This window comes from Segatella paludivivens DSM 17968 = JCM 13650 (assembly GCF_000373185.1).
Taxonomy (GTDB): Bacteria; Bacteroidota; Bacteroidia; order Bacteroidales; family Bacteroidaceae; genus Prevotella; species Prevotella paludivivens.
In genome coordinates, this window is the sequence record NZ_KB890631.1 from 1 (window position 1) to 99551 (window position 99551).

Here is a 99551-nt window from a genome sequence, read left to right on the forward strand (position 1 = left end):
GGCAGTTTCCATGTAGGAGTTACAAGTGACTCTGTGGTAAATCCTGCCGACTTCAAACATTCTAACATTCATGGTGTACACCTTAAGTTCCGAGAGGATGCCAAGCGAGATGCAATGACATGGAAACTTACTCACAGTTTAACTGACGATGCCATTATCGAAATTCGATAGTGGCATTCGTCAACACGCCTATATTTATAGCTAAAAAAATAGCCATTCATCATTAATGAATGGCTATTTTCATGATAATCTATTTATTCTTCATAATATAGTCAATGACGCCCGCTCTAAACAGCACATCCTACCGTTATCATGTTACAGTCAGTAATCGCCATAATACCGTGCTTTGTTCCTGTATGAATCATAACATAACTACCCACATCAATCGTCCCCACTTTATGGTCAATCATGAATTCAAGTGGACCTGTCTTTAATGATGAAATGCTCTTTCATCGTTTCATGCACATGTGCTTCTACCTGTTCTTTGCCTTCAAATGAGACACAGCAATCTGAGTGATGTTACCAGCAGCTTCATCATTTGCGCACAGCACTTTCTTTATTCTAGCCTCATGTGATGTAGCAATATCATTTATTGCATTTATGTTCTTGAGTTTAAATGTATAAAATCTATACGCATAAATTATCCATATAGTTCCAAAATACTTCACTAGAGATCAATGCTAATTTCAAAGAACACTTCCAATAATTAAAACCATAAGCACGTCTATCTTCGTCAATACTCTCTAAAACCGCCTCAATTATGCTTTCTCGCCCTAACTTCTTATAATAATGCTTATTTGTAGATATGAATTCAGCCAAATATGTTAGAGAAGCAGCTTTCATTCTTTGAATCAAGTGTAAATTCGTATAATGATTTTCAATTTTCTTATACAATGAATTAGAGATGACTCCTTTACTATTTGATAAAAAAAAGTCAAAATTCAGACAGTCTATATTATCATGAACTTCAACAAACAGATATTGTACAGATGGCAGTTCGTCAATAAATAGATTTAAGAATGCGGAATGATCTGTAATATCAGCTTTATATCCATTACATATACTACAACAAGGAAATAAATTATATCCATTTACTGCATATTCAGGGAAAGCTATTTTCGGTAATATATGATCCATCGTATTAACAGAATCAATCGTGCAATTTTGACAAGTACTTCTAATAGTCATAATTTGTTGATTAGTAATATTATTTTTAATATTCCTAATTATTTTTTTATGATAGCCATATAAACTTAAAAGATCTTCTTTTTGTTTAGCAGACCAATTATGAATCTTTACATCATTTAAAGAGCTGTTATCGAATTCTTTTTTATAATGATCATATACTGTTTCAATATCATCTTCAATTAATTCCAATCTTGACCTTGAAACTGAATTTCGAGGCATTCTAGATACTGCGTCTTTATATTCTTTTTTAGCATCCCCATTAAAAGGTTTAAGATTTTTCATTTATCAATTCTTTTAGATATAACTTCAAATTTAGCGGAGATGGTATTTGGTCATTCTTAAATATATCAACAATTTCGTTGTAAGTTTTATCTTTAGACTTAGCATTTACAATATTTTTCATAACATTTGTATGATATTTTGCGATTTCTCTATTCCCAAATATTTCGTCTGTAATAGTTGTAAGACTTTCTGAGAATGTTTCATGCTCGATATTAGATACTTCTAATAAATTACCTTCTCTTTTAAGGACCTTGACATTACGAGACGATACTTCTTGAATTACAATAGGTGAATGCGTTGCTAATATTGCAAAAGAATTAAAATCGTCTAATAATTTATATAGTACATTCATCAATATAGAAATAGCATTTGGATGAAGATGATCTTCTGGCTCATCAAAAAGAATCAAAGTGTTATTTTGTATTTCACTAATAATACTTGAAATAATGTATAACAATAAATTCTCTCCAGAGCTAAAACAATTGTTAGCTGCGAGTACTTTATCTATGTCAATGGGGTTTGTATAATCATTAGTTTCTATTATATTATCATTAATATCGGAATGGAATAGTTCATTAGCAAATTCTTTCCATATACAACTTCTCTTTTTGTCATTTATACTTTTGAGATACGTTTTTAATTTGCAATTTAATGTCTTGTTTATATCTTTATCATGTTTTTCACTTTTTAATCCCAAATAAGTATAATTGAACTGAGCATTTGATTTTGGCAACGGAAGCTTATCAAAAAAACTAAATGAGATTGTAATGACTTTATTATAAAGTGGCTTTTGTGGAATTATGGTCTTAGGATTTGCTAGAGCAAAATCATTGGCCATGCTGCAAAGCATCGTTGTTTTACCTGTTCCATTTTTACCAATGATAGCATAAACCCGTTGGTCGAAGTCTGAGCCATATTTAAAATTAAAATCTAGATTAACAATATTCTCTTTATCTTTTGGACTGTACGGAGCTAAAAATGAATAACTAAATTTATAGTAACTACTAATGTCTATACCATTCATAATGTATCTCGCAGAATCTAATAGTTGCTTTGGTTCACTATTTCTAAGTAATGAAGATTTAAAACAATCATCATTCTCAAATTCTTCCCTTATACTTGGAAATATTGCCGCATCACGTAAGGCAAGAAATACACTATAATAATCTTTTGGAAGGGTGCTTTTCATTGTTAAATAAAAATCATCATCAGCTCCAATAGAACAAAATGTAGAATCCAATGAGAAAAAACTATCTGGAAGTACACTATTTGTATTATCTATATCTATTTTCATTATCTTTAAATAACCAATATCTTCCGAACGTAAATTACACTTACAATATAGTAAATGAAATGATGTTTTCCACTGAAACCAATCATTCCAATCAGAATTAAACTCTAATACAAAACAAGGATATGTCTTTTTATCATATGAAGATTTATAAAACTTTATATCATTAGGTTTTATATCTTTGGGGAGTTCTTTCACAATTGAATTATCACAAAATGTGTAAACAGGAGTATCACCAAAATAATCGGTTATTATAAGTTTATAATCAAAATTGTCGAATATTGTATTGATAAACCCTATCATTATTTGTCTTTTCTCCTCATCGTGAATAACTGAAGGATGTACAGTAGCGTTAATTAATGAAACAAATTTACTATCATCCTCATAAGAAGAAGGAAGTCTATCTAAAAATAGTTCTTCAATAGTTATATCATCGTTTACGACAATATGCTTCCATATGTCACTTCGAGCATTTGTATAACGATTATCTTGAGATGGCATAGATCGCAAATCCCAAATCATCTCTAAAAATGTTAAAATTCCACCTTCATCATCTTTATAGTCACCAAGAAACATATCATTACTTACAATTTGTTTAATGATATCTATTTTATCTGCTCTGGTTATATTCACTTCTATCATATCACAGGTATATTTAATTTCTTGCAAATTTCTTCAAAATCCTTATTACTTCCATTTTGTGTAATATTTAGAATTAATTGTAGTATACACATATTACCTGACATTACATTATCAAAATCAATTTCATTTACATCTTCAAAATCGCAGCTAGTCGGTATCTCGACTTCAACAATCCACCACTTTTCGATTTTATTAAACACCTTTATCATATCCAAGAATCTAAGATGTATATCTTTTGGTAACCCTAATGTTATTATGTCAAACATTTCATGAGTAAGCTTATTCCGCTCTGTTTTAAGACTAGAAATTATTAGGATGTCATTATCAGTTATAGCATTTTCGTCTAATAACCAAATCAATGACGATATTAAGTATTTAGAATTTTTATTTATTTTAGGGCATTTCTTTGGGTCATAAAGTTTCAAGACTCTATCATTATATTTCTCTTCATCTAGTTCTATTATAGTATAAAAATCTTTTATTCTAGAAATTATGGTATCTTCTAATTTTTCATACAGCGCAATGTATAACGATATAAATTCTAAATTTGGTTTAAGAATTTTCGGGTCTAATACATTTTTCCATTGGTCCATATTTGAATTCATAATAATAAATTTATAAATGATTACATGTTTTAATTATACAGTCTGTATCTATTAAACTAATACCAAGCTCGACACTGATGTCTGTCAAAGTATCAATAGTGAAATTCCTGTCTCCGGAAAGCCATTCTGAAACAACTGTAGCGTTCTTACCCATCATTTTAGTAAATTCTTTTTGTGAAATTTGTTTCTGTTTAAGAGTCTCTTATTATCATTGCCAAAAGCATCCGATTTTCCGTATGCTTCATTTCCTTCTCGTCAATGTCAGACAAGAGGTCAGCAAGGAAACCTTGTGGTCGTACTTGTTTAATATTCTTCATCTTCATAATCTTCAATTGTTAAAACACCATCATCATCGATTTTCCAGTCCTTATCTTTCAGTTTCTGGTTTATTTCTACAGCAATGCTTTTTAATTGCTCCATTATACCATTAAGCTTAGGTGCTTTCTATATCCACTAGGATTAAGAGTCACGGTAGTATTGGTATATTTAATACAATATAATCAAAGTCTTACCATACGTATAGCATATATTCCATTCCCCTTTGAAGTAAAGGTTTTGATTTCCACCCATGATAATTTAACAATAAGCAAAATTTAATATAACATTCCTTTTATCTCAACTCTCTTATCATGAATAGCTCCTTTCCTATATCAATTATTGACTATCCTAATGTAATGACAAGAATTTTCTATTTATCATTTTGATTGATTCGTCAATATTTTTATTGACATCATTTACTTCTCCTCCATGGACAATTATATTACGTAATTGTAGAGCATGTAGAAATGAATCGAATTCGTCTTTATTAATAACACCTGTTTCAAAATAATATTGCATTATTATTCTTATTGATAGAATATTTGTATGTTTTTCGACATTTGTATATTTTTTTCTTATGTTTCTTTCTAGATCAATCATATGGTTTAAGAACTCTGTTGGGCTGATAAAATCTATTCCTTCATTTTGTGTTTCTTTCGCTATATTATGGATTATGTTATCAAATTTGTTAGGATTCATTATTTCTAAAACAAGCTGAAAAATCTTTATTATAGGAATGAAATTACATATAGCCATTAAGTATATTACAAGTTTATAATATGGCTCGTTAGCAATAGTTTTATCATTAGTTAATACGATCAAATCAATAGTTAATAAAATAAATGTAGTTATGAGAACAATTTTTAATTTCTTCCAAATAGAAGCTTGAAATGGTTCAATAATTCCATACCATGTATCTTCAGGATAGGTGTCATTTCCAATCTTCGAATAAATGAATATAACGCCTGTTACAAGTAAACCCACAAATGCTGCTAATATCTGCGGTAACGTAGAGAAGACCCAATCAATTGTATTATAATCCATATTTATATAATATGCCAACAATTCTGCTGATTATTAAAACAACTTAATGCTTACCACAAAAAGTGTTTTGGAACAGATATTGTTGTGTGATAAAACAAATTCTTTTATTTTTTAAAATCATCCATTGAATCTTTATTGAAACCAAAGAGAATGGTATTTCGTTGTTTGTTATTCTGATTGTGTAAATTCCCAATTCTTACATTCGGTTTTCAAATGATGAATATTCATGTCTTTTACAGTACCATTTAAACTAATGCCTAAAACCTTTTGATTGTCTCTTAAAAAGTTGGCCATTTGACGATGAATCTCTCTAAATATTTTAGGAGTTTCTTTATTCTTGTATTCCACAAGCATTTCGATATAATCATACTCATACAATTTAATATAAGTACCGATAAACTTGTGAGAAGAAAACGTTTCTGGTTTTTCTCCTTTTAAGAGTTCTATGACCTCTTGGGCGTGTTTTAATTTAATATTCATGTATTTAAAATTAATGTTATATAAACATGTGTTCTATTAATGGTAAGTGTCTAGTGAAAAAAGCTGTAAGTTTTAGTGGTAATAAAAGAATTACGAACCCTTGTCGCTATGCAGACTGAGGACAAAAATACAGAAATTTTCTTTATGGAAGATGATTTTTGCAAGTTTTTTGATGCTATGATGTTAAAATATGTACTAAAAAGCAATAAGAAACGGATTTATTTATCGTGAATCAATGATGTCTAAAGACAAAACATTAAATTCATTTTTCATAATTCGAACCGTGTTCATCGTACACAACTATGGAAAGCATGGTGATAATAATAACAAGCAAGGGCTGTTTAATTTATCGTGGTTTTATCGTATATATTGAGGTTATATATTGCTTTTTGGACGGATGTATATGCTTCCGTATAATTTTGTATTCAGTAAAATAGTGCGTTATGCTACTTTTGTGAAAGTAAATCTAAAAACTATTAAACTTAAGCAAATGAGTAATTTGAAACTAAAGTTATGCTTATTTATAGCCTTGTTTATAAGCATGCCAATTGCGCTGGTTGCGCAGACCATGAAAATTTCAGGTGTGGTTTCTGATGATCAAGATGTGATTATTGGTGCTACAGTGAGAGTGAAAGGTCAACAAGGAGGAACAGTAACTGATATTGATGGAAAATATACAATATCTTTACCATCGAATGCAAAACAAATCGTAGTTTCATACGTAGGTTATGAAACACGTACAATTCCTGTTAATGGACGTTCTAAAATTGATGTGAAGCTAACAAGTTCCAACCAAATGTTGGATGAAGTAGTCTCTATCGGTTATGCTAAAGTAAAGCGTAAAGATTTGACCGGTGCTACATCTTCTGTTGATGGAAAGGAACTGGCAAATGTGCCAGTAGCTTCTGCTGCTCAGGCTTTGCAAGGTAAAGTGTCTGGTGTGAATATCATTTCAAAGAGTGGTGCGCCAGGTTCTGGTACAACAATCACGGTTCGTGGTGGTATGTCTCTTACTCAAGGTTCTACACCTCTATATATAGTAGATGGTTTTGAAATGAGTAATGCTCTTGAAAATATAGATATCAATGATATTGAGAGTATTGACGTTTTGAAAGATGCGTCTTCTACAGCCATTTATGGTGCTAGAGGTTCTAATGGTATCATTCTTATTACAACAAAATCAGGTAAGAAAGGTAAGACACAAGTTTCATACAATACTTATTTCGCTTTTGACCGCTTGTCTAAGAAATTAGACATGATGAACAATGCCGAGAATTTTGTGAAGTATCAGTATGAAATGGCTACTTTACAGGGTAAATCTTCGGCATGGAGCAATGTATTTGATAATGCTAAAGCTACAGACGAGGCAGACTTCTATGCAGGCGCTTACGGACGTATAGCTGATAATTATGCTAATTCTTACGGTGTTGATTGGCAAAATGAAGTGTTTGGCGGAAGTGCAATGAAACAAAATCATAACGTCAATATACAAACTGGTTCTGAAAAGACTCAGGTAATGTTGAGTTATAACTATTTTGATCAAGACGGTCTTTTAGCAAACCACAATGATAAGAAAAACTCTTTCAGAGCTAAGATTAATTCAGAATTATGGAAAGGTGTAAGACTTGATGTAAATGCTATGTTTACAGGACGTAGTGTTTATGGTGGTGGTGCTTATTCTGGCATGAAAAATGTGTTGTTGCAACCTATCAATGGTGGTACAATGTTTACAGAAAATGAATTGATTAATACTCAGACATACTTAGACTTGTCAAGTTTGGATTCAAGTTTCGATACTGCCAATCCTTTGGTTCAGAATCTTGCGTCAACAAGTAAGAAAAACTCTCGTTTGTTCACTGTTAACGGTGGTTTAGAGTTTGATTTCCTCAAGCACTTCACGTGGCGTACTGCAGGTAGTTATACTTGGTCTAATTCGAAGTCAACATCATTTTCAGATGAAAATTCGACAGCTTATCTGACGGATCCTGTTAATACAGGTATCAACGGAAGTATCGGTAACGCAGAAAGTTATCTTTGGCAGATTACCAATACATTAAACTACAACCAGACATTTGCTAAAATACATAAAGTAAGTGCTTTGCTAGGTCATGAGGTTACCTATTCAGAGTCAGAGAGTAATGATATTACCTTAAACCAATTTCCTATTCCTAATCATGGACTAGACGATATATCAGTGGCAAATGTCAAGGATAAGTCTTCTGGCCATTCACACAGTGGGATGGTTTCAATGTTTGGTCGTCTTAATTATACGTATGATGAACGTTACTTATTAACAGCATCATTACGTGCCGATGGCTCTTCAAAATTTGCTCGTGGTCATCAGTGGGGATATTTTCCTTCAGTAGCTGCGGCATGGCGTATTACAGAAGAGAAATTTTTCAAAAACAGTTTACTTGCTAATACGGTCAATAACTTGAAACTTCGTGTTGGTTATGGTGAAACTGGTAATAATGATATTTCAGATTATCTATATCGTACAAATGTTGCATTGTCTATTTACCCAATGAACAACAGTATTACTAATCCTTCATACGTTTTAAGTGAAACTCTTGGAAATAATAATCTGAAATGGGAAACATTAGCTTCTACCAATATTGGTCTTGATGTGTCTTTATTTAATAGTCGTGTTAACTTGACGGCAGAATGGTATAATAATCAAGCCAACAATTTATTGATGAAGTGTATCATACCAAGCAGTACTGGTTATAAGAATCAATATCAGAATGTCGGTAAGATGCGTAACAGAGGTTGGGAGTTCACTCTTAATACGACAAATATAGAGGGTAAGAACTTCAGATGGACATCTGATCTCAACTTATCTTTCAATAAATCAAAGGTCGTGTCTTTGGAGAATGGGATAGATACAAAAACATTCAGTGTAGGTGGTGACCGTAGTGGTTCTGTAAGTTATTATGCCACAGTGGGGCAACCTCTTGGTGATATGTATGGATATAAATATGAAGGTATTTATACAACAGCAGACTTTAATGAGGTAAATGGTAAGTTTGTTTTGAAAGATGGTGTTGTCGCACCCGTAAATTCAGGTAAGGTGCAGACTGTTCAACCAGGTGATATAAAGTTTGCAGCTGATAATGAAGATGGAACTCAGTTTACTCGTAAGATGGTAAAGATTGGTAATGGTACTCCTGATTGCACAGGTGGTTTCAATAACACGGTAACATATAAAGGATTTGATTTAACTTTATTCATGAAATTCTCAATAGGTAATGATATATATAATGCTACAAAGCACAGTATGAGTCCTTATGCAATGTTCCAAAATGTGCCATCGGAGTTTGGTGATAATTATTATCGTATGATAGATCCTCTTACTGGTCAAGCTGCTACAACACTAGCTCGTTTGCAGGAACTCAACCCAAATGAATCTTCAAGATTGTGGAGTACAAGTAAGGTTAATTCAAACTATATCACTTATCCATCATCCTATTATGTAGAAGATGGTTCTTATCTCAAGATAGGACAGGTTACATTAGGATATTCTTTACCTAAAGCACTATTGAGTAAAATAAGCATCGCTAGCGCACGTGTGTATTTCACAGTGTATAACCTCGCTACCATAACAGGATATAGCGGATATGATCCTGAAGTTTCGGCAGCAAATAATGTGGTTTGTACTCCTGGTTACGACAGTTCTACCTATCCACACTCTAGAAGTTTTGTTTTAGGAATGAATCTTACATTCTAAATAAGTATTTTATAATAAAAGAGTAATCATGAAAAAATATAAATTCATAATAACCGCAGCATTGATGACAAGCTTAGTGTCTTGTCAGGATTGGCTTTCAATGGATCCATATACATCAGATGATACGCAGACTGTGTTTGAAAGCGAGACAAAAGCTGAAATCTTTGTTGAAGGATGCTATCGTGGTCTGATTAATTCCGATTTTTATTATCAGATGGGTGAGGGTGATTGTGTTACTCATGCATCAGAAGATGGTGGTACAAACAACTCTAAATACAATATCTGTAATTATTTGTATGATGCAACGACTCCGATAACTCTAACAGGAGTATATAATGAGCAGTATGGTACAATAGAGCAGGCTAATATCGCAATCAAGCAACTCAATAATATGCCTGAGACAAAGAAGCGTAACCAATTACTGGGTGAAGCACTTTCAATCAGAGCTTTTAGTTATTTGAATCTTATCAGAATCTATGGAGATGTTCCAGCTCGTTGGGTTCCGATGGAAGACATTACAGATAAGAATGAGGCATTGTATCCAAAGCGTGTGTCACGTGATACAATCTATGATCATATTGTTGGAGATCTGCAGAAAGCTGTAGATTACATTCCTTGGTATGCAGAATGTGGCTATCCTACTCCGGAACGTATTTCTAAACAGGCTGCCAATGCTTTGTTGGCAAGAACAGCATTGTATGCAGCTGGATATTCTCTTCGTTGGAATCTTGAAACAAATGATGAAAGTACATTGAAAGTAGAGCGTCGTCCAGATAATGCTCGTGTACTAGCCTTGTATCAAATTGCTGATAAGGCTTGTAAAGATGTGATCGATCATGGTGCTAATTCTTTGGTACAAGGTGATGCTACAACTAGTGGATTTCAGAAATTATGGTACAACCATTGTCAGCGTAATTTCTCTACAACAAACCCAGAGATGTTGTGGGAATTAGCACAATATGGTGCAACTACAAATTCAGACTTCGGTGTTCTTTGTCATCCAGGTTCACGTGGTGGTGTGTTCGGTTCTCGTAAAGCGATGCAGTTTAATCTACCTACCTATTATTTGTCTTTTGACAAGAACGATACTCGTAGAGACGTGAGCTGTACTTCTTATAGTATATATTTCCTAAATAAAGGTGCTGACACAGATACTTGGATTGATACAGGTACAACATTCTCTAGTATCATGTGTGGTAAGTTCCGTTTGTCTTGGTGCGTAGAACCAATAGAAGCTGCAAAACGTAATCTTGATATTCCTGTATTACGTTACGCTGACTTGCTTTTGATGTATGCCGAAGCAGAGAACTATTTACATAATGGTCCTACAACAGAGGGCATTGCAGCATTGAAAAATGTTCGTGACCGTGCTGGTATAGGCGCTATGGCAATACCATCTAATCAGTCAGACTTTGATGATGCGATTGCTCAAGAGCGCAAATGGGAATTCAGTAATGAATTTATGCTACGTACTGACCTTATTAGAATGGGACGTTTGGCAAAAGAAATTAAAGCTACCCAACAAGCGATGAAAGATTTGTCTGATCGCAAAGGCGATTATGCAAATGTTGCTACATTCCGTTTGTATCAATATCATGTAGATGCACAGGCTTATGGTGATAAGTTCCTTGCTTTAAAATATGTCGATATTACAGATCCTGCCGAGATTACTATAATTAAAACTGCTCCAGGTAAGCTTGATGCTGCATATCAGGCAAAGCTAGCTAAAATATTGGCTGCACATGGTGTAACTATACAAGCAGGAGAAATGTGGTATCCTATCAATATGTTTGAAGCATATAACAGTTCGTTCAACGTAAAATCACGCAAATCTGTAGGTTTCACGAATGGCGCAAGTAGTATTCAAGTTGGTAGTGTTATCTATACAAAACCGACTGGAAGTGTGGAAAACGGTGGCACATACCCTGCTTGGATTGCAACTGCTGATGGTAGCGATGGTATTTATTATGGTTATAGGGAAAATCATTGTGAACTATTGCCGTTTGCAAACAAGTCGGCTGGTCATCCAATGATTGACAATCCTAATTTGACGCAACTACCAGGTTATTAATAAAAATGAATAAAGATAGGGTCTAGTTATATACTAGACCCTATATATTTGAGTTTAAATAATAGTTGTGTACATTTCAGTTCTATCCGTCGCATTAAGATCATAAAATAAATTAGTATGGAACTTTTGAATAAATATATGAATAAAAGAAGCAAAGTCTTTGTTCTATTTTTCTTGATAAGCTGTTCTATTTTTGGTGGGAACTCTAAAATAAATAGATATGCTGTTGTTAGTAGGAATAATCCACATGTTACATCTGTAGATTCGTTAAGTTCGTTGTCTGTGGGCAATGGTGGGTTTGCGTTTACAGTTGATGCAACAGGTCTACAGTCTTTTCCTGAGAAATATTCAAAAGGCATACCTCTGGGAACAATGAGTGACTGGGGATGGCACTCTTTTGACAACCCTAATGGATATAAATTTGAAGAGACTTTGCGTAATTATGATTTAGGAAGAGGGCGACTAGAACCTTATGCCGTACAGATTAAAGGCGATGCTCGTCAAAAGGGTGCTTGTGACTGGTATCGTGTTAACGCTCACCGTCTGCACCTAGGTGTTGTAGGATTGGAACTAGGCAATGATGTTAATCAGATAAAGTCAGTAGATGAAACTCTGGATATGTATAGAGGTATCATCAATAGTAAATTTAAATACAAAGGTAAGGCATATCATGTGAGTACAGTATGTGATCCTGTTTCTGACAGAATAGCTTCTAATATAGTTTCAGATGGTAAGATAACCCTGAAATTCAGATTCCCATACCCATCAGGTGGTCATAGTGATGATGCTTGTAATTGGACTTCTAATAATTTGCACAGTACGGTGTTAGTGAAAAACTCGGCAAACTGGGCTATATTGAAACGTACAATAGGTAAAACTGTTTATTATGTGACAATAACTTGGCAAGGTAATGCTAATTTACGTGAACGGTCTAGAAACTATTATGTACTTGATGCTAATGGTAAAGAATTGTCTTTCACATGTTTGTTTTCAGAAAAAGAAACAACACCTTGCTTAAAGACATTTAATCATATAAAAGTAGCAGCAGACAAGTATTGGCAAGGTTATTGGACTAAAGGTGCTATGGCAGACTTTTCCCAATGCAAGGCAGCACAAGCTAGAGAAATGGAGCGCAGGGTAGTGTTAAGTCAATATTTATTGGCTATTCAGGATTGCGGTGATACACCTCCACAAGAAACAGGTCTGACATACAATTCATGGTTTGGTAAGTTCCATTTGGAGATGATACTCTGGCATCAGGCACAATTTGCCTTGTGGGGACACCCTGAAATGCTAGACCGTTCTTTGTCGTGGTATTTTAAAGTTGAAGATAAAGCACGAGAAATTGCAAGAAGACAAGGATTTAAAGGCGTGAGGTGGATGAAGATGACAGACCCTAGTGGTGATGAGGCTCCTTCGGATGTCGGGAGTTTCTTGATTTGGCAACAACCTCATCTTATCTATCTTGCAGAACTGTTGTACCGTGCGAATCATTCCAAGGCGGTATTGAAAAAGTATGCTCGACTTGTAGAGGAAACGGCTGAATTTATGGCAGACTTTGCACAATATGATTCTGTCGGAAATAGATATGTATTAAGAGGATGCATTGCTGCACAAGAAACGTTACCTGCTTCAACAACAGTGAACCCTCCTTTTGAATTATCTTATTGGCATTTTGCCTTGCAGATAGCACAAAGTTGGCGTGAACGTTTGGGAAAAGATAGAAATGCACATTGGGATGACATCATATCAAAGATCTCTCCATTGGCAGATAAAGATGGACTTTATCTAGCGGCAGAAACTCAGCCAGATACATATTCAAATGAAAGAATGTATAGTGATCATCCAGCCGTACTTGGGGCTGTAGGTGTTTTACCGTTTAACAGCCATCAGGTGGATATTGCTAAGATGAAGAAAACAGAACAGTGGATTTGGAAAAACTGGAAATGGGATACCACTTGGGGGTGGGATTATCCAATGATGGCAATGTGCGCCGCACGTATGGGAGAACCTGACAAGGCTGTGAGTGCATTGCTTATGAATCAGCAGAAAAACACTTATCTTGTGAGTGGACATAATTATCAGGATGATCGTCTAAGACTTTATCTTCCGGGTAATGGAGGCTTGTTGATGTCTGTGGCAATGATGTGTGCAGGATGGGATGGCAGTACGACTACAAATGTCGGTTTCCCTGATAATGGAAATTGGAATGTGAAATGGGAAGGATTAAAACCACTACCATAAATCAATATTTTATATCGGAGTTTGAATTGTTTTCAAACTCCGGTTTATTATTATATGTGTCAAATTTTGTTAATCCGTTTTCTTTAGTTATATTTGCAAAGCATTTCATAATACTATGAATAGGATTAAATTAATTATATTTTGTGTTTCTACAATATGCCTTCTTGGTTGTCGTAACAACTCAAGACAGGCAAGTCACCATGTTGAAGAGTCTCTTGATTCTACAGCTGTTGATACCGTGTCTTTGCCGATACAGGTAAAAGCTAAACATCTTACAATTCAAGACGGATTACCCTCTATAACAATAAACTCTTTGTGTCAGGATAAAAAGGGATTTATTTGGTTTGGTACACGTTATGGACTTGCTCGTTATGACGGTAATAAAATAAAAGTGTATCGTCATAATAATAGTCCAATGTCTATTGATGACAGTAGAATCAAAAAGACAATAGAAGATGCCGCAAATAATAAAATGTGGCTTTACACTGTTTCTGAAACATTTGAATGCCTTGATTTAAAAACAGGTACCCAATCTGATTATATGTCTGGTGAAAAGAAGCCACATTTTACTAATTCCAAATTTGTAAATGCTGGTGAAATATGGATGTATGGGAAGAAAAATGGAGCAATGAGAGTATGCCTATTGAATGGCAAATTCTATATTGAGAGATTTGGGAAGGATAATATTGGAAGTGATGAGATAGAGATGTTTGATACGGTCAGTAAAAATAAGATACTGATATGCACTCCTACAAGACTTTATATATATGGTAAAAAGAAACTGATTTGTGCTAATAAAGGTAATAAATTTGTTAAGACCAGATATGTTGGTGGTAGACAGATGCTTGTAACGGATAAAGGCAAACTATACGAACTTAAAGGAAATAAGACACAAGTGTGTCTGAAAATAGCTTTTGATAAAGGAGAGCATTTCGTGGATGATGTCGTATGGAATGGGAAATGGATGATATTTACTAATCTAGGTTGCCACTCTGTAGATATAAAGAAAAGTAAGGTTGAACGTTGCTCCGGTGAATGGGATATAGCCAATGGTAAAATCGTGAAAGACAATAGAGGAAGAAAATGGATTTATAATAAAACAGGTGAGCTAAGGCTGATTACAGAAAAAGGTTTGATAAGTCTTAATCTGTTGCCTTCTGGCGAGACAAATTATATTGATTATGAGAGATACCATATTGTGGAGGATAATCATGGACTTATATGGATTTCAACTTATGGTAACGGACTCTTCGTATTTAGCCATGATCTTAAACGCCAACAGCATTTCATGGCTGATGGGAAAACGGATTCTCCGATAAAATCCAATCATTTGTTGGATATGATTGCTGATAGGAATGATGGGATATGGATTAGTACAGAATTTGGTGGAGTGGCACATATTCAGGTCCTTGAAAAGAACACAGAACGTGTATTCCCAGATAATAAGAGGCGGATGGATTTCTCTAATACCGTGAGAATGATTTCTAAATCAAAAAATGGTGATATCTTAGTTGCGACAAGGGCTGGCTGGCTGTATAGATACAGTTCGGATATGAAGCAGATGAAAGGTAAAAGTCATTATGATTCAAACGTATATGCCATAAAAGAGGCTCGTGACGGACAGACTTGGATTGGTACTCGTGGAAAAGGAATCTATGGTGTAGATGGATTGGATTTCGGCAACCATAATGTGTTCTGTATGGCAGAAGACAATAAAAACAGAATGTGGGTAGGTACATACGGTGATGGATTAAGTGCAGTGATGAGACGAGGTCAGAATTATCTCATAAAAAAGATGTTTCTTGATAGCGTGGGCACAAATGAGGTTCGTTGTATTATAAAAGATCGTAATGGCTGGATTTGGGTAGGGACAACTGGCGGATTGTTGGTCTTTAATCCTGATAAGTTTATTTTTGACAAGAATGCCTATATCCAGTATCTGACAGGCAAAGAAATACATGATATCTTTGTTGATAGTAAAAATAGAATATGGCTTGCAATTCCCGAAGAAGGAGTATGTGTAACAACGAGTAAAAATGGTTATAATAGGCTGAAATTCAAGTACTATAACCGTTTAAATGGGCTTGTGAATGATATGACGCAATGTGTTGTTGAGGATAGAAAAGGTGATTATTGGATATCTACCCAACAAGGAGTTTCGTGTTTTAATTTGCGTAGAAAGACTTTTGAAAACTATAGTCTTGATTCTAGCCCAATGGGGAATATGTATAACGAAAACGCTGCCATCTGTTTAGATGATGGACGAATATTGCTGGGAGGATATTATGGTCTGACGATCATACAACCAGGGAAATTGCGCCATGCAAAAGACAATGTGAATGTAGTATTTACATCGGAACCTTATTCGGACATGATGACTTTGGATTATAGTGATAATTCTCCTGTAATAGATTTCTCCACATTGGATTATTCTGATGTGAAAAATGTTAAGTATACGTATTGGCTTGAGGGATATGATAAAACATGGAGTGGAGCCTCACCAATATCTTGGGCAGCTTATAAAAATCTTCCTTCTGGTAAATATATACTTCACGCTAAAGCTTGTAATGCCGATGGTGTTTGGGGAAGCGAAAGCGTACTCACTATAATGGTAAATCCGCCTATGTATTTATCTTTCTGGGCGATATTATTATACATTGTTATTGCTGTGGTAGTAATGTATTTAATCGTGAGAAATGTGCGTGAAAAGAATGAGCTGCGTAGCAAAGTTAAATTTGAACAGGAGTTGACTAAATATAAGTTGTTGTTTTTTACAAATATCGCTCACGAGTTTCGTACTCCTCTTACTCTTATCGAAGGGTCATTGGAAAAGGAGACAAGAATAGTGAAAGCTAACAATTGGCATGGAGAGCTGGACAAGTCAATACGCACAATGAACAAGAGTGTCAAACGCATGCTAAGGTTGATAGATCAACTGCTGGAATTCAGAAAGATGCAGGCTGGGAAATTGGCGTTGGCTCTTCAACAGAGTGATGTTGTTTATTTTGTGAAGAATTTGTTCTTGACATTTGAAGATGCTGCCGATTCTAAAAAAATAGATTATAAATTCACATCATCAGAGAATACTCATGTGATGTTTTTTGATAAGCAGCATCTTGATAAAATAGTGTTTAATCTGCTTTCTAATGCTTTTAAATATACACCGTCTAATGGAGCGATATCATTGGATATGTCTTTTGATGATGGAATGATGACCATCAAGGTGATAGACACAGGAGTGGGGGTGCCCGATCAGAGACGTAATGAATTGTTTAGTAGGTTTATGCAAAGTAGTTATACGGGTGAAAGTTTTGGTATCGGACTCCATCTGACAAAGGAACTTGTAGCAGTGCATCATGGAACGATAGACTATGAGAAGAATCCTTGTGGAGGATCTATATTCATAGTTAAGATTCCGACGGATGTTAATGTATACGATGAACATGATTTCTTAGTGCAGGATAACCCAATCCTGCGAGATGATGAGGATACGTTACAGTTTAATGAGCTTCTTGATGTGTCGCAGACAGCTGCAAATAGAACAAAACCGTTGAACAGAAAGAAGATTCTATTTGTTGAGGATGATAATGATATTCGGGAATTTTTGGGAAATGAACTAAGTAATTATTTTGAGGTAGAAACAGAAGCTGATGGGAAAAGTTGTATTGACAAAGCAAAAGAATATGATGTTGATTTGATTATCAGTGATGTTATGATGCCGGGTATGAATGGATTTGAATTGACTAAGCGTTTGAAAAACAATTTTGAAACCAGTCATATTCCTATTATCTTACTTACGGCATTGAGCAATGATGAAAGTCAGTTAGAGGGTATGGAGTCTGGCGCGGATGCTTATATAACTAAGCCATTCAGCCCCCAATTGCTTGTTGCAAGAATATTCCAGTTGTTGAATGGAAGAGAGATTTTGAAACAAAAGTATTCAAAAAGCCTTGAGGAAGTGAGACCTTCATTATGCTCTTCTGAGCAAGATCAACTATTTGTGCGAAGGTTAGATGCCATCATCACGTCAAGAATGAGCGATCAGACCCTTTCTGTGGAGAGAATAGCAGAGATGTTACATCTTGGAAGGACTATTTTTTATAATAAAGTAAGAGGCGTAACGGGTTATACTCCGAATGAATATTTAAGGGTAAAAAGAATGAAATATGCTGCTGAACTTCTTAAAAAAGGAGAAAAGAATGTGTCAGAGGTAGCTTATGAGGTAGGTTTTGATACTCCGTATTATTTCAGTAAATGCTTTAAAGACCAGTTTGGTATTCCGCCATCACAATATAGAGGAGGATAAGATTCATTGAATCTTATCCCCATTTATTCTAACATTTTTCATCTTGCAACTTTTCAAGAATGAGGTGTCCATTGTTCCATAAGGATCATGAGCATTGATGTCGTAAAATGCAAAAGAGCCAAGGTCATATTTATCTGAAGGTTTCAACTGGTAAAATCCTTTTTGACATGTAATATTGATATTTCTCATCTCTACATTTGAGATGTATGAACGTGGCATGTCTTTACGTTCCTTTAAATCAAAGAACTGTGTCCAAATTTTCGTCCTTATGCCGTATATTGTATTACCAGTACAGTTCTCAACTCTTACATATTCGTATCTTTGTGGCGTGTCTGGACGCATCTTGAACAATAAGATATTGCTTGTCTGATTGAAGTCGCAGCTTCTCATAATGATGTTTGTGGCATCATAACATTCACTACCAAAGGTTATACCACCTCCTGCTTTTGCGAATTTACAATATTGAACTATAATATTACGGCATGGACCATTAGTGGAATCTTTGTCAACATAAGTACCTTTACCACCTTTAAGGCATACTCCGTCATCGTTTACGTTTATGAAACAATTGTTTATCAGTACATTCTCACAGGCATCAATGTCAATTGCGTCTGTGCTGGGACCTTTGGGATAAGCATTTGTTTGTGAATATATATAGCAGCCTAGATATTTTACTTTATTACATTTATATATATGATTTGTCCAAAAACCAGAATTTATCATTCTAACACCACAGATTTTTACATCATACGAATTTGAGATATAAAGCATTCTTGGTCTTAATGCTTCCAGATTGGTACACTTTGGATTTACTTTTCTTCTTAACCAAAATTCGTCATAGTATTTTAGACCGTTTCCGTCGATAGTTCCTTTGCCTGAAATAGAAAAATCTCTCACCCCGTCAACGTTTATAAGTGCCGCAAAATAGTTTGTTGTCATTCCCTCAAGCCTAGTGCGTTTTATCTTGTAATTGGTTATGGCATCGCTACCTTTTAATTTTCCGTCGTTAGCGATATACAAGTTTGTGCCTTGTTTGAAGAATAAGGAACCCGTGAGATATGTTCCTGATGGGATGACAACCACACCACCACCTTCATTATGGCATTTGTCTATTACCGATTGAATTCTGCCAGTCTGTATAACCGAGGAGTCTTTAACCACTCCATAGTCTGTGATAACGTATTGTTTCCCTAATTTATTTATGTTTACTTGTGTCGTATCAGTAAACCAACTTGGTATAATAGAACCGTCAGGGAACTTTTCGTTTTGACTTTTACTATATGCAGTGACATGACATGCTGTAAATATAAAAATGAATGCAGTTAAGTATTTAATCATTTGTTTATTATTTGATTTGCATACAAAAATACATCCTTTCAAGGAACCTAAGATATGAAATTATACAATCATGATATAAAATCATTCATTATATGTCAAAACGATTAAGCTATTACTTCTGTAATGTAATTGCCATCACGCCTACTACGACATCATTTGACAATGTACGCAAAGTAAATGAACGCAACTTCTTTTCTTTATTCAAAGGCATCTTCAATATTTCTGCTGCCCCGTCTTTGATGAACTGTGGCTCTGCACTATCTGGATTACCATTAACCGATTTTTCAATATCTCCCACGGTGATAACTTTTCTTAGGTCGCGTGTTGCAATTCCTGAACCAAGATGTACTCGATATGGCTTAACGGGAGATGTCCAAAAAGCTAAATCGTCTAAATAATATTCTTGCTCTATAGGACACCAGTTAATTGGATTACGCAGAGCGAGTGTATCTTTTGTCCCATCTTGATAAGTAGCAACAATGATAGCATTGTCTATACGACTCTGCATATTGTTGGTGCTGCCTGCTAAAAGGAAGCAAGCATATTTCGCCTTACCTTTTGCCAAAATCACTACACTGTCTGGATAATTGTCCCATAATGATGTGTATATGATATTTTTACCAATTGCGTGAGAACGGAAGCTCACTCCTATGCCAGTATCATATTTGTCGTTAATGATTTTGGCGCGCAATCCGCTATCATTTATTTCGGCAGTACGTTTGGGTATGCACCATTGTCCAATGCCTTGTTTTGGAATTTCTAAGGTTGTATATGGAGAACGTGGTGATAGATATTCATTCTTATAGATGTCATCAACATTGGAATTGAAATACTTGTCAATGTTTAATGCTTGTGATTTTTCGACAGCTGATATATCATCAAGTCCCATTTTATGAATATATTCTTTAGTGTTAGCTTTCGCTTTGGATGAATCGGCATAGCTAGAACATATTCGACTTTCTATATTCGACATTTGTTTATCACGGTCGAATGTAAATGTCTGTACACTGTCTGAATTTCCTGTGATATCTACATAACGACCAGCATCAAGATTCATGCGCAGAATCAACTGCAAAGGGTGGGTGAAGTTCTGTGTAACCTCATAAACATCTTTAGAGCCTTCACGATGAAACTTATATGATAGATAAGGGGTATGTACAGAAGCACTGTCCCAACTTTCAGGGAATGATGGACGTATAATGCATTTTCCAAACAAAGCATCTGGTTTGATTCCGAATAATCCGCACACAATGGCACGTGAGGTAATGCCAATATTATCACCAAAATCACGATAAGCCTCACTGCGTGCTTTGTCTAGATAGCTGATTTGCCCGAAATTACCAGGGCTTCCCCCAAGGAACATCTCATCAAGTAAATCACTTTTTAGTAACTTGAAACCTTCTTCTTTTCTCCCTGCTTCGAAATAAGCCAGAGCCATATTTGCCACTTCTTCATGGGCTACATTATTCGTACTCCAATCATAGGGCATCCAGTCTGATGTGGATAGAGTGTACAAATTCTTTTCCACGGGAGGCATTAATGATTTATATTTCTCAGGAATAATATACTCTACAGGGATATGAGGAATACTGTTGTTTACATAGTTTGTGGCTTCATAAGCTTGTTCAGAGGAACATGCTCCACAGTCTATTGGTGTGTAGATACTCCAAAGAGCAGCACTTTCATGCAATCTTTTTAATCCCATTAAATCCTGAAATTCAGCCCAATGTCCTTTATCCTTTATCCAAAGGCGAGAGTTCATTGCTTTCAATATGGCGTCAGCTTCTTCATAATATGGCTTAGGGTCTTCACCTATTATAGATGCAATTCTTGCCATCAGTTTGTTAGCCCTGTAATTATATGCAGAAGAATGTGTCACGGCACCACTGTTATAATACAAAGCATCACTTGCCCATATACAACAATATGCATCATATAGATGGTCGCCGTCTGGGTCCCAATTACGTTTTTCCCACTCAATGTTTCGTTTCAAAACAGGCCATAAACGTTTCATCATTACCGTATCCGCATCATAAGAAAAATGCCATAACAATTCATCTATATAATTCAGATTCATATCGTAATGATTCATATTGTCGTTTCTATTTGGATAGCGGCAAATATAACCATTACTGTACATCTGCGTGCCCCATTTCTCTTCGCCTCTTGCCAAGTTGTTTGTCGAATCTTGCGAAGGGTGAGGGTATATAGGTTCTACATTCGTAACCTGACTTTTTGCGTAAGCATCGAAATGAGAGATAGCTCTGGCGTTCCATCCAAGTACATCACCAACATAAGCAGCACGCCAACCGCACAATGGCATGCGCCAACCGATACATCCGTGAAGCCATGTTGAATCATCCCATAAACCGTCTGCCGCCGCAGAAAGATTTGCACCAAGCGTATTGATGAAATCGTCAGGTGTGGAAAACTGGAGACCACTTGTAATGTCTTTCAATGCTTTTTCTTCTTTCTCAAAAAGAATACGCCCATATTTCTTAGCAATATTTTCCATTTTTCCAGGGTCTTCAAAGACTAAATAAGTCTCGCCAGAAGCATTCCATTCTAATGTTACAAGATCTTTTTCGTCAGGTGAAGCCTCATAACTGCTTCTTGGTTCCAATCCATAGTCACCTTCACGCATCATTTTCGTTTTGGCAGTCTGGCACATCTTAACCACTAGCTTAACCTTAGGAGAGAATCCCCTTGTTATGATTTGCCACAATGCTCCTTCACCAGATTGTGATGCCAAAGCTACTATTCTAACTTCTGCATCTCCCCAGGATTTATCTTTTACAATATACGAACGTCTGCCGCCACTATATCTGGACTCGCAATAACTAGTACTGTCTAATCTGAGAGCTTTACCTTCTATGACAATATAAAAACGGAAATTCTTACTTTTAGCCTTGTTGTACGAAGCGAAGATTGGACGGTCGCTGGTTTCAAGTCTATAAAGGGTATGTGTGCCATATAAGGCACGGGTGTATCTGTTGTTTCCATTAATACAGACAATATCTTTCCCGTTAGGATAATATTGAAAGGTTCTTGCTGGCTTTTTGTTTGATTCCTTTATGCCATTGTTGTCATTTGATGGTGAGGGTAATTTGTTACCTTCATCTTTACCAGACTTTGGGTTATTAAAGTCAATAATTGTATAATCATTGCTTTCATTAAAAACAAAGAAAGAATGTGCATTAACCTGTAATGAAAGACAAGCCAATAAGTAGAATAATATTTTTTTCATAGTTTGTAATAGGTCTTATTCGAGTTTACAAATTTACGAAATATAATTATTTTTGCAAAAAAATTAAACGTGTTTTTGTCTTTTCTCCCCAAAAAAGCTATTTGTATATATTTTATACATTCTTTTACTCTAGGCTGTTACACTATTTACGAGGATTTAATATAAACATTCAACGACTTTACATGCTTTTCTAGATAGCTTTTACTCGTAATAATTATGTAGACAATTACCTTTATTGATGAAATATATTGTACTCAAATACAGCGTATTTTCGATGTTTTAAACCTTTGAATATTATGTTTTTTTGAGTTTCTCCCTATTATTAATATGGAAATCCCTACTTACTAATATGGAAATTCCTCATGGCAATTATGTATTTGGCATTATCTTTGCATCATGTAAAAAATGCAATGAGAATGACATTGAACTAAGTTTGATGATTCTACACTCGCTTGCATTATGTAAATAAATAGGTTACCATAATTATTTCGAATATAAAGTATCAAAAGCAAAAGATTGACTCAGTAGATAAATTAGTTTGGGTAAAAAGATTAGGATAAAGTATTAGCAATATTAAGATATAAAAGAGTTATTAATAAAAATCAGGTAAAAGCTGGGCAGCCGGTTTCCGTGTGGAAATCGGCTGCCATCTTTTTATTTGTTAGTGTCTGAAGTATTTTCCTATCATAGGAAGTCTTGACAATGGGAAATCTTTCTTTACAATATATGCTCCGAAAATTAAAATTAAGACTGTGTTGACTGCTATTGCACCAGCATCAGGGATATAATTGTTTGAAAGGGTCATTCCTACATTTAGTATGATTGATAATACTAAATATTTCGCCATTTCGCCAAGCGGATAATTTATGCGGTACATCTTCTGTCCAACAAAATATGATATGAGCATAGAAGTACCATAACCTGTTATTCCCGACCATGCGCATGCCATATATCCAAAGCGTGGAACAAAGATAATGTTGCTGACTATGAGCACGACGCAGCCTATTCCAGAGAAGTAAGCTCCCCATATAGTCTTGTCAATAAGTTTATACCAGAATGACAGATTGAAATATATACCATACATCATCGTTCCTATCATAACAATAGGTACTACACGAAGTCCGTCCCAATAGTCCCTAGCAATGAGGTGTTTGAGAATATCCATATAACCAATTACAACGAGATATGCGAATAGTGTGAAGATAACAAAATACTTCATTACCTTTGCATAGGTCTCACGATTGTCGTTTTCTTTGGCTTTACCAAATACAAACGGTTCGTAGGCATATCTGAAAGCCTGGGTTATTAGTGCCATAATCATGGCAATTTTACTCGCAGCTCCATAAATACCAAGTTGCATGTTCATGTCTGAACCCTTGTATATATAAGGGAAGATAATTCTGTCAGCAGTCTGGTTTAATATTCCGGCTATACCAAGTATAAGAATAGGCCAACTGTAAGACATCATACGCTTCATTAAAGCTTTGTCGAATACATATTTGAAACCAGTGAATTCCTTGATGAAACAGAATGTAATTGAACCTGTACAGAATAAGTTGATATAGAAAGCATATCCAGCTCCGACTGTAGGATCATAAATTTTGCCGATAATATCAGGATGATTTTTGTATAGTGCAGGAAGAACAATATAGTAAAGAATATTGAGTCCAAAACTCATTACTATAAAGAGCAACTTCAATGTGGCAAACTTTATTGGGCGCTTCTTATATCTAAGGTATGCGAAGGGTATGCACTGGAATGAGTCAATTGCCACCGTTAGTCCCATTACCCAAACATATGATGGGTGATCACTATAGCCCATGAAACCTGAGATCTGTGGTAAGAATAGGAAAATGAGAGCGATGAAGAGTAATGACGTGAATCCTACAGCCATCAATATAGTAGAGTAAACTTTTTCAGGATTTTCATTTGGCTTGTTGGCATAGCGAAAAAATGTAGTTTCCATACCATAAGTGAGAATCACAAGCAGAAGTGCTGTGTAGGCATAAAGATTAGTAATAACACCATATCCACCACTTGCTGCTGAAAGTTTTGCCGTATAAATCGGCACAAGAAGATAAGTAAAGAAACGCCCTACGATACTTGACATCCCATAGATGGCGGTATCTTTAGCTAGCGATTTTAAATTTGCCATATAATTATTTTATTTTTTTCTTAATTTCCGAAGAATGTATAGGCTATGGCTATAGCTGCAAGTACTCCAGCTAAATCTGCAAGCAAACCGCAAGCTACGGCATGGCGTGTGTACTTTATGCTCACTGAGCCAAAGTAAACAGCTAGTATATAGAATGTGGTGTCGGTAGAACCTTGAAAAATACAACTTAGTCTACCCACAAAGGAATCAGGACCGTAATTTTTCATTGACTCAAGCATCAATCCTCGTGCTCCACTTCCTGATAGAGGTTTCATAAAGGCTGTTGGAAGTGCACCAACGAAATCGGTGTTAAGTCCAAATTGTTGCATGCACCATGAAATGCCATGGATAAGCATGTCCATTGCTCCGGAAGCACGGAATACACCAACTCCTACCAATATAGCTACTAGATATGGAATGATGCGTACTGCAGTCGTGAATCCTTCTTTAGCACCTTCGATGAAAGCGTCATAAACATTTATCTTCTTTATAAATCCAGCTACGATAAAAGTTAGAATTACGCTAAACAGAATAAGGTTTCCTGTTAAACCGGTAACTGTTGCCATGGTGTCCTTATCCATATTTCCGAATCCCCATATCACCAAACCAACAAAGGCACATAGACAAAATATAAAGGTGAGAAGTACGGGCTGAAAAAGATTTATCTTCTGCCATAAAGATGTAATGATGATACCCGTAAGAGTTGCAACTGTAGTTGCAAGTAGTATAGGTATGAAGACATCAGTTGGCGAAGCAGCACCGTAAGTGGCTCTGAAAGCTAGTATTGTTGTAGGTATTATGGTAAGTCCGCTCGTATTGAGCACAAGGAACATGATCATTGGATTGGTAGCTGTGTCTTTCTTTGGATTCAATTCCTGCATCTGACTCATCGCCTTTAGACCCGTAGGAGTGGCAGCATTGTCGAGTCCCAACATGTTAGAGGCTATATTCATAAAAATACTTCCCATTACAGGGTGATTCTTAGGAATATCAGGGAAAAGCTTTGTGAAAACAGGACTTAATGCTCTTGCCAAGACATTAACCATTCCGGCTTTTTCGCCAATCTTCATAATGCCTAACCATAATGAAAGCACACCGGTAAGACCGATTGATGTTTCAAATGCTGTCTTGGAGGAATCGAATGTCGAGTCTACCATTGCCTTGAAGATAGTGGTGTCTCCCATCATCAACTGTATTGCTCCAAAGATGAAAGCGATTACAAAGAATGCAATCCAAATATAATTCAATACCATAATGGGTGCAAAAATACTAATAATTTTCCAATCGTTGCAAATAAAATGTGAAAATAATGCATAACATATTTCTACATTATAATATAGAGCATTTTTATTATCTTTTCCCTTGATAGCTCGCCGGGATTACTTCCCGGAGCACCTTCTGGTACAGTCATACCCGCTTTAGAGTAGTAATCTTTCCAAAAAGTAGTGATTTCACCGCTTTTATTATGGAAACTCATCGGTATTGTGTGAAATAATAATCTACCATTGTGGTCTACAAATGATATCTGTACGAGTTCGCTGCAATAGATTGCGCTGTCGCCAGGTTCAAAATAAAAGTCGTATGGTCTGCCGATATATTTAAGTGTATTTTTAATGCTCTTAGAAATATCGATGGAATCGCTATTTATTCTACCTATAACAATCTGCTGATTACCATCATTACCTTTGTTGGCGTTGATGAAACTGTTGATAGGATTCATGCACACACCCTTGTGGATGGCTTCGATGGCATAAGAACCTTTTTTATCTTTATGGAATATTGCCACGTGATTTATGTCCATTTCATCGATGCCATGTGTGACATCAGTTATGGCACTAGGCTTCCCGCTAACACAAAACATTAAGTCTCCATCTCTTAGCAGCGAAGTGTTTGTGATGTGGCGTAATGTTATCTGTGAAAATCCCTGCGTCACCATTAAGGTGAGCAGGGAAATTATAAGAATTCTTCTCATTATATATTCATATTGATGCTGGCTCCAGCCATAATCCAGCAGCCCGGTTGCTTTAGATTGCCAAAATCACGGTAGCCTTTGCTGAAAAGATTGTTGCCATTTATGTATAAACTGTATTTAGGCATATCCCATGACAAGCGCGCATCTACAATCCCATAAGTGCCATACTTAGCATAGGTGTATTCCTTAGTTGTAGGATTTTGGCTTACTACATAAGAACCGTTACGATTCTGAAGACGATAGTTTATTCCTAGATTCAACTGCTTCCAGATATTCATCTGTAAGTTTGCCACAAATTTATTCCGAAGATATTCCAATACATATTGACTCACGATGCCTTCGTATTTCTTTTGGTCCTGATGAGCGTATGCATAAGCGATATTCAACTTCTTGAATATTCTTTGTTCAGTGATAAGCTTGAGTAGGTCGAAGTCCATGTTCGCTTCAACTCCGACAGAGTTTATCACTCCGAAATTAGTAGTGGTGAGAGTCTGAGTGTCTGCATTCTTGTCTACAATCCAGTCGATAAGGTTTTTCATGTGGTTATAGTATCCGCTTACACTGGCGTTTACATTCTGAGAATGGTATTTCACGCCAATCTCTGTGGCTGCAAGTTCCTCAGGTTTCAGTTCCTTGTTGGCATTGTAACCCTTTGAATTGTAGTATAAGTCTGTGAACGAAGGCATACGTAATGAAGTGTTGTAGCTGGCATAAACCTTCCAATTGTTGGTGACGTTATAACTTGCGTCAATGCTAGGATATACCTTCATGTTCATTTCAGCCCATGAATTCTTCACTGCTACAAGTCCGGCAGAGAGCGTAAAGCGTTTCAATAGGATGTTATGTTCAATAACAAACTGAATGTTAGTTCTGTTTAGTCCATGTGTATAGTCAATATCAGTGCCATGGATGTGGCGAGGCTCAGCGAGGAGTTCACCAAGGTTAGTACTAACGATGTCTTCGTTTCTGAGTTCTGCACCAATGGCTGTGCGTCCAGCAGTCCAGTCAAAATAACCGTTAAGGTTAACCCCATAAACATCTGTGCGGTGATAGTTAAATGGGTATGCATCTGCGTTGTCACGGAATAGTTCCCATTTATCCATGGTGCGATTCCAATAAATTGAAGGTCGCATGTGAATTTTACCGTATCTGTTTTCTGCCTGTATGGCTGTATAAGTCTTTAGGATACGTTCGTATTGTTCATCAGAATACGCGCTGTAGAAAGTGTTTGATCCAAATCCCTTTGTACTCATTCCTGCATGCCATTTCACCACAATATCATTATCATTGTAGTTACCCTGATAAAAAGCCTTCAAACCATCAAAGTCGGTGTTAAGGTTTCCTTTCTTACTACGGGTGTAGCCATCACTGCGGGTATAGTTGGCAGAAAATGAATTGTTCCAGTTCCCCTTAGCAATGTTAGCTCTAGTTCCTGCTGAAGAATACCCATAGCTTCCACCTTCCACATGTGCGGAAAGGCTGCTCAGAGAAGGAGTCTTTGTAACAATGTTGATTGCACCAAGTAGAGAAGAAGTGCCGTAGACACGTGCTGCCGGACCTTCAAGGATTTCAATACGCTCGATTTCACTTATGTCAACTGGGAAATCAAAGGCATTGTGTCCTGTCTGCGGATCGCAGATATTGATGCCGTTAAGGAGGATTGTGATTTGCTCGTCGTTGCCACCACGTAAGCTGATATCAGTCTGGGCACCAATCGGTCCCCTTTGTCTTACGTCTACGCCAACAGCGTATTTAAGCAAATCGTTAACACTTTGTACAGGAGCCGCCTGAATATCTTCGCGGCTCAGTACAGTTACCATTCTCGTCTGCTGGCTTCTGGTCAGCGGAGCTCTCGACCCGGTGACATTCACCTCATCGAGCACAACTTCCTTGCCGTTTTTGTAGAAAGAGGTGTCGATCTTGGCAACATCAGTGCTTAAGCCGTTGGCTCTCGCATTAGTGAGCGAAGCCACGCTAAGTGTGCCAACAATAACCTCCTTGCCCAAGCAAGAGAAGAGTGAGTAGCCCTTGTTACTGAAATGAGTAAACTTAAAGCTACTGCGCTTGTTGAAAATTGTTTTGTACATTAATTGTATCTTATTCACCTTGCTTTGTTGCAAGGCGAGTGCAAAGGTAATAAAAAACTGATAAAAAGAAATAAAAATGACAAATAACAGCTTTATTGCGACAAATGATTACGGCGTGATTTCATATTTTGAAATCACGCCGTAATATATAGTTTACCATTACATGAATGGCAACAAAACACATATTACTTTATATTTGTTTGTCGCTCTCTGATGAGTTTTATCTGTCTCTGAATATCGTTGTAGTGTATCTTGTTTATGCCAATAGCTTTTGCTGCTTGTAACCTAACATAAGTATCAACCTTGTCAAGATTCTGAGATGCATATAGGATAGCGTCGCTGTTGTAGTAGGCGTTATCGCTTTTTCGAGTCTTTTCGTCAGGATTCAGCAATGAATTAATACAGTCTATATAGCTTCGTTGCAGTGAACGGCGTGCATTGTTCTTGATGTTGTTTTCGTTGTTGATAGGTTTCCATACAGTAGAAAACAACTTGTTAAGATATGTATCCAGTTGTAGCGCATCCTTTGATGAGAATGAATCATCATATATAATATTCAGTATTCTCGCAGAGAGTGCTATTGTTATTAGTTTATCCTGTCGGTCCTTAATATCTTTCGCTACGTTTGTGCCGGTCTTGCTAACGATGTTTTCTGGATAAAGCCACATTGGAGCGTTAAAAATCTGACGGTCAAGATAATCGAGGACTTCCAATTCCTTTGATGCGGGAGCAATCTCTACTGGAGCTTTTCCCGGAAGGTTGTTAAGATAATGTCCACCAAGATTCTTCATCACATGGTTCATATAGCGACGGAATTGGTCACGTACGCTCTCATACATTTCCCCAAGGTCTTCATACTGATAATTGTCCTGATGAGTCCACTTAGGTAAGTTTGCCATTACTCGCTTAAGGTTTTTGATACCATATTCGCTGGCTTTCACGTTGTCGTCGCCAAGATCTTCAGATTGTGAGCGAGGATCTTCATCACGTCCTTCACCTGCAAACCATAGACGAGGATTATTTTTAAGAACTTCAGTCGTTTCCGTCATTAATCCCTTTTTCTCATCTATCTCATCCTTAAAATCAGGACGGTATTGATATCCCCATTTTATCGCCCACTTGTCGTAGTCGTTGATACGTGGAAAGAGTCCCTTTGGCGAAATGTTGTCTTCTGGCTGTGCTACATAGTTGAATCGTGCATAGTCCATGATAGATGCTGTGTGGCCATGAGCTTCAACCCAAGCCTTATTACGGAGGTTCTCTACAGGAGTGGCATTGCTAGCTCCCATATTGTGGCGTAAACCGAGAGTGTGTCCTACTTCATGACTTGATACAAAGCGTATGAGCTGTCCCATCAGTTCATCGTCGAAATGCATTGTCTGAGCGCGCTTGTCGAGCGGACCGCATTGTGTCATATACCACTTCGTGAGAAGATTCATCACGTTGTGATACCAACAGATGTGGCTCTCGATGATTTCTCCGCTTCGTGGGTCAATGATATGTGGACCGTATGCGTTCTCTATTTCTGCAGGAAGATATCTCAGTACGCAGAAACGAGCATCGTCTACACTCATATCTTTGTCTTTGGGCCATTCCTTTGCTACAATGGCATTTTTGAAGCCTGCAGCTTCGAATGCAACATTCCAATCGTCGATGCCTTGTATGAGATACGGTACCCATTTCTTTGGCGTTGCAGGGTCTATATAATATACAATTTGCTTAACAGGTTCAACAAGTTTCCCTTTAGCATAAGCTTTCTTGTCTTTTGGCACAAGGTTGTAGCGAGCAACAATCTGCTCACGGTCAGTCTTGTGCTGATTGTCATCAAAATAAGTGATACGAGTAGTGAAATATCCAACTCTTTCATCCCATAAACGTTTGCGCATCGGTTCACTAGGCAGAAGTACGATACTGGTGTTTAATCCTATCGTCACACTTCCTGTGAACGAAGCTGGAGGAAACGCCTTGCGTACAGAAGCTTCTTCACTGCTAGAGTCAATACCTCCCGTTGCAGCAGAGTAAGTGCGTGTAGATGCAATTTCTACATTTATAGGAAATACCTTCATGGTATCTATAAACGTACGGTCACTCTGTAATCCGCTTACACCATAAGTACGTGAGTTGTTTTTTGGAATACTTACGACATCATTGTCTTTAAGGAATAAATTTGTCACATCAATAAGATACATGTGCTTATCCTTGTTCTTGCCAATAATCTTAAACGAAGCCACGATAGGATCGGTTGTTGAGGCCTTGAGAGTTTTTGATATGTTTGTATCTTCTCCTGCGAACTGACTAAGTACGTAAGCTCTTAAAAGTAGAGTAGCGTCGTCTCTTTTTTCAAAGTAAAGAGTATTCTCGTTGACTTCCTCACCGCTGAATTTGCCCAATCCTTGAGGTACTGCTGTAAGTCTTGTTACAGCAAGCAGATATCTTCCTATAATAGAGTCAGGTACTTCAAAATACCATTTATCTTCAATGTGTCTGACAGTAAACAGACCTTTCTTAACAGTTCCGCCTTTCTTTATGAGTTCATCATATTCATTTTTCTTTTCAGGCTTCTTTCCATCATCTTTTTTCTTTTTCTTCAGGTCCTTATTGTCATCTTGTGACTGAGTATGGACATCCTGCTTTGTTGAGTCAGCCATTACAGTATTAGCTGCATACCCACTAGTACTAAGTATGAATGTGCAGATGCTGATTGCTAATTTTGCCTTAATGTTCATATTACTTGTTATTTTATTTAAATATATTCAATCAAATCTCTGAAATCGTCAATGATATAATCGGCTCCGGCATCTAAGAGCTCCTTTCTGCTTCCATTACCGTAGGTTACACCGCAGGTAAATGTTCCTGCATTTCTGCCCATTAATATATCAAACTTGGTGTCACCAACAACAATTGTTCTGGTAGAGTCTTCACCAAGATGACTAAGAGTCTTTAATACAGGTTCTGGATCTGGTTTAGCTTTTTTAGTATCGTCAGCACCTAGTACGTACGTGATATACTCTTCTAATTCAAGTTCTTTTACGAAATTTTCCAAAGAATGGTGGCTTCTGCTACTTGCAATCGTAATGGTGTGCCCCTTTTCGTGTAATTTCTTAAGAGTTTCTATAACTCCTGGAAATGGCGTTACTGCTCCTGGAATATTGTTCTCGTTAAATATACGACGGTATATCTCTGTACACTTTTGCCCCATTTCATCGGTCATAGGGATGATGCTTGTGAAACATTCTGTTAAAGGAAGCCCAATTGTTTTTGCACATTCCTCTGGTGAGCGATATTCAAGTCCTAACTCTGCAATAGTCTGCATCATAGTCTTGGTTATGATGTTGTATGAGTCACCAAGAGTACCATCAAAATCAAGAATTACGGTTTTAATACTTTTGTTCACGTTGCGTTTTTATAAATTAATGTTGAAATACTAATGATAGTTTGTTGCGAAGGTAGTATAAATAATTGTAAAACAAGCATTATAATGTAAAATAAGATATTGTCACATATCCATACCAATTTCTTTTACTTTCTGTTCAAACTCATCTCTGTTGCACAGTGCCTTGTTCTTTATTCTTGCTCTGTAGTTATATATTGAGTTTGGCGAATAGCGTAGGAATTCGGCAATTCGTGAGCTTTCTTCTATACCCAACCTTATTAAAGCAAATATGCGCAAGTCTGTTGTAAGTTGCGTTTTTGATGGTGGAGTTATGCGATTCTGTGGCTGAAGAAGAAGATTGAAGTCGGTAACGAAATTAGGAAAAATGTTAAGAAACACGGAGTCGAAATTGTCGAAAAGTTCTTTTATCTCATCTTGCTTTAGTTGGTCAGAACTTGTCATCTTCATCAAATCAGACATCTGGTTAGCCTTTATTTTACGGTTTATCTTTATTCTATAATTGTCGATTTTATCGATATATTCAGAACATGCACTTAAAAATTTTCCGATGTACTCATCTTTCAGTCGATTAGTCTCGCTGAGCTTAGTGTTTAATGATGATAGTTCTTCATTCTTTCCGCTTAGTTTGGAGTTTAGACTCTCTAGTTTCCTGTTTATGGTCTTTAGTTCGTTTCTTGCTCTTGAAAGTTGTCTTTTCTTGTGACATACATATATATATGAAGCCAATAAAAATACGGAAAGGAGACTCACCGCAACAATAAGGCTTTTAAGCTGATAGTTGGCTTTTCTGAGATTAGTCTTGTATGTGTCGCTTATCACTCCCAATACTGGAGATATAAGCCAACTTCGTAGATGTGTATTATATCTCTGTGTACAGTTCCAAGAATATTCTACATATCTATTTGAACGTTCCAAGTTACCCTCTCTGCTCAGCATATTTGCTAGGCTCCATAATGAGGCCTGGTCCATAACTGCATTTCGAATGTCGCAAATAGCAGATACTGCTAACCAATATTTGCAGAGTTCGATATTATGCATTCCTTTATAGATCTCTGACCTGAAGAAAGCCATATTGGCATAGTCGTGGGTATTCGGCTTTACTTGTCTCATCCACTTGTCGCACTCTTTCATAGCTTCACTGTATTTATTGTCTGTAGTGAGTTCTGATACCTTGCGCCATAGATATATGTTTGAGTTTGGAGAAGCCTTTTTGTATAGTGAATCACGAAAAATGCCAGATAGTCTAAAACAACGATCTTTAAGTTTTGAATCTTTGGAATAACATCCCATTTCACCATACAAGTGGTTGCAGCAAGCATAGTAGTCAATAAGTTGTTGTCCTTTCAGTTTATTGCCATTTATATATTTAAGATATTCTAAAGCTTCATTGTAAAAGCCTGTTGCTGCGTATTGATGAGTGAGGGCTATATAATCGTTTACAAGCAATTTAGATTGTTTGTTTTTTGATGCTATATCTATACAATAGTTAAGATAATGAATAGCAGAGTCATTCATATATGCCTGATACTCCTTAAAAAGATTCCATGAAAGTCGATGACGGTCCAACATTGCGGAAGTCCTTGCGAGTTTAGCTTTGATTTCGTCAATACGTTGCTCTCTCTGATTTATATACTTCTCTGATTTTGTGATCTCTTTGTCAAGACAATCATATAAAGAATCTAGGTTTATTCTTTGTGCTTGTGTGCATAAAGAAATAGATAACAGTATTAGCGTTTGTATTAATCTGTATTTCATGAGTTTTGATTTAATATTTAAGGGCAAAGATAGATATAAAAATGATAAAATAAAAATTAATAAGTTTTATTTCATGTAATAACCTCTATATAATCACGGATAAAATCTATATCAAAACGTTGCTGATTTTTTATCTAAATATCTGAATATCAATATTTTGTATTTTTAATAATAAAGTAAAAGTCCACATTTTATGCTTTGCGCCATGTCTATATATTTAAAAAGAAGCTAACTTTGCCATCGACAAGTGAGATACTTGCCTTGAATCTAAACAATTATTATTAACTTTAGTTTAAGTAATGAAAGCAAACAACAATTTATTAACGATGAAAAGATTATCAATTCTGTTCTTCGTGTTGCTTTTGTCTGTATCGGCTTTTTCACAAAAAGTGAGTATATCAGGCGAAGTAATCGATAAACAGAATGAGCCTGTCATTGGTGCCACAGTAAAGGAACATGGTACAACAAATGGTGTTGTTACCGATGTTGATGGCAAGTTTTCTATTCAAGTAGGAAAGAATGCTGTGTTTGATATTTCCTATGTTGGATATAAGACAAAAAGTGTTAAGGCAACTCAAGGAATGAAGATCGTGCTTGAAGATGAGACAAATCTTCTTGAAGAAGTTGTCGCTATTGGTTATGGATCTGTGAAACGTAAAGATGTGACAACCGCTGTTTCTACTGTTTCTACAGAAGATTTGGATACACGTCCAATCGTGTCAGCCGCAGAAGGAATGCAGGGTAAAGCTGCTGGATTGCAGATAAGTCAGGCTAGCGGTCAACCAGGAGCAAGTCCAACGGTACGTGTTCGTGGAACTACTTCTTTAAACGGTTCAAACTCTCCTTTATATGTTGTTGATGGTGTTCCATTGACAAGTATTGATTTCCTTTCTGCTGATGATATCGCAGATATGCAGGTATTGAAAGATGCATCAAGTGCAGCTATATATGGAAGCCGTGCTGCTAACGGTGTTATCATTATCAATACCAAACAGGGAAAAAATGGTGTAGCTAAGATTTCATTTAATGCCCACTATGCATGGAATAAAGTTTGTGATCATGATAAGGTACTGAATACATGGGAATATAAAGATTTGATGAATGATATTGGAACTGTCAAACTTCCTGATGGATTAACTGATCATACAGATTGGGCTAACGAGGTATATCGCACGGGTAATGTGCAAGATTATCAGTTGTCTGTAACAAATGGTAATGATAAATTGAGATATTATGTTTCCGGAGGCTACGTCGGAGAGAACGGTGTGTTGAAAATGTCTAATTTTAAACGTTATAATTTCAGAGCTTCAGTAGAAAATGAAATCAAAAGTTGGTTGAAATTTAATGGAAACATTGCTTATTCAGATTATACATATCTTGGAACAGATATAACAACAGGTGCTGGCGCTAATCGTGGTGGTGTAATTCCGGCTATAGTAAACACACCTACTTATGCTCCTGTATGGGATCCAGATCATCCAGGACAGTATTATAATAATTTCTATGGCGTTAATATCACTAGTCCTTCAGAGAATCTTGCACGTTCAAAAGATGATAAGAGCCGCTATGACAAGATGCTAGCAACAGGAAAAATAACTGTTACTCCTATTAAGGAACTTAACTTCACAAGTACGCTAACCTTTGATCGTGAAAATGGAAATACTTTTAATTTCCTTGATCCTCATGAAATACAGTATGGACGTGATACTTATGGAACAGGATATGATGAAAGATATTCTACAACCGTATTTGTTTGGGATAATGTGCTGAATTGGAATAAACAGTTTGGTAAACATCATTTTGATGCCATGGCTGGTAGTTCTTACACTCAGAGTAAATATAGTCATAGTTACATCAGTGGAAGCAATTATGCCGACTCAGATATAAAGACCCTTAATGCTGCAAACAAGATATCTTGGACAGGAACAGGAACCAGTGCTTCTGAATGGGCTATACTATCTTATTTTGCACGTTTACAGTACAATTGGGGTGATACTTATATGTTCACAGCTAATATGCGTGCCGACGGAAGTTCAAAACTTGCACCAGGACACAGATGGGGAGTATTCCCTTCTTTCTCTGGAGCATGGAGAATCTCTAATGAGAAGTTTATGAAGAACATTAAATGGATTGATGATTTGAAACTTCGTGGTGGCTGGGGACAGACTGGTAATCAAAGTGGACTCGGAGATTACAGCTATCTTGCTGAATATAGTATAAACCGTATTCAATGGTTTGGTGAAGGATATGATGCAAATGCTCTACCTACACGATCACAGACAACTCTGTCAAATCCAGAGCTGACATGGGAAACTACAAACCAGACAGATATTGGTCTTGATCTTACAGTGCTTGGTGGTCGTCTGACATTCTATGCTGACTACTATTATAAACTTACTAAAGACATGCTTATGACAATTACTTTGCCAGCAGGAAGTGCAGCTGCACGTGACCTGCGGTATAATGGCGGAGAAATAGAAAATAAGGGTTTTGAGTTCAGTGTAAGTTCAAAGAATCTTGTAGGCAAATTAAAGTGGAATACAGATTTTAATATTTCATTTAACCGAAATAAACTCAAGAAGCTTATGCTTACTCAGGTTTATTACTCTGCAAACACTACAGATTATGTGAATCAGCCTGTGGTACGTAATATGCCAGGTAAACCTCTAGGTACATTCTGGGGATATATCTCAGACGGTGTGAATCCAGAAACTGGTGAACTTAAATATCGCGATGTAAACCACGATGGTGTAATCTCAGCAAGCGACCGTACTGATATCGGTGATCCTAATCCAGACTTTACTTTTGGTATGACAAACACATTATCGTATAAAGGATTTAACCTAAGTGTTCTTTTACAGGGATCTTATGGAAATGACATCTATAATGTGTCAAGAATGGAAACTGAAGGAATGTATGATGGTAAGAATCAGACAACAAAGGTACTGGAAAGATGGCGCGTACCTGGACAGATTACTAGTGTGCCAAAAGCAAAGTTCCAGATGTTTAATTCTACATATTTCATTGAAGATGGAAGCTATCTTCGTGTAAAGGATATCTCATTGTCATACGATGTGCCAAAGTATATCATCTCAAAGTTTGGTATCTCTCGTCTGCAACCTTATATCTCTGCAACTAATTTGATTACTTTCACAAATTATTCAGGTAATGACCCTGAGGTAAATCAATATGGAAACAGTGGATCTGTACAGGGTATAGACTGGGGAACCTATCCAATGAGTAAATCATTTGTCGTAGGACTTAAACTAGAATTCTAAATAGTGCACCAATATGAAATCAATATATAAATCAATAATAATAGGTGTTTCGGCATTATCTTTGACAGCTTGTTCATTAGATTATGATCCGATTTCTACGCCAACAGAGTTGACACAGGGGACGTCGTCTGATACAGCGACTGCGGTACTCAAAGATCGTCAAGCTGCAATAGATCAGCGTACCAATTTGTATGAACTCCTTAAAAATCGTCAGGAACATTGGCATCTTGATTATCTGCTTGTAGGCGACAGTCATACCGATAATGCGTATGCAGGTACTACCGGTGCGGAGGTTGAACCTTATGAAACAAACTCTATAGATGCCAGTAACTCTGTGCTGGGACGTGACTGGTCACGCTATCTTGAAGATGTTGCTAAGGCAAATGTGCTTATCAATGGACTTGAAGAACTTAAGACAAAAGGATTGGTAAGTGATAATGAATATCATCAGTGGAAGGCAGAAGGAGAACTGTTTCGTGCTTTGGTGATGTTTAATATGGCACGTTTGTGGGGATCATTCCCAATAATAACTAAAGTAGCAAAGACGATTACTGCCGAAAATGTAGGAGAAGTTTATCCAACATATTTCCCTCCACGCTCTACCGACAAGGAGTGTTATCAGCAAATAATCAGCGACCTAAGTGATGCAGAACAATATGCTCCGGATTTTAATTCTGCCGACAGAACAGTGTTGAGTAAGGTCGTAGCTCAGGCAATGTTTGCAAAGGTATATGCAGAAAAGCCTGTACAAGACTATTCAAAGGTGATAGAATATGCTGATAAAGTGCGCGGTGTTGCAGGTATGGCACTTGAACCTGATTTTTCTACACTCTGGGGATATGATGCAGATAAAAAAGACTGCGTGAAACGTAATACCAGTGAAGGTATTCTTGAAGTACATTGGACAACTGGTAATGCAAACTGGGAGAGCTGGATGTATGGTCGTAGTCTTGAGAATTATGATTATTACTTCTCTTGGGCTAAATGGATAACTCCGTCACGTGACTTGATAAAAGATTTTGAGAGCGAGAATGATACTACGCGTATGAATCAAACAATAGTTTACTATGCATGTAAATGGAGTAACTATTATCCAGCAAGTAGATATCCGTTTATGTATAAATATCGTTCAGGCTACAACAATCAATATAAGTTGAGGCTTGCCGATATTATACTTCTTGAAGCGGAAGCTTATGCATATAAGGGAGACAATACGAAGAGTGCTGATCTTGTGAACTTAATTCGTAACAGGGCAAAACTACCAAACCTTACAGCCGATAAAACAGCTACAAAGGAAGCTATGATTGAGGCTGTGCTGCATGAACGCCGTCTTGAACTTGCCCTTGAGGGAGAAAGATGGTATGACCTGTGTAGAAATAATAAGGTTGAGGAATATTTGAATGGTCTAAACAACCGTGACTCAGGACGTTTGTTACAGAGAAAGCAATATGATGCCAACTCTTATCTTTTGCCAATACCTCAAAGTGCTCTTGACGAGAATACGAATCTACAACAGAACCCTGGTTATTAATATTTACAACAATGAAAAATAATAGAACTATGATATTATCAATGGCAAGTGCGTTGCTTATTTCCTTGTCAGCGTGTGGCAACATGGAAACTATAGATAACACTCCTAATCCTAATGTGGTAGAAGAAAATCTGTCAGGAAATCTGGCTACGCTCTATACAACAACTGCAAATGGCAGCGCGACACTAAAGAAGACATACAGTCAGGTGGCTTCAACAGTAAACATGGCGCCTACTACAATTCAGGTTGATCCAACAAAGACTTATCAATCTATGGATGGATTTGGTTTCGCCATTACATATTCCACATGTTATAATCTGATGAAGATGGATGCCGCTTCTCGTGAGAAATTCCTCAAACAAACTTATTCCACAAGTGAAGGATATGGTGTGAGCTATGCTCGTATATCTATAGGATGCAATGATTTCTCAAGCACAGAATATTCTTTGTGTGAAACAAAGGGACTAGAGAACTTTGCACTTCATAAGGATGAAACATCTTATGTGATACCTGTCCTTAAAGAGATACTTGCAATAAACCCAAATCTAAAGATTATTGCGTCACCATGGACTTGTCCTAAATGGATGAAAGTATCTGATATTAATACTAAGGCTGCTTTTGATTCATGGACAGACGGACATCTTAATCCAGACTTCCGTAAGGATTATGCACAGTATTTCGTGAAGTTTGTCAATGCAATGAAAGATAATGGTATAAGCATTTATGCTGTAAGTCCGCAAAACGAACCTCTTAATCGTGCCAACTGTGCATCTCTTTATATGCCTTGGGAAGAAGAGGCTGCGTTCGTGAAAGAACTAGCTTCTGCATTCAAGCAGAATAATATCAATACAAAGATATACGTTTACGATCATAACTATAATTATGACAACGGCGGAGATCAGCAAAATTATCCAATAAAAGTATATAATGCTTTAGGACAGAATTATGATGGTTCCGAACTTGTCGTAGGTGCAGCCTTCCATGATTATGGAGGTTCAAACACAGAACTTACAAATGTTCATAACAAGGCTACAGACAAAGATTTGATTTTCTCAGAAAGTAGTATCGGTACGTGGAATGACGGACGCAATCTTTCAAAACGTCTTGTAGAAGATATGAAGAATATAACCCTTGGAACTGTAAATCAATGGTGCAAGGCTGTACTTGTGTGGAACCTTATGCTTGACGAAAAGATGGGACCTAACCTTGATGGAGGTTGCCAGACATGTTATGGTGCAGTTGACATATATAACAACTATACTACAGTGAAATATAATTCTCATTATTATGTGATCTCACAAATGTCATCTGTCGTACGTCCTGGCGCTGTCCGTATCGGCACAGCTTCACGTAGCGTATCTGATAAAGATATAATCTATTCAGCATTCCTTAATCCTGATGGAAGCAAAGCATTGGTTGTGCTCAATTCAGGAGATAGCGATATTACTGCAACTATTAGTGACGGAGGTGAAAACTTCAAAGCGGTAGTTCCGGCACAGGGAGTTGTGTCATGTTCATGGAAATAAATACGTGTCAATATGAAATTAATTAAATATCTATCAGCAGCTTTATTGCTGTTGCCGTTTTTATCATCATGTCATGATAATGACTATGATAATATTGTAGCATCAGGAAATCCTGTTATAAAGGCTTCTGTTCCTACTAGTGCCATGATGGGAGATTCTATTGATGTTGTAGTAAACTGCAGCGATACTGAAGGACAAGCTCTGTCTACGCTTAAGGCTGAAGTGTGCTTTAGTGACGAGGTAGTTGAACACACCACTATTCGTACGGCAAAAGAAGGTGAATATAAAGTTCGTTTATTTGTGCCTTATCTTCAATATATTCCAAATGGAAAAGCTGTTGTTCGCCTTACATTACAGAATGTAACAACAAAGTCAACAGTTGAAAATGTGAATTTAGACGTTACCAGACCTCATCTTGTAGGAATGCATTTTATCACTTCTGATAAAGTGATATACGATATGGTTGAAGGTGCTGATTTTACTTATTCTACAACTGTTCTTGCAAGCGTAAACGCTTTTAAGGGACATTTTGAAACGGCTGATGGAAAGTTCGTGTTTGGATCTGCTGATGGTGGAGTGAAGTTAGGAACAAATGGACTTATTGGTTTTCAAACAGTAAATTTAGGAGATGTAAATGTGACATTCAACACCCGTGATTATACGTTTAGTCCTTTTGAAAAACTGCCTATTCAACCTTTGGAATTCATAAACGCTGATAAACAGAATGTTTATACAGGTGTACTTACTCAAGGTAAACTGTATAGTTTTATTGGTGATAATGCTCTTGCTTTAGATAGTTGGTTCTATGATACCGACTTCTTTACCAAGAATTCTGATGGAACGTATACGTTTAATGCCCTTACCGGAACGTATAATATCAAAGCTGCTTTTGACCGCAAAGGTTTCAGTATTTATGCAATGAATGGAAGTAATCCCGCAACGATGAATCCTGATGGAACTGGCGCTATTTGGATTCTTGGTGATGCAATATTCGGTAAGCCCGATTTCACACAAGCACAAGGTTGGTGGACTGGTACTGATTATTCACTATGTATGTCGCCAATTGCTCCAAAGATTTATCAGTTGACCTTAACAGTAGGAAAACAGTTGAAAGCTGGCAGCGACGTTAACTTTAAGTTCTTTGGTCAACCCGGTTGGGGTATTGAGTTCAAGGCCGCAGGCGATTATGCAATTTCAACATCCAATCCTTGGTTTAGGGTTAATCAAAGTGATGGCAATATTCGTCTAAATGATGGGGTGTCTATACATGATGGTGAAACATATGTGTTTAATGTAGATTGCACTAAGGGTGTTAATGCTGCTGTATTGACTGTAACAAAGAAGTAGATTATAAACCAAATTATTATATAAGTGAAAAGAACGATTATATTATCAATATCGGTATTACTGGCTCTGGGCTTAAAAGCGCAGAAGCCAGTATATCTGGATGAGTCTAAACCCTTGGAAATGCGTGTCGAAGATGCGTTATCCCGTATGACTCTAAACGAGAAGATAGCGGTTATTCATGCTCAAAGCAAGTTCTCTGCTGCAGGAGTGAAGCGACTTGGATTTTCTGATTTCTGGACAGATGACGGTCCTCATGGAGTTCGCCCTGATGTACTTTGGGATGAATGGGAACAAGCTGGACAGACAAATGATTCTTGCGTTGCTTTCCCTGCTCTTACATGCCTTGCAGCTACATGGAATCCATCTTTAGCTAATCTATATGGGCATAGTCTCGGAGAAGAGGCTTTGTATCGCGGAAAAGATATGATTCTAGGTCCTGGTGTGAATATATATCGTACACCGCTGGGGGGAAGAAACTTTGAGTATCTTGGTGAGGACCCATATCTGTCTTCACGTATGGTTGTGCCGTATATCCGTGGATTGCAAAATATGGGCGTTGCTGCATGCGTGAAACACTATGCCCTTAACAATGATGAGGAGAATCGTCATCAAGTGAATGTTATTGTGGATGATCGTACTCTTCATGAAATATACCTTCCGGCTTTTAAAGCAGCTGTCACCGAAGGTGGAGCATGGGGCATTATGGGTGCTTATAATCTTTATCATAATCAGCACAACTGTCATAACGAGATTTTATTGAATAAAATTCTGAAACATGATTGGAAGTTTGATGGCGTAGTTGTTTCTGACTGGGGCGGAACTCATAATACAGATGAGGCTGTAATGAATGGTCTTGATATGGAATTTGGAACTGGTACTGACGGATTGCGTGCAGGAACAAAGAATGCCTATGAAAACTATTATATGGCTTATCCATATCTTATGGGTATTCGTGAAGGCAAGTATTCTGAAAAAGAACTTAACGACAAGGTGCGCAGAGTATTGAGGTTATATTATCGTACGACAATGAATCGTAACCGTCCTAACGGTTTTCTGTGTTCTGAAGCTCATTATGCTGCTGCAAGAAAAATTGGCGATGAAGGTGTTGTACTTTTGAAGAATGATAAAAATGTGTTGCCAGTTGACACTCTTTCGACACATAATATCCTTGTAGTGGGAGAGAATGCTATAAAGATGATGACCGTTGGTGGAGGCTCATCTTCATTAAAGGCTCAAAAAGAGATTTCTCCTTTGCAGGGCTTGCGAGAGGCTCTTTCATGCCACAATATCAAAGTGGATTATGAACGTGGCTATGTTGGTGATGTAACAGGTTCTTATAATGGTGTAACAACTGGTCAAGATCTTAATGATAAGCGCTCTGCAACTAAGCTCATTGAAGACGCCGTAGCAAAGGCTCGTAAAGCTGATTACGTAATATTATTCGGTGGCTTGAATAAGAGCGATTATCAGGATTGCGAAGGTCACGACCGAAAGGAGTATGGCTTGCCTTATGGACAGGATAAACTTGTCGAGGCACTTGCAAAGGCTAACAAAAGGCTTGTATTCGTGAATATATCAGGAAATGCAGTTGCAATGCCTTGGAAGAATAAGGTTAATACCATATTGCAAGGATGGTTTGTTGGTTCTGAATCAGGTGAAGTGCTTGCAGATATTATAACAGGCAAAGCAAATCCTTCAGGAAAATTGCCTTTTACTTGGGCTGCATCTCTTAATGATGTACCTGCTCATAGACTTAATTCATATCCAGGGAAATGGCGTGCCGATCATAAGATAATTGATGAGGAATATAAAGAAGGCCTTTATGTAGGTTATAGAGGCGTAGATAAATTCATGACAAAGCCATTGTTTGCTTTTGGACATGGATTGAGCTATACATCTTTCAAGATTACTAATCTTCGTGCAGACAAGCAAGAGATGACACGTGATGGAAAGATTACATTCACTGTTAATGTAAAGAATACTGGAAAGCGTGAAGGTTCAGAGGTTGTACAGTTATATATAAATGATGTAAAGTCATCATTGCCACGTCCGTATAAGGAACTTAAAGGCTTTGCAAAAGTATCGTTGAATCCAGGAGAGTCAAAGGATGTTTCAATAACTATAGATAATTCATCGCTTAGTTATTATGATGATAATAAATCAGAATGGGTTTCAGAATCAGGAGCTTTCAAAGCGCTGATTGGAAATTCATCAGACAATATTATTCGCGAAATAGGTTTTGTTTTGAGGTAAAATCTGTTATTAGGTTAGAGTATCAGATTGTTTTTTAGCTGCATCATTATATATGGTGCAGCTTTTTTTGTTTAATTTCAACTTTTTTGAACGTTGTGTAATCTTGTGTAGCAATTTATTTGGATTAGTCAGTACGAAATTCTACTTTTGCAGTGTCATGACAAACAAAAATAATGATAACTAAACAAACAATTTATGATTATGAAAAGATTATTTTTTGCTATAATGCTGGTTATAACATCATTTACTACTGCCAGTGCACAGAATAAAGCCGACGATAATTCTGGAAAAGTTTATGAAATGGTAGAAGTTATGCCTGAATACCCAGGTGGAACAGCTAAACTGATGGAGTACCTTTGCGCAAATGTGAGATATCCGGTTCAAGCTCAAAAGAGTAAAATAGAAGGTCGAAGTGTTATCGGATTTGTTGTTGAGGAGGATGGATCAATATCCAATGTAAGTGTAACAAAGGGGTCACATCCATTACTTGATAGCGAGGCTATAAGGGTTGTGAAGGAAATGCCTAAATGGAAACCTGGTTTGATAAAAGGGAATCCGGTACGTGTGAAATTCAATTTACCAGTATATTTCAAGTTGAATTAGACACTATTATATGAGGAAACCACTAATATTCATAATAATTCTCTCTCTTATGGTTGCGGGATGTGCTGATGAAAGGCATACCCGTAACCCTAAACTTATTGCTTTAGATAGTCTTCAGCGCATATCACCTGATTCAGCTTTTAATATGCTTGATGATTTTAACGACGTACTTACACCTAATGACTCTGTTTATAATAATCTTATTTATACCGAGACAATATTAAACAAGACAGTTTCTTATGCTTCAGATTCAGCAATTAATAAAATTGTGGATTATTATAAGACCAAGCAGGATAATGTGCTACTTGGTCGTGCTTATCTTTGCCGTAGCATAAATAGGTATAAGAACGGACAATATTCAAGTGCTGTAGCTGATGCTCTCATGGCAGAAAAGTTATTGCCGACTGATGATAAATATTATGGGTGCAAGGTGGAGTTATTATTGGGCCTAATTAATCTGGATGCTGGTTGTTACAGAATGTCTCTGGAAAGACTTAAAGTGGCAAGCCATTATGCCGATGAATTCGGTGAAAATCCTACATTGATAGCCCAAAGTTATAATTATATGGCAGAAGCTTATGACAGATGTGGCCGAAGAGATAGTTTCATGTTTTGCATCAGACATATTAAGCCGCTTCTTGCTAAGTTGGATAATTATACCAAGGCTGATATAAATGTTAATATCGGAGACATGTATATGCGAGCTGGTAAACTTAATAAGGCATTAAGTTATCTTTGTGAAGGCGAGATCTATGATTTTTCGTATAAGGCGTTGTATATTATGGGTAAAGTCTATTTTATGATGGGTAATAGTAAACAAGCTAATGCGCATTTGGTGGACGCTGCAAACTCTGGTTCACTTCCTATACGCGAGGCTTCTCTAGCATTATTGATAAAACTGAATCCAAACAAAATGGAACTGTATAAGCAATTTTATTCTGTATATAAACAGATGCCACATGTAGACAGTGATGAGTTGTCTGCTTTTCAGATGCGTCTTGCACAGCAAGAAATGCAGCACGAAACATATATCCGCACAATAACTTTGCTGTATATAATAATAGGCACATTGTTGCTTTTGATATTATCTTACTTATACTATCATCATAAAATGAAGATTGTTAGGCGTAGGCTTAGTGATATCAATGCCCGTTATCTTGGCTATCTTGAAGACTATAATAATGCAAAATGCAATCTCGAAGAGTTAAAAAATAAGATAGTGAAATATCAGGAAGACAAAGAGGCCCCAGAGAAGTTGAGTATAGAGAATATGTTGCTTAATGCTGAGGCCGTTATATCGTTGCATAGATTAGCCTCAAGAGGACAGTGCGCAAATGAAGTTAATTGGCAGCAGCTAACCCAACTTATTTCAGAACGTGATAAAAATATGGCTATACTACTAAGCAATAATCCTGAACTTTCTGATCGTGAGCAACATGTTGTTATGCTTATTCGACTGAGATTTATTCCTAGTGAGATATCTGTGTTAATGGATGTTAGTGCTCAAAATGTGACAAATATGCGTCAGCGACTTATGCAAAAAATGTTTAGCGAAAACGGTGGAGCTCGTGACTTTGATCATCGTATACACGAATTGCAAAAAACGCAGGGAAGGCACCCAAAATTAAGATAATATAGATTATGTTGGGAAAATACAGAAGCGAAGTAGGATATTACGCCATAACAGAAAGGCAAGATAAAAATCGTGTTAAAGATATCAAAGATTAAATGGCAGAGAACTGTTGCTGTATACTCGCAAATTGATATTGATGTCTGTAATATTATACTATTCAATCAATTGCTTGTGATGTAGTACAAAAAAAACAGGTCATTCCTCACGGATTAACCTGTCTTTATTTAAAAAATTAATCTATCATGAAAAACTTGTCTAATTTTACTAGACCATATACCATATATCTTATATTTTATTCCTAGACAATAATAATTGACTATTTCGGATACAAAGTTATGAATATATGGTCAATAACACTGATACTATTTTGCTATAATCTTTGCATTTCTTGCAATAAATAACATTTTAATTGTATCACAAGCGTGAAATATGTATATATTTTGTTTTATCAAATTTAATTGTTACATTTGCAAACAAATATAGAATTAAATAATATGATACTATCAACAACTCCTTCACTAGAAGGTAAACACATTACCAACTATTATGGTGTGGTAACAGGCGAAACAATTATTGGCGCAAATTTATTCCGTGATTTGTTTGCAGGAATACGTGATATCGTAGGTGGACGTGCCTCATCTTATGAAAAGGTGCTTCGTGAGGCAAAAGATGCTGCAATGAAAGAAATGAGTGAACGTGCTGAGGCTATTGGAGCAAACGCTATTGTCGGTATCGACCTTGATTATGAAACTGTAGGTTCAAATGGCAGCATGCTTATGGTGACTGCTTGTGGAACAGCCGTACGCATAGAGGGAATATAAGGTTCACTGAATTCAGTGAACTTTTGTTTCTAGATTAAAGATGAAACTTTCTAAATTAGCCAAATAAACTACTTGTTTGTCGAAGATAGCAATATATAATGCTTTTTTCGTCCTTTTTATCGTTTTTGTTATGTCAGCGAAAGTTTTTGTAATATTTACGAAAATAAGGTTGTCGCGTTTTGTATACTTTTGCCATAGGGATTCTATTAAAAACGTAAATTTTGAAAAACATGAAAAACGATTTTAGAATTAGAAAAACATTAATGTTACTTTTTATGTTATGCCTGTTTCCTGTAGGAATGCTAGCGCAAAATGTTTTGAAAGGCACTGTTACTGATGCGGATGGAGAACCTGTTATCGGTGCCTCAGTAAGAGAAGTGGGAACTAGTAATGGAACTGTTACTGACATATCGGGGCAGTTCTCTATTAATGCTCCTGCAAATGCAAGACTTACAATTTCGTATGTCGGGTTTGTTACACAACAAATAAATGTATCTGGCAGAAAAAACATTTTGGTGAGTCTTGCTGATGATACAAAATCCATTAGCGATGTAGTAGTCATTGGTTATGGAACTCAGAAAAAAGCTGATTTAAGTTCATCAATCTCAATTCTTGATGCAAAGGAAATTACGAAAGTTCCTGGTGGACTTTCTGCTGGACTGCAAAGCTCAGTTCCTGGAGTTCAGGTAACAAACGGTCGTATACACATTCGTGGCGTAGGTTCTATTAACAATACTGATCCGCTTTATGTTGTAGATGGAATGATTGGAGGCGCTGTTCCTGATGAAAATAATATTGCTTCAATTCAGATACTTAAGGATGCTGCCTCATGTGCTATATATGGTGCTCGTGGTGCAAATGGTGTTATTGTAATAACGACTAAGCGTGGACAGGCTGGAGAAGTGAAGATAGACTATAATGGATATCTGGGATGGAAAGGTTTTACTCATGAGATAGATCTTCTTTCAGGTAAGGATCTTGCTGAACTAATAAACGAGGAGATGTATAATCAGAATCCTTCACGTAAGGACTATATGGCAGGGCTCTCAGATCCTGAATCTATAGGTAAAGGATATAATATGTTTAAAGCTATTACGCATACAGCCTCATATCAGAAGCATAATGTAAGTATCAGCGGTGGCTCAAAGGATGCGAACTTCCGCATTACTGGTATATATGGAAATGACAACTCTTTATATATAAAAGAAGGTTCTGAAAATATGTCACTGAATGTTGTCTCAGACTTTAAAAAAGGCATCTTTGGCTTTGGCGAGACTCTTACTGTGGGGCGTAATTTGAATCACAGTACAGATATGCTTAAACTGATAGCTATAAAATGGAGCACTGCTTGTCCAATTTATGACCCTACATCATCTACTGGTTATGCCGGTGCATCGCTTGGAACTGATATGGAAAACCCAAGAGCTACTGCTGATAATACTTGGAACCGTAATGAGACAAATACGATGACTGGCAATGCTTGGATTACAGCAGAGCCTATAAAGGGATTGGTATACAAATTCAATATGGGAGCAGACCTGTATCGTAACAACGGCCGGTCTTATGATGCAGACTATGTTGTGGGTGATTATCAAAAGAATACACCTGATACATATTCTATGAGTAATAATAGAAGTAACCGTTTCCTTTATGAGCATACATTGACATTCGATAAGACATTTAACTTGCATCATATAAATGTGATGGCTGGTATCACATCTGAGGAAACAAAGGGATATGGATTTAATGCAAGTGCCCGTGATATGCCGAGTTCAGAGGTCCTTATTCTTGGTGCTACTCAGAATGCTTCCTCAAAGGAAGTAGGTAGCTCAGAATCACACTCTGCAATGTATTCTTATCTTGCTAGATTGATGTACGATTATTCTGGAAAGTATATGGTTACAGCAAACTTCCGTCGTGACGGTAGTTCAAATTTCGCCAAGAAAAATCGTTATGGAGACTTCCCTTCCTTCTCTGGAGCATGGCGCATAAGCCAGGAAAAATTTATGAAGAGCCTAACATGGCTTGATGACCTGAAATTACGTGCAAGTTGGGGTAAACTGGGTAACTCTAATATATCTCCTTATCAATATCAGTCTACGGTTTCTTTCAATACCGTACGTTATTACCTTAATGATGTTGAAAATACTGGTGCTCTTCCAATGACACCAAGTAATCCTGATGTGAAATGGGAAGCTTCAACATCGACAGACTTTGGTTTTGACCTAACGATGCTTCACAATAGATTGACAATTACCGCTGATTATTATAGAAATAGAACTAATGATATGCTTGTAAATGTACCGATAGCACGTTCTGCTGGATATTTGAGCGTGTTCCCTACAATGAATGCTGGAAGCATAGAGAATAAAGGACTTGAATTAATAGCTACATGGCGTGACCATATAGGAAATAAATTCGATTATAGTATTTCTGCGAACTTTTCTACTGTAAAAAATAAGGTTATAAACCTTGGATCAAATAATGAAATATTTGCTGCTTCTGGGATTACTTGTACTAAAGTCGGAAATTCTATAGGACAGTTCTGGGGATATAAGACTGCTGGGTTGTTCAAAACAGACGCAGAAGCTGCAGCTTATGTAAACCAAAAGGGAGAGCGTTTACAGCCGAATGCAAAAGCTGGTGATATTAAGTTCCTTGATCTTAACGGTGACGGAACAATCGGCTCTGCCGATATGGACTTTATCGGCAATCCTATTCCAAACTTCTCTTATGGTATTACAGCTGAGGCTCAGTATCGTTCATCATTTGGTACATTTGATTTCTCTATGGTATGGAATGGCTCACAAGGAAACGATATCTATAATAATACACGTAGCTATGGCGAAGGAATGTATCATAATTACGCATGTTTTACAAGTGTAAAGGACCGTTTCCGTGCTGAGGATGTTACTTTTGTTAATCCACTTAACGGCAAGACTACATTCTATCCAAAGAATACCGATACTAGTATGCCACGTGCTGTATATGGAGACCCGAACCAGAATATGCGTCAGAGTGACCGTTATGTAGAAGATGGATCATACTTGAGACTTAAATCGATCGTACTAGGATATACAATGCCACAACGTTGGTGTGATAAGGTATATCTTGAGAATATGAGATTCTATGTCGGTGCAAAGAATCTGTTTACCATTACAGACTATAAAGGCTATGATCCAGAGGTAGGTGACCAAAACACAAGTGGTACAAATCTTACTCGTGGTATAGATGGACTTACATCTTGGGATCCAACATTCCCTAACAGTAAAGAGTTTTATATTGGAGTGCAGCTTACATTCTAAATAGTAGACTATATTACAAATATTAAAATAGAATACATATGAAACACAATATAATTAAATATATGGCTGCTGGATGTTTGCTGGCAACTGTGTCAAGTTGTAAACCCGATATGGACCTTAATAACCCGTCGGAAGTTTCAACCAATACTTATTATCAAAAGATATCGCAGCTTCAGAAGTCGCTAATACCAGCTTATCAAGCTCTTATTGGAAGAAATCAGGGAGGATATTGTTTTACGACACTATTCACGCTTCTTGCTCCTGGTGATGACTACCAGCGTACTTACAAATGGTCAAATATGTATCAGGATACATACAACACACCCGCAAGTGATGCGGCCGCTATGGGGCCTTGGCAAGACTGGTTTAATGGTATAATGGCCGCAAATCTTGCTATTGATAAAATGAATAAATTTGCGGTAAACGACAATGATAAAGAAACTCTGAATACAATGCTTGGACAAGCTTATTTTCTTCGCGGTTTGTATTATCTGAATCTAGCGTCATTGTATGGAGAGACTATTCCTCTTTATGATCATGCCATAGCAACAAATGCAGACTATTATCCTGCTAATGCTGCTAATGGAACAGTGTATCCACAGATAATAAACGATTTCAAAAAGGCTGCAGAATTATTGCCTGTACGAAGTAAACTATATGCAGATGCTTCAAATATTGGACGTGCGACTCAGGGGGCTGCACTTGGATTTCTTGCCAAGGCTTGCCTGTGGCGCCCGCTTATAGAAAAAGGTAAGAGTGTAGATTATGATACAGCTATTGCTGCTCTCAAAAAGGTTATAGAAAGTGGCGAGTATAAGTTGAATGCCAATTTTAAGGATAACTTTACTAACAATCCTACAACTGAAAATGGTGTGGAGAGTGTGTTTGAAGTACAGATGCATAATGGTAATAGTTGGATGGGAGGTGACCTTAGTGATTCATGGCGGTGGTTAAATATTGGACTTCCAGATGGGACTGGAGGTTGTTGGTGGAATCTTGCTCCTACTCCAATGGCGTATAATGAATTTGAGAATGGAGACCCAAGACGTTATATGACGTTGTGGTGTCCTGGTGGTGCAGACTTTACAGATATGAAAGGCAACACTATTACTTTCGATGACATGAATGCTAAGTGTTCTTCTGACAAGGATCTTTATGGTACACGCAAGGCTTGTCCGGATAAGATGATTTCCGATACAGATGATGATTTCAATGATCCACTTATGCGTTATTCTGATATATTACTTATGTATGCTGAATGTTTGCACTTTACAGGACATGATGGTATAGATGTAAACGATAATACTGGTGCAAAATATTGGATTCAGCAGGTACGAAATAGAGCAAACAATATTGTTCCTTCAGAGCAGTCAAAGCTATGGTATTCAAAGTCACCAGGGACAATACCTAATGTCGATGATTTGTTGAACGCTGCTCCAACAATCAATGGATTTAAGATGGATAATGTAATGAATGTGATTGAGCATGAGCGTTGTGTAGAACTTATGGGTGAGTATTATCGCTATTTTGATCTTATGCGCTGGGGTATGAAGGATCCTAAATATTTAGAGCCTCTTAAGAAACTTGGATGGAATGAAAACAAAATGTATCTTCCTTTCCCTCAAGAAGAATTGAATAATAATCCGAATTTAAAAGGAAATGAGGCTAATTAGTTGTTATATGATTTTTTAGATAAAATGTTTTGGTAATTTGTTAGAGTTTTGGTTGCCATCTGTGTGAGCAGATGGTAACCTTTTTTGTATCTTTTATTTAAAAAATTGAAAACTATTTCTTTGAAAATAGTTTTTTATGTACCTTTGCCAGTGAAAAGATTTCCACAGATTATGATAAAAGATAGAATTACTAAATTGTTGTGCTTGTTCACAACACTTATGCTTATTTCATGCGATGACGTTTTTGATGTTCATCCCTACGATGTGAATATTAAGGGTGAAACTCATATTAATGCTACTAATATAAGCAAAATAGAAAGTCTTTGCAAGGATAAGGATACCTTGAAGATAGCCTTTATCAGTGATACTCATGGTTGGTATTCAGATTTTAAGGATGAGGTCGCTGATATTAACAGACGAAGTGATATTGATTTTGTGATTCATTGCGGTGATATTACAGACACTGGTACGACAAAGGAATACGAATGGGCTCGGAGTATATTTAACAAGCTTAATGTTCTTCATGTAGCATTGATTGGTAATCATGATTTCCTTGGAACTGGGGATCAAGCTTATCATGTCATGTTCGGTGATAATGATTTTAGTTTTATTGCTGGAAGGGTAAAATTCGTATGTCTTAATACGAATGCTACAGAATATGATTATCTTGCTTCTGTACCTAATTTTGATTTTATGGAGAATGAGCTGAAATCGGACTCGGCAGATTTTGACCGTACAGTGATAGTGATGCATGCTCGTCCAGGCAGTGAGCAGTTTAACAACAATGTTAGTAAGGCGTTTAATTACTTTGTGCATTTATTCCCAGGAATAATGTTTTGTGTTTCGGGACACGAACATGCGACTCAGGCAGATGAGTTGTTTAATGACAAACTTATGTGGTATGGTGTTGACTGTGCACAGCATCGTAAATATGATATATTCACAATAACTAAGGAAGGATATAAATATGAAGTCGTTAATTTTTAGTGCTATACTGCTATTTATCTCAATACATTCTTTTGCAGGTGAGTTTACTGCAGAGATAGATAGTTTAAGCTTGAAAGACTCATTATCTTATTTTGGTTCAAGTGATAAACCGAATGTGTATAAGGAAAACACGTGCGAAAGTTCTTATGATCGCAGAGCTCATTATTTCAGAAAGTATTGGGCAGCTCTTATACCAACTCAGGTTGTGGTTCAGAATGCCGGTAATATGGGGATTTTTTCTATTGGTTTTGGATGGGAATATGGCAAACATCGCCAATGGGAAACTCATTTACTTTGGGGGTATATACCCAAATACGATAGCACCCGTGGAAAGCTCACGATGACGCTCAAAGAAAATTATATTCCTTGGAGTATATATTTAGGTAAAGGATGGGCTTTTGAACCATTTGAGACGGGTTTGTATATAAACACTGTTTATGGTCATGAGTTCTGGCGCAGTCAACCACAGCGCTATCCTGATAAGTATTATAATGCTTTATCGACTAAGTTCAGAGTTAATGTGTTTTGGGGTCAACGTGTTACAAAAGTTATCCCAAATAATCGACGTATGTTTGTGAAAAGTATTACCGCATTTTATGAGATAAGTACTTGTGATCTTTATATACGTTCTATGTTTACAGACGATGATGTAAAACTAAAGGATATTCTGGGTTTATCCTTAGGGTTGAAATTTCAGTTATTATAATGTTATGTAACATTATGCAAAGTTTCTGATACAAATATTATGGTATGTGTATGAATTATTTATTATTTTTGCAACGTTAAATGATTTATACATTATATACCCATGAAGAATGTAAAACACATCTTATTATCAATTATCATAGCGTGTCCGGTGCTTGGTGCAAATGCTGCAACACCAGACACGCAAACTCATTTAGTGCCCTGGACTAAAGGCGCATTTCAAACAAACAATTATAGAAATCTGTTTGTTGAAATGGGATATAGCAAGAAACAGGTTGATAACAAACTAAATGAAGTATTCAAAGAAGTTTTTTATGGTCCGCACAAAGTGTATTTTGAGGTCGGAGACAGTATGGCATACATCTCGGATATAAAAAATCATGATGTTCGCACAGAAGGTATGTCTTATGGAATGATGATTGCTGTGCAGTTTGATAGAAAAGATATCTTTGACAAAATATGGCGATGGAGCAAGAAATATATGCAACATCAGAATGGACCACGTGGAGGATATTTTGGTTGGAGTTGTAAAACTGATGGAACAAGAAATTCCGAAGGTTCGGCGTCTGATGGTGAGCTATATTATATAACATCTCTTATATTTGCTGCCAACAGATGGGGCAATGATACTGGCATAAATTACAGAAAAGAAGCGCAGAAGATAATAAACTGTTCTTTCTTGAAGAACGGCGAGAATGATATAATGCCGCTGATAGATAAGCAAACAAATCTTATTACTTTTACTCCAGATAAATTTGGTAGTAGATTTACGGATCCATCGTATCATATCCCTGCGTTTTATGATGTTTGGAGTCGTTGGGCTTATGATGGAAGAACAGACTTCTGGCAGAAAGCTGCAGCTTCGTCAAGAGAATATCTTCATAAGGTTGTAAATAGTACCACAGCCTTGAATCCAGACATAAGCAACTATGATGGAACACCAATAAAAATAAGAGATTATGTCATGAATACATTCAGATATGATTCATGGCGTGTGCCTGCAAATATTGCACTAGATTATCAATGGTCATGCACTGATATGAAATGGCAGAGGGAATACGGAGAGAAGATTCAAAACTTCTTTTATTCAAAAGGAATTAATACTTTTGTTGATCAATACAACGTAGATGGAACATTGCCGAATGAGAAAGAAATACTTGCTGCGGGTGATTATCCAAAAGCTTTACGTCATTCAATAGGACTTCTTGCTACAACTGCTACTGCATCATTGATGTGCGGTCATGATATAAGTAGAGAATTTGTTAACGCATTATGGAACGCTAAGCACGAACCATCACCTGATGGATATTTTGATGCATATTATGATGGATTGCTAAGACTATTTGCTTTTATGCAACTAAGTGGTAATTATAGAATAATTCCTCCTTTGCATGATGGTAAAGAACCGCAGCTTGAAACATATTTCTCAAAATGTAAAACAAGAGATGCTGCTCCTGATGATAATGGTTTTATAAGAAGATGGACTCTGCTGGAACCTATTGATAAACCTAATGTAAGTAATGCTGGCTTTACAGACAGTTATCTTCGTGATGCCTTTTATCATGAGTATTTCAAAAATCAACAGACTTATGTTCCAAAGGATGGTAGCGTTGTTAAAATCGGTAGTAATAAATTGACATGGCATTCTATGGACAGTAAGCAATATAATGTGAAACTCTTTAGGTTGGCTTCTGGACTTGGAAAGCAAACTTACGGTGTCTTGTTTTGGGCGGTTACGATAATCGACTGCAAGGAAGATATTCCGAACGCTAGACTTGCTGTTGGTTCCAATTCTGCATCTATGTGGTGGCTGAATGGTAATGAAACACTATTGCTTTCTGGCGACCGCAGAATGGTTAAAGATGATTGTGTGTCGCAAAGGCTTACATTGCATAAAGGTAGGAACATTCTTCGCGGAGTAGTTATAAATGGTCCGGGAATGAGTAATTTTTGTGCCCGCTTTGTAGATGAAAGCGGCAAACCTATAAAGAACTATACTATAAATAATATGTAATCTAAAATCAGAAACAATGACATCTTTTCATAATATATTCATCGCACTTTCGGCAATGCTGACTTTATCTCAGTCAGCAAATGCGCAAATTGGTCAACCTTATATTCATGACCCATCAACTATAATGGAATGTAATGGCAAGTATTTTACATTTGGTACTGGTGGAGGAGGATTGATATCTGATGACGGTTGGAACTGGAAAAGTGGAGCTGTGAGACCAGGCGGAGGTGCCGCCCCTGATGCAATAAAGATTGGTGACAGATACCTTATTGCTTATGGAAATTCTGGTGGAGGACTTAATGGTGGACACAATGCCCATATCTTTACGATGTGGAATAAGTCCTTAGATCCAAAATCACCAGACTTTAAGTTCACAGAACCTATAGAAGTTGCTTCGTCAGACGGTTATGAGGATAATGATGCAATAGACCCAGGATTGTTACTTGACCCAACAAGCGGTAAGTTATGGATGTCTTATGGTACGTATTTCGGTAATATACGCATCGTAGAACTTGATCCTAAAACAGGTGATAGAATACCAGGAAACAAACCTGTAGATATCGCAATAGACTGTGAAGCTACAGATTTAATATATCGTGACGGTTGGTATTATCTTTTGGGAACACATGGAACATGCTGTGATGGAGTTAATTCTACATATAATATAGTTGTAGGGCGCTCGCAAAACATTCTCGGTCCATATATAGATAATGTAGGTCGAACGATGTTTGAGGGCGGTGGCAGAATGGTTATATCAGCCAATAACCGTGCTGTAGGTCCTGGACATTTCGGACGAGAAATCATTGATAATGGGGTGGAAGTCATGTCATGCCATTATGAAGCTGATTTCAATCGTAGTGGTCGTAGTGTGTTGGCAATAAGGCCGTTGTTGTGGAAAAACGGATGGCCTGTAGCTGGGGATAGTTTTAAGGAAGGCGACTATGCAATCATATCAGAACGTCGTGGCTATGCTTTGGAACTTTCTGTTGACTTTGTGAGGATACCTCAGAAGCAACAAGCGTTTTGGCACATAAATCCTAATGATCCGATAGAGTCATTGCCTAATCAACAGTTGGCTGATGTGATTGGAACATGGCAGAAAGGTGATATAAGCGTACGCACTAATGACTATATGTGCCGACCAAATCAACTTTGGACTATAACAGCAATCCCTGAAGCTGGAGGATATCTGGGTGGGCCATATTATAAGATTACAATAAAGGGCACGAATCGTGCCCTCACGGCAACAGCTAATGCAGAGGTCTCAACAGTTCCTGAGTTTACAGGTAAACTAGAACAGCAATGGCGTATAGAGCAACTCACGGATGGAACTTACAGGATAATGCCAAGGGTGATACCAGGAAAGGCTGAACCAAATACGCATTATGTGCTTTATTCTGCAGGAGACAGTACGCCAACTTTAGCTCTTTATGATTTCAATACGGATAATTCAAAATGGAATTTCAAATAGGCTATAACACAATAATAATTAATATATGAAGAAAATATTGACAATGGCGTTGACGTTGTTTGTGTCGCTATCAATGACAGCGCAACAATTGCCTTACCAAAATCCGAAATTTAGTGCGACAGAAAGAGCAAAAGATCTTCTAGGTCGTCTTACATTAGACGAGAAGGCCCTGTTGATGCTTGATGAATCACCAGCAATTCCACGTTTGGGAATAAAGAAATTCTTTTGGTGGAGCGAGGCTTTGCATGGTGCTGCTAATATGAGCAATGTTACTGTATTTCCAGAACCTATAGGAATGGCAGCTTCATTTAATAATCAATTGCTTTATAATGTGTTTACCGCTGCAAGCGATGAAATGCGTGCACAGTATAATCATAGAATGCTGAATGGCGGTGAAGATGAGAAATTTCATAGTCTTTCTGTATGGACTCCAAACGTAAATATATTCCGTGATCCTCGCTGGGGGCGTGGGCAGGAAACATATGGTGAGGATCCGTATCTTACTTCAGTTATGGGTACGGCAGTAGTAAATGGACTTCAAGGACCTGAATCATCTAAGTATCGTAAGTTGTGGGCTTGCGCTAAGCATTATGCAGTGCATAGCGGACCAGAATACACACGTCATACGGCAAACCTTAATGATGTTAGTCCACGTGATCTTTGGGAGACATACCTTCCTGCATTCAAGACTCTTGTAGAAGATGCTAAGGTGCGCGAGGTTATGTGTGCGTATCAACGATTGGATGATGAGCCATGTTGTGGTAACAATCGTTTGTTGCAACAGATATTACGTGACGAATGGGGCTTTAAATATCTTGTGGTTTCAGATTGTGGTGCTGTTACTGATATATATGAAAGCCACAAAACTGCTTCAGATGCAGTCCATGCTACAGCGAAAGCTGCATTGGCTGGTACTGATGTGGAATGTGGATTTAATTATACATATAAAAGTATCCCAGATGCTGTGAAACGTGGATTAATATCTGAAGCAGAGGTTGATAAACATGTAATGAGACTTCTTGAGGGACGTTTTGAATTGGGTGAAATGGATGATCCTAGTCTTGTTGAATGGTCAAAAATACCTTACTCTGTAATGGATTGCAAGGAACATAGACAGACAGCTCTTGAGATGGCACGTCAGACAATAGTATTGTTGCAGAATAAGGATAATGTTCTTCCTTTAAAGAAAGGCGCTGAAAAAATAGCTGTTATCGGACCTAATGCCGCAAATACTCCAATGATGTGGGGTAATTACAATGGAACACCAAACCATACTGTTAACATCCTCGACGGAATAAAAGCAAAACAAAAGGATATTGTCTATATTAAAGGATGTGATCTTACAGACAACAAGATTGTTAATCCGCTTTTTGCACAATGTTCAGTTAATGGAAAACGTGGACTTCGAGGAACATTCTGGAATAACACTGAAATGAGCGGTAGTCCAGTTTCTACACAATATTATAATAATATGGTGGCTGTAACAACTGCTGGAATGCATAATTTTGCACCTAACGTGAAGATAGAAGATTTTTCTGCAAAATACGAAACAACTTTGCACCCACAAAAAACTGGTGAAGTTGTAGTAAATGTTGAGGGTTGTGGTGATTTTGAGGTGCTTGTCAATGGAAAGCAAATGCAGAAACATCACACTTGGCGCACTACTGCTACACGCACTCCGATAAATGTTGAGGCAGGAAAGAATTATAATATAGAAATTAAGTATAAGTTTGTGAAGACTTGGGGTGCAAATATGAAAATAAACATAGGCACTGAAAGTACCATTGATTACGATGCAATCATAGCAAAGTTGAAAGGTATTAATAAGGTTGTGTTTGTCGGTGGTATTTCTCCAGCTCTTGAAGGTGAGGAGATGCCAGTGAATATAGATGGCTTTAAGGGTGGTGACCGTACTAATATAGAACTTCCAAGTGTACAACGTAATTTCCTTCAGGCTTTGCATAATGCAGGTAAGACGGTGGTCTATGTAAACTGTTCAGGTTCGGCAATAGCTCTCGAACCAGAGACTAAGAACTGCGATGCTATCGTTCAGGCATGGTATGCTGGACAGGAAGGTGGAACTGCTGTTGCTGATGTGCTTTTTGGAGATTATAATCCATCAGGTAAATTGCCTGTTACATTTTATAAGAGTACGAAGCAACTTCCTGATTTTGAAGATTACAGCATGAAAGGTCGTACATATCGTTATTTCAGCGATCCATTGTTTGCATTTGGTTATGGTGAAAGTTATACCAAGTTTAATATTGGTAAAGCAGAATTAGAAAATGAAGGCGATTCAATATTGATGAAGATACCAGTTGAAAATGTAGGTGCTAAAGACGGAACTGAAATATTGCAAGTTTACATTCATGATATGCAAGATGAAAATGGACCGATAAAGTCGTTGCGTGGATTCTGTCGTGTAAACTTGAAAGCTGGTCAGAAACAAGTTGCAAAAATATGTCTCAATAAGAAATCATTTGAATTCTTTGATGAGTCAACTAATACGATTCGGACACGTCATGGTAACTTTGAAATCATGTACGGAAGTAGTTCGCAGGATAAAGATTTGCAAAAAGAAACGATTATGTTTTAGTAAAAATTCATATTTGTAATGGTTGTCGTGCCGGCTGAAAGTATTCAGTTCGGCACGTTTTTATTTCCAGAATGTTTCAAAAACATTAGTTTTTAGGCTATTTTAGCGTATATGTTACATAAAATAAAATGCTCGTTACAATTTATGATATTTATTTAATATGTATTAAATATATTTGCAGTCGCGAATTAAAAAATCTAAACCTAATAATTAAAAGATGAAACAAGTACTCAGACTTTTTCAAATCGTTTCTCTTGTTGTTGTGTTTATGTCAATGTCGGCAACCCCGTCATTGGCTCAGGGCACATTGAGAGGAAACGTAATCGACTCGCAAGGTGAACCGTTGATTGGTGCCACTGTCGTAATGAAGGGAAAAACTTCTGTGGCTACAGTTACCGATTTTGACGGTAATTTTGTGTTGAACACTTCGGTTAAGAAAGCAACATTGTTGGTTTCTTATGTTGGTATGGTGTCGCAGGAAGTAGTTGTCGCAGAAGGTAGAGTTGTAAAGGTTGTCTTAAAAGACGACGACCACACATTGCAGGAAACCGTGATTATCGGTTATGGTCAGCAAAAGAAGGCCAGCGTTGTGGGTTCTATTACTCAGGCCGATGCCAAAGTGTTGTCACGCACGGGTGGTATTTCCAGCCTTGGTGAAGCATTGACGGGTAATCTTCCCGGTGTAATCACTATGTCAAGTTCTGGTATGCCAGGTGATGAGGATCCAAAAATCCTGATTCGTGGTGTGAATACTTGGAACAACAGTGATCCTCTTGTATTGGTAGATGGTATCGAGCGCCCTATGGGCTCAATTGATATTGCTTCAGTACAAAATATCTCTGTGTTGAAAGATGCCAGTGCTACTGCCGTATATGGTGTGCGTGGTGCTAATGGTGTTATCCTTATTACTACAAAACGTGGTGAAGAGGGTAAGGCAAAAATTGAAATCGGTATGCAGATGACTGCAAAGGTGGTTTCTAAATTGCCAAATAAAATGAATAGTGCTGATGCATTAACAGTACGTAATCAGGCTGCCGAGAATGAACTTGGACTTAATCCTGATTCTTGGTCAAAAATGCTGCCAATGTCTACGATTGAAAAATATCGTAATCCGGCAAATCTTGAAGAAGCTGAAAGATATCCTAATGTAGATTGGACAGATGAACTCTTTAATAAATCGGCTATTTCTTACAATCCTAATATTAATCTAAGTGGTGGTACTGCATTTGTCAAGTACTTCGCTTCTTTGGATTTCTTGCATGAGGGTGACCTTTATCGCAAGTGGGATAATAACCGTGGCTATCAGGCTGGTTATGGTTTTAACCGTATCAATGTCCGTTCTAATTTAGATTTCCAACTTACAAAAACAACAAAATTTAAAGTAAATCTATTTGGTAGTAACGGTGTAAAGCAAGGCCCTTATGGTGTGGCTTCAAATTCTTGGGCTGAAACCCAATTGTGGCAAGCTGCTTATTCTGCGCCTAGTGATGCTTTTATTCCTCGTTACAGCGATGGAACATGGGGATATTATCCTAATGATACACAAGGTGCACCTAATTCTATAACAAACTTGGCTCTTGCTGGTGTTTGTAAAACAACAAATACTAGAATTAATACCGATTTTACACTAGAACAGGATTTGGGCTTTATTTTGAAAGGTTTAAAAGCAAATGCAACAATATCTTGGGATAATTCTTTTACGGAGAATAATCGTGGTATTAATGACCAGAATCACGGAGCTCAGTTTAAATGGATAAATCCAGATACAGGTGAAGTAACTTATTCTCAAAAAGGAGATAACAAAACTGGATTTGATTTTAATGAGGGTATCTTATGGTCTGTAGATAAGGGAACAGCAAGTGTTGGTACACGTAACCTATTTTATCAGGGACAGTTATTCTGGGGTGGTAAGTTTGGTAAACATGATGTAACTGCCATGGGTGTATTTAACCGTAATGAGAGTGCTTATGGAAGTGAGTTCACTAACTATCGTGAGGACTGGGCTTTCCGTGCCACATATAATTATGCAGGTCGCTACTTCGTTGAATATAATGGTTGCTATAATGGTTCTGAAAAATTTAGTAAAGATAATAGATTTGCATTCTTTAATTCTGGTGCAGCTGGTTGGCTCGTAAGTGAGGAAAACTGGTTTAAGCCAATTAAGAAATATGTAGATATGTTGAAAATCCGTTATAGCTATGGTGAAGTAGGAAACGACTGGGTAAATGACCGTTGGTTATATGCTACACAATGGGCTTATGGTGGAAACATTGTTAATGGCCTTTATACAGATAACAGTCCTTATACATGGTATAAAGAAAGCAAAATTGGTAACCCTTCCATTCACTGGGAAGTTGCAACAAAGCAGAACTTAGGTATTGACTATAGCTTCTTGGGTGGTTTGATTGCTGGTAGCTTGGAATTCTTCAACGAAAATCGTCATGATATCCTTGTTGATGGTGGAGATCGTTCCATCCCTACATATTTCGGAGCTAAGGCTCCTACAGCCAATCTTGGTAAGACAAAAAGTAATGGTTATGAGCTTGAATTGAGATTAAACAAGACTATAAGCGGAGTTCACATGTGGGGGAACTTCAATATGACACATGCAGTAAACAAAATTGTCTTCAAGGACGATCCAGCTTTGAAACCTACATATCAGAAACAAGCTGGTTATGCAATTGGACAAGACCATGCAAATTTAACAACAGGCTTTGCTAATACATGGGATCAAGTTTACGGTATGACAGAATTCAATACCAATGAAAATCAGAAGTTGCCAGGTAGTTATACTGTTATAGATTATAATGGTGATGGCGTTATTGATGCAAATGATAGTGCACCTTACGGATACACAGGTACTCCAGAAAATACATATAGTGCATCTATTGGTGCAGACTGGAAAGGCTGGAGCTTTTATGTTCAGTTCTATGGTGTTTCTAATGTAAACCGTTATGTTGCTTTCAATTCTTTAGGTAAGACACTTGATACTGTGTTTGATGAAGGTACACTTTGGTCAAAATATACCACTGATGCTGATGCTCCAATGCCACGTATCAATTCAACACCTAGTTACTATGAGGGAACACGTTTCCACTATGATGGTTCGTTCATCCGTTTGAAGAATGCTGAAATATCATATACATTTACTGGATCTTGGGTTAAGCGCCTAGGTGTTAGTAGTATTCGTGTATTCTTAAACGGTAATAACCTTTGGGTTTGGTCAAGAATGCCTGATGATCGTGAGTCTAACTTCGCAGGTACAGGTCTTGCCTCTCAGGGAGCTTATCCAACAGTTAAGCGTTTTAACCTGGGTCTTAAAATCAACCTTTAAAAATGATAACAATGAAATTCTTTAATAAAATTATACTTTTTAGTACATTGACCCTTTCAATGGGATTTGTTTCGTGTACTGACTATCTGGACAAATCTCCAGATTCAGACATCTCGAGTACAGATGCCTTTAAGGATTTCCATAATTTTCAGGGATTCACGGAAGAACTCTATAATTGCATTCCTGATTTTAATGGTGGTTACTGGACTAACTCTTGGAACTGGGGTGAGGACGAAATAATCAATGTTGGTACAACCTTCCACTTTGGATACAAGGTTGATCAAGGTGATTTCTGGGGATGGCAGAGAGAATTTGATGGTTGGTCAGCTGGCTGGATGGATCGCCAGAAAGCTAGTGACTTTAATCCTGGTTCAGACCGTTTTGGTCATAGCCTTTATCCTGGTTGCTGGTATGGCATCCGCAAGGCTAATATGGGACTTGCTAATCTTGATAAGTTCTCAGGAACAGATGAAGAAAAAAATCTTATCGCAGGTCAACTTTATTTCTTCCGTGCATGGTTCCATTTCGAACTGATGCAGTATTTTGGTGGTCTACCTTATATAAAAGAGGTTTTGCCTTCAGACCAGACATTAACATTGCCACGTATGACATATAAAGAATGTGCAGACTTGGCAGCTGAAGATTTCCGCAAGGCAGCTGACCTTCTTCCTATTGATTGGGATAAGACAACAGTCGGTGCTCAGACAAAGGGTAAAAACCAGTTGCGTCTTACAAAGATTGCCGCTCTTGGTTATCTTGGCAAGAATTATTTGTGGGCAGCAAGTCCATTGATGGCAAAAGGCACTAGTGCAGGTACGTATGATTATGATGCTGACTATGCAAAGAAAGCAGCTGATGCATTCGGTGAATTGTTCCAGACTCTTGCTGGTAACGATACTCAATTTGGCTTGCTTCCTTGGGCTCAGTATTCTGAAAACTTCGTTACTTCAGGAGAAAATGGAAAGATGCCTGGTCAGACTAAAGACAACACTATTACTGAGGCTATATTCCGTGGTCCTGTATATGGTAGTGGTTGGGGTTCTTCTGCTTGGGGGCAGGCTAAGGCTTATGGTGGTAGTGACATTAATGATGGTGGTATCATATTCCTACCTACAGCCAACTATGTAAACTATTATGGTATGGCTAACGGTTTACCTCTTAGTGATCCACAGTCTGGATTTGACCCAAATCATCCTTGGAAGGACCGTGATCCACGTTTCTATAATGATATTCGTTACGATGGATGTCGTTTAGTAAAGAAGGAAACAACCGGTGCTGATGATAATACCAAATGGCGTTATGCAGATTTACAGACTGGTGGCTTGTTCCGTAACGAAACTCGTGGAAGTCGTACGGGTTATTTCAACTATAAGTTTATTACCAATGAGTGTAATAAGTGGGATGATGGTTATGGATGGTCTCCACAGATTAATATTCATCTTCCATGGATGCGTCTTTCTGATGTTTATTTGATGTATGCCGAGTCTGTTGTCGCAGCCACAGGTAATGCCAATGGCAGTGCAACATCCTCAATGACAGCTTTGCAGGCTGTTAATAAGATTCGCGAACGTGCCGGAGCCGGTGATGTAAATGCTAATTATGTATCTGATCCACATAAGTTTATGGATGAGGTTCGTCGTGAACGTGCTGTTGAACTAGCTTTTGAAGGACATCGTTTTAACGACCTTCGTCGTTGGTTGCTTCTTGACAAATATCCTTATAATATAAAGACTTCACAAGAATTCCAGCGTGTTGGTAATATTAATCCTACTGATCCAAAACAGGATGTAGTGAGTGGATTCAAAGAATCACTGATCTTGAAGCGTGACTTCTCTGCAAAGCATTATTGGTTGCCATTGAAGAAAGCTGATACTGAACTTTATGTTGGATTCGACCAGAATCCTGGTTGGTAATTAGATTTTTAAAACTTACATATTGAATATAAGAGTTATGAAACATATATATAAGACAGTCGCACTTGGAATGGCACTGTTGCCAATGGCAGCATGGGCACAAGACAATGTGGATTATAACGACTCCCTCGCCAATAAGGTGAACGTCGCTTTCCGCACTGTTGACAAAAGCGACTTGATGGGTGGTGTCTCATCTGTAAACATGGTTGAGCTCACTCATAAAAATTATACTACATACAGTCTTGACAACATGGGGACTTACGTGGGTGGTTTCAATGGTCAGCTATGGAATATGGGTGATGCTTTGGTAATTGTCGATGGTGTACCTCGTGATGCTAATAATGTGTTGCCAACAGAAATAGAACAGATAACTTTCTTAAAGTCTGCTAGTGCTGTTGTTCTATATGGTAGTCGTGCAGCAAAGGGCGCAATTCTTATCACTACTAAGCGTGGACGTAATGAGGGACTTAAGATTAGTGTCCGTGGTAATGCTTCTCTTTATGTTCCAAAGAGTTACCCTAAGTATTTAGGCTCTTCTGACTATATGAGTCTCTATAATGAGGCTCTCGCTAATGACGGAAAGTCTGCTGTATATAGCAATAATGACATCTATAGTTATTCACTTGGTGACAATCCTTATCGTTATCCAAGCCTTAACTTCTTCTCTAATGATTATCTGTCAAAAACTTATCAGCGTTATGATGGTACTGCAGAGTTTTCTGGCGGTGGTAAATTCGCACATTTCTATGCTAACATCGGTTTGATGCATACCAATGATTTGATGAATTTCGGTGAGGGCAAGAAAAACGGTACTACACGATTGAATATACGTGGTAATATTGACCTTCGTTTGAACGACTGGATTACCGGTTATATCAATGCAAATGCTACATTTTACGATGCTCGCAGTGACCGCTCTGACTATTGGGCTCAATCAGCAAAAATTACTCCAACAAGTCAGAACCCTTTGATACCGTTCGTTCCTGTTGATTTTGTATCTCCTGATAATGCTACTTTGCAGAAGATGATTAGTAATTCAAACTATATTGTTGATGGAAAGTATCTTCTAGGTGGTACGCAGTCTATGCAGACTAACCCATTTGCAGCTATGTATGTTGCTGGTTGGACTAAGGCTACTAGTCGTCAGATGCAGTTTGATATGGGTGTTAACTTTAATTTGAATCAAGTTCTTCAAGGACTTACATTCAAAACTAAGTTTGCTGTAGACTATTCTACATCTTATAATACCACATTATCTAACGATTATTCAACTTATGAGGTTAGTTGGGATCAAAACAGATTTAATGGTATTAGTAACATTACCAAGTATGGTACAGATAAGCGAAGTGGTTATCCAACAGCTGATGGTACAGTTTACAAGCAGACAATTCTTGTCCAGGGACAATTTGATTATGCTCGTTCATTCGGTAAAAATAATGTTAACGCAACATTATTGGGAAATGGATACCAGCAGAGTCTTTCAGGTGAATACCATCGTGTAAGTAATGTTAATCTAGGTCTTGATCTTAATTATAATTATAACAAGACTTATTATGCAGACTTGTCAACGGCTGCTATTCATTCAGCCAAACTTGCTCCAGGACATAGAGATGCTGTTTCTCCGGTAATGTCATTGGCTTGGCGCTTGTCTAATGAAAAATTCATGCAAGGAACAAAAAGCTGGTTGACAGATTTGAAGTTTAATGCTTCTTATGGTATTATAAACGAAGACTTGGATATTGAAAAGTATTACATGTATGATAATTTGTTCACAGCTACCGGTACATGGTGGGGATGGAGTGAGAGTGCAAACTCATTACAAACTTCAGATTCTCAGCGTGGTGGCAATAAAGATCTTACTTTTATCAAGCGCAAGGAATTCCGTTTAGGTCTTGATGCAAATTTGTGGAATGGACTTATTACATTGAATGCCAACTACTTTGATGTTAAGACAACTGGTTTGATTACAACTCCAGAGGCAACATTCCCTAGCTATTTCAAAACATATTGGCCAGTATCTTCTTTCTTAGCTTATATGAACTATAACAATCAGAGTCGTAGTGGTTTAGACTTTACGGTGAATGCTCATAAGAAATTTGGAGAATTAGACTTGCAGGCAGGTGTTACAGGTATGGTATATTCTTGTAAAAACACTAAATACAGCGAGAATGTTGCTTATGACTGGTTGAAGAGTGAAGGTGCTCGCATTGATGCACTTCGTGGTTATCAGTGCTTAGGCTTCATGACAGAAAAAGATGTTGTAAGAGATGCTTCTGGAAAAATTACTGGTTATGCACCTGGTGTTGCTGTAATCAACAACAATGCACAGCCTGGTGATTTGAAATACAAGGATCAGAATGGTGATGGTGTTATCGATGGTAAGGATCAGGTGATACTTGGTCATTGGACGCCTGATTTCAACCTTGGTTTTAACTTTACAGCTAATTACAAGAGATTCACTCTCTTTATGGGTGTTACAGGAAACTTCGGTGCCTCTGCTGTTAAGAATAATTCTTATGAATGGGTATATGGTGCAAGTAAATACTCTGACGTAGTACTTGGTCGCTGGACTCCAGGGACTGCCGCTACAGCAACATATCCTCGTCTGACAACTCAGGGTGGTGATCTAAACTTCGTAACTTCAGACTTCTGGACATACAAGACAGATGCTGTTCGCTTAAATAAGGTTCAGATTACTTATGATTTGCCATCTAGTCTCTTCAAAGGTTCATTTGTTCATAGTCTCTCCATATATGTATATGGTAGCGACTTACTCACTATTGCCAAAGAACGTAAGTACATGGAGACAAATGTTGGTTCTGCACCACAATGTCGCAGTTACAATCTTGGCTTAAAGGTTAATTTCTAAAGACTTGAAAATCATGAAAAAGATTTTAAATATATTGACTTTGGCGGTTGTAGCTCTGGCTTTCACCTCGTGTGATGACCTTTTCAAACCAGCTATTGAGAACAATCTTGGTTTGGATTATATGTATAATAATGCCGGATACGCAGAAGGTGTGCTTGGTAATGCTTATACACGTATTCCATGCGGTTCATTCCCTTTCAGTGAAGTGGGTACTGATGATGCCGTAAGCAATGATCCTACAAATAATTATCGTAAAATCACTGCTGGCAGTTGGACTTCTGACAACAACCCTACAGAACGTTGGCGTGATTGTCGTGCTGGTATAACTTATGTCAACCTTTTCTTGAGTAAGGCTGACAAGGTACATTGGGCTGATGACGAGGTCGCTGCCGGAATGTTCAAAGATAGAGAAATGGGTGAGGCTTATGGCATGCGTGCTATGTTCATGTATTATTTGCTTCAGGCTCATGGCGGATTTGACGCACAGGGTAACTTGCTTGGTGTGCCAATCGTAAATACAGCTGAGGATGTAAATTCAGAATTTAATGTTCCTCGTAATACATTTGCTGAATGTATGAAGGCTATTTATGACGATTGTCAGAAAGCATTGGAACTACTTCCTACAAATTACGCAGATATATCTTCTGATGCACAGATACCAACAAAGTATAAGGGTGCGTCAACAGGCCAGTACAACCGTGTGTTCGGTTCTATATTCAATGGTAGAATGAATGGTGCTATTGTTGAGGCATTCCGTTCAAAGGCTGCCCTTCTTGCAGCTAGTCCTGCATTTCAGGCTTCAGGGGCTAAATGGGAAGATGCTGCGAACTATTCAGCACAGGTGCTAGACCGTATCGGTGGTGTAAGTGGCATGGATAAGAACGGTTGGACTTGGTATGGAAATACCAATGAAATAGATGGTCTTGCTAATGGAGTATGTCCAAAAGAAGTGTTATGGCGTGGTGAAAAAAGCTCTAATAATGATTGGGAAACCGATAACTTTCCTCCATCTCTTTATGGTAAAGGCTTAATAAATCCTACACAGAATTTCGTTGATGCATTCCCTGATAAGAACGGTTATCCTATCAATGTGTCAACTATATATAAGGATACAATTCCTTATGCAAATCGTGATCCTAGACTTGCTGCTTATGTTGTATTGAATGGTGGACAGGTTGGTGTAAACCAAACTCCAATCAACACTGCTACAGATGCAACAGATTCAAAGGATAATACGAAACCAAACAAAGATGGTATCAACCACTTTAGTGGTAGCAGTACACGTACTGGTTACTATCTTCGTAAATTGCTGCGTCAGGATGTAAACTTGGATCCAACTGCTACATCAAAGCAGATGCACTATACTCCGAGAATACGTTTTACAGAAATTTTTCTTAACTATGCTGAGGCTGCAAATGAGGCTTGGGGACCAACAGGAAATGGCGGTCACGGATATTCTGCTTATGATATCATAGTTGCTCTTCATAATCGCGCTGGTGTTGGTAATGATTATCTTGAATCAATAAAAACAGATAAGGATAAAATGCGTCAGTTGATTCGTAACGAGCGTCGCATTGAACTTTCTTTCGAAGGTTTCCGTTTCTGGGATTTGCGTCGTTGGAATGCTCCTCTTACAGAAAAAGCAACGGGCATGAGTATTAATTCCGCAAAGAAAACTTATTCTTATGTGGATGTTGAAACTCGCGACTATAAGGATTACATGAACTATGGTCCAATCCCATACTCAGAGGTTCTAAAGTTCGATCAGCTTCAACAGAACAAGGGATGGGAATTAAAATAATCAATTATAAAAATGCTATTAAATATGAAAATTAAACATATATTCCTGTCTATTCTTGCCGTTTCTGCAGCTTTCATGACTTCATCATGCGAGAATGGCGACAAGGAATTTGGTGACTTTGATTACCAGACAGTTTATTTTGCTAAGCAAAGCCCTGTGCGTACAATAACTTTGGGTGAGGACGTATATCCTACTGATCTTGATAATGCTCATGATTTCGAAGTTTATGTTACTCTTGGTGGTGTTGAGAAGAATAAGGTAGACCGTAAGGTTACACTAGCTGTAGATGAATCTCTTTGTGCAGGAAAGTCTTTTGATGACGGTCATTCTATATTGGCTTTGCCAAAAGATTATTATCAGTTGAGCTCTAATGAACTTACAATAAGCAAGGGGCAAATCATGGGATGTATAAAGGTGCATCTTACAGATGCTTTCTTTAATGATTCTAAGTCAACAGCATTAAATTATGTTTTGCCTTTGAAAATTGTGAGTGCAGGTAGCGATTCAATTCTTGCAACAAGAAATTATACTCTTTACGCAGTAAAATATAAGAATCCATACACAGGTTGCTGGTTGAGTCATGGTACTGACAATATAGATTATAATGGTGTAAAGACAACCGTGACTCGTGAACCTCAATACGTTGAGAAATATGATTTGCGCTATCTTGCTACAACATCTTTAAAGCAATGTACATATCCTATAACAACCACAGTGACTCAACAGGATAGTAATGGAAAAGATGTTGAGGTTGAGATGACACGTAACTTGGTTCTAACGTTTGATGATGCAGGCAACTGTACTTTGAGTTCTAATGATGCCGATTTTGTAGTTACTGGTACTGGTAAGTGGACATATCATGGTGCAATAAAGGCATGGAATAATACAGACCGTGACCTTATTGATCTTACTTATGATGCTACATTTAAATACAACTATGGTACTGAAGCACGCTATAAAAAGATCTCAACAAAGGAGTCTTTGATAATGCGTGATCGCCAGAGTAAGTATGAAACATTTAATTTCAAATAATCTTAATTATGAAATACAACAAGATAATTTCATTTGCAGCTGCTGCAGTGCTGTTATGTGGTTGTGCTGACAATGATATGTTTAGCCAGGCTCCTAATGAGCCTGGAATAACAGGTCAGTATGACTATCTAAATGGCTATAATAAGCTGAAGACATACGTTGACCGTAACGCAAATCCTAACTTTAAGTTGGGTACAGGTGTCAGTGCAGCCGACTATCTTGGCCATAAAATGGCATGGACTGTTACTAATGAAAACTTTGACGAGTTCACTCCTGGTAATGAAATGAAGTTCGCTTCTGTCGTTAAAGATGACGGAACAATGGACTTCTCAACAGTAAAAGATCTTGTAAATAAGTCGGCTGAAGCTGGACTTACCGTTTATGGTCACACACTTTGTTGGCATTCTCAGCAAAATATGACTTATCTGAAAACTTTGCTTGCTCCACCTAACTATTTCTTGCATGTAACTTCTACAAGTTCTGGTTCGAATGCTTGGGATGCATCAATAACATATCCACTTTCTAGTCCACTGACTGTTGACAAGACTTATGTTATTACGTTTAAGGGAAGGATTAATGCAGAAGCATGGACTTCTAAGGATCCTGTTCAGCTCTATTTCTGGCCTAGTTGCGAAAAGGGAACTCAATATCTTGCTGGTTTCCAATTGACTAAAACTTGGAACCAAGTTTCTTTGGAGTTCAAAGCATCACAGCCAATAGAAAAATTGAATTTCGAATTTGGTTTCTTAAAAGGTGATTTTTGCATAGATGACATATCACTTGTAGAGAAAGGAACAGATAAAAATCTTATATTAAATTCCGATTTTGAGGACGATAATGTTAGTAATTGGACCTTCCCTTCATGGCTTAAACAATTGTCAATCATTCGTGATAAGGAAGAATCTGCTAACTCTGGAGGTGAAGAGGCTGCAAAGGATTCACTTAACAAGGTGCTTGATAAGTGGGTAGGTGGTATGATGACAGCTTGTGACGGTAAAGTTAAGGCTTTCGATGCTGTAAACGAACCTATGAGCGATAATGTTCCTACAGAACTTAAGACAGGTACTAATGGGCGTGATGGCAGTACAAAGACAAACTTCTTCTGGCAGGATTATCTTGGTAAAGATTACGCACGTACAGTTGTTGCTCTTGCACGTAAGTATGGACCTTCTGATCTAAAATTATTTATCAATGATTATAATCTAGAGGCTGCATATAACAAAAATGCTAAATGTCAGGGATTAATTGATATGATTAAGTACTGGGAGAGCGATGGTGTTACAAAGATTGATGGTATCGGAACTCAGATGCATGTTACCTGTTCTCTGAATCCTACTACTCAGAAGCAGAATGAAGATGCTGTCGTTAATCAGTTCAAGTTGCTTGCTGCAACTGGTAAACTCATCAAAATCTCAGAACTTGATATGGGATTGGCTGACGCAGCTGGTAAAACACTAACTACTGATAGTGTGAATACTGAGGAAGCACAGAATGCACAGAAGGCTTATTACAACTTCATTATCAAGGCATACTTTGATAATATCCCTGTTGCCCAGCGCTATGGTATTACGTTATGGTCTCAGACTGATAGCCCTGCAAATAGCGGATGGCGTCCTAATGAACCAATAGGCCTTTGGGATAAAAACTATGTACGCAAACCAGCTTACGCAGGTTTTGCAGATGGATTGGCTGGAAAATAATATTTTAAGGCTTAATAATAATAAATGACGTCCGATATTTGTCGGACGTCATTTTTATTTATACCGATTGACATCTTATTCTTAATTATAATTATTAGGTCATTCTAAGTGAGTTTTGAATACAGTAATAATGATAGAGAATCTATTTTGTGATGTGCTTTTAAATAATTACTCTATAATATTAACAACAATGTATTAATATATATTTATTTGTCTAAGGTCAAGCTGTTATGATATGATGCTTTTAGTAAATTTGATACATTCAGAAAAGTCTATGATACATTAATTCATACTATTATATAGTAAAAACAATAACTTTGCAGACATGATTTAATAAATTATCTGTTTAAATAATTATGATAGTAAAAACAATATTAGCTGCAATGCTGGCAACGTTGAGTCTGTCTTCTAATGCTCAAACTGCCACATTTAAGAGTTTCAGTTATAAAGGTAACGATACTCGATTCAATAAGAGTATTGATAACAGTAAGCAATTCTATAATCCAATTCTAGCTGGATTCTATCCTGATCCATCTATATGCAGGGTCGGTGATACATATTATCTTGTAAATTCTTCATTCTCATTTTATCCAGGTGTGCCTTTGTCAACAAGTAAGGACTTGGTAAATTGGAAACAGTTAGGACATGTACTAGATCGTAAGTCGCAACTCCCACTTACACATCAGCGTATAAGTGGTGGCGTATTCGCACCTGCAATATCATATAATCAGAAGAATAAGACATTTTATATGATAACAACCAATGTTGGTGCTGGTAACTTTTTTGTAAAGACAAAAGATCCTTCAAAAGGTTGGAGTGAGCCTATCTATTTGCCAAAGATAAATGGAATAGATCCATCTTTCTTCTTCGATAAAAATGGTCAGGGATATATTGTACACAACGCTCCTGTTGATGGTGGTGCTGATTATGAAGGTCAGCGTGCTATTCGCATCTTCAAGTTTGACACCAATGGTGATAGTATTGTTGGTAATCATACTCAGATTGTGCGTGGAGGAACTCATGTTCAGAAAAATCCTATATGGATAGAAGGTCCTCATCTTTTCCGTGTTGGTAAGTATTATTATCTGATGTGTGCAGAGGGTGGTACCTGTGATTGGCATAGTGAGGTTATATTCCGTGCGAATAATCCTATGGGACCATGGATTGAATGTCCAAACAATCCAATCCTTACTCAGCGTACAGGGCTTGATCCTAAACGTCCTGACATTGTTACAAGTACTGGACATGCTGACATTGTGCAGAGTAAGAGTGGAGACTGGTGGGCTGTCTTCCTAGGTTGTCGCCCATACCAAGATGATTTCTACAACACAGGACGTGACACATATCTGTTGCCTGTTACATGGAAGAACGGATGGCCTGAGATTTTAGAGAAAGGCAAAGCTATGCCTACTGTATTGCCAAAAACAGAATGGCAGAAGAAATATAATGTAGCTGATGTCAATCAAATGACAGGTAATTTTACATATACTGATAACTTCAAAAATGGCAAATTGAACAGTCGTTGGATATTCCTGAGAAATCCTTCAGATTTCTATAAGTTTGCAGATGGTGGATTGGAAATCAATGCAAAAGCAGTGAACATAAGTCAACCAGAATCTCCTTCTGCTATCTTTGTACGTCAACAGCATAATACGTTCACAGCCGAGACAGAAGTTACTTTTAATCCTTCAGACGAACATCAACTTGCTGGATTGGTATTATTGCAGAATGAAGAATACAATTTTGTATTTGGAAAGACTATGCGTGATGGAAAGGCTGCTGTTACATTGAAAAGAGCGGAAAGAACAAATGTCACTGTTGCTTCGGCAACTCTTGATAATAATGAATCACAACAACCATTACGTCTTAAAGTTGAAGGTGATGGTCGTTACTATAGTTTTTACTATGCGGCAGGTAATGGTGCATGGAAACTATTGGCGAGTGGAGTTGACGCAGTCAACTTGAGTACTCATCAGAGTGGAGGTTTTATTGGTGCATGTATTGGTTTGTATGCTACATTAAGTAATAAGTAATTAGTTATTTGATAGGTTTTAATGTTAAGTTAGTTTTTAGCATTCCTGATTCTTTGGTCGTGAGATCGGAGAATCAGTTTTTTTATGCTCAACCAGAAAAAGTTTTTTAATGTCACTAATGTCATAATGTCACAAACCCTTTATATATAGTGTCTTTAGCCGGAATAGGTTTATTGAGGATATCACCCCTAAATTGACGAAGAACCATTGATGATGCCGAAATCTTATAATTATTAATAAAAAGTTTCGTTAACATTAATATTCAATGCGATGTAATGATAAATAATGGAACTGATTACAAATCTTACTATATTTGCCTAAATAATCAATATTTTATTATAACTTTGCAACAACGTTGTAGACAATAGTTATTTTTTCATTATGCTAGTCTACAGTAAAGTCTATATCAATGATGAGTGAAACAAACATAAAAATGAAACCATTCCATTCAGTTATCATATTTATGATATTTGTGGTTTGTGGGACGTTGTCTAGTATGCATAGTTATAACGTAACCAAGTATGCAATAATTAAAGATATGAATCAGGCATTGAGTCAAACCATTTCTGCAAAAGAAAATGGATTTATAACACCCGACACAATAATAAATTATCGCCAACATTTGAAGATAGATGCACTTCGAAGTCACTCTTTCCTATATTATGCTTATAATAGCAAGGATAATGTTATTTGCAGTAAAAAAATAAAATGGCATTCACCTCAGTATTCTGTTGAATTTCAAAGTTACGCCAATTGTTCAGCTGCCGACATTCTTGGATTATCCGACCAAAGGCTGCCGGTTTCAATATTAATAATAGGAATATTTTGGGGAGTATTATCTGTTCTGCATTTCAGGCGGCAATATAAAAATGTGATTGTGTTGGGTAATATGATGTATGCACAAGACGAACATTCATTTTATGATCTGAGCAAGTCACCTGTTGTTATGACTCCAATGCAAGAAAAACTTATGATGATGTTTTTCTCATCAGCAAATCATAAACTCTCTAAACAACAGATTTGTGATGAATTATGGCCAAAGAAACCAGATGCTAGCGAGACTTTATATACGCTGGTGAGGCGCATAAAGCCAATAATACAGACAAGAGGAAACCTTAAAATAATATCTGAAAGGGGCAAAGACTACAAACTTAGTGTCAACGATTAATTGCCAGTAATTCAAGCATTTAGCTCATTCTGATATTTAAAGGAAACAAAATGTCAGATAGATGTCAGATTGTTTTCAAATGTTTTTTTTAGCATTTCGATATCTTTGCGTAAAATTAAAACGTAAAGATGAAAAAAACTTATATTTTGATTATGTTTGCATTCACATTAAATGTTCTGAATGCACAAAATACAAAAGAAGTCAATCTAAATCAAGTAACCGTTAATGCTTCCAGAATAGTGAATAAAGCTGACGGAATGATTTTGATACCAACAGACTCGCAACGAAAAGCTGCGACTAATGGATATAGTATGCTTGGAAAACTAGGACTTCCGTATATAAGAATTGATGAGACCAAACATTCAATAACAGCCTTAGGCAATCAGGGTGATGTGCAAATACGGATAAACAATGTGATTGCAACTAAAGAAGACATGCTAGCTGTTAATTCTGAGAGTATAAAACGCATTGATTTTATTGATAAGCCAGGAGTTAGATATGGAGAAGGAATTGCATACGTCATCAACATTATAACCCAGCGTGACAACTTTGGCTACACTGTTGGTACGGATATGACGCAAACATTGACTGCAAAAAACGGTAATTATAGCGGTTATGCAAAGATAAACCATAAAAATTCAGAACTAGGGGTGACGTATACTTTATCCTATAATGATTTCGGTGGGAACATATATGATGAAAAAGCCCAATATAAGCTTGATGATGGTTCAAACTACATCATTTCACGTGATGATATAGACTCCCGTTCATGTAATATAGGGAATACTTTCGAACTAAAATATAACCTCGCTGATTCTGCTTCGTATGTATTTCAAACTTCATTGTCTGCGAATTTTAACCATACGCCAGGAGACTATAATAAAAGACTTATAACCGATAATGGCAACGAATACATATCTGAGACAAGAAACAAAGAAAACTTAAAGTCACCAGTCGCAGATATATATTTTTTCCATAAACTTGGTAATCATCAAAACATTACTGCAAATTTTGTCGGTACTGCTATTTCGACACGTGATTATGACTACAATGACGAGGGGAAACCTTATGAATATACTACTAACGGGAGTACTTGGTCACTGATGTCAGAGGCTATATATGAAAACGTATTAAAACCAGTCACGATATCTGCGGGTATACGCAACAATATTAAATATACAAAAAATCAATATAGTGGAAGTGTTGAGGATACAAACAGAATGCACAATTATGGAACATATATTTTCGGAGAATTGAAAGGACATCAGAATAAATTAGGGTATGTCGCTGGATTTGGTATTTCAAATCAAAGATACAGTCAGGGGGAAAGCAGCTATAACTATTGGTTGTGGCGTCCAAAAGCAACAATAAGTTATTCGCTAAACAAAAACTTAGCTATGACTTATAGCTTTGAGATTTATGAGCATATATCTAAAATTGCAATGATCAGTGATACCAAAATAAAAAAGAATAGTCGAGAATGGATTGTTGGAAATTCAGATCTTCAACCTAATAGAGTTACTACCAATACATTAAGGCTGTCATATAGCAGAGGAGGATTAAATAGCATTACAGACATTCAATATAGATTGAACTCTAATCCAAATTTAGCATACTATACCAGAACAGAAGATGACCAATTTCTATATACACAAAAAAATCAACACGCTATCAATATGCTTATTTTACAGAATTCAACAAAATATGATATAATTCAGAACGTAATGTCACTTTCTGCATATGCAGGGGTGTATCGTTTTTTTAACTATGGAGAGAACTATACACATCTGCTCACTTCATATAATATTGGAGGAAGTTTGCAGGTTTATTTGGGAGCATTCACTATTACTGCAAATGCGGATAATGGTTGGAAATTCATGGAAGGTGAAACATGGAACAAAGATGCTAGTACAACAGATATTACATGTTCGTATCATATTGGAAATTGTGATTTGTCAATAGACTTGCAGCACCCATTTCAAAATAATCCAAAGATAAACCATGCAGAACTTGTGAATCAATACATTAATAAGTCTATGATAATGCATAGTCGTGATAACGGAAATATGGTTACCATAAACTTTGCATGGAAACTAAGTAAAGGTAAAAGATTCCAAGACATACAAAGAAAAATGAAAAACAAAGATACTCAAACAGGTATATTATAGCAGAAGATGAAAAAGATACTTCTTGCTCTTATAATATTTATCATCGCTTGTTTTGTTATAAACACACCGAGAAAAGACCAAAGAAACTTCAAGGATATATTTCGGGAAGAAATGAATTATGCCGAATTTAAGACGTATATCAATCCAGATATGGGATGGGGTTTCCAATATCCATCTTTTTTCAGCCAAGAAAGCTGTGATGACGGAACTTGCTGCGTAAGATTTGGATATCATGCCAATGATATAAATATGGTCTTAGAATTTAAAATTATATATGTAAGATCGTCGTCAAATGTTTACAAAGAGTCTATATCATCAGGAAACTTAAATAGTTATACAGGTTATTGCTATCATTCACATAATATTGTTTATAGGCATCGTTGTTATGTTCTTACATTTTTCTATCCACAAGATTACAAACATGCCGTAATACGCATAATTCGCAATCTCAATGAATGGAAACCATTTAAGTATTGTAAGAAAATATTTTGAAACTGTTTTAACTTCGTTTAAATGATTCATGAACAAATATCAAATTACACCTTTATTGAAATTTTGATTTTCTTTTTCATTATCACGTGATTTATTATATCATAATTCTGTTGACATTTTATTTCTATGCTAAAGTTTGCAAATAGAGATGTTTGCTATTTTTATTAATGCATAAAATCAAGGTCTTCAATATTATGATATTTATATTATAAGGTGTTTGTGCTTGATGTAAAAAAGCAAATATAATAGACATGTATATGATAGTATTACTATTATTCTTTATTATTATCAAGCAAACGCAACCGTTGTTTTAATTCATCTTTTGCACAATATAATGTTAATTAGTGCAAAAATAAGGCTTATAAGTGTTAATATGTAATGTTGATTGGTATACCTTATCTATTTTTTTCTTAACATTGTAGCACGACTAAATTTTAGAGTATATAATAACGATAGATTTCTTAGACTAATAATTTTACAAATGCAGAGCTTTAAATTTTTTTTAGTAGGTGTGGCCGTATTGGGCTTCGCCTCATGTTCTAATAATGACTCGGTAGATGAAGGAGTAGTTAATCCATCAGTAACAGGATTGTCGGTGGATGCTTCGTCTGGTTCTTCATTATCTGATTTGGTGCTTAATTTTAAGTCACCTGGAACTCGTGCTGTGGATTACACAACACTATCTCTTGGTTTAATTACTAACATACCTTCAGCGCCGTCAGTTCCAAATGATGCAGCTGACTTAACAAAGGTAATCAATTGGGGAACGGTTAATACAGAAAGTAATTCTGTTTATCTAGCTTCTGGCAAAACATATAGTGGTCAACTTGGGCTTGGAAATAAAACTTATTATATTTCCGGAGATATGACACTTACTAATGTTTGGGGCTCAGGTACAATCTATATTTTGAAAGGTGGTTCCTTAAATCTAAACCATGGTGAAGGAACCTTGTTGAATAATCAAGGTGCCACGATCTATAATTATGGCACACTGACAACTACTGCCAGTAAATTCTACATTGGTGGTACTGAAACTCTCTATAATGCTGGCAATTTAGATATCCCTACACAAACATTCAAATGTGAAGGTAAGGTATATGTTGGTGGTTACCTAAATACTAAAGGATGGGAAACAAATCAAGATGAACGTGTAAACGTTGTTGGAAACGTTACAGTTGCTGATGACGCATCACAACTAGATGGTAATATCCACGTTGGAGGCTCGTTTACAGCTCCAGCCATTACATTACAAAACAGTTGTAAATTTGTTAGCGATTGCTCTATTAAGACCTCTGGCGAATTAAGACTTAATAGCAACAATGTTGTGCTTTATGCAAATTATGTAGAGTGTGCAAGTCTTTATCAATGTGCTGCTTCTACAATACAGTTAGAAAATGGTGCCTATATTAACTGTGCTGGTACATATACGAATCTTAATAATGGCAATGATGCTAAATTCGTTCTTGTAGGCGACAAAGCTATAGCTGTCGTTAAGGCTGCAAAGATGATCTGGAATGCAGGCGGTGATGTTCAACGCGTGTACTTATTCCAGACTCCTGGTAGTGGCTCTACAATAGCAGTAGACTGTGCTTCTTTTGCTCGTCTTGTTAACAATAATGACGAGATTGCGATGGCATTTAACGAATTCTCCTTTACTGGAGGCAATGTTGTTAATATTCAAGATGAATCTAAAATCCCAGGGAACATAAAGATAGCAAAGACAGACTGCAATCCTGCTTATAATCCAGATCCGTCAATACCTACGACTGATCCAACCGCGCCTACAATAGATGTTATTGCAGAGGTAAATAATGAGCATACTCATGATATTTCAGCTACATGCGTTAAAACATATAATGGTAATGTTTATGTTTCTTATCATCAGCGAGGAACTGGTCAAAGTGGATGTCTTGAAGTATTGAAGACTGCCAACGACAAGACACAGTTGTTACAATTTATTCGTGATCATAATAATGAACTTGATTACAACTCGTTAGCGATTAATCCCAATGTTGGAAAATATGGACGTGTTTACGCTGTCGGCAACTCAAAGAAAAAGGGTGGTATTATAGCCTATATTGATTTGACAAGTGACGGATTAATGAATACAACGGATTCTGTTACAGAAAAAGGAACAGAGAAGCCTCTTAATATGGTTTGCCTCAAGGGATATAAGAAATATGCAACAATTGACAAGGATACAACTGTTGACGGTGATGGTAATAGCGTTGCTGTAAACGGAAGCCATATTGAGGTGATGACAACTTCTGGTTATCGTGTATATGATGCAGCCACACTTGTTCCTGAAAGTGTGACCAAACTTCCTGGTAAGGCTAAATTCATTGATATCAATGGTAACACAATGGTAACTGCTTATCTTGCAACTCAGGCACAGAATTCCGATGAAGCCATAAAAGCTAATGTTCAGACTTATGCAACTTCTGACTATAAATTAGTAAATCCTTTGACCGAGATAACTAATGCTGCAGATATTCAACCAAATAATGGTAAGAATGTTGTTCTTATTGATGGCAGTAAACTTTATTTATGTACAGGTCGTGATGGATTAAAAGTATTTGAGAATGGAACATTCACATGGAGTTATCAGCCAGATAATATAACCACTTCTAAGGGCGTTTATAAGGCTTATTGTAACGGTGCCGCCTTTGACAGCAAATACATTTATCTTGCTTATGGTTCTTATGGACTTATTATCCTTGACAAAACAACCCATAAAGTCATTGCTCAGCGAAAGATGGTTAAATCGGCCAACTATGTAACTTTAGCTGACGGTTATATCTATGTGGCTTACGGACGTGATTGTCTGCAAGTCTTCAAGTTAGTAGAATAACATTCTTTTATTATAAATAGCCAACTCGGGAATATTCATATAAGATGTTCCCTAGTTGACTTGTCCTAAAATTGAATTGAGTAAATGAATAATACTGTAAAGAAATTGTTTACAGCCATGCTATTATTATGTCTGTTTCAGATGGCTATCTATGGTCAGATGGACAACCTTAATGGATACAGACCAAAAATGCTGGTTTATAAAAATCTAAAAAACAAAGATGTATTAAAGCATTTCAGTGAACGTTTCAAAGAATTAGAGCATCTATTTAGCAATGCTAAGGTTATTATGTCGCCTTATGCTGCAGCAAGAGATATCTCAAACTATAACAACATTCTTGACTCACTTTATAAAGTAAAAAATAATCAAGATGTTAAATCATTATTGCGGAATAATGGTTTTGAAGTTACAGGGCAGGCTTATGGACGCTTAGACAACTCTTTTCATATTAGTGATGATGATGACGTGTCATCTTATAAGGCAAAGGCTCAAGCTGAAATAGGATGGGATTTGATTAACAGTAAATTTTATCAGAAAGAAGCTAAAACCAAACAGATACTTTATGGAAATGAGGTTGACAGACTGCAACAGTTCAAAAAACAAAATGAAAATGTTTTTGACGATTGTCAAAACAAGATAATAGAAATATATAATTACTATTTAGCTGTGACGATGAGTCATAGGTTGAAAAATCTGGATATACTAAATGAGGCATCACAACTCATGCTTGAACAAGATAGGGTGGCTACCGACCAGACTATGGATTTGATGAACGAAAAGATAGATCTGGAATATCAACTTTCACAAATATATAGTGCGGAAGCTCTTGACAAGCAGCCTCTGTTTATAATTAAACCGACGATGCTTGTTGTTGACACATTGGCTTTGATGAATCTAGTCAAAGACAATATGGGCTCAAAGATAATAGCAGCTAGCCAAAAGATGCTTGAAAATCGCAAACAGCTTACAAATTATCTTTCTACAACAAAATTGACACCATTCTTTAGAGCGTCTTCTTATTGGACTAGTAAAGACAGACTTAGCAAAAATCTAGACTTAGGAGTGAGATTTACTATTCCTCTTTATAATCAGACAAAAAGCAAGAAGCATTCTATTGATATCCAAAGTGCATTGTTAGAATTGCAACGCACTACTGATAATGAACAACTGAGAAGAGTATGTCTTCAACAACTCGATATTATTGATAAACTGAATCAGTCGGTCAGTGTAGAGGCTATTCATATGAGGCAGTTAAAACAGTATGTGGAAATTCGTAAGAAAGCCTATATTAAAAATCCGAACGGATATAATTATATCGTTAGGATGCAGGAATATAACCAATTGCTTAAAGGTACGGAACGCCTTTGTCACTTGATGCTCAATCGACAAATGGCATTGATAAATATAGAGAAGACAATAGGAGCAGATATTAAATATTTAACAAGGGAGGTAGACCTATGAACGGTTTTAATTATGATACTGATCCACAGCAGGAAGACGCTCGGGAAATGCTTCGTTACCAAAAAACGAAACTAGCTAAACAACAAGTTGTTTTTTCGAGTTTTTTTTTGTTTATATTGATACTTCTTGGTATTTATGTGGTCAATAGAATTATGTATGCTCAATATGACGGATACATAAAAATAGATCAAAACCATGTAAGGGCTTTGGACGATATTTATGTGTTGAGACTGCACAAGAAAGTAGGTGAACATGTTAATCCTGGCGATACTCTTTATTCTTATGTGTTGCTGAATAATATAATCGGACAATATGACGTGAATCATCGCCCAGCAGTTATAAAAGAAGCTGCTGATATGAAACTGCAGGCACAGTTGGCTAAGCAACAAATTCCAGTTCTGAGAACAAAATTGTTTGAACTACAAAAGCAGATAAGAAGTGAAAGTAATGATATTTTTTATGGACTAACCGACAATACTGCACAAAACAATTTAAAAGCGCAGATAGAGGAAACGAAGACCGAGATAAGAAAGCAGATATCTACTGTTGCGATATATGAGCAATCAATAGGAAATACACGACAGTATATACATGGTAGTGGTTATGATCGTGATCGTGCAGGTATGCCTTATTCTCCAGAAGGTAAAAGATATAACGGATCTTTGGTTCTGTATGCCTGCGCCCCTGATAGTGGTATTATTACCGACATAAAAGTTCCGGCAAATACTGTTTTGTTCAAAACAGAGGAGGTTATGTCAATGCAGTATTCTAATTACGGTATTGCTAATCTTGGAGTAATGGTTTATGTACCTAGTGACAAGGTGGATTATATCAGTAAGGCAAGTGATGTTGAAGTGATTGTCAATAGAGATATCATACTTAAGGCTCATGTTAAATTGCTAGGACTGCGTGTCGAGGATATTCCAAAACATCTTTTGAGTAACTTTTCGCATGATATTGATGCTGTAATTGCATATTTGAATTTTGATAAGGGACAGGTTGTGCCCTATTGGGTATTGAATGATAATCTCCCCGTTAGAGTTCGTGTCAATAAATTGAAAAGTAAAAATCAACCGTTCAGTGACAGACAGTTTATATTCACTGGCGATGGTGGTTCTATACCCTATAAACAAGCAGGGGAGAGTAAACATGAAAGTAAGAAAGTAAATTTGTCATACTAAAGGAATAAATAATGAATGTTGATGGATTTAGAATATATACAAATTCTTATGGTCGCAAGATAGCGATAATCACAAATCTTGTTGATTTCTCAGATAAGTCATATTTTTATTACGGTGCCTTTGATGCCGTTTATATCAGCATGACTAATAGCCATTTAGTGAAAGCGGTACTGAAGCGTATCAATCCAGTGACATGCAATGAAACTTCATATCTGCCGCTTTTTGTCAGTAAACGGCTAAAAGGAAAATTAGGATTGCACGATTATGTAATTGATGACTTTATTGATAACCCAACAACATCAGAGGTTGCCACAAAGATAGAAGACATAATCAGAAATATTAAGGAAAAGGGAATAATACCAGAAGATGAGCTTATAAAGACCTCTAGTGATATATTTCTGCGAATATACAGATACAAGTTGTCACGCAATGACTTAATAATGAAACCAGAACTTGTTGAGAAATCGGCGACTGGCTATTCATATCCTTTGCTTGAACTATTTCATAATCTAGGATATTATCATTTACGTGAGCACTTTTCTTTTGAGCAAATCAGTTATGAGAAGGGGACTTTTCGTCCTTTGCGTTTCGTAAACAAAATACATCTTTGTCCTAAGTGCCAACACTCTCATCTACTTTATTACGAGACTTGTCCTAAATGTGGCAGCTCAGAATTGCACATAGAACAGATGATTCATCATTTTGCTTGTGCCAATATTTCGGCAGAAAGTACTTATAATTTAGGTGGACAGTTGGTTTGTCCTAAATGTCATGAACAATTGCGCCATATTGGTGTGGACTATGACCGACCTGCAAGCCTTTACTCATGTGAAAACTGTAGTAATACTTTTATTTCCCCAGTTACAAAGGCTTCATGTACATATTGTGAGACAGAGACAAATGTGAAGGAACTTGTGCCTCACGATATATATGAATTTGAGATTACTCCTCAAGGTGCAGAGAATATAGCACATTCTCTGTATCCGTTATATTCAATCAACTCATATTTTGACAACTATATGAGTTTCTATGCATTCAGGAATAGACTTCAATTACTTATCGAAAGGAAGATAAACAATGACCAGATTGCAGGACTTGTTCTAGCTAAGATCTGGACTTTGGATGAAAATGGGCGTACCACTGTGGTAACCGATGACATTGTGGCTACAGCGTGTCGAGTCTTCTCAACAAATAAAGTGACTTCTACAAAACACATTCTATATATTAACTGCACTCTTTATCAAGGAGAGGGGCAGAAACAGCTTGATGAGTTTAAGGATAAAGTTGTTGATGGCGCAAAGGTGCTTGCTGCTTTTATTGAACCTGGCCATACGCAGCACTATACGTTTGAGATTGTTGGAGACAAGATTACGGATATAAAGACTTATATGCAACAGCTGGAGTTAGTCCCTAATCAGGCTGACCATGTAACTACTTATGAAGAAGCAGAGCACCCTATGGACATTTCATCTCCTGAAGCTGTTATAAAACACTTCTTTGGAACTAATAAAAAGATAAGTGATGCTCCTGTCACGGCTGATGTTCCAAAAATCCATGATGTGGAGATAATAGATAAAAAGTCATTTAATTATATTTCTTGGCTTATAATGATTGTAGTAGGAGCTTTAGCAGCTATTATTGGCAGCTATTTGTGGTTAGTATAAAAATAAGATTTGATGTTTAATGAATTCTTTGATTTTCTCGACACATTTGTGACATATCTTCAACATCTGTCATTATCCAGCATAGTAAATACATATTGGTTTCTTATATTCATTGAGTTGCCAAGATATTACATTGTTGAATATGCCGTTATGTTTTATATTAATCTGCATCAAAAAAAAATGCGTAAGCTAAAGAAATTCGCAAGATTCAGATTATATAAAGATAATCCCTTGATATCAGTAATCGTACCAGGAAAAAATGAGGGACAGCATATCTATAAACTTGTAAAGTCACTTGCCGAACAAACATACCGTAATTATGAGGTTATAATAATAGATGATGGATCGGATGATCTTACACCGTATATCTGTGACGACTTGGAAAAAGCCCACCTCATAGATAAGTATATAAGAATGGATGTCAGAGGAGGAAAGGCTAGTGCGGCAAACATGGGAGCGAACGTCTCAAAGGGCAAGTATATCGTTCATCTGGATGCAGATTCTTCTTTAGATATTGATGCCATAGAAAATATATTGCTCCCGTTTTATCTTGATGATAAAGTAAAGGGAGTCGGAGGTTGTGTTAAAGTAAGAAACTCCCAAAAAACTATTTGTACCTCGCTTCAGGCAATAGAATATCTGAAACGTATTCAGGTTGGACGAACTGTGACATCTTTCTTTGGTATATATCATATTATATCAGGTGCTTTTGGGGCATTTGAAACAAAGACGTTGCGTACATTCGGTTTTTGGGATGTAGGACCTGGGCTTGACGGTGATATCACGCAGAAACTTCGTAAGGCTGGATATCGTGTGGTGTTTGCAAATGATGCAATATGCATGACTAATGTCCCGACAAGGTGGTATAAACTTTTTCATCAGCGTATTAGATGGTCACGCTCACTGGTAAGATTCAGATTACGTAAGCATATAGATATTCTTTTGCCTAATAAGAATTGGTCGTTTCTGAACTGGTTGTCAAATATGGAAAGTATTATGTATGACTGTGTTCTCAACTTTGTGTGGGTGTTTTATGTTATTAACCTGATGTGGAAATTCAATGAACATATAATAGAGGTCGTCTTTTTGGGATATTTCATACGTCTATGTTTCAATTTCTTTGGATTTGGATTGATTATGATTACCTCAGAGCGGGCAAGGCAAGAGTTTAGTCTTATAAGATTTATGCCATTGATGTCTCCTTATTCTGGATATTTTCTGAGGATTGTCCGTTCAATAGCTCAATTGCAGGAATTCTTCTTCTTTAGGTCATATGATGATCCGTGGAATCCAGAAAAGACTTCACGATATGCTAAACTAGAAAGAAAATAATATGTCTTTTATAAATAATATTTACTATGATTAGAAAAAGCAACATTAAAATTGCAGTAATAGGTTTAGGATATGTTGGCTTCCCGCTTGCATGCCTTTTCGCTAAGAAATTTAAAGTGATAGGATATGACGTTGATGCGTATAAAGTTAAAAATCTCAACAATGCAAAAATTGGTGATATTGATGTTAATATTGATGTAGTTAAGAATTTACTGTATTCCGGAAATTTGAGTCTTACATCATCACAGAGCGATGTGGCAGATTGTAATGTTTATATAGTTGCTGTACCAACTCCCGCCGATAAGAAGTTGAAAGCTGATCCAACGTTGCTTTATCAGTCTTCTGTTGATTTAGGTTCGGTACTTTCACCTGGTAACATCGTTATTTATGAGTCAACAGTATGGCCTGGAATGACAGAAGAAGAGTGTGTTCCGCGGTTAGAAAAATCATCGGGACTGAAATACAATGAGGATTTTTTTGTGGGATATTCACCTGAACGTATTAATCCAAGCGATAAGGAGCATTCTGTGGCAAATACAAAGAAAGTCACTTCTGGTTCAACTCCTAAAGCTGCAGCTTTCGTAGATCGACTTTATAGATCTGTTTTGTTAAATGGTACATATAAGGCGTCTTCAATAAAAGTTGCTGAAACATGCAAGATGATGGAGAATTGTCAACGTGACGTTTTGATAGCATTCGCTAATGAGATGCTTGGAATTTGTCAAACGTTAGGCATTGATTTTGACGAGGCAAACAAAGGTTCGGCAACAAAATGGAATTATGTAAAGATGAATCCCGGATTTGTAGGTGGTCATTGTATAGCAGTTGATCCTTATTATATGATAGACAAGGCTTCTGCTGCTGGATATAATCCAACTTTGCTAAAATCAGCGCGTCGTCTAAATAGTAAAATGGCGCCGAAATTTGCGCGTCGTGTCATCGTTGATATAAAATCTCGCGGATTAAGTGTTGGTAAGAGTCGAGTGCTTTTGTTAGGATTTTCTTTTAAAGCTAATTGTCAAGACATTCGCAATACACGTGCTTATGATATTTATGAGATGATGCATAGATATACTCATCACATCACTATTTATGATCCTCATGTAAATGCTGATAAGGTTAGGGGAGAATATGGAGTAGATGTAGAGACGGATGAGGACTCTTTGTCTATTGAAGGATATGATGCAGTCGTTGTTTGTACATTGCATTCTATATTCAGGAACCCCCAAAAATGGTTGAGAAAGGGTGGAAAAGTCTACACGTTGAAGAATGTTTGATACTCCTTATTTCGCCAAAACAACATATTCCAGTACAGTTTTGGCGAAATATTAGAAACCATAAGTTATATGAATCGGTATACATTAAAATGTTAAAAGTATATTCAAAATGTAGCATTGCCGAAACTTTATTCGTATTTTTGTATTATGGAAAAACATAAGATACGATCATTATATAGCAATGTGCACGATGCGCTTGTGAAGGAAATAAACGTGTTGAAACATAAAAGTCGTGGATTCATATTGGGTGAAGTGTTGACTTTTCTACTCTTTATAGGATTCTTGGTTCTTTTCACGGTTACTGATTTAGGGTTGATGTGTATAGTAATGTCTTTAATTAGTATATTTGCTTATGTTGCTATAAGATATGCTGACGTTAAGAATAATGCCAAGATAGATATTAAAGAATCTCTAGATTTAGTGTATAAACATGAGATTATGGCTATTAATGGTGACTTTTCTTGTTTTGATAATGGAGAAAGATATGTTGATGCTCATCATCCTTTTACTTTTGACCTTGATTGCTTTGGCGCAGATTCCCTCTTTAATCGAATAAATAGAACAGTAACTTCGGGTGGTAACAAATGTTTGGCTAAGTTCATGTCTACAGTAAGACCACACTCTTCGGTAGAAGCACTTACGCAATATCATGATGCTATTATTGAACTTGCTGCCGATGATAAGGTTGCTTGGCGTATGAAATTCATGTCTTTGGGCGTAGAAAAAGATATTGATTCTGATGCAATACTACGGGCGGTAAAGTCTGTTAAGAGTTTTAATGTATCTAGTTTCTTCGCTTCGTCATTTATTCCTTGGATAGTTTGGATACTCACCCTGTGTTTTGTAGTATCGCTTATACTAACTGGAGCGGGTGTAATCAACTATGTTATACCAGTAATGTTAGCTCTAGTCAATTTCTTTATAGCAATTAAATTGTGTCATAAAGCATTACATGAAATATATAAAATAGTGGATAAATTGCATACACAACTGGTGTCTTATGTGAAACTCATCCAACATGTGTCCGATGCAGACTATACATCTGTTCATCTTTCTAATGCTAAAGAATTGCTTACAGAGGCAACGCCTTCTTTCATGGAAATGCAAAGCATGCTTGCAGATATAGAGAGAAGAGGAAATAACTTATGGTTTTTCTTTTCAAATGCAGTAGCTCTTCAAGATCTGTTTATAATTAGAAAGTTCGTGAAATGGCAGAATGCTTATGTTGAGAAAATGGACATGTGGATAGATACAGTAAGCGATGTTGATGCTATTGTGGCTATGTCTACATTCAGTTTTAATCATCCGGAGTCACATAGTGCTGATATTGTGGATGATGACAAGATTATATTTGAGGCACATAATTTATATCATCCATTCCTTGATGAAACAGCCGTGAAGAACGATTTCCTTATAAAGGACCATAACTACTATATTATTACTGGAGCAAATATGGCTGGTAAGAGTACGTTCTTGCGTACATTGGGTATAAACTATATATTAGCAATGATGGGAATGCCTGTTTTTGCAGATAATCTGACGATCTCACAGTTTAATCTTTTCACAAGTATGCGCACTACTGATGACCTGACTCATGGCATTTCTTATTTTAATGCCGAATTACTACGTCTTCGCCAGTTAATAAGTAGTCTGAGTGGTCCAACGTTAATCATTCTTGACGAAATATTGAAAGGAACAAACTCTCTAGACAAGTTAAATGGTTCTCGTCTTTTCCTTGAGTACATTTCTGGTAAGAATGTAACTGGGATTATTGCGACACATGATTTGGAATTGTCTAAAATGGTGGAAGTATATCCGGATCGTTTCCATAATTATTGTTTTGAAATAGAGTTGGGAACAGACATCACATATTCTTATAAGATAACCCAAGGTGTGGCAAAAAATCAAAATGCAACCTTTCTTTTGCAGAACATACTTAAAGAGATGTGAGACAATATGCTTTGTTAAGTTACGATAACTTAGCAAAGCATATTTGCTATTCTCTTACCTGTTCAGTATCTATAGCTCCTCTTTATCATATTGCCAATAGTGTTAAGTACTAGAAAGGGGATGACGATTCAACTATTCAGTTTTATTTTTATAATCTACGATGCACAGTTGATAACCTGCATATGCCTGAATATATTCATTCTTTGCATTCTGTAGTGCAGTCTGAGCATCAAGCATATCGGTCATAGTGGTGGTTCCTGCACGATAGGTATTGTTATTTATACGTAGATTCTCTTCGGCTTGTGTTATTGACTTTATAGATACTTTTATCTGCTGCCACGATTCTATTACATCATCATGCGCCTTTTGTATATCAATAGCTAAAAGTTCTCTGTTGTCTTGTAATGTCTCCATCGCATTTTGCAACTGTAAACTGGCTTTCTTCTCATTATGGGCACCCTCCCATAAGTTGGATATTGGAACAGACACGGTGACAAAAACAGCTCCTGATAAGTTATTCTTATCAAAGAAGTTGTCATACGAATACGATGCTCCTACGCTAAGAGTGGGCAATGACTTGCCCTTCTCGATATTAAGATTTGTATGGCTTATATCAACATTTTTTTCTAGCAACTTAAATTCAGGTCTTTGCTCAACCTTATCTGATGATGAGAGTGCCATCGTATATAGATCTGGCAATTTGCCAATCTCTATAGGGGAAGATACATCTATAGATGTCTGAGCTTTTCCTATATACTGAGCAAGCAACAACAAGCTCTGCTTCAAGGCATTGTTAAGTTTGATACGCGTACTTTCATTTTTGTTTTGTTCCAGTTCCACCTTTAATAAGTCATTACGATTCTTCAGACCGGCCTTAACGGCTGAAGCCACATCTATGTGTAACTTGCTCAAAAGGGAATCAGATACATCCAGTGTGCGAATGGCTTCTTTGCAGTCAACAACCTGCCAGAAATACCTCTGGGCATTATATGTTACTTGACGTATAGAGATGTCTTTCTGAATGCGTGCCGCATCTTCTCCATACTTGGATAGTTTATAACTATTGCTGATGCGACCACCTGCATAAATTGGCTGCATCACAGATACGCCTGCTGTTACACCATTCTTTAATGCTGAGTAACTCGCAAGACCTAAGTTAAGGTCCAGCAAATGCTTGTCGGCAGCAAATCCGATAGCAGATGCACTTACCTTTGGCAAAAAGGCATTATATGTATCCTTACGGGTTTCTGATGCCTGACTAATCTGATTGTCGGCAGTGCGAACAGATATATTATGCTCTATTGCCATTTTACTAACCTCTTCGGCTGTGTAACTATGCTGTGCTAGCAAGGCTAATGGCATTACCAATGCCATCGCCAATGTAATTATTCTTTTTGTTTTCATTTTACTACTATTTTATAAGCTACAGGCATCACTGTGAGTATGAAAAGCATTGTAACCATTGTTCCATAGCATATCACGGCTCCCATTGGTGCCCACATATAACTACCACTGATAACCATAGGCACTACACCCATAGAGGCTGCTGCCGATGTAAGGAAGATAGGACGCATGCGCCTGAGTGCGGCATAATAGATTGAGTCGGCTGTAGTGAGATGCTCTTTCTGTTTTATCTCGTGGGCGTAGTCAAAGAGTATGATGCCATTACGTACAAGTATACCCATAAGACTTACTATGCCTAGTACGCTTGTTATACTAAAGTTGACTCCTTGAATGATGAGACCTAGGGCTGCACCAAAGACGCATAGCACCAGACATGACATCATAAGTAGAGATATACCTATGCGTTTGAAATGCCATAACAAAATGAAGAAGATGATGACCACAGATGTGATTAATGCCATTATTATGCCTGGCATCTGATCACTATCCCCAGCATAGCGACCTCCATATGAAAGGCTTACTCCGCTAGGCAGATGTATATTGTCCAGTTTCTTTATCAGATGTTCGGTAGAAGATATAACATTATTGTTACCTACTACCTCCGAAGATACTGTAACACTACGCAAACCGCCACGATGTGTAATCTGCCCATATTCTAACTGGCTTTTGAATTTGGCTAACTGACGTAATGGAGCATTGCTTAAGCCATAATGTACAGGTATTAGCTCGTTTTTTACATCATTTACAGTTGCACTGTCTGAGTGTTGCGACTTCATAACTACATCTGTACCATAGTCGCCCTCCCAAAGTGTTGCCACCTTGAGCCCGCTGCTATACTGCAACATCATAGTCTGCTGAAGACTCGCATTTGTCATGTCAAGCATATGCATCTGTTGATCGTCAGGACTGATGTGTAATGAATGTAGTGGCTCTTCAAAACTGGTGCGTACTAATTGTAGTTCCGGCATTTTGCGCATTCGTTCGGCTATAATGTCAGCTGCCTTGGAAAGTGAATCTAAATTGCCACCTGTAAGTCTCACTTCTACTGGATGGGCTTCATCATTGAATGATAGTTTTACGATACGTACATTCGCATCAGGGAAATAGTTTGAATACTTATTCTTATACTTATCTACAAGTAGCTCAGTCATCTTATTGTCGGTGGTGTTGACGATAAACTGCGCAAAATTACTGCCGCCTAACTGTGGTGCATAGTCAATATGGAAACGTGGAGAGGAGGTTCCTATAAACGATGTGACAGAAACCACACCGCTATCACGCCGTATCATATGCTCTAAACTATCTGAAATCTGAGCTGTACGGTCAAGCACTGTACCCGTGGGGAGGCTTATCTCTACGGCAAACTGATTGCGCTCTGCATCGGGCATTAATTGTTGTGGAACCATAGATAGCATAACACATCCTATGATAACACTTAGTACGGTGGAACCTATAGTAATAGCGGGATGCCTGAAGCATAAGTCAAGTAATAACTTATATTTTACCTGTAACCACTCTAATATTGAGAATTTCTTTTTCTTGTTGTCTCTGTTGACCATTGATATGTTTTCTGGCTTAATAAAAAAATACTGCAATATTGGAACTACAAGTTGTGCCACATACATAGAGATGAACAGAATGATGGTAATAGCCCACGGAAAGCTCTCAAAGAACTCTGTAAGACCACCATTCATAAAGATTATAAGTGGGAAGAATGTTATGCTTATAGACAGTGTAGCTGAAAGTATTGATTTGAAAAAGTGGCGAGCACTCTCTATAGCAGCATGCCAACGGGATATGCCAGATGAAAGGAGTTCAATATAATTATCAATTATAACTATCGAATCGTCTACAATCATGCCAAGAGTTACTATCAATGCAGCTAGTGTGACGGTATTAAGTTCCATATCAAAAGCATATAGAGCACCAAGGGAAATTGCAATCGTAACAGGGATTGTGCCTGAGGCGACAAGTGCAACACGAAGAGGCATAAGTAACAGAACAACTCCAATAACTGCTACTATGGCAATAAGAAGTTCTTCGAAGAATGAATATATACTGTCTTCTACTACTTTGCTTTGGTCGGTAATCTTCTGTATCTTTACATCTTTTGGAAAAGACTGCTTAATAGATAACAGCTTTTCGTTTACTTTCTCTCCCATTGATGTAATGTCTGAACCCTTTTTCATCTCAATGCTCAGAAGAAGAGTTTTTGAACCATTGTAATTGATATACGATTCCGGTTTTGGATATTCTTTTCTAACATTGGCAATATCCATCAGTCTGATAGATGAGTTTGTTGTTGGATTATTAATGATTTGTATATTCTTCAGTTCTGAAACTTTCTGCATTCCAAGATCTACATAAATTGGATATTCAGTGGTACCATCTTTTATACGGCCAGAACCAGTAACACATCCTTTCTTCATAAGTGCGTCTGCAACCTGTTCGCTTGTAAGGCCATAATGAGATAGTCTTTCATTATCGATAGTGACGCTTATCTGTTCTTTCTGCATTCCGTAAACCTGAACGCGACCTATATGGTTAATCGTTCGCAGACTGTCTTCCAACTGCTTCATGTATTCGTTCAGTTGTCTGTATGTCTTTTGTTTGCTTTCCATGGCAATCAGCATAGCGGATGTTTCGCCAAAGTCGTCTATAACCTCAGTACCCGCTACACCTTGAGGCAACTGTCGTCCATAGGCATCCAAGCCATGACGAAACTTACTCCAAAAGGCATCTTTGTCTTTAACATCATCATTAAGTTCTACCTGAATAATGCTAATGCCATCACGACTGGATGATATGGTATTTTTACGTTTCACTTCATTATAGGTGAATATATAATTCTCAAGTGGTTTGGTAACCTGCTGCTCAACATTCTCGGATGTAGCACCTGGGTATAAGGCTACTACCAATCCTTGACGTATGGTGAAATTAGGAAACTCATTCTTCTTCATATTATCAAGCCCCCAGATACCAAGCCCCATAAGGCAGCTGACTATCAATATCACAATCTTGTGATAACGCATAGCCCATTCTTGCATAGTTTTTTTCATAATAGAATCCTTTCCTACTTGATTATATTTACACGTGAACCATCACTTATTTTTTGCATTCCTTCTACAATAAGTTCGTCTCCGGTAGACAATCCGCCTGTGACATTGATTCCGTTATCATTTTCATCACAAATGGAGATACTTTTACGTCGTGCAACTCCATTCTTTACTACCCAAACGTAATATCTGTTGTTGTTATCCATCTGAGCTGATTTGAACGGAATAATAATACCTCTATTGTGTGATACACCTATATATACTTTGCATATCATACCTGGCAGAAGTTTGTGATCTGGATTGTTTATACTGATACTTACAGGATAAGAGTGAGAAAGAATATCTGCTTCAACACCCACTTCTGATATTCGACCAACAAATACTCTGCCCGAAAGTACATCAACTTGCAATTTTACAGGTTTGCCTACTTTCATAGAACTCATTTCTTTTTCTGGTACAGATACGTTTATTTTCACATGATCTATTTTCACAAGTTTCGCAATACTCATTCCTGGACCAGCATTCAATCCTATCTCGCCTGTCTTCTCTGATATATATCCATCAAAGGGAGCCCTGATGCTACAGTCTCTTATCATCTTGCTTGTAATGGACTCTTGTGACTTTGCCTCACGCAACTTGCTTTGTGCTTCAACCAACTGTACCGCTGGAACACTATTTGTTGCCTTCAGTTGCATCAGCCTATTATAGTAATCGCGTGCCTGCAATGTCTGTGTGTGAGCAGCCTGCCATTGGTAATATGCCTGAGATGTATTTGACACAGCGATAAGTTGTCCCTTTTTGACATATTGTCCTTCGTCAACCTCCATTCGCTCAATAGTTCCGCCATTGATAAAACTCAAAGCTACTCCGTTTTCTTCTTTTACGGTTCCGGAATAGAACTGTGAATTGTTATCTGTTGCAATCCCGACGGTTTGTACTTTTACACTAACAGCTGTTTTGTTATTACTGTTATCTCCCTTCCTACATGAACTTAGGAAAATCAACATAAAAAATAATGCTACCTTGAATTTAGTTTCCATAATTTTTTTATTTATATTTCGACTGCAAAAATAGAGCAAATAGGACACCTTTTGGTGTTCTAAAATATCCTTTAATTGTGCAAATTGTGTTATTGATGAAGAAATAAGAATAATAAAACAGTAAAAGTGGAATGCAGAACAGTGGATGTTGCGAAAAAAACATTTACTTTGCAAAATAAACCAAAAACATTACAGGCATGAATAAAGTAACTTTTGGAAGAGTACAACAGGAAGATGGACTCTACTATAATAATGATGGTATAATATTGATAGACAATATTACACAGACTTCACTAGCAGACTACGAAGATATCAACCTTGAGTTCAATGTCTTTGTATACTGTGAAGAAGGTAAATTGCAGCTTACGCTTAATGATAATGTATATCTTCTTAAATCACAAGACTACATATTATGTCAAGCAGGACAGCATGTTAAAGATTACATGATGAGTCAGGATGTAGAATTTAAGATGTTGGTTTTTACGACAGCAGCCATTAGTAATTCGTTGTTTCTAAAAGATGCAATATGGAATATTTCGGGTCTTTTAGAAAAATCACCTAAACAGCACTTATCTGATGAGGAAGGTGAGATAATAGAACACTATTACGAACTTGCTAAGATTCACATGAGCGAAGACGGTGATCAAAAATATAATCATGATATAATAAAACTTCTTTTTCAAGCTCTTGTAATGGAGTTCTTTAAGATGGCAGATGCTAAAATTAAGGAGGAAGGCTTGCCGGATGTTACTGCTGATAAGAGCCAGAATGGAGTTTTGTTTCGCCGTTTTGTAGAGTTGCTAACAGCAAATGATGGTAAGATAAGGACAGTACAAAAGGCTGGTGAGATGCTTAATGTGTCTCCAAAGTATCTTTCCAAAGTGATAAGTAAGGCTGGGGGAAAGACTGCTATGCAATATATTCACGATTATACGATGGAGGCAATCATATACCGGTTGAAATATACAGATTTATCAATTAAAGAAATAGTAATAGATATGGATTTCCCTAATATATCTTTTTTCGGTAGATTTGTAAAGTCGATGTTAGGAATGTCTCCTCGTGAATATAGAGAGAAATTAAGAAAGAAAAAGTTGTAAATCGTAACAATCGTTATTTTTCATGTTGTTTTCATGATAGTGGTAGTGTGTTTATACTATATATTTACTACTTTTGTATCTAAAGAATCATTAGCAAATAAACTGTAAATTATATGTTTCAAGAAATAAACCCACATAAAATTTCGTTCAACGAAACTCGAGAACCTGCTAGCAACGATTATGTCGTTTCTGTCAAGTATGGTAAAGTCCTATTTAAAAAGACAAATGATGAAATTGATATACCATTGATTTCTGATTTTAAGGGGATAGATCTAAAGGACTTGAAGTATATTATGAGTGTGGAGAAATCTAACTTCTATATATCTGTAGAGCATATATCTTCACCAGATATGGAATATGGCAAACTTCTTGGCTTACTTCATCTTGACAGCATTCCACAGGAAATAAGATTTGCTGCATCTACATGTGCCCATTTGGCAACTTGGTATGAAGACAATAAGCTATGTGGAAGGTGTGGAACTTTAACTCAGTATGGTAAGGAAAGAAATGAATTGGTATGCCCTAATTGTGGCAGACATATCTTTCCAACAATAGCCCCTGTGGTAATTGTCGGAATAACTAATGGTGATAAACTAATGCTGACTCGTTATGCTGCAAAGGGGGCATATGCTCATCATTCGCTGGTAGCAGGATTTGTTGAAGTAGGCGAGACTTTGGAAGAAGCTATACGCCGTGAAGCCTGCGAAGAAACTGGATTGAAAGTAAAGAATATCAGATATTTTGCTAATCAGCCATGGGCTTTCTCTTCGGCATTACTTATGGGCTTTTGGGCAGAAGCAGATGGCACTGAAGTCCATATCAATGCAGATGGTAAAGGGGAACTTGCCACAGCCGAGTGGATTTCTAGAGATGATATAAAAATTGAGAGTGATGAAAGTTCGCTCACTTGGACAATGATTAAAAGATTTAAAGATAATGAAAAATGAAGTTTTATTCGTTCTGTTGAACGATTATGCAGATTATGAACCAGCTTATATTTCTGGTTCTATCAATTGTGATAAGTTTGGAATGAAACAAAATCCAAAATATGTAACAAAGGTTGTTGCACCAACGATGGATTTAGTCCGTTCTTGTGGCGGCTTTCATACGATGCCAGACTATTCTTTTAACAACATGCCTGAAGATTATGCAGCCCTTATTCTTATAGGAGGATTTAGTTGGATGACGGATGAGGCAAAGCAAGTAGCACCTATTGTGAAAGACGCTATTTCAAAAGGCATAATAGTAGGTGGTATCTGCAATGGTGCTTCTTTCTTGGCACAGAATGGCTTTCTTAACAATGTCAAGCATACTGGAAATGGACCTGACGAATTGAAACGTTGGGGTGGGGATAACTATACAAACGCTGCTGGATATCAGAATGTTCAGGCCGTAAGTGATAACGGTATTGTTACTGCTAATGGAACAGCATCACTGGAGTTTGCTGTTGAATTAATGAAGGTGTTGAAAATCGACACAGAAGAAAATATTGCCGTATATTACCAGTTCATGCATCTAGGCTTTTGTGATTTCATGAAGACGCTGGCATAAGTCATCTATAATTCCATGGTATCATAACGACATCTAGATAGAAGTGAGCAACTCTGTAGAATTACGAATGATGTACTAACATATTTAAAATAAAAACAACATGAAAAAATCATTGCTAGTATTTGTTTTTCTATCAATGGCAATTTTTGCTATTGCGCAGACGGTTTTTATCACCAAAACTGGCTCAAAGTATCATTCTGACGGTTGCCGCTATTTAAGTCGTAGTTGTATTCCTATTAGCCTTTCAGATGCCAAGTCTGAAGGTTATGAACCATGTAGCGTATGTGATCCACCAACTTATGTTTATAAAAGGCATGTCACTCACAATAAGAAGCAACATGCAGTTTATAAGCGCTACCACCATAAATCAGTTAAAAAGACGTTGTAACAGATCTTTTTTATATATATCAGGGAGAAAAAGTTTTTTTGATCTCCTTAAATGTTTGTACAGATATAATAATTGTGTTAGACTGGATGATCGTTTTCTGCCTAACTTCAAGGACTTGTACAAATCTTTAAGATTAAATCGAAAGAACTTTTTCTCCATTCTTTAAATATTCAGTAAATGGCTCCCCCATGTACTTAATATCAATTCCCAATTTTTCAATAATAGGTCTTACGCCAAAGTTTTCACAACAATTCTTACAAGCTTCAATTGACACGTTGGAATGTATCATCTCTAATATTTCAGTCTGAACTTGTGTATCCTCAGCTACTAATTTTACAGATGCCCCCCAAAGGATAAGATTCACTTGTTTCCACCAACCACGTTTCATAGATGTTATTGCATACATAGACAACATATTGAAAAAAGTATCTTTATTGTTCGTTGTCCACAAAATGTTTAACTTTTCATTTGTATCCATATTTTATAGTGTTTAAAATCATTACTTTCTTAACTGTTACAATTCTATTGTAAGTATCCCCCTTGGGTGAGTACAAAGTTAAACAATAAAATCTTATTTATTTCTTTTATTCCTAATTTTCTTTAAAGTATATTAGGCTAGGTGTTTCAAGTGGTAATGGAGCTTTTTATAATTATTAGTTACTCACTATTACTCAGTGATATTCGTTAGGACTGCTAAAAATTTTAAAATAGAGGCATCAAAGGTTCTTCGTCATAGGGGCTTGATAAAACTATTTCGGCTAAAGACACGGCTAAAGACAACACTATCAGAAAAAGTTTTTCCAATGTCACTAATGTCACTTTGCCACAAACCCTTTGTTTATAAGGGATGAGCGAGTGACATTAAGTGACATTATCGGCCTAAAAGTGACATTAAAT

61 protein-coding genes and 1 pseudogene are annotated in these 99551 nt (G+C 36.9%); 41 read left to right on the plus strand and 21 right to left on the minus strand.

The window, feature by feature from the left end; genetic code table 11:
* Window positions 1-287: 287 nt before the first annotated feature.
* The 8 genes from B045_RS15755 to B045_RS0103155 all read right to left on the minus strand — a co-directional run bounded on the left by B045_RS15755 (window position 288) and on the right by B045_RS0103155 (window position 5850).
* Window positions 288-410: a hypothetical protein gene (locus B045_RS15755; protein ID WP_262502956.1), complete on the minus strand. Its 123-nt coding sequence runs from the start codon at window positions 408-410 to the stop codon at window positions 288-290.
* Between the two features lie 217 nt (window positions 411-627).
* The gene (locus B045_RS0103125; protein ID WP_018462816.1) at window positions 628-1470 is read right to left on the minus strand and encodes a hypothetical protein; all 843 of its coding nucleotides are present in this window, start codon (window positions 1468-1470) and stop codon (window positions 628-630) included.
* Window positions 1457-3403 (minus strand): AbiJ-related protein, encoded by a 1947-nt coding sequence (locus B045_RS0103130; RefSeq protein WP_018462817.1) that lies wholly within the window; start codon window positions 3401-3403, stop codon window positions 1457-1459. Before B045_RS0103130 ends, B045_RS0103125 begins: the two co-directional genes overlap by 14 nt.
* Entirely contained in the window at window positions 3400-4008 is a 609-nt protein-coding gene (locus B045_RS0103135) for a hypothetical protein (protein WP_025882783.1), read from the minus strand. Before B045_RS0103135 ends, B045_RS0103130 begins: the two co-directional genes overlap by 4 nt.
* A 10-nt stretch (window positions 4009-4018) precedes the next feature.
* A complete protein-coding gene (locus tag B045_RS15580) occupies window positions 4019-4165 on the minus strand; it encodes a helix-turn-helix domain-containing protein (RefSeq protein WP_081618586.1) in 147 nt (48 codons plus the stop codon).
* A gap of 34 nt (window positions 4166-4199) precedes the next feature.
* A complete protein-coding gene (locus tag B045_RS15760) occupies window positions 4200-4325 on the minus strand; it encodes a hypothetical protein (protein WP_018462819.1) in 126 nt (41 codons plus the stop codon).
* 349 nt (window positions 4326-4674) lie between these two features.
* Complete coding sequence (locus tag B045_RS0103150; protein WP_018462821.1) at window positions 4675-5370, minus strand: hypothetical protein; 696 nt, start codon at window positions 5368-5370, stop codon at window positions 4675-4677.
* A 168-nt stretch (window positions 5371-5538) separates the two neighbouring features.
* Window positions 5539-5850, minus strand: coding sequence for a hypothetical protein (locus B045_RS0103155; protein WP_018462822.1), 312 nt, complete (start codon window positions 5848-5850; stop codon window positions 5539-5541).
* Between the two features lie 108 nt (window positions 5851-5958).
* Between B045_RS0103155 and B045_RS15905 the strand changes: the two are divergent.
* From B045_RS15905 to B045_RS14200, 5 genes and pseudogenes are all read left to right on the plus strand, one after another.
* Window positions 5959-6072 (plus strand): annotated as a pseudogene (locus B045_RS15905) (transposase); the annotation flags it as partial.
* 268 nt (window positions 6073-6340) lie between these two features.
* Complete coding sequence (locus B045_RS0103160) at window positions 6341-9577, plus strand: SusC/RagA family TonB-linked outer membrane protein (RefSeq protein ID WP_025882786.1); 3237 nt, start codon at window positions 6341-6343, stop codon at window positions 9575-9577.
* Window positions 9578-9605: 28 nt separating this feature from the next.
* Window positions 9606-11648 carry a RagB/SusD family nutrient uptake outer membrane protein gene (locus B045_RS0103165; protein ID WP_018462824.1) on the plus strand — a complete coding sequence of 681 codons (2043 nt, stop codon included), beginning with the start codon at window positions 9606-9608 and terminating at the stop codon, window positions 11646-11648.
* 138 nt (window positions 11649-11786) lie between these two features.
* Window positions 11787-13892 (plus strand): hypothetical protein, encoded by a 2106-nt coding sequence (locus B045_RS0103170; protein WP_025882788.1) that lies wholly within the window; start codon window positions 11787-11789, stop codon window positions 13890-13892.
* 115 nt (window positions 13893-14007) lie between these two features.
* Window positions 14008-18198: a hybrid sensor histidine kinase/response regulator transcription factor gene (locus tag B045_RS14200; protein ID WP_018462826.1), complete on the plus strand. Its 4191-nt coding sequence runs from the start codon at window positions 14008-14010 to the stop codon at window positions 18196-18198.
* Window positions 18199-18201: 3 nt separating this feature from the next.
* Here B045_RS14200 and B045_RS0103180 read toward each other — a convergent pair whose 3' ends face one another.
* From B045_RS0103180 to B045_RS15585, 9 genes are all read right to left on the minus strand, one after another.
* On the minus strand, window positions 18202-19536 hold the full coding sequence (locus B045_RS0103180) for a glycoside hydrolase family 28 protein (RefSeq protein WP_018462827.1): 1335 nt from the start codon (window positions 19534-19536) through the stop codon (window positions 18202-18204).
* 112 nt (window positions 19537-19648) lie between these two features.
* A complete protein-coding gene (locus tag B045_RS0103185; protein WP_018462828.1) occupies window positions 19649-22783 on the minus strand; it encodes a DUF4450 domain-containing protein in 3135 nt (1044 codons plus the stop codon).
* Window positions 22784-23444: 661 nt separating this feature from the next.
* Window positions 23445-24938, minus strand: a complete 1494-nt coding sequence (locus B045_RS0103190) for a lipopolysaccharide biosynthesis protein (RefSeq protein ID WP_025882789.1) — start codon at window positions 24936-24938, stop codon at window positions 23445-23447.
* 20 nt (window positions 24939-24958) lie between these two features.
* Window positions 24959-26191 carry a nucleoside recognition domain-containing protein gene (locus B045_RS0103195; protein ID WP_018462830.1) on the minus strand — a complete coding sequence of 411 codons (1233 nt, stop codon included), beginning with the start codon at window positions 26189-26191 and terminating at the stop codon, window positions 24959-24961.
* A 71-nt stretch (window positions 26192-26262) separates the two neighbouring features.
* Window positions 26263-26910 carry a YiiX/YebB-like N1pC/P60 family cysteine hydrolase gene (locus tag B045_RS0103200; protein ID WP_025882790.1) on the minus strand — a complete coding sequence of 216 codons (648 nt, stop codon included), beginning with the start codon at window positions 26908-26910 and terminating at the stop codon, window positions 26263-26265.
* Window positions 26910-28997, minus strand: coding sequence for a TonB-dependent receptor plug domain-containing protein (locus B045_RS0103205; RefSeq protein WP_018462832.1), 2088 nt, complete (start codon window positions 28995-28997; stop codon window positions 26910-26912). The genes B045_RS0103200 and B045_RS0103205 overlap by 1 nt, the downstream gene beginning before the upstream one ends.
* A 185-nt stretch (window positions 28998-29182) precedes the next feature.
* Entirely contained in the window at window positions 29183-31723 is a 2541-nt protein-coding gene (locus B045_RS0103210) for a zinc-dependent metalloprotease (RefSeq protein WP_018462833.1), read from the minus strand.
* Window positions 31724-31740: 17 nt separating this feature from the next.
* Window positions 31741-32391: an HAD family hydrolase gene (locus B045_RS0103215; protein WP_018462834.1), complete on the minus strand. Its 651-nt coding sequence runs from the start codon at window positions 32389-32391 to the stop codon at window positions 31741-31743.
* A gap of 102 nt (window positions 32392-32493) precedes the next feature.
* Window positions 32494-34146, minus strand: coding sequence for a DUF6377 domain-containing protein (locus tag B045_RS15585; RefSeq protein WP_018462835.1), 1653 nt, complete (start codon window positions 34144-34146; stop codon window positions 32494-32496).
* 299 nt (window positions 34147-34445) lie between these two features.
* Between B045_RS15585 and B045_RS0103230 the strand changes: the two genes are divergently transcribed.
* From B045_RS0103230 to B045_RS0103385, 32 genes are all read left to right on the plus strand, one after another.
* Window positions 34446-37424, plus strand: a complete 2979-nt coding sequence (locus B045_RS0103230; protein WP_018462836.1) for a SusC/RagA family TonB-linked outer membrane protein — start codon at window positions 34446-34448, stop codon at window positions 37422-37424.
* Window positions 37425-37437: 13 nt separating this feature from the next.
* Window positions 37438-38955 carry a RagB/SusD family nutrient uptake outer membrane protein gene (locus tag B045_RS0103235; protein ID WP_018462837.1) on the plus strand — a complete coding sequence of 506 codons (1518 nt, stop codon included), beginning with the start codon at window positions 37438-37440 and terminating at the stop codon, window positions 38953-38955.
* An 11-nt stretch (window positions 38956-38966) separates the two neighbouring features.
* A complete protein-coding gene (locus B045_RS0103240) occupies window positions 38967-40481 on the plus strand; it encodes a glycoside hydrolase family 30 protein (RefSeq protein WP_026234317.1) in 1515 nt (504 codons plus the stop codon).
* 12 nt (window positions 40482-40493) lie between these two features.
* Window positions 40494-41828 carry a DUF5121 domain-containing protein gene (locus B045_RS0103245; RefSeq protein ID WP_018462839.1) on the plus strand — a complete coding sequence of 445 codons (1335 nt, stop codon included), beginning with the start codon at window positions 40494-40496 and terminating at the stop codon, window positions 41826-41828.
* A 147-nt stretch (window positions 41829-41975) separates the two neighbouring features.
* A complete protein-coding gene (locus B045_RS0103250) occupies window positions 41976-44081 on the plus strand; it encodes a glycoside hydrolase family 3 C-terminal domain-containing protein (protein WP_018462840.1) in 2106 nt (701 codons plus the stop codon).
* Between the two features lie 201 nt (window positions 44082-44282).
* On the plus strand, window positions 44283-44684 hold the full coding sequence (locus B045_RS0103255; protein ID WP_025882792.1) for an energy transducer TonB: 402 nt from the start codon (window positions 44283-44285) through the stop codon (window positions 44682-44684).
* 10 nt (window positions 44685-44694) lie between these two features.
* Window positions 44695-46317 (plus strand): tetratricopeptide repeat protein, encoded by a 1623-nt coding sequence (locus tag B045_RS14205; RefSeq protein WP_018462842.1) that lies wholly within the window; start codon window positions 44695-44697, stop codon window positions 46315-46317.
* A 494-nt stretch (window positions 46318-46811) separates the two neighbouring features.
* Window positions 46812-47138, plus strand: coding sequence for a heavy metal-binding domain-containing protein (locus tag B045_RS0103265; protein WP_018462843.1), 327 nt, complete (start codon window positions 46812-46814; stop codon window positions 47136-47138).
* Between the two features lie 230 nt (window positions 47139-47368).
* A complete protein-coding gene (locus B045_RS0103270) occupies window positions 47369-50443 on the plus strand; it encodes a SusC/RagA family TonB-linked outer membrane protein (RefSeq protein WP_018462844.1) in 3075 nt (1024 codons plus the stop codon).
* Between the two features lie 38 nt (window positions 50444-50481).
* Window positions 50482-52116 (plus strand): RagB/SusD family nutrient uptake outer membrane protein, encoded by a 1635-nt coding sequence (locus B045_RS0103275; protein ID WP_018462845.1) that lies wholly within the window; start codon window positions 50482-50484, stop codon window positions 52114-52116.
* Between the two features lie 171 nt (window positions 52117-52287).
* Window positions 52288-53103, plus strand: a complete 816-nt coding sequence (locus B045_RS0103280; RefSeq protein ID WP_018462846.1) for a metallophosphoesterase family protein — start codon at window positions 52288-52290, stop codon at window positions 53101-53103.
* Window positions 53084-53809: a hypothetical protein gene (locus B045_RS0103285; protein ID WP_018462847.1), complete on the plus strand. Its 726-nt coding sequence runs from the start codon at window positions 53084-53086 to the stop codon at window positions 53807-53809. The genes B045_RS0103280 and B045_RS0103285 overlap by 20 nt, the downstream gene beginning before the upstream one ends.
* A gap of 102 nt (window positions 53810-53911) precedes the next feature.
* Window positions 53912-55822, plus strand: coding sequence for a glycosyl hydrolase family 8 (locus B045_RS14210; protein ID WP_018462848.1), 1911 nt, complete (start codon window positions 53912-53914; stop codon window positions 55820-55822).
* Between the two features lie 16 nt (window positions 55823-55838).
* Window positions 55839-57293 carry a family 43 glycosylhydrolase gene (locus B045_RS0103295; protein WP_018462849.1) on the plus strand — a complete coding sequence of 485 codons (1455 nt, stop codon included), beginning with the start codon at window positions 55839-55841 and terminating at the stop codon, window positions 57291-57293.
* Between the two features lie 25 nt (window positions 57294-57318).
* Window positions 57319-59889: a xylan 1,4-beta-xylosidase gene (xyl3A, locus tag B045_RS0103300; protein ID WP_025882800.1), complete on the plus strand. Its 2571-nt coding sequence runs from the start codon at window positions 57319-57321 to the stop codon at window positions 59887-59889.
* 217 nt (window positions 59890-60106) lie between these two features.
* A complete protein-coding gene (locus tag B045_RS0103305; protein WP_026234318.1) occupies window positions 60107-63223 on the plus strand; it encodes a SusC/RagA family TonB-linked outer membrane protein in 3117 nt (1038 codons plus the stop codon).
* A gap of 2 nt (window positions 63224-63225) precedes the next feature.
* Window positions 63226-65136: a RagB/SusD family nutrient uptake outer membrane protein gene (locus B045_RS0103310; RefSeq protein ID WP_202900281.1), complete on the plus strand. Its 1911-nt coding sequence runs from the start codon at window positions 63226-63228 to the stop codon at window positions 65134-65136.
* A 37-nt stretch (window positions 65137-65173) separates the two neighbouring features.
* Entirely contained in the window at window positions 65174-68005 is a 2832-nt protein-coding gene (locus B045_RS0103315; RefSeq protein WP_018462853.1) for a SusC/RagA family TonB-linked outer membrane protein, read from the plus strand.
* Between the two features lie 13 nt (window positions 68006-68018).
* A complete protein-coding gene (locus B045_RS0103320; RefSeq protein WP_018462854.1) occupies window positions 68019-69806 on the plus strand; it encodes a RagB/SusD family nutrient uptake outer membrane protein in 1788 nt (595 codons plus the stop codon).
* A 24-nt stretch (window positions 69807-69830) separates the two neighbouring features.
* Complete coding sequence (locus B045_RS0103325; RefSeq protein ID WP_238311959.1) at window positions 69831-70838, plus strand: DUF5627 domain-containing protein; 1008 nt, start codon at window positions 69831-69833, stop codon at window positions 70836-70838.
* 8 nt (window positions 70839-70846) lie between these two features.
* Window positions 70847-72538 (plus strand): endo-1,4-beta-xylanase, encoded by a 1692-nt coding sequence (locus tag B045_RS0103330; RefSeq protein WP_018462856.1) that lies wholly within the window; start codon window positions 70847-70849, stop codon window positions 72536-72538.
* Window positions 72539-72894: 356 nt separating this feature from the next.
* Window positions 72895-74571 (plus strand): glycoside hydrolase family 43 protein, encoded by a 1677-nt coding sequence (locus B045_RS0103335; RefSeq protein WP_018462857.1) that lies wholly within the window; start codon window positions 72895-72897, stop codon window positions 74569-74571.
* Window positions 74572-75004: 433 nt separating this feature from the next.
* Window positions 75005-75739, plus strand: coding sequence for a winged helix-turn-helix domain-containing protein (locus B045_RS0103340; protein ID WP_025882803.1), 735 nt, complete (start codon window positions 75005-75007; stop codon window positions 75737-75739).
* Between the two features lie 128 nt (window positions 75740-75867).
* Window positions 75868-77907, plus strand: coding sequence for a TonB-dependent receptor (locus tag B045_RS0103345; protein WP_018462859.1), 2040 nt, complete (start codon window positions 75868-75870; stop codon window positions 77905-77907).
* 6 nt (window positions 77908-77913) lie between these two features.
* A complete protein-coding gene (locus B045_RS14815) occupies window positions 77914-78399 on the plus strand; it encodes a hypothetical protein (protein ID WP_018462860.1) in 486 nt (161 codons plus the stop codon).
* 481 nt (window positions 78400-78880) lie between these two features.
* Window positions 78881-81250, plus strand: a complete 2370-nt coding sequence (locus tag B045_RS0103355; RefSeq protein ID WP_018462861.1) for a DUF5074 domain-containing protein — start codon at window positions 78881-78883, stop codon at window positions 81248-81250.
* 84 nt (window positions 81251-81334) lie between these two features.
* Window positions 81335-82711 (plus strand): hypothetical protein, encoded by a 1377-nt coding sequence (locus B045_RS0103360; protein WP_154650088.1) that lies wholly within the window; start codon window positions 81335-81337, stop codon window positions 82709-82711.
* Window positions 82708-83892, plus strand: coding sequence for an HlyD family secretion protein (locus tag B045_RS0103365; RefSeq protein WP_018462863.1), 1185 nt, complete (start codon window positions 82708-82710; stop codon window positions 83890-83892). Before B045_RS0103360 ends, B045_RS0103365 begins: the two co-directional genes overlap by 4 nt.
* 11 nt (window positions 83893-83903) lie before the next feature.
* Entirely contained in the window at window positions 83904-85556 is a 1653-nt protein-coding gene (locus B045_RS0103370; RefSeq protein ID WP_018462864.1) for a TackOD1 domain-containing metal-binding protein, read from the plus strand.
* A 180-nt stretch (window positions 85557-85736) separates the two neighbouring features.
* Entirely contained in the window at window positions 85737-86888 is a 1152-nt protein-coding gene (locus B045_RS0103375; RefSeq protein WP_238311960.1) for a glycosyltransferase family 2 protein, read from the plus strand.
* Window positions 86889-86914: 26 nt separating this feature from the next.
* Window positions 86915-88165, plus strand: a complete 1251-nt coding sequence (locus B045_RS0103380; RefSeq protein WP_018462866.1) for a nucleotide sugar dehydrogenase — start codon at window positions 86915-86917, stop codon at window positions 88163-88165.
* Window positions 88166-88312: 147 nt separating this feature from the next.
* Window positions 88313-90115: a MutS-related protein gene (locus B045_RS0103385; protein WP_018462867.1), complete on the plus strand. Its 1803-nt coding sequence runs from the start codon at window positions 88313-88315 to the stop codon at window positions 90113-90115.
* Window positions 90116-90247: 132 nt separating this feature from the next.
* On the opposite strand, the gene B045_RS0103390 is transcribed toward B045_RS0103385, so the two are convergent.
* Genes B045_RS0103390 through B045_RS14220 form a run of 3 tightly spaced genes read right to left on the minus strand, consistent with a single transcriptional unit; the run spans window position 90248 to window position 95615 of the window.
* Window positions 90248-91519, minus strand: a complete 1272-nt coding sequence (locus B045_RS0103390) for a TolC family protein (protein ID WP_018462868.1) — start codon at window positions 91517-91519, stop codon at window positions 90248-90250.
* Window positions 91516-94578, minus strand: a complete 3063-nt coding sequence (locus tag B045_RS0103395) for an efflux RND transporter permease subunit (protein ID WP_018462869.1) — start codon at window positions 94576-94578, stop codon at window positions 91516-91518. The genes B045_RS0103390 and B045_RS0103395 overlap by 4 nt, the downstream gene beginning before the upstream one ends.
* Before the next feature lie 14 nt (window positions 94579-94592).
* Window positions 94593-95615, minus strand: a complete 1023-nt coding sequence (locus B045_RS14220; RefSeq protein ID WP_018462870.1) for an efflux RND transporter periplasmic adaptor subunit — start codon at window positions 95613-95615, stop codon at window positions 94593-94595.
* A 197-nt stretch (window positions 95616-95812) separates the two neighbouring features.
* Here B045_RS14220 and B045_RS14820 point away from each other — a divergent pair, with 197 nt between their 5' ends.
* The 4 genes from B045_RS14820 to B045_RS15485 all read left to right on the plus strand — a co-directional run bounded on the left by B045_RS14820 (window position 95813) and on the right by B045_RS15485 (window position 98654).
* Window positions 95813-96715, plus strand: coding sequence for a helix-turn-helix domain-containing protein (locus tag B045_RS14820; protein WP_018462871.1), 903 nt, complete (start codon window positions 95813-95815; stop codon window positions 96713-96715).
* 113 nt (window positions 96716-96828) lie between these two features.
* Entirely contained in the window at window positions 96829-97662 is an 834-nt protein-coding gene (gene nudC / locus B045_RS0103410; RefSeq protein WP_018462872.1) for an NAD(+) diphosphatase, read from the plus strand.
* On the plus strand, window positions 97652-98266 hold the full coding sequence (locus B045_RS0103415) for a DJ-1/PfpI family protein (RefSeq protein ID WP_018462873.1): 615 nt from the start codon (window positions 97652-97654) through the stop codon (window positions 98264-98266). The genes nudC and B045_RS0103415 overlap by 11 nt, the downstream gene beginning before the upstream one ends.
* A 100-nt stretch (window positions 98267-98366) precedes the next feature.
* Window positions 98367-98654, plus strand: a complete 288-nt coding sequence (locus tag B045_RS15485; protein WP_202900282.1) for a hypothetical protein — start codon at window positions 98367-98369, stop codon at window positions 98652-98654.
* Window positions 98655-98787: 133 nt separating this feature from the next.
* Here the strand turns inward: B045_RS15485 and B045_RS0103420 are convergent, their stop codons facing one another.
* Window positions 98788-99132, minus strand: coding sequence for a hypothetical protein (locus B045_RS0103420; RefSeq protein ID WP_018462875.1), 345 nt, complete (start codon window positions 99130-99132; stop codon window positions 98788-98790).
* Window positions 99133-99551: the final 419 nt, after the last annotated feature.

Bases quoted from the DNA above. Each gene is read 5' to 3' on its own strand.
- B045_RS15755 (WP_262502956.1), bottom strand. From the start codon at position 410: ATGATTGACCATAAAGTGGGGACGATTGATGTGGGTAGTTATGTTATG.
- B045_RS0103125 (WP_018462816.1), bottom strand. From the start codon at position 1,470: ATGAAAAATCTTAAACCTTTTAATGGGGATGCTAAAAAAGAATATAAA.
- B045_RS0103130 (WP_018462817.1), bottom strand. From the start codon at position 3,403: ATGATAGAAGTGAATATAACCAGAGCAGATAAAATAGATATCATTAAA.
- B045_RS0103135 (WP_025882783.1), bottom strand. From the start codon at position 4,008: ATGAATTCAAATATGGACCAATGGAAAAATGTATTAGACCCGAAAATT.
- B045_RS15580 (WP_081618586.1), bottom strand. From the start codon at position 4,165: ATGATGGGTAAGAACGCTACAGTTGTTTCAGAATGGCTTTCCGGAGAC.
- B045_RS15760 (WP_018462819.1), bottom strand. From the start codon at position 4,325: ATGAAGAATATTAAACAAGTACGACCACAAGGTTTCCTTGCTGACCTC.
- B045_RS0103150 (WP_018462821.1), bottom strand. From the start codon at position 5,370: ATGGATTATAATACAATTGATTGGGTCTTCTCTACGTTACCGCAGATA.
- B045_RS0103155 (WP_018462822.1), bottom strand. From the start codon at position 5,850: ATGAATATTAAATTAAAACACGCCCAAGAGGTCATAGAACTCTTAAAA.
- B045_RS0103160 (WP_025882786.1), top strand. From the start codon at position 6,341: ATGAGTAATTTGAAACTAAAGTTATGCTTATTTATAGCCTTGTTTATA.
- B045_RS0103165 (WP_018462824.1), top strand. From the start codon at position 9,606: ATGAAAAAATATAAATTCATAATAACCGCAGCATTGATGACAAGCTTA.
- B045_RS0103170 (WP_025882788.1), top strand. From the start codon at position 11,787: ATGAATAAAAGAAGCAAAGTCTTTGTTCTATTTTTCTTGATAAGCTGT.
- B045_RS14200 (WP_018462826.1), top strand. From the start codon at position 14,008: ATGAATAGGATTAAATTAATTATATTTTGTGTTTCTACAATATGCCTT.
- B045_RS0103180 (WP_018462827.1), bottom strand. From the start codon at position 19,536: ATGATTAAATACTTAACTGCATTCATTTTTATATTTACAGCATGTCAT.
- B045_RS0103185 (WP_018462828.1), bottom strand. From the start codon at position 22,783: ATGAAAAAAATATTATTCTACTTATTGGCTTGTCTTTCATTACAGGTT.
- B045_RS0103190 (WP_025882789.1), bottom strand. From the start codon at position 24,938: ATGGCAAATTTAAAATCGCTAGCTAAAGATACCGCCATCTATGGGATG.
- B045_RS0103195 (WP_018462830.1), bottom strand. From the start codon at position 26,191: ATGGTATTGAATTATATTTGGATTGCATTCTTTGTAATCGCTTTCATC.
- B045_RS0103200 (WP_025882790.1), bottom strand. From the start codon at position 26,910: ATGAGAAGAATTCTTATAATTTCCCTGCTCACCTTAATGGTGACGCAG.
- B045_RS0103205 (WP_018462832.1), bottom strand. From the start codon at position 28,997: ATGTACAAAACAATTTTCAACAAGCGCAGTAGCTTTAAGTTTACTCAT.
- B045_RS0103210 (WP_018462833.1), bottom strand. From the start codon at position 31,723: ATGAACATTAAGGCAAAATTAGCAATCAGCATCTGCACATTCATACTT.
- B045_RS15585 (WP_018462835.1), bottom strand. From the start codon at position 34,146: ATGAAATACAGATTAATACAAACGCTAATACTGTTATCTATTTCTTTA.
- B045_RS0103230 (WP_018462836.1), top strand. From the start codon at position 34,446: ATGAAAGCAAACAACAATTTATTAACGATGAAAAGATTATCAATTCTG.
- B045_RS0103235 (WP_018462837.1), top strand. From the start codon at position 37,438: ATGAAATCAATATATAAATCAATAATAATAGGTGTTTCGGCATTATCT.
- B045_RS0103240 (WP_026234317.1), top strand. From the start codon at position 38,967: ATGAAAAATAATAGAACTATGATATTATCAATGGCAAGTGCGTTGCTT.
- B045_RS0103245 (WP_018462839.1), top strand. From the start codon at position 40,494: ATGAAATTAATTAAATATCTATCAGCAGCTTTATTGCTGTTGCCGTTT.
- B045_RS0103250 (WP_018462840.1), top strand. From the start codon at position 41,976: ATGACTCTAAACGAGAAGATAGCGGTTATTCATGCTCAAAGCAAGTTC.
- B045_RS0103255 (WP_025882792.1), top strand. From the start codon at position 44,283: ATGAAAAGATTATTTTTTGCTATAATGCTGGTTATAACATCATTTACT.
- B045_RS14205 (WP_018462842.1), top strand. From the start codon at position 44,695: ATGAGGAAACCACTAATATTCATAATAATTCTCTCTCTTATGGTTGCG.
- B045_RS0103265 (WP_018462843.1), top strand. From the start codon at position 46,812: ATGATACTATCAACAACTCCTTCACTAGAAGGTAAACACATTACCAAC.
- B045_RS0103270 (WP_018462844.1), top strand. From the start codon at position 47,369: ATGAAAAACGATTTTAGAATTAGAAAAACATTAATGTTACTTTTTATG.
- B045_RS0103275 (WP_018462845.1), top strand. From the start codon at position 50,482: ATGAAACACAATATAATTAAATATATGGCTGCTGGATGTTTGCTGGCA.
- B045_RS0103280 (WP_018462846.1), top strand. From the start codon at position 52,288: ATGATAAAAGATAGAATTACTAAATTGTTGTGCTTGTTCACAACACTT.
- B045_RS0103285 (WP_018462847.1), top strand. From the start codon at position 53,084: ATGAAGTCGTTAATTTTTAGTGCTATACTGCTATTTATCTCAATACAT.
- B045_RS14210 (WP_018462848.1), top strand. From the start codon at position 53,912: ATGAAGAATGTAAAACACATCTTATTATCAATTATCATAGCGTGTCCG.
- B045_RS0103295 (WP_018462849.1), top strand. From the start codon at position 55,839: ATGACATCTTTTCATAATATATTCATCGCACTTTCGGCAATGCTGACT.
- xyl3A (WP_025882800.1), top strand. From the start codon at position 57,319: ATGAAGAAAATATTGACAATGGCGTTGACGTTGTTTGTGTCGCTATCA.
- B045_RS0103305 (WP_026234318.1), top strand. From the start codon at position 60,107: ATGAAACAAGTACTCAGACTTTTTCAAATCGTTTCTCTTGTTGTTGTG.
- B045_RS0103310 (WP_202900281.1), top strand. From the start codon at position 63,226: ATGATAACAATGAAATTCTTTAATAAAATTATACTTTTTAGTACATTG.
- B045_RS0103315 (WP_018462853.1), top strand. From the start codon at position 65,174: ATGAAACATATATATAAGACAGTCGCACTTGGAATGGCACTGTTGCCA.
- B045_RS0103320 (WP_018462854.1), top strand. From the start codon at position 68,019: ATGAAAAAGATTTTAAATATATTGACTTTGGCGGTTGTAGCTCTGGCT.
- B045_RS0103325 (WP_238311959.1), top strand. From the start codon at position 69,831: ATGAAAATTAAACATATATTCCTGTCTATTCTTGCCGTTTCTGCAGCT.
- B045_RS0103330 (WP_018462856.1), top strand. From the start codon at position 70,847: ATGAAATACAACAAGATAATTTCATTTGCAGCTGCTGCAGTGCTGTTA.
- B045_RS0103335 (WP_018462857.1), top strand. From the start codon at position 72,895: ATGATAGTAAAAACAATATTAGCTGCAATGCTGGCAACGTTGAGTCTG.
- B045_RS0103340 (WP_025882803.1), top strand. From the start codon at position 75,005: ATGAAACCATTCCATTCAGTTATCATATTTATGATATTTGTGGTTTGT.
- B045_RS0103345 (WP_018462859.1), top strand. From the start codon at position 75,868: ATGAAAAAAACTTATATTTTGATTATGTTTGCATTCACATTAAATGTT.
- B045_RS14815 (WP_018462860.1), top strand. From the start codon at position 77,914: ATGAAAAAGATACTTCTTGCTCTTATAATATTTATCATCGCTTGTTTT.
- B045_RS0103355 (WP_018462861.1), top strand. From the start codon at position 78,881: ATGCAGAGCTTTAAATTTTTTTTAGTAGGTGTGGCCGTATTGGGCTTC.
- B045_RS0103360 (WP_154650088.1), top strand. From the start codon at position 81,335: ATGAATAATACTGTAAAGAAATTGTTTACAGCCATGCTATTATTATGT.
- B045_RS0103365 (WP_018462863.1), top strand. From the start codon at position 82,708: ATGAACGGTTTTAATTATGATACTGATCCACAGCAGGAAGACGCTCGG.
- B045_RS0103370 (WP_018462864.1), top strand. From the start codon at position 83,904: ATGAATGTTGATGGATTTAGAATATATACAAATTCTTATGGTCGCAAG.
- B045_RS0103375 (WP_238311960.1), top strand. From the start codon at position 85,737: ATGCGTAAGCTAAAGAAATTCGCAAGATTCAGATTATATAAAGATAAT.
- B045_RS0103380 (WP_018462866.1), top strand. From the start codon at position 86,915: ATGATTAGAAAAAGCAACATTAAAATTGCAGTAATAGGTTTAGGATAT.
- B045_RS0103385 (WP_018462867.1), top strand. From the start codon at position 88,313: ATGGAAAAACATAAGATACGATCATTATATAGCAATGTGCACGATGCG.
- B045_RS0103390 (WP_018462868.1), bottom strand. From the start codon at position 91,519: ATGAAAACAAAAAGAATAATTACATTGGCGATGGCATTGGTAATGCCA.
- B045_RS0103395 (WP_018462869.1), bottom strand. From the start codon at position 94,578: ATGAAAAAAACTATGCAAGAATGGGCTATGCGTTATCACAAGATTGTG.
- B045_RS14220 (WP_018462870.1), bottom strand. From the start codon at position 95,615: ATGGAAACTAAATTCAAGGTAGCATTATTTTTTATGTTGATTTTCCTA.
- B045_RS14820 (WP_018462871.1), top strand. From the start codon at position 95,813: ATGAATAAAGTAACTTTTGGAAGAGTACAACAGGAAGATGGACTCTAC.
- nudC (WP_018462872.1), top strand. From the start codon at position 96,829: ATGTTTCAAGAAATAAACCCACATAAAATTTCGTTCAACGAAACTCGA.
- B045_RS0103415 (WP_018462873.1), top strand. From the start codon at position 97,652: ATGAAAAATGAAGTTTTATTCGTTCTGTTGAACGATTATGCAGATTAT.
- B045_RS15485 (WP_202900282.1), top strand. From the start codon at position 98,367: ATGAAAAAATCATTGCTAGTATTTGTTTTTCTATCAATGGCAATTTTT.
- B045_RS0103420 (WP_018462875.1), bottom strand. From the start codon at position 99,132: ATGGATACAAATGAAAAGTTAAACATTTTGTGGACAACGAACAATAAA.